The sequence below is a fragment of the Pseudarthrobacter sulfonivorans genome, from assembly GCF_001484605.1.
In the GTDB taxonomy this organism is placed as follows: domain Bacteria; phylum Actinomycetota; class Actinomycetes; order Actinomycetales; family Micrococcaceae; genus Arthrobacter; species Arthrobacter sulfonivorans_A.
Genome location: NZ_CP013747.1, coordinates 633,958 through 749,037, shown reverse-complemented (window position 1 = coordinate 749,037; position 115,080 = coordinate 633,958). Strand labels below are relative to the sequence as shown.

Annotated in this window: 104 protein-coding genes, 3 rRNA genes and 2 pseudogenes (2 of these 109 cut by a window edge); 82 read left to right on the top strand and 27 right to left on the bottom strand. The window is 65.4% G+C overall.

Annotated elements, in window-relative coordinates; all coding sequences use genetic code 11:
* Window positions 1-1,068 carry the 5' portion of a DUF4439 domain-containing protein gene (locus AU252_RS03305; RefSeq protein WP_058929502.1) on the bottom strand. The gene continues 81 nt to the left of window position 1, outside the view, so the window shows 1,068 of its 1,149 coding nt (coding positions 1-1,068); its start codon is at window positions 1,066-1,068; the stop codon falls past the left edge of the window.
* Window positions 1,069-1,174: 106 nt separating this feature from the next.
* Here AU252_RS03305 and rimP point away from each other — a divergent pair, with 106 nt between their 5' ends.
* The 5 genes from rimP to rbfA all read left to right on the top strand — a co-directional run bounded on the left by rimP (window position 1,175) and on the right by rbfA (window position 7,140).
* Window positions 1,175-1,789 (top strand): ribosome maturation factor RimP, encoded by a 615-nt coding sequence (gene rimP, locus AU252_RS03300; RefSeq protein WP_058929501.1) that lies wholly within the window; start codon window positions 1,175-1,177, stop codon window positions 1,787-1,789.
* Window positions 1,789-2,769, top strand: a complete 981-nt coding sequence (gene nusA / locus AU252_RS03295) for a transcription termination factor NusA (protein WP_058929500.1) — start codon at window positions 1,789-1,791, stop codon at window positions 2,767-2,769. Before rimP ends, nusA begins: the two co-directional genes overlap by 1 nt.
* A gap of 169 nt (window positions 2,770-2,938) precedes the next feature.
* A complete protein-coding gene (locus AU252_RS03290; protein WP_058929499.1) occupies window positions 2,939-3,316 on the top strand; it encodes a YlxR family protein in 378 nt (125 codons plus the stop codon).
* Between the two features lie 152 nt (window positions 3,317-3,468).
* The gene (gene infB / locus AU252_RS03285) at window positions 3,469-6,384 is read left to right on the top strand and encodes a translation initiation factor IF-2 (protein ID WP_058929498.1); all 2,916 of its coding nucleotides are present in this window, start codon (window positions 3,469-3,471) and stop codon (window positions 6,382-6,384) included.
* Window positions 6,385-6,630: 246 nt separating this feature from the next.
* A complete protein-coding gene (gene rbfA / locus AU252_RS03280) occupies window positions 6,631-7,140 on the top strand; it encodes a 30S ribosome-binding factor RbfA (RefSeq protein WP_058929497.1) in 510 nt (169 codons plus the stop codon).
* A gap of 74 nt (window positions 7,141-7,214) precedes the next feature.
* On the opposite strand, the gene AU252_RS03275 is transcribed toward rbfA, so the two are convergent.
* A complete protein-coding gene (locus tag AU252_RS03275; RefSeq protein WP_058929496.1) occupies window positions 7,215-8,312 on the bottom strand; it encodes a ScyD/ScyE family protein in 1,098 nt (365 codons plus the stop codon).
* Window positions 8,313-8,493: 181 nt separating this feature from the next.
* Between AU252_RS03275 and AU252_RS03270 the strand changes: the two genes are divergently transcribed.
* Window positions 8,494-8,979 carry a nucleoside deaminase gene (locus AU252_RS03270; protein ID WP_058929495.1) on the top strand — a complete coding sequence of 162 codons (486 nt, stop codon included), beginning with the start codon at window positions 8,494-8,496 and terminating at the stop codon, window positions 8,977-8,979.
* 15 nt (window positions 8,980-8,994) lie between these two features.
* Here AU252_RS03270 and AU252_RS03265 read toward each other — a convergent pair whose 3' ends face one another.
* Complete coding sequence (locus tag AU252_RS03265) at window positions 8,995-10,158, bottom strand: pyridoxal phosphate-dependent aminotransferase (RefSeq protein ID WP_205630628.1); 1,164 nt, start codon at window positions 10,156-10,158, stop codon at window positions 8,995-8,997.
* Window positions 10,159-10,254: 96 nt separating this feature from the next.
* On the opposite strand from AU252_RS03265, the gene truB reads away from it, so the two are divergent.
* The 10 genes from truB (at window position 10,255) to AU252_RS03215 (ending at window position 20,406) form a co-directional block, all read left to right on the top strand.
* Window positions 10,255-11,238, top strand: coding sequence for a tRNA pseudouridine(55) synthase TruB (gene truB / locus AU252_RS03260; protein WP_083510243.1), 984 nt, complete (start codon window positions 10,255-10,257; stop codon window positions 11,236-11,238).
* Window positions 11,239-11,240: 2 nt separating this feature from the next.
* Window positions 11,241-11,594, top strand: a complete 354-nt coding sequence (locus tag AU252_RS03255) for a hypothetical protein (protein ID WP_058929493.1) — start codon at window positions 11,241-11,243, stop codon at window positions 11,592-11,594.
* Window position 11,595: 1 nt separating this feature from the next.
* A complete protein-coding gene (locus AU252_RS03250; protein ID WP_058929492.1) occupies window positions 11,596-12,066 on the top strand; it encodes a hypothetical protein in 471 nt (156 codons plus the stop codon).
* Between the two features lie 216 nt (window positions 12,067-12,282).
* Window positions 12,283-13,266 carry a bifunctional riboflavin kinase/FAD synthetase gene (locus AU252_RS03245; RefSeq protein WP_058929491.1) on the top strand — a complete coding sequence of 328 codons (984 nt, stop codon included), beginning with the start codon at window positions 12,283-12,285 and terminating at the stop codon, window positions 13,264-13,266.
* A 40-nt stretch (window positions 13,267-13,306) separates the two neighbouring features.
* On the top strand, window positions 13,307-14,161 hold the full coding sequence (gene kynA, locus AU252_RS03240; RefSeq protein WP_058929490.1) for a tryptophan 2,3-dioxygenase: 855 nt from the start codon (window positions 13,307-13,309) through the stop codon (window positions 14,159-14,161).
* 8 nt (window positions 14,162-14,169) lie between these two features.
* A complete protein-coding gene (gene kynU, locus AU252_RS03235; RefSeq protein WP_058932718.1) occupies window positions 14,170-15,417 on the top strand; it encodes a kynureninase in 1,248 nt (415 codons plus the stop codon).
* A 230-nt stretch (window positions 15,418-15,647) separates the two neighbouring features.
* Window positions 15,648-15,917: a 30S ribosomal protein S15 gene (gene rpsO / locus AU252_RS03230; RefSeq protein WP_056348417.1), complete on the top strand. Its 270-nt coding sequence runs from the start codon at window positions 15,648-15,650 to the stop codon at window positions 15,915-15,917.
* 249 nt (window positions 15,918-16,166) lie between these two features.
* Window positions 16,167-18,428 carry a polyribonucleotide nucleotidyltransferase gene (locus AU252_RS03225; RefSeq protein ID WP_058932717.1) on the top strand — a complete coding sequence of 754 codons (2,262 nt, stop codon included), beginning with the start codon at window positions 16,167-16,169 and terminating at the stop codon, window positions 18,426-18,428.
* 124 nt (window positions 18,429-18,552) lie between these two features.
* Complete coding sequence (locus AU252_RS03220; protein ID WP_058929489.1) at window positions 18,553-19,896, top strand: M16 family metallopeptidase; 1,344 nt, start codon at window positions 18,553-18,555, stop codon at window positions 19,894-19,896.
* Window positions 19,897-19,944: 48 nt separating this feature from the next.
* Window positions 19,945-20,406 (top strand): DUF1579 family protein, encoded by a 462-nt coding sequence (locus AU252_RS03215; protein WP_058929488.1) that lies wholly within the window; start codon window positions 19,945-19,947, stop codon window positions 20,404-20,406.
* Between the two features lie 142 nt (window positions 20,407-20,548).
* Here the strand turns inward: AU252_RS03215 and AU252_RS03210 are convergent, their stop codons facing one another.
* Window positions 20,549-20,830: a hypothetical protein gene (locus AU252_RS03210; protein ID WP_058929487.1), complete on the bottom strand. Its 282-nt coding sequence runs from the start codon at window positions 20,828-20,830 to the stop codon at window positions 20,549-20,551.
* Between the two features lie 217 nt (window positions 20,831-21,047).
* Between AU252_RS03210 and AU252_RS03205 the strand changes: the two genes are divergently transcribed.
* On the top strand, window positions 21,048-22,202 hold the full coding sequence (locus tag AU252_RS03205) for a helix-turn-helix transcriptional regulator (RefSeq protein WP_058929486.1): 1,155 nt from the start codon (window positions 21,048-21,050) through the stop codon (window positions 22,200-22,202).
* A gap of 30 nt (window positions 22,203-22,232) precedes the next feature.
* Here AU252_RS03205 and AU252_RS03200 read toward each other — a convergent pair whose 3' ends face one another.
* The 3 genes from AU252_RS03200 to AU252_RS03190 form a co-directional block, all read right to left on the bottom strand.
* Entirely contained in the window at window positions 22,233-23,792 is a 1,560-nt protein-coding gene (locus AU252_RS03200) for an HNH endonuclease signature motif containing protein (protein WP_083510242.1), read from the bottom strand.
* Between the two features lie 185 nt (window positions 23,793-23,977).
* The gene (locus AU252_RS03195; protein ID WP_058929484.1) at window positions 23,978-24,244 is read right to left on the bottom strand and encodes a MoaD/ThiS family protein; all 267 of its coding nucleotides are present in this window, start codon (window positions 24,242-24,244) and stop codon (window positions 23,978-23,980) included.
* Window positions 24,245-24,248: 4 nt separating this feature from the next.
* Complete coding sequence (locus AU252_RS03190) at window positions 24,249-25,451, bottom strand: GTP 3',8-cyclase MoaA (RefSeq protein WP_205630627.1); 1,203 nt, start codon at window positions 25,449-25,451, stop codon at window positions 24,249-24,251.
* Window positions 25,452-25,583: 132 nt separating this feature from the next.
* Here AU252_RS03190 and AU252_RS03185 point away from each other — a divergent pair, with 132 nt between their 5' ends.
* The 7 genes from AU252_RS03185 to AU252_RS03155 all read left to right on the top strand — a co-directional run bounded on the left by AU252_RS03185 (window position 25,584) and on the right by AU252_RS03155 (window position 31,351).
* The gene (locus AU252_RS03185) at window positions 25,584-27,236 is read left to right on the top strand and encodes a molybdopterin-dependent oxidoreductase (protein ID WP_083510241.1); all 1,653 of its coding nucleotides are present in this window, start codon (window positions 25,584-25,586) and stop codon (window positions 27,234-27,236) included.
* 23 nt (window positions 27,237-27,259) lie between these two features.
* The gene (locus AU252_RS03180; RefSeq protein ID WP_058932715.1) at window positions 27,260-28,504 is read left to right on the top strand and encodes a molybdopterin molybdotransferase MoeA; all 1,245 of its coding nucleotides are present in this window, start codon (window positions 27,260-27,262) and stop codon (window positions 28,502-28,504) included.
* Entirely contained in the window at window positions 28,492-28,986 is a 495-nt protein-coding gene (moaC, locus tag AU252_RS03175; protein ID WP_058929482.1) for a cyclic pyranopterin monophosphate synthase MoaC, read from the top strand. Before AU252_RS03180 ends, moaC begins: the two co-directional genes overlap by 13 nt.
* A complete protein-coding gene (locus AU252_RS03170) occupies window positions 28,983-29,552 on the top strand; it encodes a MogA/MoaB family molybdenum cofactor biosynthesis protein (RefSeq protein WP_240484309.1) in 570 nt (189 codons plus the stop codon). The genes moaC and AU252_RS03170 overlap by 4 nt, the downstream gene beginning before the upstream one ends.
* Entirely contained in the window at window positions 29,542-30,003 is a 462-nt protein-coding gene (locus AU252_RS03165) for a molybdenum cofactor biosynthesis protein MoaE (protein ID WP_058929481.1), read from the top strand. Before AU252_RS03170 ends, AU252_RS03165 begins: the two co-directional genes overlap by 11 nt.
* Before the next feature lie 94 nt (window positions 30,004-30,097).
* Complete coding sequence (dapB, locus tag AU252_RS03160) at window positions 30,098-30,868, top strand: 4-hydroxy-tetrahydrodipicolinate reductase (protein ID WP_058929480.1); 771 nt, start codon at window positions 30,098-30,100, stop codon at window positions 30,866-30,868.
* A gap of 3 nt (window positions 30,869-30,871) precedes the next feature.
* Window positions 30,872-31,351 carry a hypothetical protein gene (locus AU252_RS03155; RefSeq protein ID WP_058929479.1) on the top strand — a complete coding sequence of 160 codons (480 nt, stop codon included), beginning with the start codon at window positions 30,872-30,874 and terminating at the stop codon, window positions 31,349-31,351.
* Between the two features lie 51 nt (window positions 31,352-31,402).
* Here AU252_RS03155 and AU252_RS03150 read toward each other — a convergent pair whose 3' ends face one another.
* The gene (locus AU252_RS03150; protein WP_058929478.1) at window positions 31,403-32,638 is read right to left on the bottom strand and encodes a heparan-alpha-glucosaminide N-acetyltransferase domain-containing protein; all 1,236 of its coding nucleotides are present in this window, start codon (window positions 32,636-32,638) and stop codon (window positions 31,403-31,405) included.
* A 226-nt stretch (window positions 32,639-32,864) separates the two neighbouring features.
* Here AU252_RS03150 and AU252_RS03145 point away from each other — a divergent pair, with 226 nt between their 5' ends.
* The 8 genes from AU252_RS03145 (at window position 32,865) to AU252_RS03110 (ending at window position 41,482) form a co-directional block, all read left to right on the top strand.
* Window positions 32,865-33,173: a hypothetical protein gene (locus tag AU252_RS03145; RefSeq protein WP_058929477.1), complete on the top strand. Its 309-nt coding sequence runs from the start codon at window positions 32,865-32,867 to the stop codon at window positions 33,171-33,173.
* A 4-nt stretch (window positions 33,174-33,177) separates the two neighbouring features.
* Entirely contained in the window at window positions 33,178-33,924 is a 747-nt protein-coding gene (locus AU252_RS03140) for a carbon-nitrogen hydrolase family protein (protein WP_058929476.1), read from the top strand.
* Between the two features lie 125 nt (window positions 33,925-34,049).
* A complete protein-coding gene (gene dapA / locus AU252_RS03135) occupies window positions 34,050-34,958 on the top strand; it encodes a 4-hydroxy-tetrahydrodipicolinate synthase (protein WP_058929475.1) in 909 nt (302 codons plus the stop codon).
* A gap of 41 nt (window positions 34,959-34,999) precedes the next feature.
* Window positions 35,000-36,691, top strand: coding sequence for a ribonuclease J (locus AU252_RS03130; protein WP_058929474.1), 1,692 nt, complete (start codon window positions 35,000-35,002; stop codon window positions 36,689-36,691).
* 130 nt (window positions 36,692-36,821) lie between these two features.
* Window positions 36,822-39,743: an FtsK/SpoIIIE family DNA translocase gene (locus tag AU252_RS03125; RefSeq protein WP_058929473.1), complete on the top strand. Its 2,922-nt coding sequence runs from the start codon at window positions 36,822-36,824 to the stop codon at window positions 39,741-39,743.
* Window positions 39,744-39,752: 9 nt separating this feature from the next.
* Window positions 39,753-40,388: a CDP-diacylglycerol--glycerol-3-phosphate 3-phosphatidyltransferase gene (gene pgsA, locus AU252_RS03120; protein ID WP_058929472.1), complete on the top strand. Its 636-nt coding sequence runs from the start codon at window positions 39,753-39,755 to the stop codon at window positions 40,386-40,388.
* A 9-nt stretch (window positions 40,389-40,397) separates the two neighbouring features.
* On the top strand, window positions 40,398-40,877 hold the full coding sequence (locus AU252_RS03115) for a CinA family protein (protein WP_058929471.1): 480 nt from the start codon (window positions 40,398-40,400) through the stop codon (window positions 40,875-40,877).
* Window positions 40,878-41,029: 152 nt separating this feature from the next.
* A complete protein-coding gene (locus tag AU252_RS03110; protein ID WP_056342905.1) occupies window positions 41,030-41,482 on the top strand; it encodes a helix-turn-helix domain-containing protein in 453 nt (150 codons plus the stop codon).
* A gap of 75 nt (window positions 41,483-41,557) precedes the next feature.
* Here AU252_RS03110 and AU252_RS03105 read toward each other — a convergent pair whose 3' ends face one another.
* A complete protein-coding gene (locus AU252_RS03105) occupies window positions 41,558-42,127 on the bottom strand; it encodes a MarR family winged helix-turn-helix transcriptional regulator (protein WP_083510239.1) in 570 nt (189 codons plus the stop codon).
* A gap of 41 nt (window positions 42,128-42,168) precedes the next feature.
* Between AU252_RS03105 and AU252_RS03100 the strand changes: the two genes are divergently transcribed.
* The 6 genes from AU252_RS03100 (at window position 42,169) to dapF (ending at window position 47,855) form a co-directional block, all read left to right on the top strand.
* A complete protein-coding gene (locus tag AU252_RS03100) occupies window positions 42,169-42,393 on the top strand; it encodes a DUF3046 domain-containing protein (protein ID WP_058929470.1) in 225 nt (74 codons plus the stop codon).
* A gap of 233 nt (window positions 42,394-42,626) precedes the next feature.
* Window positions 42,627-43,685, top strand: coding sequence for a recombinase RecA (recA, locus tag AU252_RS03095; protein ID WP_056342912.1), 1,059 nt, complete (start codon window positions 42,627-42,629; stop codon window positions 43,683-43,685).
* Window positions 43,686-43,872: 187 nt separating this feature from the next.
* Window positions 43,873-44,376: a regulatory protein RecX gene (locus AU252_RS03090; RefSeq protein ID WP_205630673.1), complete on the top strand. Its 504-nt coding sequence runs from the start codon at window positions 43,873-43,875 to the stop codon at window positions 44,374-44,376.
* Between the two features lie 77 nt (window positions 44,377-44,453).
* Window positions 44,454-46,001, top strand: a complete 1,548-nt coding sequence (gene miaB, locus AU252_RS03085) for a tRNA (N6-isopentenyl adenosine(37)-C2)-methylthiotransferase MiaB (RefSeq protein WP_083510237.1) — start codon at window positions 44,454-44,456, stop codon at window positions 45,999-46,001.
* 3 nt (window positions 46,002-46,004) lie between these two features.
* Window positions 46,005-46,901, top strand: coding sequence for a tRNA (adenosine(37)-N6)-dimethylallyltransferase MiaA (gene miaA / locus AU252_RS03080; RefSeq protein ID WP_058929469.1), 897 nt, complete (start codon window positions 46,005-46,007; stop codon window positions 46,899-46,901).
* Between the two features lie 9 nt (window positions 46,902-46,910).
* Window positions 46,911-47,855 (top strand): diaminopimelate epimerase, encoded by a 945-nt coding sequence (gene dapF, locus AU252_RS03075; protein ID WP_058929468.1) that lies wholly within the window; start codon window positions 46,911-46,913, stop codon window positions 47,853-47,855.
* Here the strand turns inward: dapF and AU252_RS03070 are convergent.
* Window positions 47,836-48,450: a class I SAM-dependent methyltransferase gene (locus AU252_RS03070; protein WP_058929467.1), complete on the bottom strand. Its 615-nt coding sequence runs from the start codon at window positions 48,448-48,450 to the stop codon at window positions 47,836-47,838. The two genes, dapF and AU252_RS03070, sit on opposite strands and share 20 nt — an antisense overlap.
* Window positions 48,451-48,890: 440 nt before the next feature.
* On the opposite strand from AU252_RS03070, the gene hflX reads away from it, so the two are divergent.
* Both hflX and AU252_RS03060 read left to right on the top strand, forming a co-directional pair.
* Window positions 48,891-50,456 (top strand): GTPase HflX, encoded by a 1,566-nt coding sequence (gene hflX / locus AU252_RS03065; protein WP_058929466.1) that lies wholly within the window; start codon window positions 48,891-48,893, stop codon window positions 50,454-50,456.
* Window positions 50,449-52,506, top strand: a complete 2,058-nt coding sequence (locus AU252_RS03060) for an ATP-dependent DNA helicase (protein WP_058929465.1) — start codon at window positions 50,449-50,451, stop codon at window positions 52,504-52,506. Before hflX ends, AU252_RS03060 begins: the two co-directional genes overlap by 8 nt.
* 14 nt (window positions 52,507-52,520) lie before the next feature.
* Here AU252_RS03060 and lexA read toward each other — a convergent pair whose 3' ends face one another.
* Window positions 52,521-53,267, bottom strand: a complete 747-nt coding sequence (lexA, locus tag AU252_RS03055; protein WP_058929464.1) for a transcriptional repressor LexA — start codon at window positions 53,265-53,267, stop codon at window positions 52,521-52,523.
* Window positions 53,268-53,616: 349 nt separating this feature from the next.
* Between lexA and AU252_RS03050 the strand changes: the two genes are divergently transcribed.
* From AU252_RS03050 to AU252_RS03020, 8 genes are all read left to right on the top strand, one after another.
* Entirely contained in the window at window positions 53,617-54,057 is a 441-nt protein-coding gene (locus tag AU252_RS03050) for a LysM peptidoglycan-binding domain-containing protein (protein WP_083510236.1), read from the top strand.
* A 78-nt stretch (window positions 54,058-54,135) separates the two neighbouring features.
* Window positions 54,136-55,254, top strand: a complete 1,119-nt coding sequence (locus tag AU252_RS03045) for a histidinol-phosphate transaminase (RefSeq protein WP_058929463.1) — start codon at window positions 54,136-54,138, stop codon at window positions 55,252-55,254.
* Between the two features lie 81 nt (window positions 55,255-55,335).
* Complete coding sequence (hisB, locus tag AU252_RS03040) at window positions 55,336-55,962, top strand: imidazoleglycerol-phosphate dehydratase HisB (RefSeq protein ID WP_058932709.1); 627 nt, start codon at window positions 55,336-55,338, stop codon at window positions 55,960-55,962.
* On the top strand, window positions 55,959-56,690 hold the full coding sequence (gene hisH, locus AU252_RS03035; RefSeq protein WP_058929462.1) for an imidazole glycerol phosphate synthase subunit HisH: 732 nt from the start codon (window positions 55,959-55,961) through the stop codon (window positions 56,688-56,690). Before hisB ends, hisH begins: the two co-directional genes overlap by 4 nt.
* Window positions 56,691-56,849, top strand: coding sequence for a hypothetical protein (locus AU252_RS24095; protein ID WP_167349814.1), 159 nt, complete (start codon window positions 56,691-56,693; stop codon window positions 56,847-56,849).
* Window positions 56,850-56,906: 57 nt separating this feature from the next.
* Window positions 56,907-57,653 carry a bifunctional 1-(5-phosphoribosyl)-5-((5-phosphoribosylamino)methylideneamino)imidazole-4-carboxamide isomerase/phosphoribosylanthranilate isomerase PriA gene (priA, locus tag AU252_RS03030; RefSeq protein ID WP_058929461.1) on the top strand — a complete coding sequence of 249 codons (747 nt, stop codon included), beginning with the start codon at window positions 56,907-56,909 and terminating at the stop codon, window positions 57,651-57,653.
* 9 nt (window positions 57,654-57,662) lie between these two features.
* Window positions 57,663-58,559, top strand: coding sequence for an SseB family protein (locus AU252_RS03025; RefSeq protein WP_058929460.1), 897 nt, complete (start codon window positions 57,663-57,665; stop codon window positions 58,557-58,559).
* Window positions 58,560-58,614: 55 nt separating this feature from the next.
* Complete coding sequence (locus AU252_RS03020; RefSeq protein ID WP_058929459.1) at window positions 58,615-59,919, top strand: MFS transporter; 1,305 nt, start codon at window positions 58,615-58,617, stop codon at window positions 59,917-59,919.
* Window positions 59,920-60,077: 158 nt separating this feature from the next.
* On the opposite strand, the gene AU252_RS03015 is transcribed toward AU252_RS03020, so the two are convergent.
* Window positions 60,078-60,464, bottom strand: a complete 387-nt coding sequence (locus AU252_RS03015; RefSeq protein WP_058929458.1) for a DUF1844 domain-containing protein — start codon at window positions 60,462-60,464, stop codon at window positions 60,078-60,080.
* Between the two features lie 227 nt (window positions 60,465-60,691).
* On the opposite strand from AU252_RS03015, the pseudogene infC reads away from it, so the two are divergent.
* A pseudogene (gene infC, locus AU252_RS24960) lies at window positions 60,692-61,255 on the top strand (translation initiation factor IF-3); the annotation flags it as partial.
* Window positions 61,256-61,584: 329 nt separating this feature from the next.
* On the opposite strand, the pseudogene AU252_RS24955 reads toward infC, so the two are convergent.
* Window positions 61,585-61,752: pseudogene (locus AU252_RS24955) on the bottom strand (hypothetical protein); the annotation flags it as partial.
* Window positions 61,753-62,031: 279 nt separating this feature from the next.
* Between AU252_RS24955 and rpmI the strand changes: the two are divergent.
* The 3 genes from rpmI (at window position 62,032) to AU252_RS02995 (ending at window position 63,744) form a co-directional block, all read left to right on the top strand.
* Window positions 62,032-62,226 carry a 50S ribosomal protein L35 gene (gene rpmI, locus AU252_RS03005; protein ID WP_009358635.1) on the top strand — a complete coding sequence of 65 codons (195 nt, stop codon included), beginning with the start codon at window positions 62,032-62,034 and terminating at the stop codon, window positions 62,224-62,226.
* Between the two features lie 119 nt (window positions 62,227-62,345).
* On the top strand, window positions 62,346-62,801 hold the full coding sequence (gene rplT / locus AU252_RS03000) for a 50S ribosomal protein L20 (protein ID WP_056342954.1): 456 nt from the start codon (window positions 62,346-62,348) through the stop codon (window positions 62,799-62,801).
* Between the two features lie 49 nt (window positions 62,802-62,850).
* Complete coding sequence (locus tag AU252_RS02995; RefSeq protein ID WP_058929456.1) at window positions 62,851-63,744, top strand: TrmH family RNA methyltransferase; 894 nt, start codon at window positions 62,851-62,853, stop codon at window positions 63,742-63,744.
* A 77-nt stretch (window positions 63,745-63,821) separates the two neighbouring features.
* Here the strand turns inward: AU252_RS02995 and AU252_RS02990 are convergent, their stop codons facing one another.
* Window positions 63,822-64,097: a GlsB/YeaQ/YmgE family stress response membrane protein gene (locus tag AU252_RS02990; protein WP_056342958.1), complete on the bottom strand. Its 276-nt coding sequence runs from the start codon at window positions 64,095-64,097 to the stop codon at window positions 63,822-63,824.
* Between the two features lie 203 nt (window positions 64,098-64,300).
* On the opposite strand from AU252_RS02990, the gene AU252_RS02985 reads away from it, so the two are divergent.
* On the top strand, window positions 64,301-65,305 hold the full coding sequence (locus tag AU252_RS02985) for a cation diffusion facilitator family transporter (RefSeq protein WP_083510234.1): 1,005 nt from the start codon (window positions 64,301-64,303) through the stop codon (window positions 65,303-65,305).
* 59 nt (window positions 65,306-65,364) lie between these two features.
* Here the strand turns inward: AU252_RS02985 and AU252_RS02980 are convergent, their stop codons facing one another.
* On the bottom strand, window positions 65,365-66,573 hold the full coding sequence (locus tag AU252_RS02980; protein WP_058929455.1) for an MFS transporter: 1,209 nt from the start codon (window positions 66,571-66,573) through the stop codon (window positions 65,365-65,367).
* Between the two features lie 67 nt (window positions 66,574-66,640).
* On the opposite strand from AU252_RS02980, the gene AU252_RS02975 reads away from it, so the two are divergent.
* The 4 genes from AU252_RS02975 to AU252_RS02960 all read left to right on the top strand — a co-directional run bounded on the left by AU252_RS02975 (window position 66,641) and on the right by AU252_RS02960 (window position 69,586).
* Window positions 66,641-67,093 (top strand): (deoxy)nucleoside triphosphate pyrophosphohydrolase, encoded by a 453-nt coding sequence (locus AU252_RS02975; protein WP_058929454.1) that lies wholly within the window; start codon window positions 66,641-66,643, stop codon window positions 67,091-67,093.
* A gap of 60 nt (window positions 67,094-67,153) precedes the next feature.
* Window positions 67,154-68,011, top strand: a complete 858-nt coding sequence (locus tag AU252_RS02970; protein WP_058929453.1) for a methionine ABC transporter ATP-binding protein — start codon at window positions 67,154-67,156, stop codon at window positions 68,009-68,011.
* On the top strand, window positions 68,008-68,709 hold the full coding sequence (locus AU252_RS02965) for a methionine ABC transporter permease (RefSeq protein ID WP_058929452.1): 702 nt from the start codon (window positions 68,008-68,010) through the stop codon (window positions 68,707-68,709). Before AU252_RS02970 ends, AU252_RS02965 begins: the two co-directional genes overlap by 4 nt.
* A gap of 70 nt (window positions 68,710-68,779) precedes the next feature.
* Complete coding sequence (locus tag AU252_RS02960; protein ID WP_058929451.1) at window positions 68,780-69,586, top strand: MetQ/NlpA family ABC transporter substrate-binding protein; 807 nt, start codon at window positions 68,780-68,782, stop codon at window positions 69,584-69,586.
* Between the two features lie 10 nt (window positions 69,587-69,596).
* On the opposite strand, the gene AU252_RS02955 is transcribed toward AU252_RS02960, so the two are convergent.
* From AU252_RS02955 to AU252_RS02945, 3 genes are all read right to left on the bottom strand, one after another.
* Window positions 69,597-70,724: an Rv2578c family radical SAM protein gene (locus tag AU252_RS02955; protein ID WP_058929450.1), complete on the bottom strand. Its 1,128-nt coding sequence runs from the start codon at window positions 70,722-70,724 to the stop codon at window positions 69,597-69,599.
* 80 nt (window positions 70,725-70,804) lie between these two features.
* The gene (locus tag AU252_RS02950; protein ID WP_058929449.1) at window positions 70,805-71,461 is read right to left on the bottom strand and encodes an SIMPL domain-containing protein; all 657 of its coding nucleotides are present in this window, start codon (window positions 71,459-71,461) and stop codon (window positions 70,805-70,807) included.
* Window positions 71,462-71,463: 2 nt separating this feature from the next.
* Complete coding sequence (locus AU252_RS02945; RefSeq protein WP_240484307.1) at window positions 71,464-71,946, bottom strand: hypothetical protein; 483 nt, start codon at window positions 71,944-71,946, stop codon at window positions 71,464-71,466.
* Between the two features lie 200 nt (window positions 71,947-72,146).
* On the opposite strand from AU252_RS02945, the gene pheS reads away from it, so the two are divergent.
* The 3 genes from pheS to AU252_RS02930 are packed head-to-tail and all read left to right on the top strand — an operon-like array spanning window position 72,147 to window position 76,474.
* Window positions 72,147-73,208 (top strand): phenylalanine--tRNA ligase subunit alpha, encoded by a 1,062-nt coding sequence (gene pheS, locus AU252_RS02940; protein WP_058929448.1) that lies wholly within the window; start codon window positions 72,147-72,149, stop codon window positions 73,206-73,208.
* A 2-nt stretch (window positions 73,209-73,210) separates the two neighbouring features.
* A complete protein-coding gene (gene pheT, locus AU252_RS02935; protein ID WP_058929447.1) occupies window positions 73,211-75,754 on the top strand; it encodes a phenylalanine--tRNA ligase subunit beta in 2,544 nt (847 codons plus the stop codon).
* A gap of 12 nt (window positions 75,755-75,766) precedes the next feature.
* On the top strand, window positions 75,767-76,474 hold the full coding sequence (locus AU252_RS02930; protein ID WP_058929446.1) for a 4'-phosphopantetheinyl transferase family protein: 708 nt from the start codon (window positions 75,767-75,769) through the stop codon (window positions 76,472-76,474).
* On the opposite strand, the gene AU252_RS02925 is transcribed toward AU252_RS02930, so the two are convergent.
* The 4 genes from AU252_RS02925 to AU252_RS02910 all read right to left on the bottom strand — a co-directional run bounded on the left by AU252_RS02925 (window position 76,471) and on the right by AU252_RS02910 (window position 84,190).
* The gene (locus tag AU252_RS02925; protein WP_083510233.1) at window positions 76,471-77,850 is read right to left on the bottom strand and encodes a M1 family metallopeptidase; all 1,380 of its coding nucleotides are present in this window, start codon (window positions 77,848-77,850) and stop codon (window positions 76,471-76,473) included. The two genes, AU252_RS02930 and AU252_RS02925, sit on opposite strands and share 4 nt — an antisense overlap.
* 52 nt (window positions 77,851-77,902) lie before the next feature.
* Window positions 77,903-81,787, bottom strand: coding sequence for a Pls/PosA family non-ribosomal peptide synthetase (locus tag AU252_RS02920; protein WP_058932707.1), 3,885 nt, complete (start codon window positions 81,785-81,787; stop codon window positions 77,903-77,905).
* A gap of 187 nt (window positions 81,788-81,974) precedes the next feature.
* Window positions 81,975-82,937 (bottom strand): quinone oxidoreductase family protein, encoded by a 963-nt coding sequence (locus tag AU252_RS02915; RefSeq protein ID WP_058929444.1) that lies wholly within the window; start codon window positions 82,935-82,937, stop codon window positions 81,975-81,977.
* Window positions 82,938-83,098: 161 nt separating this feature from the next.
* On the bottom strand, window positions 83,099-84,190 hold the full coding sequence (locus tag AU252_RS02910) for a fatty acid desaturase family protein (RefSeq protein ID WP_058929443.1): 1,092 nt from the start codon (window positions 84,188-84,190) through the stop codon (window positions 83,099-83,101).
* Between the two features lie 174 nt (window positions 84,191-84,364).
* Between AU252_RS02910 and argC the strand changes: the two genes are divergently transcribed.
* From argC to AU252_RS02865, 9 genes are all read left to right on the top strand, one after another.
* Window positions 84,365-85,396 (top strand): N-acetyl-gamma-glutamyl-phosphate reductase, encoded by a 1,032-nt coding sequence (argC, locus tag AU252_RS02905; protein WP_058932706.1) that lies wholly within the window; start codon window positions 84,365-84,367, stop codon window positions 85,394-85,396.
* On the top strand, window positions 85,393-86,559 hold the full coding sequence (argJ, locus tag AU252_RS02900) for a bifunctional glutamate N-acetyltransferase/amino-acid acetyltransferase ArgJ (protein WP_058929442.1): 1,167 nt from the start codon (window positions 85,393-85,395) through the stop codon (window positions 86,557-86,559). The genes argC and argJ overlap by 4 nt, the downstream gene beginning before the upstream one ends.
* 43 nt (window positions 86,560-86,602) lie before the next feature.
* A complete protein-coding gene (gene argB, locus AU252_RS02895; protein ID WP_058929441.1) occupies window positions 86,603-87,580 on the top strand; it encodes an acetylglutamate kinase in 978 nt (325 codons plus the stop codon).
* A complete protein-coding gene (locus AU252_RS02890; protein ID WP_058929440.1) occupies window positions 87,577-88,872 on the top strand; it encodes an acetylornithine transaminase in 1,296 nt (431 codons plus the stop codon). The genes argB and AU252_RS02890 overlap by 4 nt, the downstream gene beginning before the upstream one ends.
* Window positions 88,869-89,903 (top strand): ornithine carbamoyltransferase, encoded by a 1,035-nt coding sequence (argF, locus tag AU252_RS02885; protein WP_058929439.1) that lies wholly within the window; start codon window positions 88,869-88,871, stop codon window positions 89,901-89,903. Before AU252_RS02890 ends, argF begins: the two co-directional genes overlap by 4 nt.
* The gene (locus tag AU252_RS02880) at window positions 89,903-90,439 is read left to right on the top strand and encodes an arginine repressor (RefSeq protein ID WP_056343008.1); all 537 of its coding nucleotides are present in this window, start codon (window positions 89,903-89,905) and stop codon (window positions 90,437-90,439) included. Before argF ends, AU252_RS02880 begins: the two co-directional genes overlap by 1 nt.
* 106 nt (window positions 90,440-90,545) lie before the next feature.
* On the top strand, window positions 90,546-91,751 hold the full coding sequence (locus AU252_RS02875) for an argininosuccinate synthase (protein ID WP_058929438.1): 1,206 nt from the start codon (window positions 90,546-90,548) through the stop codon (window positions 91,749-91,751).
* Between the two features lie 6 nt (window positions 91,752-91,757).
* Complete coding sequence (argH, locus tag AU252_RS02870; protein WP_058929437.1) at window positions 91,758-93,197, top strand: argininosuccinate lyase; 1,440 nt, start codon at window positions 91,758-91,760, stop codon at window positions 93,195-93,197.
* 150 nt (window positions 93,198-93,347) lie between these two features.
* Window positions 93,348-94,115: a maleylpyruvate isomerase family mycothiol-dependent enzyme gene (locus tag AU252_RS02865; RefSeq protein WP_058929436.1), complete on the top strand. Its 768-nt coding sequence runs from the start codon at window positions 93,348-93,350 to the stop codon at window positions 94,113-94,115.
* A 2-nt stretch (window positions 94,116-94,117) separates the two neighbouring features.
* Here AU252_RS02865 and AU252_RS02860 read toward each other — a convergent pair whose 3' ends face one another.
* Both AU252_RS02860 and AU252_RS02855 read right to left on the bottom strand, forming a co-directional pair.
* Window positions 94,118-94,639, bottom strand: a complete 522-nt coding sequence (locus tag AU252_RS02860) for a methylated-DNA--[protein]-cysteine S-methyltransferase (RefSeq protein ID WP_058929435.1) — start codon at window positions 94,637-94,639, stop codon at window positions 94,118-94,120.
* On the bottom strand, window positions 94,636-96,162 hold the full coding sequence (locus AU252_RS02855; protein WP_058929434.1) for an AlkA N-terminal domain-containing protein: 1,527 nt from the start codon (window positions 96,160-96,162) through the stop codon (window positions 94,636-94,638). Before AU252_RS02855 ends, AU252_RS02860 begins: the two co-directional genes overlap by 4 nt.
* Before the next feature lie 78 nt (window positions 96,163-96,240).
* On the opposite strand from AU252_RS02855, the gene AU252_RS02850 reads away from it, so the two are divergent.
* Window positions 96,241-96,891 (top strand): DNA-3-methyladenine glycosylase, encoded by a 651-nt coding sequence (locus AU252_RS02850; protein ID WP_058929433.1) that lies wholly within the window; start codon window positions 96,241-96,243, stop codon window positions 96,889-96,891.
* Here AU252_RS02850 and AU252_RS02845 read toward each other — a convergent pair.
* Window positions 96,861-97,496: a GNAT family N-acetyltransferase gene (locus AU252_RS02845; protein WP_083510232.1), complete on the bottom strand. Its 636-nt coding sequence runs from the start codon at window positions 97,494-97,496 to the stop codon at window positions 96,861-96,863. The two genes, AU252_RS02850 and AU252_RS02845, sit on opposite strands and share 31 nt — an antisense overlap.
* Window positions 97,497-97,651: 155 nt before the next feature.
* On the opposite strand from AU252_RS02845, the gene AU252_RS02840 reads away from it, so the two are divergent.
* Together AU252_RS02840 and tyrS are read left to right on the top strand one after the other, a co-directional pair.
* Window positions 97,652-99,880, top strand: a complete 2,229-nt coding sequence (locus tag AU252_RS02840) for a HelD family protein (RefSeq protein ID WP_058929432.1) — start codon at window positions 97,652-97,654, stop codon at window positions 99,878-99,880.
* Between the two features lie 79 nt (window positions 99,881-99,959).
* On the top strand, window positions 99,960-101,273 hold the full coding sequence (gene tyrS, locus AU252_RS02835) for a tyrosine--tRNA ligase (RefSeq protein ID WP_058929431.1): 1,314 nt from the start codon (window positions 99,960-99,962) through the stop codon (window positions 101,271-101,273).
* A gap of 17 nt (window positions 101,274-101,290) precedes the next feature.
* Here tyrS and AU252_RS23745 read toward each other — a convergent pair whose 3' ends face one another.
* On the bottom strand, window positions 101,291-101,557 hold the full coding sequence (locus AU252_RS23745) for a hypothetical protein (RefSeq protein WP_157768925.1): 267 nt from the start codon (window positions 101,555-101,557) through the stop codon (window positions 101,291-101,293).
* A gap of 218 nt (window positions 101,558-101,775) precedes the next feature.
* On the opposite strand from AU252_RS23745, the gene AU252_RS02830 reads away from it, so the two are divergent.
* The 3 genes from AU252_RS02830 (at window position 101,776) to rrf (ending at window position 107,303) form a co-directional block, all read left to right on the top strand.
* Window positions 101,776-103,299 (top strand): 16S ribosomal RNA (locus AU252_RS02830).
* A 517-nt stretch (window positions 103,300-103,816) separates the two neighbouring features.
* Window positions 103,817-106,952, top strand: a 23S ribosomal RNA gene (locus tag AU252_RS02825).
* Window positions 106,953-107,186: 234 nt separating this feature from the next.
* Window positions 107,187-107,303 (top strand): 5S ribosomal RNA (gene rrf, locus AU252_RS02820).
* The 16S, 23S and 5S rRNA genes sit together here, the layout of an rRNA operon.
* A gap of 404 nt (window positions 107,304-107,707) precedes the next feature.
* Here rrf and AU252_RS24430 read toward each other — a convergent pair.
* Entirely contained in the window at window positions 107,708-108,928 is a 1,221-nt protein-coding gene (locus AU252_RS24430) for a hypothetical protein (protein WP_240484306.1), read from the bottom strand.
* Between AU252_RS24430 and AU252_RS24425 the strand changes: the two genes are divergently transcribed.
* The 7 genes from AU252_RS24425 to AU252_RS02785 form a co-directional block, all read left to right on the top strand.
* Complete coding sequence (locus AU252_RS24425; RefSeq protein ID WP_240484305.1) at window positions 108,881-109,774, top strand: hypothetical protein; 894 nt, start codon at window positions 108,881-108,883, stop codon at window positions 109,772-109,774. The two genes, AU252_RS24430 and AU252_RS24425, sit on opposite strands and share 48 nt — an antisense overlap.
* Before the next feature lie 6 nt (window positions 109,775-109,780).
* A complete protein-coding gene (locus AU252_RS02810; RefSeq protein WP_058929429.1) occupies window positions 109,781-110,770 on the top strand; it encodes an HAD-IIA family hydrolase in 990 nt (329 codons plus the stop codon).
* A gap of 9 nt (window positions 110,771-110,779) precedes the next feature.
* On the top strand, window positions 110,780-111,010 hold the full coding sequence (locus AU252_RS02805) for a hypothetical protein (RefSeq protein ID WP_058929428.1): 231 nt from the start codon (window positions 110,780-110,782) through the stop codon (window positions 111,008-111,010).
* Between the two features lie 2 nt (window positions 111,011-111,012).
* Complete coding sequence (locus AU252_RS02800; protein WP_058929427.1) at window positions 111,013-111,825, top strand: TlyA family RNA methyltransferase; 813 nt, start codon at window positions 111,013-111,015, stop codon at window positions 111,823-111,825.
* Window positions 111,826-111,838: 13 nt separating this feature from the next.
* Window positions 111,839-112,864 carry an NAD kinase gene (locus AU252_RS02795; protein WP_058929426.1) on the top strand — a complete coding sequence of 342 codons (1,026 nt, stop codon included), beginning with the start codon at window positions 111,839-111,841 and terminating at the stop codon, window positions 112,862-112,864.
* 3 nt (window positions 112,865-112,867) lie between these two features.
* Window positions 112,868-114,607, top strand: coding sequence for a DNA repair protein RecN (gene recN, locus AU252_RS02790; protein WP_058929425.1), 1,740 nt, complete (start codon window positions 112,868-112,870; stop codon window positions 114,605-114,607).
* Window positions 114,608-114,695: 88 nt separating this feature from the next.
* Window positions 114,696-115,080 carry the 5' end (the start) of a CTP synthase gene (locus AU252_RS02785; RefSeq protein ID WP_058929424.1) on the top strand. Its footprint extends 1,361 nt past the window's final position, so only the first 385 of its 1,746 coding nucleotides appear in the window; it begins with the start codon at window positions 114,696-114,698; the stop codon falls past the right edge of the window.

The following is a 115,080-nucleotide window of genomic DNA, read 5'->3' as shown; positions in this document are numbered from 1 at the left end:
CAGGACCACGCCGGGGACCGGGCCTGGCGACGCACCCCAATAGACGGTCCGCCGGGCCGCCGACTGAAGCGCCGAGAGTGCCCATCTGCGGTCGCGCCCGTCGCTGAGCGCCACCACGTCGCCGAGCACCGGAAGGGTCCCCGCCTCCAGTGTTCCCAGCCCCGCTGCAGGGTCGGCCAGGAACGCCTGGCTCAGGACATAGCCGGGCTGCCTCGAGGGTACCGCGGCACAGCGGGACCTGCCCATGGCCTCCGCCTCGCCCCGGAGGGCGGTGTGCTGGGCCAGGAAGTTCGACGCCGGACCCGCAGACCCGGAGTTAAGCCTGGTCAGCGCGGCCTGATACGCGTAGACCAGTTCCAGCTCGCCCTCCACGGCTAAGGACAAGGCGGAACCGAGGTTCACGCCAGTGCTGGCGGCTGCTTCGCTGGCGCAGCTGGCGGCGCGTGAAGCCGTAAAGGACGCTACCGCGGCCGGCGATGCGGGGGAGGAGGGGCCAGAACCCGGAAGTGCAGCCAACGCGATCCCGGTCGCCGAGGCCAGGTCCTCTGCAGCCAGAAGCTGGGCAGTTCCGGTGCCGGCGAGAAGGCGGGCCATGCCGCCGTCGGCCGTTTCGGCATCGTGGAGCCGCTGTGCCCCGCTTGCCTGGAGGGCAGCGGCGAAGTCCGCGGTGGTGGACGGCGGCGTGACGGTGGCCAGCGCTGTGGACGGGGCAGGGACGGGGGCAGTAGCCGCACGGTCCAGGGCAGGATCGGCCGCATCAGCCGGCAGCATCAACGCCCGGGCCTGGACAGTCAGCAAAGTCACAATCCGGGCCAGGGCGGCCGCTTGTGGGGCCGGCGCAGTGGCGCCGGCAGTGCCTTCGAGGTCCAGGCCAGCGGCCCTGAGGGTCAGGGAATCCGCGAACGCGGATGCCCTTGCCTGCTCGGAAAACGGCGGCGCCGCAGGCGGGGACGGTTCGCGGGGGATGAGCACCAATCCGAGGCTCACCACCAGAAGGGCGGCCAGCGCAAAAACGGCGTACTGGAAATAACGCCTGCGGCGGCCGGATTTCTGCGTGTCGTCTTTCACAACAGACCATGTTCTCACGCCTGATGCCAATCTTCGTGCACCACTGTGGCCGGAAAATCGTTAGGCTAGTAGTCACAACATCATCTATTGGAAGGCGGCCGGCATCGTGAGTAATGCAGAAGCCACGACTTCATCAGACGCTACCGGAACGGGTACGGCTGAAGCTGCGCCCGCCAACAATCCCGAAGCCGTCAGGCTCCGGGCGCTGTTGGAACCGGCGGTCCAGGCCAACCGCCTGTACCTCGAGGACGTATCCATCCTGGCCGGTTCACACCGCGTGGTCCACGTGGTGGTTGACCTGCCGCAGGAGGAAACCGGCGGCGTAAACCTCGATGTCATCGCGGACATCTCCAGGGTCCTCTCCGACGTCCTGGACAATGATCCCGCAGACGACGGGCGCCCCTACGACCTCGAGGTTTCCTCCCCGGGCGTCGCGCGTCCCCTCACCGAAGTCCGGCACTGGCACCGCGCCCGGGGCCGGATGGTCAAGGTCAACGTCATCCAGGGCGAAAACGTCACCGGCAGGGTCCAGTCCGTGGACGATTCCGGCGTCACCATCATCCCGGAGATCGCCGTCAAGAAGGGCATGAAGCCCAAGCAGGGCGAGCCCCAGATTCTTCCTTTCGACAGGATCCGCAACGGAAAAGTCGAGATCGAATTCAGCCACCTCGAAGAAGCTGGTCTGGAACCTGAGCACAATGGACCTTCTGAGGAGGCCTGATGGATATTGACATGAGCGCGCTGAGACTACTGGAGCGTGAGCGCGAAATTCCGCTGGACCTCCTGATCCCCACCATCGAGCAGGCGCTCCTGGTGGCGTACCACAAATCGCCCGGCGCCTTCGAGAAGGCCCGGGCCGAGCTGGACCGCAAGAGCGGCCACGTAACCATCTGGGCAGTGGAGATCGACGACGACGGCGCCCCCATCGGCGAGTTCGAGGACACTCCTGCCGGCTTCGGCCGTATCGCGGCGAGCACCGCACGCCAGATCATCCTGCAGCGCCTGCGCGACGTCGAGGACGACGCCATCCTGGGTGAGTTCAAGGGCCGCGAGGGTGAACTTGTGGCCGGCCTGATCCAGCAGGGCAACAACCCGCACATGATCCAGGTCAACCTGGGTTCGGTGGAGGCCCTGCTGCCGCCGCCCGAACAGGTGCCGGGGGAGAAGTACATCCACGGCAACCGGCTCCGCGCCATCGTTATCGATGTCCACCGCGGCACCAAGGGCCCGTCCGTCACCCTGTCCCGTTCACACCCGGGCCTCGTCCGGAAGCTCTTCGAACTGGAGGTCCCGGAGATCGCGGACCGCTCTGTGGAGATCGTGGCACTGGCCCGCGAGGCCGGCCACCGTACCAAGATCGCGGTCAAGGCCCACACCCAGGGCATCAACGCCAAGGGCGCCTGCATCGGCGAAATGGGTTCCCGCGTCCGCGCCGTTATGACGGAACTGAACGACGAAAAAATCGACATCGTCGACTTCAGCGAGGATCCGGCAACGTTTATTGCCAGTGCACTTTCCCCCTCGCGTGTGAATTCGGTCACCATCGTGGACGAGGCCACCCGCTCCGCGCGTGTGGTGGTCCCGGACTACCAGCTCTCGCTGGCCATCGGCAAAGAGGGCCAGAACGCCCGGCTGGCGGCCAAGCTGACGGGCTGGCGAATCGATATCGTCTCGGACGCTGCCCCGGCGCGCGAAAGCTAATCCGGTTCCGGGGCGGCGGCCGGCGGCGGATACCTTCGGCCGAAGCCCCGGTTTCGGGCAGAACTGCCCCGGGGGCTAGAATAGACATGACCGCGCCTAACGGCCGGTATTCGTGTGCCCTGAGAATTCCCGTTCCGCCGATGCGGTTGGGGCCTCAGGGCCAGCAGTTATGAACGTCAGGAAGATACTCACCGTGGCAGAAGTGCTTCACACCGAGGATCAACCGCAGCGTACCTGCATCGGATGCCGGAAGCAGGCACCGCGGTCTGAGTTACTCCGGCTCGTCGCCGAAGGCAGCGGTTCCACCGCAGTGCTGGTAGACGAACGACGCCGGATGGCTGGCAGGGGTGCATGGCTGCACCCCAGCGAAGCGTGCCTGGCCCTGGCGGTCAAGCGGCGAGCATTCGGAAGGGCCCTCAATGGGGCAACCGGGTCCACCGCCGTCGAACGCCGGATCATGGCAGGCAAGCAGGATGCCAGCCCGTTGCAGGTACCCCTGGTAGCTGCAGCAAAAACCGTCCAACCTGAAAGCGGGTCAGAAAACTGATGGAAACCCGATGAGTTCCCAGCGATGAGTGCGCAACGATGACAACTTTGTTGCGCTCTGCAATGGGCCCTGTAGTTGCAACCGCGGCTGGGGCCCGCAGTAAGAAGTAGACGGTTCGTGCCTGGCTCGGTGCGGACCGAGACAGGAGAAATGTGGCCAAGGTCCGCGTACACGAGCTTGCTAAAGAGCTCGGTATTACTTCCAAAGATGCAGTAACCAAACTGCAGGAACTGGGCGAATTCGTTCGCTCCGCCTCTTCAACCATTGAGGCCCCGGTGGTGCGGAAACTCCGCAACGCCTACCCCGACGCAGCTGCCAAGACCGCAGCTCCGGCAGCCGCGCCCAAGGCGCCTGCCCCGTCGGCCGACACACGACCCGCAGCACCTGCTCCGGGCCCCGCAGCTCCCTCAGCCCCGGCAGCACCAGCTGCTGCGGCTCCGGCTGCACCCGTTGCCGTTTCCGCAGCTCCGGCAGCACCTGCCGCAGCACCGGTTGCGTCAGCCCCGGCCGCAAGCGCACCGTCCACCGGCGCCAAGCCTGGTGCCCGTCCGGCACCGAAGGCTGAAGCCCCGGCCGCGCCGACCCGCTCTGGCGGATCAACACAGGGTGGTTCGCAGGGCGGCTCTGCACCGCGTCCCGGCGGTCCCCGTCCGGGTAACAACCCGTTCGCCACGTCCCAGGGCATGCCCCGCGGCCGCGGTGGCGACGGAGAGCGTGCTCCCCGTCCGGGTAACAACCCGTTCGCTCCTTCGCAGGGCATGCCCCGCGCGGGTGGAAGCCGTCCCGACGGCGACCGTCCGGGTGGTCCGCGTCCCGCGGCCGGTGCCGGTGGTCCCCGTCCGGGTGGTCCGCGTCCCGCAGCCGGTGCCGGTGGCCCCCGTCCGGGTGGTCCGCGTCCCGCAGCAGGCGCCGGCGGTCCCCGTCCGGCAGGTGCCGGTGGAAACCGTCCTACTCCGGGCATGATGCCCAACCGCACTGAGCGTCCCGCACCCGCTGGTGCAGGCCGTCCCGGTGGCGGCGCCCGTGGTCCCGGACGTCCGGGTGGCGCTCCAGGCACCGGTGGCGCACCGGGTGCCGGTGGCGGCGCTCCGGCCGGCGGTGGCTTCGGCAAGGGTGGCCGCGGTCGCGGTGGCACCCAGGGTGCTTTCGGTAAGGGCGGCGCAGGCCGCGGCAAGCAGCGCAAATCGAAGCGTGCCAAGCGCCAGGAACTCGAGCAGATGAGTGCCCCGTCGCTGGGTGGCGTGAGCGTACCCCGCGGCGACGGCAACACCGTAGTCCGGCTTCGCCGTGGCTCGTCCATTACGGACTTCGCCGACAAGATCGAGGCAAACCCCGCAGCACTGGTGACGGTCCTCTTCCACCTCGGCGAAATGGCCACGGCCACGCAGTCGCTGGATGAAGAGACCTTCGCACTGCTCGGCGAGGAGCTTGGCTACAAGCTCCAGGTTGTGTCGCCGGAGGATGAGGAGCGCGAGCTGCTCTCCGGCTTCGACATCGACTTCGAAGCAGAACTCGAAGCCGAAGGCGACGAAGACCTCGAGGCACGTCCTCCGGTTGTCACCGTTATGGGCCACGTTGACCACGGTAAAACCCGCCTGCTCGATGCCATCCGCAAGTCCGACGTTATGGCGGGCGAACACGGCGGCATCACGCAGCACATCGGTGCTTACCAGGTCACGCACACCCACGAAGACATCGATCGTAAGATCACCTTCATCGATACTCCGGGCCACGAGGCGTTCACCGCCATGCGTGCCCGTGGTGCGAAGGTCACCGACATCGCCATCCTGGTGGTCGCAGCGGACGACGGCGTAATGCCGCAGACCGTTGAGGCACTCAACCACGCGCAGGCAGCAAATGTGCCGATCGTGGTGGCTGTGAACAAGATCGACAAGGAAGGCGCCAACCCGGAGAAGGTCCGCGGCCAGCTGACCGAGTACGGCCTGGTTCCCGAAGAATACGGTGGCGACACCATGTTCGTGGAGGTCTCTGCCCGCCAGAACCTCAACATTGACGAGCTGCTCGAGGCTGTCCTGCTCACCGCGGACGCTGCCCTGGACATGCGCGCCAACCCGAACAAGGACGCCCGCGGTATCGCGATCGAGGCCAACCTGGACAAGGGCCGCGGTTCCGTGGCCACCGTCCTGGTGCAGTCCGGCACCCTGCGTGTCGGTGACACGATCGTGGCCGGTACGGCTCACGGCCGCGTCCGCGCCATGTTCGACGACGACGGCAGTGTCCTGACCGAGGCCGGCCCGTCCCGCCCCGTGCAGGTTCTGGGTCTGTCCAACGTGCCGCGCGCCGGCGACACCTTCTTTGTGACCGCTGACGAGCGCACCGCCCGCCAGATCGCCGAGAAGCGTGAAGCAGCCGACCGCAACGCCGCCCTCGCCAAGCGCCGCAAGCGCATCAGCCTGGAAGACTTCGATCAGGCCGTTGCCGACGGCAAGATCGACACCCTCAACCTCATCCTCAAGGGTGACGTGTCCGGTGCCGTGGAAGCCCTCGAAGACGCGCTGCTCAAGATCGACGTCGGCGAAGGCGTGCAGCTGCGCGTCATCCACCGCGGCGTTGGTGCTATCACGCAGAACGACGTCAACCTGGCAACGGTCGACAGCGCCGTTATCATCGGCTTCAACGTCAAGCCTGCCGAGCGGGTTGCCGAACTGGCAGACCGCGAAGGCGTGGACATGCGCTTCTACTCCGTCATCTACGCAGCAATCGATGACATCGAGATGGCCCTCAAGGGCATGCTCAAGCCGGAGTACGAAGAGGTCCAGCTGGGCACCGCCGAGGTCCGCGAAGTCTTCCGCTCTTCCAAGTTCGGAAACATCGCCGGTTCCATCGTTCGCTCGGGCATCATCCGACGCAACACGAAGGCCCGCATCAGCCGCGACGGCAAGATCATCGGTGAGAACCTCACCGTTGAGACGCTCAAGCGCTTCAAGGACGACGCCACTGAGGTCCGCACGGACTTCGAGTGTGGTATCGGTCTTGGTTCGTTCAACGACATCACCGAGGGCGACATCATCGAGACCTTCGAGATGCGCGAAAAGCCGCGCGTCTAAAGGTTCGTTGCTTGACGGGTCGGGGGCGTCGGATTTTTTCCGGCGGCCCCGCCCCTACGCTGGGCGGCATAGGATCTGCGATCCCTTGCCGCCCAGCTTCGGCAGGCCCGATGCCACTCCCAGGCCGCCGGAAAAACCCAACGGGAGTCCGTCGTAGACTCGCCTTAGGCGCGTGGCAACCAACCAAACGTGTGTACGCAAGCCGCTAACGCGCCGTCGTACATCCCAAATTTTTTAGGAGTGGAAATGGCTGATCCCGCACGGGCTGCCAAGTTGGCGCAGCGGATTAAGGTTGTTGTTGCTGAGGCCTTGGGCCGGAAGGTTAAGGATCCTCGGCTGGAGGGTATTACTGTTACCGATGCCCGGGTGACCAATGATCTGCAGCATGCCACGATCTACTACACCGTTTTCGGCGACCAGGCTGTGCAGGCCGATGCTGCCAAGGGCCTGGAGAAGGCCAAGGGTGTGCTCCGCCAGGAGGTGGGGCGCAACGTGACTGTCCGCCTGACGCCGACGCTGGAATTTGTGGCGGACCAGATCCCCGTCGTTGCCTCGAACCTGGAGGACCTGCTCCGGGCCGCCAAGAAGCGCGACGCCGAGGTGGCTGCGCTGGCCGAAAATGCCAAGCACGCCGGCGACGCCGATCCGTACAAGAGCGACATTCCCGCCGATGTGGAGATCGACGAGGACGACTTCGACGAAGAGGATATTGACCTCACCGACGACGAAGACCTCGACGAAGACGCCAACAAATAGCTTCACGCGAAGAAGGCCCGGACCCGAAGTTGGGGTCCGGGTCTTTTTCGTTTGCGGGATGTTCCCTGCGTTTCCTACCGGATACTGGCCTTCAGGACCGTTCCCGCGGTGAGGTCAGCGAAGCTGAAGCCGGCTGTGGCATAGAGGGTTTTCCCTCTCAGCTCCACCGCGGCAGGACCATCGACGGCCAGGAACTGTGACTGTTCACGGGTCCAGGCGTCGATCCTGACGATCTCATTGCCGAACATCGAAGCGGCGTAAACGTCTCCGGTGCGCGACACGGCGATGCCGGTGGGGCTCAGGATCTCATCGGCCCACAGGTGGATCGCCCCGGTCCATGGATTGACCCGGAAGATGGCACCGCGGTGGCCCAGGGAAGGATCCTCGGGACCGCCGGGGAGCGACGAGACATACAGCCAGCCGTCGGGGCCGATCTCCACATCGGTGGGCACCGGTTCAAATGCGTAGTTGTGTCCGACAACGCAGGACGGGAAGCCAGCAGCCGCGGCAGCCTCTGCAGTGGCTTCCGCCGGACGCGGGGGCAGGACCGCCAGGGTGGTGGTCTCCCCGGTGGCGGCGTTGACCTTAAGGATGGCATTCATCCCGGCGTCGGCCACGAAGACGGTATTGCCGTGAACCGCTGTGGCATAGGGGTGTGAGTCGACCGCCCCGGAGTATTGTGCCGGCGGGAACGGCGCCGTAATTTGGGCCAGGCACTCGTCGGTCACGTCAGACCCGAAGCCGTAGTCCTGGAATCCGTCCGGGTTGTTCTGACGCTCGTAGGTCGCGAGGTCCACAATCGTCCTGACCTCCCCGCGCCTGTCGATTGACTTCAAATAGCCGGCCAGCGCTGTGGGATCTCCGCCGCCTCCCCCGACGCTTTCGACGAAAAACGTGGTGGTACCCCGTGTCTCAACACCGCCAACGTCCCAGCCCGCATTCGTGTAAACGTTGGTCGTTTGCCCGTCATCCTCGACGCGGTCCAGCGTGCCCGCAAAGTTCTGCGTGACGAGGACGCTCTTGCCAGGACCCAAGGCCAGGCTCAACGGCGTCATCAGGTGCTCCGCCAGGGTTTCGGGTCCGGACGGTTTCTGCGTAGCCGTGGCGGGTGCGACGGGGATGATCATCGCCGCTGCTGCCAGGCACGCGACGATCGGAAACTTCTTGTTCATTGGATCCTCCGGAGTTGACGTGCACCCCGTCGCCGGGGCCTGGCCTGAGACCAAGTCAAAGCGATCCGAACTACCCCCGGCGCTAGGTTAGTCCCGCGAAAGCAATGACGTCGACGGCATTTCCCCCTAATGTGCCCCCTATTTTGATCCGGAAATCCTGGGTCATGGCTAGGATCTAGTTATGACGCAGGCGAGCGACAACCACGAGGCCACCCGATACCTGGAACAGGCCATTGAGCTGGCTGTCCGGAACGTCTCCGACGGTGGCGGCCCGTTCGGTGCGCTGGTAGTGACCCCGGACGGGCGGGTCCATGAAGGCACTAACCGGGTCACCCGGGACAACGACCCCACCGCGCATGCCGAAGTGGTGGCAATCCGCGCTGCGGCAGCCGCAGGCGCCACCTTCGACCTGAGCGGCGCCGTGCTCTACACCAGCTGCGAGCCGTGCCCGCTGTGCCTGTCAGCCGCGCTGTGGGCGCGGATTGATCGCGTCTATTTTGCGGCCGACCGCCATGGTGCAGCCGCGGCCGGTTTCGACGACGCCGTGTTCTACGAGTATTTCAACGGCACGCGTCCGGAACTTCTGCCGGTCGCCCAAACCGCTATTCCGGCGTCGGACGCTCCGTTTGACGCGTGGCGCCGCAACACGAAACGCAAGGATTACTAACCAGGTGCCGGGTTATTAATCCTGGTTTTTAGGCAGCCTGCCGACACCCTCCACCAAGTCGTTGCGGGTACCGCACAGCGCGATCCGCACCCAGCCCTCGCCGATCGAGCCAAATGCAGTTCCCGGCGCAAGCGCAACGCCGGAATCGGCCAGGAACCTGCGGGCCCAGCTGCGGACGTCCCCGTCGCTGACATGGGAGACGTTGGCCCAAAGATAGAAGGCTCCCTGTGCACTCAGGTACGGGATTCCCTTGGCCTCCAGCACTGCTGAGGCCGCGTCCCGGTTGGCCCGGTAGTGCTCATGGGCGTGACGGACGTAGTCCTGCGGGCCTGTCAAAGCCGCGAGCGCTGCATACTGCGACGGCGAGGCAACGCAGGAGACAATCGCTTCCATCACGTTGTTCATCTTCTGCTCCAGCCCCGGCGGACAGACCAGGGCGCCGATCCTCAGGCCGGTGAGGCCGTACGTCTTCGAGAGAGTCAGCGACGTGAACACGCGCGCCTCGCCGGGCACGTCGCTGTCGAACCGGGCCGGGCTGACGTGGGGTACGTCGTAAGTAAAGGCCTCGTAGCATTCGTCGGAAATGATCCAGAGATCGCGCTTGCGGGCCAGGTCCACAAGTTGCCGGGTCAGGTCCGCGCCGAGGACGGCGCCCAGCGGGTTGGACGGTGAATTCAGGATGAGCACCCGGGTCCGGTCCGTGATGAGCGCTTCAATGTCCTGGATCCGCGGCTGGAAGTCATGCTCGGGATACAGCGGGTAGCCCACCGGCACGGCATTCAGGAGCCGGCTGGTCATGGCGAACGTGGGGTAGCCGGGGTTCGGGATCAGGATCTCGTCGCCGGGGGAGAGCAGGAGGCTCATGGCGAAGTGCAGGCCCTGCTGAGCGCCGTCCACCACGTAGACGCGCTCGGCACCGAGGCTGGTGTTGAGTCCGGCGCGTTCACGGAACCGGGTGGCGAACGCTTCACGGAGGGCCGGGATGCCGGCGTTGGGGGTGTAATTCGTTTCGTCCCGGTCGAGGCACGCCATGCCGGCTTCCAGGATGTGGCGGGGGAGCGCGAAGCCCGGCTCGCCGATGCTCAGCACGATGGCCCCGGGAGTATGCCAGGCGGCCTCGGTGATTTCGCGGATCTGGTTGACGGGGACGTCGCGCGCGTGCGCCGCAAGCTCAGGCATGGATGCCATCCTAGCCGCCACCCGCGCACCTGGGCGGGGGGCTGAGGGCAGGGCGTGTGGGCAAGGGCCGCGGCCAGCGCCGATATACTGGGAAGCGTGCTTTCTGGACTGGTGATAGTGGACAAACCGCAGGGATGGACCAGCCATGATGTGGTTGGTCGGATGCGGCGTCTCGCCGGGACCCGGAAAGTGGGGCACGCCGGCACGCTCGATCCCATGGCTACCGGCGTCCTGGTGGTCGGCATCAACAAGGCCACCCGGCTTCTGACCTACATCGTGGGCACGTCCAAGACGTATACGGCAACCATCCGGTTGGGCCAGTCCACCATCACGGACGACGCCGAAGGTGACGTGATTGCCGCCGTCAGCGCCGCCGCCGTCGCCGATGAAGCAATTCACGACGGCGTCGCCGCCCTCACGGGTGAAATCCAGCAGGTGCCCAGCAGCGTCAGCGCCATTAAAGTCAACGGTGAACGCGCCTACGCCCGTGTCCGCTCCGGTGAAGAGGTAAAGCTTGCGGCGCGCCCGGTCACTATCCACCGTTTCGAAGTTCACGCCATCAACCGGGAAGCGGGCGTCGACGTCGTGGACATTGATGTCACCGTTGAGTGCTCATCCGGTACCTATATCCGCGCCCTCGCCCGTGACCTCGGCGACGGGCTGGGAGTGGGCGGCCACCTGACCGCCCTCCGCCGGACCCACGTTGGCCCGTACTCGCTGGACCAGGCCCGGACGTTGGAACAGCTGGCCGAGGAGCTGAATGTCCTGGAGATGTCCCAGGCTGCCCGGGCACTGATGCCTAACCGCGAACTCACAGCGGAGGAGGCCACAGAGATTTCCTTCGGACGCCGGATCGCAGCGGGATCGGAAGCAGGAGATCCCGCGGCTGCCACCACTGAGCACCCCGCGGCGGCGTTCGCGCCGGACGGCAGCCTCGTGGCGCTACTGGCGGACTCCGGAAACTTTGCCAAGCCTGTCCTGGTATTCGCGCCGGGCAACGGTGCGTCAGAAAAAACTGCGCCCCGGAAAACTGCGCCCGAAGATGTTGTGCCCGAAGATGCTGCGGGCGGGGACGCTTAGGCATGGACGCCTATTTCTACATCATCATGGTGGTCGGCCTGCTCTCCAGCGGAATCTGCCTCGGCGCCGGCATCCTGAAAAAAGCCCCCAACGATCTCACCATCCTGTCCGTTGCCGCCGTCGAGCTGGCACTGCTGGTTTACCTGGTGGGTTCGATCGTGCGGGTGATCGCGGGCGAACCGATTGCCGGGGAAGCCTGGGAATTCTGGGGATACCTGGCCACGGCGATGCTCCTGCCGCCGGCAGCCGTGTACTGGTCCATCCTGGAACGGACCCGCTGGAGCAACTTTGTCCTCGCCGCCGTCGGTGTCACGGCCTTGGTGATGGCCGCCCGCATGAACCAGATCTGGTACTGAAATGGAAGAAGTACGCAACGTGAAAGCACCTCGTTCCGAAGCCGACCGTGCCAAGGCAGGTGCCAAGGCCGGCGTCAAGGACACTCGGAACACCGGCCCCGGACGCCTGCTCATCGCCGTCTATGCAGTGTTTGCCATTTCGGCCACCGCACGCGCCGGTTACCAGATCCTGACCAAGTTCTCCGAAGCCCCGCTCGCCTACCTGCTTTCCGCGTTCGCGGCGCTGGTCTACGTGGTGGCAACGGTGTCCCTGGCCAAGCCCGGTCGCACCTGGTTCAAGATCTCGCTGGCCGCCGTCCTGGTGGAGCTCGTCGGAGTTCTGGTGGTGGGGGCGTTGAGCGTGTTTGATTCTGTGGCGTTCCCGCATGAGACCGTCTGGTCCCTTTTTGGCCGGGGGTACGCGTTCATTCCGCTGCTGCTGCCTGTCCTGGGACTGGTGTGGCTGTACCGGCGCCGGCCGAACCAGCAGTAGACCGCACCAACGGTCGGCCCGGGCCGAGGCTTATTCTCCGGCGGACCGGCGAGTACCGGCAAGCGGGTACCAGGAAGGCTCCCGGACATGTCCTCGCGTGCCATCCAGTTGGCCCGGCGCCGTCCGGCAGCAGTCCTGAATGCGGGTAATCTTAGAGAGTTCCGGCGCCGGTGCGTTCGGAGAGATGTCAGTTTTAGGCAGTAAAAGGCGAGGGTGATGGTCTACATCTGGAACGATCCGTCCGAGGTCCCGGCGGACTTTGGTCCCTCCGTTGTCACTTTTGGCAACTTCGACGGCGTCCATCGCGGGCACCAGCAAGTGCTTTCCGAGCTCATCCGCTCGGCCCGCTTCAACGGGACGAAGGCCGTTGCCGTCACCTTTGACCCGCACCCGGCCCTGATCCACCGTCCGGAGTCCGCGCCCGAAATGATCATGGGCCTGCAGGACAAACTGGTGGCATTAGGGGAGCTGGGCCTGGATGCCATTTTGGTGATGAAGTACTCGCTGAACCTGGCCAGCCTCACCCCTGAGGAATTTGTGGGCCAGGTCCTGGTGGACAGCCTGCACGCCAGCCACGTGGTGATCGGTCACGATTCCCGGTTCGGCCGCGGCAACTCCGGTGACCTTGACACTATGAAGCAGCTGGGCGAAAAGTTCGACTTCGACGTCCAGGTCATCAGCGAGTTCGGCTCGGAAGGCTACCCGCTGCATAACGACGGCGGCACGGACCGCCGCTGTTCCTCCACCTGGGTGCGTGAAGCATTGCAGGAGGGCGACGTCGCCACCGCCGCCGCGGTGCTGGGACGACCACACCGTATGCGCGGCGAGGTTGTACACGGCGCTGCCCGCGGCCGCGTACTCGGGTTCCCCACGGCAAACCTTGCCTACGAGGCCACCGGGTTCATCCCGGCGGACGGCATCTACGCCGGCTGGCTGGTGGACCAGGCGGGCACTCGCTGGCCGGCGGCCATCTCGGTGGGGTCCAATCCCACGTTCGACGGCGTCAGCCGCCAGGTCGAAGCCCATGTGATTGACCGTCCGCACGAGGCCGTGGAGGATTTCGATCTGTACGGCCAGACAGTAGTGGTCGAATTTGTGGCCCGGCTCCGCGGCATGGTGGCATACCGTGGGCCGGAGGCGCTTGTTGACCAGATGCGTCTGGACGTTATTCAGGCCCACGATCTCCTGGTGCGGCGCTGACCCGGTCCCACCCGCACCGAACACCCAGAGAGGCAGCACCGTGGCCGTCGAGAAGAACACCCGCAAACTGGACAAAGGCATAGTCCGCGATTTCAGTTCCCGGATGAGCTACGCGTCCTACCTCCAGTTGCCCACCCTGCTCAGCGCACAGCAACCTGTCAGCACGCCCGAACACCACGACGAGCTGCTGTTCATCATCCAGCACCAGACCACCGAGCTGTGGCTGAAGCTGGTGCTGCACGAGCTCCGCAGCGCCGCGGCCTGGCTGCGCGCAGACGATCTCGGCTCCGCGCTCAAAGGCATCGCCCGGGTCAAGCACATCCAAAAAACCCTGACGGAGCAGTGGTCCGTCCTGGCCACGCTGACGCCCACGGAGTACTCCCAGTTCCGCGGGTTCCTGGGCAACTCCTCCGGATTCCAGTCCAGCCAATACCGGGCCGTGGAGTTTATCCTCGGCAATAAAAACCGAAAAATGCTGCCGGTCTTCGAATCTGACCCGGACGCGCACGCCATGCTGGAGGACGTGCTTAAGGCGCCCAGCATCTACGACGAGTTCCTGGCCTACCTGGCCCGGCAGGGCTTCGACGTGCCACAGTCCGTCCTGGAGCGGGACGTCACCCGTGCCCACGAGTTCTGCCCTGAGCTGGTGCCGCTGTTCAAGCACATCTACGAAAACGCCGCCGCTAACTGGGGTGCCTACGAGGCGTGCGAGGAACTGGTGGACCTTGAGGATAATTTCCAGCTCTGGCGGTTCCGGCACCTGCGAACCGTCCAGCGGACCATCGGGATGAAATCGGGAACCGGGGGATCCAGCGGCGCTGCCTTCCTGCAAAAGGCCCTTGAGCTCACCTTCTTCCCGGAACTGTTCGCGGTACGGACGGAGATCGGCCAGTGAGCAGCGCAATGGACGCGAACATGGAGAATCACGACGCCGGCGCTCTCCTTGAGCAGGCCGCGCAACTGGATGCAGGCGACCCGTTGGCGCGCTACCGCAGCCTCTTCATCGGGACGGACACGGACCTTTCCTACCTCGACGGCAATTCCCTGGGCCGCCCGCTGAAGCGGACACAACAGGACATCAGCACCTTTATCGGGGAAGGCTGGGGCGGCCGGCTCATCCGTGGCTGGGATGAGGAATGGCTGGACCTGCCCCAGACCATCGGCGATCAGCTGGGCCGCGCTGTCCTCGGCGCAGCCCCGGGCCAGACCGTCATCGCCGACTCAACCACGGTGGTGCTCTACAAACTGATCCGCGCCGCGCTGGCCACCGTGGCTGACCCCGTCCGCACAGAGATCGTCCTGGACACGGATAACTTCCCCACGGACCGCTACCTGGTCGAGGGCATCGCCCGCGAGGAAGGACTCACCCTGCGGTGGATCGAAGCTGATCCTGCGTCCGGAGTCACCGTCGAACAGGTGCGGCACGCAACCGGCCCGGCCACCGCCGTCGTACTTTTGAGCCACGTGGCCTACCGCTCAGGCTTCCTGGCCGACCTTCCGGGCATCACGGAAGTTGCACACAGCGCGGGGGCGCTGGTGGTCTGGGACCTGTGCCACTCCGCCGGATCCGTGGAGCTGGAGCTGGACGGGGCAAACGTGGATTTCGCCGCGGGCTGCACCTACAAGTACCTCAACGGGGGACCGGGCTCGCCGGCGTTCGCCTACGTCAATCGCAGGCACCTGCCCGGTCTGAAACAGCCGATCTGGGGCTGGATGGGACGCAAGGACGCGTTCGAGATGGCCGCAGGCTACGAGCCCGCGCCCGGTATCCGGAGTTTCCTCAGCGGCACTCCGGCCATCTTCGGGATGTTGGCCATGCGCGGGACCCTGGACCTCATCGAAGAGGCCGGCATGGCTGCCATCCGGGAGAAGTCCCTGAAACTCACGGCCTACGCCGTGCAGCTGTTTGAGGCGTGGCTGGAGCCGGCGGGCGTGGAGCTGGCGTCGCCGCGTGAGCCGGAGCTTCGCGGGAGCCACATCACCCTGGATCATCCGGCGTTCCGGAACGTGACGGCGGCGCTGTGGGAACAGGACGTCATCCCGGACTTCCGCGCACCACACGGGATCCGCGTGGGGCTGTCGCCCTTGAGTACCAGCTTCGCGGAGCTGTTCCGGGGGATGGCCGCCATCCGGGATCAGCTGCGTCGCTGAGCCACGGGCATTTGGTGATGGTTTTTTGGGGGCGGCCGCGGCTGACGGCGGCGGCTGTTTCGACAAGATTGCGGCGAGGCCGGTAAACTAGCAGATGGATCCGGCTGCAGTCCGTGGCGGCTGGTTCCTGCCATGTGTGGAAATTCCCTGGTTTCCGGGGGATTCCCGCGCGGGCAGACCCGGCAGTGAAGTACTGAATCGGGCCTCACGGCACATCTCTAGGAGTTATTGTGGCACTTGACGCCGCTGTAAAGCAGTCCATCATCCAGGATTTCGCAACGTCCGAGGGCGACACCGGTTCGCCGGAGGTCCAGGTTGCAGTCCTGACTCAGCGGATCAAGGATCTGACTGAGCACATGAAGGTGCACAAGCACGATTACCACACCCAGCGCGGTCTGCTGGCCATGGTTGGTCGTCGCAAGCGTATGCTCACCTACCTCAAGAACACTGACATCACCCGCTACCGTGCGCTCATCGAGCGTCTCGGCCTGCGCCGCTAGTCAGCTTTAAGGGGCGGCCCCTTCCGTGACGGAAAGGGCCGCCTTCTTCAGAAGAAAAACTAAACAGGAGGATCAACCGCATCACGCATTCGCGGTCCTCGGTAGTGATCCCCGGGAACGGCTTCGAAGAATGAAGCCCTCGGCCCGTGGGTCTCGATCGATGACCGGGTGCAGTGCAGGCCAGTAGACAGATGCTGGCCTGGGTTGATGCGGCTGGACTCCGTGAAACAAGAAACGGAGGTGACTCTCTTGGAGGGTCCCGAAATCCAGTTCTCAGAAGCAGTCATTGACAATGGCCGCTTTGGCAAGCGTGTAATCCGCTTTGAAACCGGCCGTCTTGCCAAGCAGGCAGCCGGCGCAGCCATGGTGTACATCGACGAAGACACCGCACTGCTGTCCGCCACCACCGCGGGCAAGCACCCGCGCGAAGGCTTCGACTTCTTCCCGCTGACGGTTGACGTTGAAGAGCGCATGTACGCCGCCGGCCGTATCCCGGGCTCGTTCTTCCGCCGTGAAGGCCGCCCGTCCACCGAGGCCATCCTGGCCTGCCGCCTCATGGACCGCCCGCTGCGTCCGGCCTTCGTCAAGGGCCTGCGCAACGAGGTCCAGATCGTGGTGACCGTCCTGGCCATCAACCCCGACGAGCTCTACGACGTGGTGGCCATCAACGCCTCCTCCATGTCCACCCAGCTCTCGGGCCTGCCGTTCTCCGGCCCGATCGGCGGCGTCCGCGTTGCCCTCGTCGCTGACGAGCACGGTTCACAGTGGGTTGCTTTCCCCAAGCACTCCCAGCTCGAGAACTCCGTGTTCAACATGGTTGTAGCCGGCCGTGTTGCCGGTGACGACGTCGCCATCATGATGGTCGAAGCCGAAGCAACCGACAACTCCTGGAACCTCATTAAGGAACAGGGCGCCACCGCTCCCACCGAAGAGGTTGTCTCCGAGGGTCTCGAGGCTGCCAAGCCGTTCATCAAGGCACTCTGCGACGCCCAGGCGGACCTGGCTGCACGCGCTGCCAAGCCCACCGTCGAGTTCCCGGTCTTCCTGGACTACCAGGATGACGTCTACGCCGCTGTTGAGTCCGCTGCCGCTGAGAAGCTGGCCGCTATCTTCCAGATCGCCGACAAGCAGGAACGCGATGTTGCAACGGATTCGCTCAAGGACGAAGTCACTTCTTCCCTGGCCGGCCAGTTCGAAGGCCGCGACAAGGAGCTGTCCGCAGCATTCCGCTCGGTCACCAAGCAGGTTGTGCGCCAGCGCATCCTCAAGGACCAGATCCGCATCGACGGCCGTGGCCTGACGGACATCCGCCAGCTCACCGCAGAGGTTGAGGTTCTGCCCCGCGTGCACGGCTCGGCAATCTTCGAGCGCGGCGAAACCCAGATCATGGGTGTCACCACGCTGAACATGCTCAAGATGGAACAGCAGATCGATTCGCTGTCGCCCGTCACGCGCAAGCGCTACATGCACAACTACAACTTCCCGCCGTACTCCACCGGCGAGACCGGCCGCGTGGGTTCGCCCAAGCGCCGCGAAATCGGCCACGGCGCCCTCGCCGAGCGCGCCATCATGCCGGTGCTGCCGTCCCGCGAGGAATTCCCCTACGCGATCCGCCAGGTGTCTGAGGCTCTCAGCTCCAACGGTTCGACGTCGATGGGTTCCGTCTGCGCTTCGACGCTGTCCCTGCTCAATGCAGGTGTGCCGCTGAAGGCAGCTGTTGCAGGTATCGCCATGGGCCTGGTATCCGACCAGGTTGACGGCCAGACCCGTTACGCAGCCCTGACCGATATCCTCGGCGCCGAAGATGCTTTCGGCGACATGGACTTCAAGGTTGCCGGCACGGCCGAATTCGTTACGGCCATCCAGCTGGACACGAAGCTCGACGGCATCCCCGCTTCCGTGCTGGCAGCAGCGCTGAAGCAGGCCCGCGAAGCCCGCCTGCACATCCTGGACGTCCTGAACTCCGCGATCGACACCCCGGATGAGCTCTCCGAGTTCGCGCCGCGCGTCATCGCGGTCAAGATCCCGGTTGACAAGATCGGCGAGGTCATTGGGCCCAAGGGCAAGATGATCAACCAGATCCAGGAAGACACCGGCGCCGACATCTCCATCGAGGACGACGGCACGGTCTACATTGGCGCCACCAACGGTCCGTCTGCTGACGCAGCACGCTCCGCCATCAACGCCATCGCCAACCCGCAGATTCCGGAAATCGGCGAGCGCTACCTGGGTACGGTCGTCAAGACCACCACCTTCGGTGCCTTCATCTCCCTAACCCCGGGCAAGGACGGCCTGCTGCACATCTCCGAGCTCCGGAAGCTGGCCAGTGGCAAGCGCGTGGATAATGTTGATGACGTGGTTTCCGTGGGCCAGAAGATCCAGGTTGAAATCACCAAGATCGATGACCGCGGAAAGCTGTCCCTGTCGCCCGTAGTGGCTGAAGAAGAAGGCGCCGGCGAAGCCGAGCGCGTTCACGCTTCCGCCGCAGAGGGCGCTGCCGAAGCGGAGTAGTCCACTGACGCGGAGTAACATCCTCCTTCACACAGCATGAATCGGCGGGGCCGGTGGATGATCCACCGGCCCCGCCGCTGTTACGATGGCAGCCAGATCCGGCTGCCGCTCCTGAAAGGCTTCAATGACTGTTGTACCCCTGCCGCTTGAGCAGAACCGGCCCGGCGACACCCTGGTCCACGGCTCCGACGGCGGCTCCGTTGTCCGCCGTTCAGTGCTGCCGGGCGGCGTGCGGGTGCTCACCGAAGCGATGCCGGGCCAGCGCTCGGCAACTATCGGTTTCTGGGTGGGCGTCGGGTCACGCGATGAGGCACCGGGCCAGCACGGCTCCACGCACTTCCTGGAGCACCTCCTGTTCAAGGGAACCAAGCGTCGCACAGCCCTGGAAATCGCCTCGGCTTTCGATGAAGTGGGCGGGGAGTCCAACGCAGCCACGGCCAAGGAGAGCACCTGCTACTTCGCACGGGTGCTGGACACGGACCTGCCCATGGCCATCGACGTCATTGCCGACATGATCACCGGCGCGGTCCTGGACCCGGCCGAGATGGAGCAGGAGCGCGACGTCATCCTGGAGGAAATCGCCATGGACAGCGACGACCCCACGGACGTCGCGCATGAAAACTTTGTGGCTGCCGTGCTGGGCACCCACCCGCTGGGCCGCCCCATCGGCGGCACACCCGCCGCGATCCGCGCCGTCGCCCGCGACTCCGTCTGGGAGCACTACCGCCGCTACTACCGCCCGGATGAGCTGGTGATCACCGCCGCCGGAGGTTTGGAGCACGACGTCGTCTGCCGCCTTGTGGTGGATGCACTCCACACTGCCGGGTGGTCACTTGAGTCCGACGCCGCCCCTGTGGATCGCCGCTCCACCGAGCGGGCCGACATCACCGGCACGGCTGGCTTGCACGTGGTCAAACGTGCGGTGGAGCAGGCCAACATCATCATGGGCTGCCCTACGATTGTGGCCACGGACGAGCGCCGCTACGTCATGAGCGTCCTCAACGCCGTCCTGGGCGGCGGGATGTCATCGCGGCTGTTCCAGGAAATCCGTGAAAAGCGTGGCCTGGTGTACTCCACGTACTCCTTTGCCTCCTCCTACGCGGACGCCGGCTACTTCGGGATGTACGCAGGGTGCACACCGTCCAAGGTCCGCCAGGTGCTGGACCTGCTGGGGCTCGAACTGGATAAGCTCGCCGAAGGCGGGATCTCCGACGACGAACTGCGCAAGGCCGTGGGCCAGCTGTGCGGCGGAATTGTCCTGGCACTTGAGGACACGGGTTCCCGCATGTCCCGGCTGGGCCGCGCTGAACTGGTGTCCGGTGAATACCAGGACATCGACGAGACACTGCGTCTCATCAAGTCCGTCACCGCGCAGGAGGTGCAGGATCTTGCCAAGGAACTGGCAGCCGCGCCCCGGACTGTCACCGTGGTGGGCCCGTTCGAGGAGACCGAAACTTTCGGTCTCTGACCGGGACCGGCTTGTGACCGGGATGCCTGCGCCCGCCATAATAAACCTATGATCCTTCCGCAACCAGGCACCGTGCACGCCGTGCTGGAAAATTTCCTGGGGCACTGGCGCGGCACAACCAGACTTGCAGCATCATCCTGGGGGCCCGAACGCACGGCCGGCGCGGAAATCAGCTTCACCCGCGCGGCGGGAGGGTTCGCCGTCGTGCAGAGCTATCGGCATACCGAGGCAGGCGGCAGTCACTTTGAAGGCCACGGCGTGTTCACCGTCGACCGCGACCACGAGGACGTCCTCTGGTACCACGTGGACAGCATGGGCCTGCCGCCGGGAACGCCGACCCGCTGCACGTGGGTGGAAGGTGTGCTGCGCGTCGAGCGCCACAGCGACCGGGGGATTGCGCGCCACACCTTCCGTGTGGACGGTGACGTGCTGATCCACACGGCCGAGCTGCGGCTCGGCGAGGGGCAGGACTTTGTCCCGTTCATGACCTCCGAGTGCCGCCGCGTCTAACCCCATCCCGCCCCTTCGTCCCACCTGCCGCGCGAACGGACACTTGAGGCCCTGCACGTTGGCGCGAGAGGACAGTTAAGCCCCCGCCCCTGCGCGAAATGGATCCTCACAGACACTTGGGGCCCTGGCAGAGTTCGGACCGTCAGCCGGCTGATTCCAGAATCCTTGTCCGCGGAGCGCCGTTCAAGGCTGGCGCTGCGGAAGACGAATTCCACACCCTACTTTTCAGGTTCGCCAGCAATTGCTCAGCCTGGCCGCGTTCGTTGAAATCGAGTTCCACCACCACGTAGTGGGAATCATCCACAGGCTGGGAAATCCGGTGGCCGACGACTCCGGAGGCCGCGCGGTCCACTGGATCCCGGTCGAAGGCTTCTTTCCACATGCCAAAGTCCTTAATGCCATGTTCGATTTGCAGTGTGTACATTGCTGATTCTCCTTAGTTGATCGCTTGTTTGTCGTGCTGTTGATGGCACTTGATTGCCTCCGTGCTCGCCCACGCATTGGTCCTATGCTGGGAATGCCGCACGGTCGGCTGCTTCGCGTAGTGTCACGGTAACCGCTGGCCACTTTGGCCGGTATCCCAGAAATCTGGGGTCTTGGTAGAAAACCCCAGCGCTGTCCACAGAGGGCATACTGGGGGAATGACCCCCGGCCGGCCCTGGAACAGGAGCCTCGAACGGATCCGGCTCATCGGCGACTCCGCCCCGGATCACCACTCGTTACGCACTGCCGTGCTCGCTGAGTTGGGCCGGGTGCTTCCGTTCAGTGCTTTCGTGTGGCCGCTCTCAGATCCGCTGACGGCGACGGGCATGTCGCCCATGGCCCGGATTCCGTGCCCGGACGAGCTGCCGTTGTTGATTCGGCTCAAGTATCTGACGCTTGCAGGTCGGTGGACGCGGTTGGCGATCAGCCCGTCGCCGGTGACTACGCTGCTGCGGGAAACTGCCGGCGATCCATCACGGAGCCTGGTGTGGGATGGGCTGATGAGGCGTTACGGAGTGACCGATGTCCTGTTCGCAGTACTGGCGGACAAGCACGGCTGCTGGGGTTGGATTGACCTCTGGCGAACGGCGCAGGAAAGTCCCTTTACTGCCGACGAAGTGGGATACATCGCTGCCGTGACGCGTGAGGTCAGGCCCGCCCTGCGTCGTTCGATAGCCCGGCAGTTTGTCATGGAGGTGCCTGTCGGACGCGACCCCGTTGGACACGACCCCGTAGGACACGAGGCTGTCCGTGCGGGGGCGTCAGCCATCGGCGGAGGTCCGAGGCCGGAGTTGCCTCAGCAGGCAGTGCTGACTCTGGATGCAGATATGGCGGTTGTGGGTGGAACTGCTTCTGTCGAGGAGTGGCTTGGACTGCTTCAGCCTGGCCCGCGTCCCTTTCAACGCGTACCGGCCGAGGTCCTCAACGTCGCTGCCCAGTTGCTGGCGCTTGAGGCGGGTGTGGATGATCATCCTGCGTCTGCCCGTATGCACCTAGGGTCGGGCCAGTGGGCCCTGCTCCAGGCCAGCCGGATGGACTCCACCGGCGCAGCGGCCACTCCGCCACTGGCCGTGACTATCCAGGCCTGCCCTCCAGCGGCGAGGCTTGATATGTTCGCCCGGAGCTTCGGACTGACAACACGGCAGCGGGAATTGTTTGAGCTTGCCGCCAGAGGCGCCGACACCAACGCCATGGCTGTCGCCTTGGGGATCGGGGCCTACACCGTCCAGGATCAGTTCAAGCAGATTTTCGATACATGCGGCGTCCATAGCCGCGCGACGTTGTTGGCCCTGGCGATGGGAACGGCCCAGTAGCCGAACCGGCCTTGACCTCTGAACGGGCCTTCACCTCAGTCCCGGTGGCAGGCTTGTGTCCAGGTCCAGGTCCAGGTCCATGCCGAGTTCCACGTCCAAGACCGAACCGGTGTTGGTGCCGGTGGCGGGCATAGGGATGTTTGCTGGCCAGCGTGGTGGTTCCCAGTCGGGGTGTTCGCTTTGGTAGTGGCGGCCGGTGGGTGAGATCCAGCCGGGTGGTTCGTTCTTTGTGGCGGTGGTGGGTTTCCATGCTGTGGTGTGTCTTAGTCTGTGGTGTTTGTGGCAGGGCTGGCCGAGATTTGAGATCCCGGTGGATCCTCCGTGGGCCCAGGCGAGGATGTGGTCGGCTTCGTTGTCGAGGGAGTGGTTGCTGCAACCGGGGAACGGGCATTTCCCGTCGCGAAGCCGCAGCCATTGGCGTTGGGCTTTCGTCACGCGGTAGCTGGTTCTGCCGATCTCCAGGGGTGCTCCGTCGCGGGGGTCGATCAGGACCCGGTGGAAGGACTCCGCACCGTCGGCAATCAGACTGCGGGCAATGGACGGCGGGATCGGGCCGTACCCATCGAGCATGGCCGATTCATCCGTGAGGCCGAGCAGCGACATCACCGGGACCGTGATCAACACCTGCGCCCGCGGCGAGGGAACACCGCCACCCACTGCCATGCCCGTTGCGCCGGCACCGCCGGCACCGCCGGCTTCGCCGGTACCGCCCGTTTCGCCCTTACCGCCGGACATTGCCGGCATGCCACCGGTCCCGCCGCCGGTGATGTTGTTGCTCAGGAGCCAGGTCGCGGCGATGTCTGCGCGGATCTGGCTGAGGGTCCGGCCCTCATGAGGTCCTTGGAGCGCTCTCGCGGCTGTGGTGGTGCGGTCCCAGATCCCTGCCGCCTGATCGGCGGGGAGGTACGCGGAGAGCCAGGCCATGCCGTCGCGGTCCGGGGCATACTCCACCCGTCGATCGGCTGCGCTCTTGATGTGGCGTTTTTCGATGCTGATCGGGTGATGGCGCTCCCGCCAGGTCCGGGCCTTGTGCCGGAACCGCCCGGGGATGAGCTCACCTGCCGGGCAACTCCTCGCCGGGTTCGGCGCGGCGGGGTCCAGGAAATGCGCTTCGAGGGCTTGGGCGCCGGCAGGGTCCAGGTTCACGGTTTCGTCGACCATGATCCGGGCGTGCTGCCAGGAAATCGTCCCTGCCTGCAGCGCGGAGAACGTCAGCGGCAGGGCGGTGGTCAATGCGTGGGCTTCGGCGAGCAGAGCGCCGGCACTGCGTTCGCTGACCGTCAGGGCACAGGCGACCTCCGCGACAACGGCCATCTCCTGCCCGGTATGGTCCTCGGGCGACGTTGCAGGGCCCGCCAAGGCCTCGGCAGCGGCGGTGTAGCCGGTAGCCAGCCAGGCCTTCAGGGCGGCACTTTTCGCGTCCAGTCGTGAGATCTCGGCCAGCCCGTCCAGGAAATCATCCGCCACCCGGCGCAGCGGATCAGCACCACCGGATCCCGAGGACTCGGTCCCGCCCCGGAGCACCACAGCAAGCTCAGCGAAGGACACCGAAAGGGCCTCCGCCGTCGCCACAGCTGCTCTGCTATCCATACCCAAATCATCCCGCGAGGGTATGACAATAACGGCGAAGCTGAATGCCTATGTGCATAACTCAATGGCTACGATGCCGTCATGGCGGCTATCGCGACTAAGAGCCCGGCCGTTTCGGCGCGAGGGCGCGGTTCTGGCCCTCAGACCGGGCCTCAACTGTCCGTTCGCGCTGTCGGTGGGGTGTCCTACCCGCCGGCGAAAGGAGGCAGCACGTCAACCACGTCGCCCGGATTTAACACAGTCGTGCGGTCCCGGACGGCCACCTCGTTGAGCAGGAAACTGCTCCGGGACAGGATACGTTGCAGGGGAGGAGTGCCGGCAGCAGGCTCGGCTCGGTCCACAGCCAGGACCGCTTCCAGCAAATCGGCCACTGTCGCCCCGCGAGGGAGTACGAAGAGCTCTTCTTCGACCCCAGCGGCAGCGCGTGCGGCAGCGAAGTAACGTACGTTCAAGAATTCAGCCTCCGATGGCGCTCATGCTGCGGTCCGGCTGGACAAAGTCCGCCGCGCCGAGACCTGTGTGGTCCATGCCGTGGGCCTTTGGCTTGACCCACATGGCGTCCTGCCAGCGTTCGGCCAGGCCTTCGTCACTGGCGCCGTCCCGCAGCAGACCCAAGAGATCGAACTCCTCACGGGAGAACAGGCAGCTCATGATCTTGCCTTCAGCGGTGATCCGTGTGCGACGGCAGTCGGCGCAGAACGGCTCCGTGACGGACGCGATGATGCCCACCGTGCCGAGCACCGGCCCGTGGGCTTCCGGCGCCGCCTCCACGCCTTTCGGCCGATGCATGTCAGCGGCAGACACTAGTCCCTCGGCACCCAGCGCGGGACCATCCGGCCCCGCGGTCCCGGCCGCCCGGCGTCGTACTTCAAAGCGTTCCGCGGGGGCACCGTCGCGGGCGCGGAGATCGGGACTCAGCACAAAGTCGTGCGAGAGCAGGGCTCGGATCTCGGCCGCCGTGATCATGTTCCGCCGCGTCCAGCCGTGGTCCGCGTCAAGGGGCATCTGCTCGATGAAGCGCAGTTCGTAGCCGCGGTCCAGCGCCCACGCGAGCAGGGACGGCGACTCGGTGTCGTTGATGCCCCGCATCAGCACGGCGTTGAGCTTGACGGGGCCCAGTCCCGCGGCCCAGGCGGCATCGACGCCGGCCAGGACGCGGTCCAGGAACGGGCGGCGGGTCAGCTTGGTGAAGGTTTCTTCGTGCAGCGAATCCAGTGAGACGTTGATGCGGGTCAGGCCCGCTGCCTTAAGCGCGGCAGCCTTTTTGTCCAGGCCCACGCCGTTGGTGGTCATGGAGATGGGCAGGTCCGGATGATTGCTGCGCAGGGCCGCAATGATGTCTATCAGGTCCGCCCGGACCAGTGGCTCACCGCCGGTCAGGCGCAGTTCGCGGACACCGAGCAGGTCCACTCCGATTCGGACGATCCGCACGATCTCCTCGGCGGACATCACGGCCTGCTTCGAGAGCCACTCAAGCCCCTCGGCCGGCATGCAATAGGTACAGCGCAGGTTGCACTTGTCCGTCAGCGACAGCCTCATGTCCGTGGCCCGGCGTCCGTACTGGTCCAGCAGCCCGGCCGGCGTGCCGGCTGGGCGGGCAGGCGGCAGGCCCGGCCCTGTACCTTCCCGGGGTTGCGGCATGCCTAGCTGAACACTCATGAATTCAGGCTACGCCACGTTTACCCCCGGGATCACGCCCATGACGCCCGGGATCCGGTCCAAAGCCGGAAGTCCCTCCGAACAGTGGCGAAGTCCGGCGCTGCCGGGGCCCGGCGAACTTATGCTGGAGAGGTGAACAGCTCCCAGCCCCTGCAGGAAACGGCCGACGACGGCGCCACCTCTCCCGGGCGCTTGGGAACCGACGGTGCCGCTCAAGGCCGCCGCCGCTGGGCTGCCGCCTCGGGGGCAGTCGCCGCCGGCGCCGCCGTCGTCATAGGGGAGCTGCTGGCAGGTCTGTTCAGTCCGTCCCTCTCGCCGCTGACGGCAGTGGGCGGGGCCATGATCGATGCTGTTCCGCCGGGGGTGAAGGACTGGGCCATCTCCCTGTTCGGCACCGCCGACAAGGCGGTCTTCGTGGCCGGGATGCTGCTGGTTATCGCAGCCGTCGGGGCATTGGCCGGGATCCTGGAACAGCGCAGGCGGTTTGCCGGTGCAGCGGTGATTGCGGTCTTTGGGCTCGTCGGGCTTGGTGCGGTCCTCACGCGTGCCCAGATGACCCCGGCCGCGGCTGTAGTGGCACTGGCCGCAGCCCTGTCCGGTGCGCTCCTGCTGGGCTGGCTGATCCGCCGGCTCCACGAAGGGCTCCCGGCCGGCGCAGCCGGGACAGACGCCGGGACAGGTGCCGCCGAGGCGCACTTTCCCGCCAGGACACAAGCCGGGCGGCGCACGTTCCTGCAGGTCTTGGCTGCGAGCGCCGGGGCCACCGCCGTTGGCGGGGTTGTGGCCGCGGTCTGGCGAGGTGCAGCCTCCGGCATCAGCATCGCCCGCGAAAAGCTGCAACTGCCTGCCGCAGTCTCCGGAGCGGCCGCCATCCCGGCCGGCGCCGAGGTCGGCCTGGACGGAATGCAGCCGCTGGTCACACCGAACCGTGACTTCTACCGGATCGACACCGCCCTGATTGTCCCGTCCCTCGACCCCGAATCCTGGGTACTCCGCGTCACGGGAATGGTGGAACAGGAGATTGAGCTGAACCTGGCCGATCTGCTGGCCAAGCCGCTGATCGAACGTCATGTGACCATCGCCTGCGTCTCCAACGAAGTGGGTGGAGACCTGATCGGCAATGCACGCTGGCTCGGCTGGCCGGTGCGGGAACTCCTGGCCCTTGCCCGGCCGCAATCCGGCGCCGACATGGTGCTGTCCCGGAGCTCCGACGGCTGGACGGCGGGCACACCGCTGGAGGTCCTCACTGATCAGCGCGACGCCTTGCTTGCGGTGGGGATGAACGGCGAACCGTTGCCGCTGGAACACGGCTTCCCGGTCCGGTTGATCGTGCCGGGCCTCTACGGCTACGTTTCCGCGACCAAATGGCTCACTGAACTCCGCGTCACCAGGTTCGCGGACGACGTCGGCTATTGGACGCCGCGCGGCTGGTCCGACCGCGGCCCCATCAAAACGTCCTCGCGGATCGATGTGCCCCGCACCGGCCGGCGGGTGGGGGCCGGAACGGTCATGTTCGGTGGTGTGGCCTGGGCCCAGCACACCGGGATCGGCAAGGTGGAACTCCGCGTCAACCGCGGTCCGTGGCAGGAAGCCCGCCTCGCGCCCGGGATTTCGCTTGACACGTGGTACCAGTGGCAGCTGGGCATCGAGCTGACTCCCGGCCAGTACGAGGTCCAGGTCCGCGCCACGGACCTCAACGGCGAGCCGCAGGTGGAGGAACGCCGACCGGTTGCTCCCGACGGGGCCACCGGCTTCCACACGATTAGAGTTGACGTGAATCCATGACGGCCCGGACCGAAGGCAGGACCATGCACAGCCCTCCGCACCAGCACGGCCACACGCCCCACCAGGCACGGTCCGTTGCCCTGCACCGCGCCGCCGTGACCGAACTGCTGAAGCCCGTGCGGGCCCACGGACGGACGGAAACGCTGGCACTTCGCGACGCGCTGGGCAAGGGCCTGGCCCAGGACGTGATGGCCGCCCTGAACCTCCCGCCGTTCGCCAACTCCCAAATGGACGGCTTTGCCGTCAACAGCCTGGACGTGCCCGACGGCGGTGCGAAGCTGTCTGTGGTTGTCCCCGTTCCGGCAGGTGCCGTGCCGGCGGCCCTGGACCGCGGCACTGCCGCCCCCATCATGACGGGAGCCATGATTCCCACCGGTGCTGACGCCGTCGTGCCCGTGGAACGTGCCGTTCCGGACCGGTTCCCTGCCCCGGGGGAAACAACCACTGTGTGGCTGCCGGCGACGGCGGCCGGCACCTTCGTGCGGTCGGCCGGCAGTGATATTGCGGCGGGGGAGCGGGCGCTGACCTCGGGAACCTTCCTTGGCCCGGCGCAGCTGGGGCTGCTGGCGGCCCTGGGGATCGCTGAAGTTACTGTGCGCAGGCCGGTGACCGTCCTGCTGGCCACCACGGGCGACGAAGTGGTGGAACCCGGCCAGCCCCTGCCGGCCGGCAAGATCTACGATTCCAACGGAACCCTCCTCGAAAGCGCCATGCGGCAAGCGGGCCTGGCGGTGGTGCGCACGGCCATTGCCTCGGACCATCCTGACGAATTCCGCGCACTGCTGCGCAGCCATGCCGGTGCGGTGGACCTGATCGTCACCACGGGCGGCGTTAGTAAGGGAGCCTACGAAGTTGTCCGCCAGGCCATGGACGGGCAGGCTACCGAGTTCCTTCATGTCGCGATGCAGCCTGGTGGCCCGCAGGGCATCGGGACGTTCGACGGGGTGCCCTTCCTCGGATTTCCGGGAAACCCTGTTAGCTGCCTGGTTTCCTTCGAAATGTTCCTGCGGCCTGTGCTGGCTGAACTGTTCGGAGCGCCGTCGCCGCGGATCCCTGTACACGCACGGCTGGGCCATAGCCTTTCGTCGCCTGAACACAAGCATCAGGTCCGGCGCGGAACCCTCCAGGGGGACGGAACCGTCCGCCTGGAAGGGGGCGAAAGCTCCCACCTTATGCACGCCCTCGCCGGCTCCAACGCGCTGGTGCACGTACCCGTTGGAGTCTCGGCGCTCGCCGAGGGTGACGAGGTGGAAGTATGGATGCTGTGAATCCAGAACATAGCCCGTCCGCGCTGACCCACCTGCGCCAGGACGGAAGCGCCCAGATGGTGGACGTGTCAGGCAAAACCGAAACCACGCGGGAAGCCACCGCCACTGCCACCGTCCGCACCACTGACGAAGTGCTGGGCCTGCTCGGATCCGGCGGCCTGCCCAAGGGTGATGCCCTGGCTGTCGCGCGGGTTGCCGGCATCATGGCAGCAAAAAAGACCCCCGAACTCATCCCGCTCTGCCATCCGTTGCCGCTCTCGAAAGTCACCGTGGACTTCGAGCTCGGAACCGATTCCGTGGCGATCCTGGCCACGGTCAAGACCCGAGGGGTCACCGGGGTGGAGATGGAAGCGCTCACGGCCGCCTCCGTGGCTGCCCTCAGCGTGTACGACATGATCAAGGCCGTCGACAAGCACGCCGTGCTGACCGACATCAAAGTGCTGGCGAAAAGCGGCGGCAAGAGCGGGGACTGGACACTATGAGCACCGAGAGCACTTACCCGGCTGAGCCAAACACGGAGCCGCACACGCCGCAACCTCACTTGCCGGAGCCGCACACGCACGGCGAGGTGCAGGGCCGCAAGGCCGGGGTTGTTATTGCCTCCACCCGGGCCGCCGCAGGCATCTATGAGGACGAAACCGGGCCCGTCATCATCGACTGGCTCACCGAGCACGGCTTCGAGGCTTACCCCGCAATGGTGGTGCCGGACGGCGCGCCCGTCGGTGCGGCCATCCGCGCCCTCCTCACCCAGCATCCCGCCGTCGTGATCACCAGCGGCGGCACCGGGCTCAGCCCGGACGACCGCACACCCGACGTAACCCTGCCCCTTCTGGACCGTGAAATCCCGGGCATCATGGAGGCCATCCGGCGCGAAGGCGCAACCAAAACGCCGCTGGCGGCCCTCAGCCGCGGCCACGCCGGAGCTGCCGGGCAGACGTTCATCATTAACCTGCCCGGCTCACCCAAGGGCGTTATGGACGGCCTGTCGGTGCTGGACCCGTTGATCGGGCACCTGTGCGACCAGCTGGAGGGCGGCCATGGCCACTGAACCGGTTTTCGAAGTAGTCCACGCCGTGCTGAGCGCCGAACCCATCTCCGTCGACCAGGCGATCGCTGCGGTGGAATCTGACACCGCAGGGGCCGTGGTTAGCTTCAGCGGCGTAGTCCGGAATCACGACGTCGGCAAAGCAGTGGAGCGGCTCAGTTACAGCGCGCACCCCACGGCTCACCAGGTGATGGCCGACGTCGTCGCCCGCCTGGCCGCCGAACATGCCGGCGACGGGACCGCCACGCAGCCCGTGCGGATCTGGGCTGCCCACCGCATCGGCATGCTGGACATCGGAGATCCGGCGCTGGTCTGTGCGGTCTCCGCGGCGCACCGCGGACAGGCTTTTGCCGTGTGTTCCGAACTCGTGGACCGCATCAAGGAGCAGGTTCCCATCTGGAAGGAACAGTTCTTCGCCGACGGCACGGTGGAGTGGGTGGGCGCAGGCAGCTGAGCACCACTGGCTTCCCTTCGCCTGCCTGTGGCTGCGAGGTAACGCGCAGCCTCCGGTTCAAACCCGCACCCGGCCCGACGGTAGGGTTAACGGCATGATCGAACAACTCTCCGCGCCCACGCGCGTGGCTGTCCTGGGCGCCAGCGGGCGCATGGGCGCCGAAGCCGTAAAGGCCGTTGAAGCTGCCTCCGACCTGATGCTCGTAGCCGCCCTGGGACGCGGCGACTCGCTGGACCAGCTGGCCACTTCGGGTGCCGACATCGTGGTGGACCTCACCGTCCCCGAGAGCACGGAAGCGAACGTGCGCTACGCCGTCGAGCATGGCATGCACGCCGTCGTGGGGACCACCGGCTGGGACTCCACCCGGATCGCCGCCCTGGAAGCACTGCTCGCGGCTCACCCGGAAACCGGAGTGCTGATCGCCCCCAACTTTGCCCTCGGCTCCGTGCTGGCCTCAGCCTTCGCCGCCAAGGCTTCCAAATATTTCGAGTCCGTGGAAATCATCGAACTGCACCACCCGGAAAAGGTTGATGCGCCGTCCGGGACCGCTGTCCGCACCGCCCAGCTCATCGCAGCCGAGCGCAAGGCTGCGGACGTTCCGCCCAGCCCTGACGCGACCACCAGCGAACTCGCTGGCGCGCGGGGTTGCGACGTTGAAGGAGTCCGCGTTCACAGCGTCCGGCTGCGCGGGCTGGTGGCCCACCAGGAGGTGCTGCTTGGCGGTCCGGGGGAGCAGCTGACCTTCCGCCACGATTCCTTTGACCGTGCTTCATTTATGCCCGGCGTGCTGCTTGGCGTGCGCAACGTCGCCGCGCATCCGGGACTGACGGTGGGCCTGGACGGCTACCTGGACCTGGGGCTCTAGGCCGTGGGCGAGTTCCTGGCTGCGTTCCGGAAGAACCGCACCAAGATCTGGGTGGGTGCCGTCACGCTCCTGCTGGTCTTCTACCTGGTGGTGTCGTTCCAGCGCTCCGTGCTCCTGCTGCTGGACAGCAACCCCGCCGCCAAGGCCATCGGAGCGGCCTACCTGGTCCTCCCGGCCATCGGCGCCTGGGCCATGATCCGTGAACTGCTGTTCGGTGCGCGCACGGAACAGATGGCCAAGGTCCTCGAAGCCGAAGGCGGGCTCCCGGTAGACGAACTGCCGCGCACACCCGCCGGCCGGATCGTCCGCTCCGCGGCGGATCTGGAATTCGAAAAGTACAAGGCCGAAGCTGAAGCGGCGCCCGGCGACTGGCGTTCGTGGTTCCGGCTCAGCTGCGCCTATGACGCTGCCGGGGACCGCAAGCGCGCCCGCGCCTCCATGCGCGACGCCGTGAAGCTGTTCCGCGGCCAGGTTCCGGCGTAGGAGCCTGCTCTCCGCGACTACTCTCGGCGGCGGCAGGTCAGTGGCGGCAGGCTAACGCAGGCCGGCTCGTCCGCCGCGCCCCAGCTGGTTGGCGGCATGGCCCACCAGTTCCAGTGGCCCCCGCCATTTCAGGAGGACAAACACGATGCCCACGGCGATGGCCGTCGCGGCATGTGCCCAGTACATCCCCGCCTCGGTCCAGCCGGCGGGCAGCGGCTTCAGGTAGAACGCCGAAACCACCCACACATGCGCTGAGTAGAGCGTGAGCGTCATTGCCCCCGCGCCGCGCAGCGGCAGCAACAGGTCCAGGTCCAGCCAGTCAGCCAGCCTGCCGAGCAGGAGGAACACACCCACAACGGCGGCCGCCACGCCGCAGGTGTGAAGCAGATCCAGCGTGGTGGCCGAATGCGGTGCCGCGGCCGCCAGCCACCACCAGGATCCTTCCTGCGGGATTCCCGTGAGGTTGACCTGGAGGACACTGTCCAGCGGGTATCCGGGGGCGTTCAGGACTGCCTCCAGCGCGGCCCGGCCACCCCAGTTCTCCATTGCGGCGGTGCCCAAAGCCTTGGCCAGTGCGGCCACCGCAGTCCCGCCGGCAAGCAGCAGGACAGGAACCATCGCCTTGGTGAGGGCCAGCCGGCCAATGACCAGGCCCACCAGCAGGTACGACAGCCACTGGAACACCGGGTAGTAGCCGGTCAGGAACAGGTCTCCCAGCAGAGGGAAGGGCGTCGAGAGGTCTTCCCAGGACGGGTTGTGCCCCAGATTCAGGGGCGGATTGGCTGCCATAAGCCAGGGGCGGAGCAGATATGCGAGGACCGGGGAAACCACGATCCAGCCGGCGGCCCAGGCGCACAGTGCCTTCAGCTTCAGGCCGAGGAACGGCAGGATGCACAGGAACAGCATGGCGTAGTGGACCAGGATGATCGCAAGGTTCACTTCCAGCCCGCCCAGTGAGAGCCCGGCGGCGGCAATCACCAGGGCGCGCAGTGCGATGCCGCGGCGGGCTGCGTTCAAGGCAGGACCTTGCGGTGGCACTTGTTTGCCGGTGGACAGCGCCAGGCCCACGCCCGCCAACACGGCAAACAGGGCTGCCGCGCGGCCGGAGAAGGTCAGTCCGATCCACGTGGGAGTGAGGTCGGCGTTTGCCTCGAAGGTGGGGAGCAGATGTGTGGCCATCATGCCAAGGAGCGCCAGCCCCCTGGCTGCGTCAATACCGCGGAGGCGGCCCGCGGCCTGTGAGGTTCGAGGCACCCGCGAGGGTCTTGCCGGGGCACGGGACGTCATGAGGCGATGTTCTCACATCAACCTTTGTGGCAGCAGTCAAGATCCAGCCGGAAACACGGTCTTGTAGGCCTTGTGTTCGAATATATGTTCGAATAATATGGACAGCATGCAAACCCCATCCCAGCCGCGACCCTTTCCGGAATCCCCACCCGCCGGCGGATCGGTGCGCCCCGCCCGGGATGCCCAGGACCCCGGCTCGGCACAGCCTGCAGGTGTGATGAAAGCGATGAGCCCGGGAGTGGTGGACTTCCTCTTCCGCCAGCTCGTCGCAGGTCGGCCCCCTGTGGACATCCAGTGGCAGGACGAAGGCGTCACACTAACCGCCCAGCCGGCGGGGGCGGAGCTGGCCCGCAGGCTGGACGAAACCGACCTCGATGCCTTGACGCCCACGGAACTGTTCCATTACGTACGGGCGGCCCAGCGGCTCGCGGCCTGGGCTGAGGGGCTGCGGGAGGCTGCGGTGGACCGGTACTGCCAGCCAGGGAAGCCGCAGGATGGCGTAGTTCCCTCGGGTAGGCGCGCATCCCTAGGATAAGGGGGTGACTGATGCCCTGACCGTCTCTGCCGTGCAGTACCAGGCGCTTGAAGGCGGGATTATCCCGAACGTACAAGAACACGTCCGGCTGATCGAGGACGCCGAATCCCACGGTGCCCGGCTGGTGGTGTTTCCTGAGCTGTCGTTGACGGGGTACAACCTGGCGCTACTGGCTGCTGACGACTCGTGGCTTCAACGCGATGACCCACGCCTGGCCGATCTCCACGAGATCTGCCGCCGGACCGGGATCACTGTGGTGGCAGGTGCTGCCTATCGGGAACCTGACGGCACGCCGCGGCTCGCCAGCCTCGTGATCCACCCCGACGGCACCACCGAATTCGGCTTCAAAACCCACCTCCACGGCCAGGAGCGGGAGGTCTTCGCCGCGGGCGACGGTGCCGTCGTGATCGAGCTGGATGGCTGGAAGATCGCGCTGGCCATCTGCTTTGACGCCGCGGTTCCTGCCCACTCCACCGGAGCAGCCCAGGCCGGCGCGGATATCTATGCCGTTTCGGCCCTGTACACGCAGGCGGAAGAACGGCGGCTTGGCCTGCATCTCGGAGCCAGGGCCATGGACAACCGGATGTTCGCCATCTTGGCGAACCTTGGCGGATCCACGGCGCTGGGCCCCTCCTGCGGCCTCAGCGGGTTCTGGGGACCGGATGGCTTCGAAATGAAAAAGGCTGCCGGACCCGGCACCGAAGTAGTCACCGCCATCCTGCAACGGAGTGCCTTGCGGAAATTCCGCTGACCCCGCGGGAGTCGATCTGCGGTGCGTGCTGACCGAATTCCCGGGGGCATCGCGGCCCGCTAGTTGACGCGGATCACGCCGTCCCCATTGTCCTAACCAGCCGCCGACAGGGTAACGTTTTTTCCATGCCTCACAAATCCGCCACCGCTCCTGCCCTTGGTACGCTCCTGACCGCTATGGTCACGCCCTTCACCAAGGATGGCGCCGTGGACTACAAGCAGGCAGCCGAACTGGCCACCAAGCTTGTGGACGATGGCTGCGACGGCCTGGTCGTCACCGGGACCACCGGCGAAACGTCCACCCTCTCGGATGAAGAAAACCTTGGCATGTTCCGCGCTGTCAAGGAGGCCGTGGGAGACCGCGCCGCCATCATCGCCGGCACCGGGACGAACGACACCGCACACTCGGTGCACCTCTCCCAGCAGGCCGCAGCGCTCGGCGTCGACGGCCTGCTGCTCGTCACGCCGTACTACAACAAGCCCAGCCAGGCAGGCGTCCGCGCACACTTCGAGACCGTCGCGTCCGCAACCGATGTGCCCGTAATGCTCTACGACATTCCGGGCCGCTCCTCCATCGCGATCGAACCCGAAACCATGATCAGCCTGGCGCAGCACCCGAACATCGTCGCCGTCAAGGATGCCAAGGCCGATTTCATGGCAGCCAGCCGCGTGATGGCAGAGACGGACCTGTACTTCTACTCCGGCGACGACGGATTGACCCTTCCGTGGATGTCCCTTGGCGCCGTCGGGCTCGTGGGTGTGACAACCCACGTCGCAACGCGCCGCTTCCGCGAACTGATCGACGCCATCAACGCGAACGACCTCGAAACCGCGCGTAAGATCAATTTCGAGCTGCTGCCCGTCGTGAGGGCAACGATGACCCGCGTCCAGGGAGCCGTTGCAGCCAAACAAATTCTTAAATGGCAGGGAGTCCTGCCCAACTCGATTGTCCGTTTGCCCCTCGTGGAGCCGGACGAAGCCGAGATCGTAACCATCCGCGAGGATTTGGCGGAAGCGGGGCTGGTCTTTCCCTGAGGGCTAAGACCAGCACCCTTCCGCCTGGAAAGTAGTGCACTATGACCCAAACCGCCCTTCCCGGCCTTGTCACGCCCCCACGCCTGCCGCAAGGCACCCTCCGGATCGTTCCGCTGGGCGGACTGGGGGAGATCGGCCGGAACATGGCCGTGTTCGAAATCGACGGAAAACTGCTCATCGTGGACTGTGGTGTCCTCTTCCCGGAGGAGACCCAGCCCGGCGTTGACCTGATCCTGCCCGATTTCTCCTACATCGAGAACCGTGTCGACGACATCGTGGCCGTTGTCCTGACCCACGGCCACGAGGACCACATCGGCGCCGTTCCCTACCTCCTGCGGCTGCGCGCCGACATCCCCCTGGTGGGCTCACAGCTGACGCTGGCGCTCATCGAGGCCAAGCTGCAGGAACACCGGATCCGTCCGTACACGATGACCGTTGAAGAGGGCCAGGTCGAAAAATTTGGCCCCTTCGAGTGCGAGTTTGTCGCGGTCAACCACTCCATCCCCGATGCTTTGGCTGTGTTCATCCGCACGGCCGGCGGCACTGTCCTGCACACAGGCGACTTTAAGATGGACCAGCTGCCCCTGGACGGCCGGATCACCGACCTCCGGCACTTCGCCAAGCTGGGTGAAGAGGGCGTTGACCTCTTTATGTCCGACTCCACCAACGCTGACGTGCCGGGCTTCACCACCGCCGAAAAGGAAATCGGCCCCACGCTGGAACGGCTCTTCGGCCAGGCCACCAAGCGCATCATCGTGGCGTCCTTCTCCTCGCATGTCCACCGCGTGCAGCAGGTGCTTGACGCCGCCGCCAAGCACAACCGCAAGGTGGCCTTCGTGGGCCGCTCCATGGTCCGCAACATGGCCATCGCCGCCAAGCTCGGCTACCTCGACGTTCCCGACGGCCTCCTCGTGGACATCAAGAACATCGACAACATGCCGGACAACCGCGTGGTCCTGATGTCCACAGGTTCCCAGGGCGAACCGATGGCCGCGCTGTCCCGCATGGCCAACGGCGACCACCGCGTAGTGGTGGGCGACGGCGACACCGTGATCCTGGCCTCCAGCCTCATCCCGGGCAACGAAAACGCCGTCTTCCGGATCATCAACGGCCTGCTCAAGCTCGGCGCGGACGTCATCCACAAGGGCAACGCTAAGGTGCACGTCTCCGGACACGCAGCCGCCGGCGAGCTGCTCTACTGCTACAACATCCTTGAGCCGCTCAACGCCATGCCCGTGCACGGCGAGACCCGCCACCTGATCGCCAACGGCAAGATCGCCATCGAGTCCGGCGTCCCCACCGCCAGCGTCATCCTTGCCGACAACGGCACCGTGATCGACCTCAAGGACCACCGCGCAGACGTGGTGGGCCAGGTTGAAGTGGGCTTTGTCTACGTGGACGGCTCCAGCGTCGGCGAAGTCACGGAAGCGGACCTCAAAGACCGCCAGACGCTTGGCGATGAAGGCTTCATCTCCATCATCACCGTCATCAACCGCACCACCGGCAAGGTGGTCTCCGGACCCGAGATCCACGCCCGCGGCGTGGCCGAGGACGATTCGGTCTTCGACGAGATCATCCCCAAGATCAACGCCGCTCTGGAAGAAGCCGTGCTCAACCGCACGGACCACACCACCCACCAGCTCCAGCAGGTTGTCCGCCGAGTTGTCGGCACCTGGGTCAACCGCAAGCTGCGCCGCAAGCCCATGATTATCCCGGTGGTCCTCGAGGCGTAACAGCCCCGAAGGCAAGCGGAATGGCAAAGGCCCGGTTCTTGTAGAACCGGGCCTTTCCCATCCGCAACATGAGGCCGGGAACAGCCGGAAATCCGCGGAAAACCGCGCCAGTTCCGGTACCGTGGCACGTATGGCCACTCGTACTACTCCCGCGCCCCGAGGCACCGCTGGCGGCAAATCCAGCGCCAAATCCGGCAGCCCGGCGGGCCGCGGTGCAGGCGCCACAGGGTCCAGCCGCACCGGCGGCCGGGCCGGTTCATCGGGGGGCAGCGCACGCACCCGCCAGCTTCCCGCCGTCGAACAGCGGCAGCCCTGGCTCCTGCGCGTTGTGGGCGGCGCCTGGCTGGGCGTGGGCCATCTGGTCGGCGGCGGAGTCCGCAGGATCGGCTCCGATGTCAGCGACCTGCCGGCAGAGGAACGCCGCGACGGCGCGGCCCTGTTCAACCTTGCCCTGGGCGTCTTCATCGCCACCTTCGCCTGGTGGGGAATGACCGGTTGGTTCCCCGACGCCGTCTACGGCGTGGTCAACGGCACCTTCGGCTGGATGTCACTGCTATTGCCGCTGATGCTTTTTGTGTGTGCCTTCCGGCTCTTCCGGCAGCCCGACGACGGCCGCGGAAACAACCGCGTGGGGATCGGTTTCCTCATCATGACCTTTGCGGGCTGCGGCCTTGCCCACGTGGTGGGAGGGCAGCCCACCGTTGCCGAAGGATTCGACGGCCTCCGGCAGGCCGGCGGTATGCTCGGCTTCCTGGCCGCCTCACCCCTCGCGGCCATCCACGCGGCGGTGCCCGTGGTGGTCTACGGCCTGCTGGCCTTCATCTCGCTGCTCATCATTACCGCCACCCCCTTCGGGGCCATTCCACGCCGCCTGCGGGGTGCCTATGAGCATCTGATGGGCCTGGACCTGCAGGAACCCGGCGACGACGGGGACAGCCACGACCGCAGCTACCTCGAGGAATCGAAGGCAACCCCTGCGCCGCGGAAGAAGAAGCGGCGTTTCTTCGGCAAGGACGACGAGTCCGACGCCGGGCTGGAAGGCTACGTGGGCGACGAAGCCTTTGAGCACGCCGTCATTGACGACGACGAGACCGACGCAAAGTCGGGCCGCGGACCGCGCCCCGCTCCCGGCGTGCGCCGCCCCACCCAGGCGGAAATCGCCGTCGAAAAAATCAAAGCGGCCCAGGGCCTCGGCACTGTGGGGAGGGCTCCGGCAGAGGACAACGCCACCGAGGCCATCCCGCTGGTCACACCCGGGATGGTGGCCGCCGGCTCACTCAACGCGGCACCCGCCACCGTTGCGCAGGTGCCGGCCAAGCCCGTCACGCCCATGCCCCTTCCGGCTCCTATTCCGCAGCGGACCGAGCAACTCTCGCTGGCGGGCGACGTCACCTACACCCTGCCGCCGTCGGACGTTCTGACCCCGGGCTCCATTCCCAAAGAGCGCACGGAGGCCAACGACGCGATCGTGGCTTCCCTGACCGAGACCCTCAACCAGTTCAACGTGGAAGCGCAGGTCACCGGCTTCAGCCGCGGGCCCACCGTCACGCGGTACGAGATTGAGCTGTCCCCGGGCACCAAGGTGGAGCGCGTCACCGCCCTGTCCAAGAACATCTCCTACGCAGTGGCTTCCAGCGACGTCCGGATCCTCAGCCCCATCCCGGGCAAGTCCGCCATCGGTATCGAGATCCCCAATACGGACCGCGAAACCGTCTCCCTTGGTGACGTCCTCCGCAGCCAGAACGCCCGCCGGACCGACCACCCCATGGTGATGGGCGTCGGCAAGGACGTCGAAGGCGGTTATGTCGTGGCGAACCTCGCCAAAATGCCCCACCTGCTCGTCGCAGGTGCCACCGGCGCCGGTAAGTCCTCGTTCGTAAACTCCATGATCACGTCGATCCTCATGCGGGCAACGCCGGACGAGGTCCGCATGGTCATGGTGGACCCCAAGCGTGTGGAACTGACCGCCTACGAAGGCGTCCCGCACCTCATCACGCCCATCATCACCAACCCGAAGAAGGCTGCGGAGGCCCTGCAGTGGGTCGTCCGCGAAATGGATGCGCGGTACGACGACCTCGCCAACTACGGGTTCAAGCACATCGATGACTTCAACAAGGCAGTCCGCGCCGGCAAGGTCCAGCCTCCCGTGGACTCCAAGCGCGTCATCCGGCCCTACCCGTACCTGCTGGTGATTGTTGACGAGCTCGCCGACCTGATGATGGTGGCCCCGCGCGACGTCGAAGACTCCATCGTCCGCATCACCCAGCTGGCCCGTGCCGCCGGCATCCACCTGGTCCTGGCCACCCAGCGGCCCTCCGTGGACGTCGTCACCGGCCTGATCAAGGCCAACGTGCCCTCGCGGATGGCCTTCGCCACGTCCTCCGTCACGGACTCCCGGGTGGTCCTTGACCAGCCCGGTGCCGAAAAACTCATCGGCCAGGGCGATGCGCTGTTCCTGCCGATGGGTGCCTCCAAGGCCATGCGTGTCCAGGGCGCCTGGGTCACCGAGTCTGAAATCCACAAGGTCGTGGAACACGTCAAGGGCCAGCTTAAAGTCGACTACCGCCACGATGTCGCCCCCGAGGCACCAAAAAAGCAGATCGACGACGACATCGGGGACGACCTCGAAGTCCTGCTTTCGGCCACCGAACTGGTGGTCACCACGCAGTTCGGTTCGACCTCGATGCTCCAGCGCAAGCTCAGGGTGGGCTTCGCCAAGGCCGGACGGCTCATGGACCTCCTGGAGTCCAGGGGAGTGGTTGGCCCCTCCGAAGGGTCCAAAGCACGCGACGTCCTGGTAAAGCCGGACGACCTCGCGTCGGTGCTGGCAGCCATGAAGGGCCAGGACGCTCCGGTCGTTGCAGATTCACAGACGGCAGCGCTCAGCGACAACGCCAACGCGAACATCGCCCAGGGCGGATATGCGGAGGACCTCGTACAGGCGGACCTGGACCAGCGCAGCCAAAAGGTTGAGTACTTCGACGGCGCCGACGGCACCTCCGGCGACGATGAGGACGGTTCCGAAGACGCTTGGTCACTCACCGGACGGTAGCCTAGGAGTGTGACTAGCACCGAAGCAACTGCCGCCGGCTCCAGCAGCCCAGGAATCTGGAATCTTCCCAACATCCTGACCATGCTGCGCATCGCCCTGGTGCCGTTCTTCGTCTGGTTCCTCCTCGCCGATGCCCCCGGGCTGGACAGCGAGTCAGGGCCGTGGCGCTGGGCCGCGGTGGTGGCGTTCGCCGTCGCCATCTACACCGACAAGCTCGACGGCGACATCGCCAGGAGCCGCGGCCTCGTCACCAATTTCGGCAAAATTGCCGACCCCATCGCCGACAAGCTCCTCATCGGCTCAGCCCTGGTGATGCTGTCCATCCTGAATGAACTGCCATGGTGGGTCACCATCGTCATCCTCGTCAGGGAATGGGGCATCACCGCCCTTCGTTTCTTTGTCATCCGGTACGGTGTCATCCCGGCCTCGCGCGGGGGCAAGCTCAAGACGGTCGTTCAGACGGCCGCGATCTTCCTGTATCTCCTGCCGCTCGGCGCGCTGGCGCCGTGGCTTGTCTGGGTGGCTTTCGCCGTCATGATCGTGGCCGTACTGATCACGGTATGGACCGGCGTCGAATACGTCATTGAAGCCCTGCGCATCCGGTCACAGGGCAAACGTGCGGGAACAACTACAGCTGGAAACTAGGGAGCCGACGTGACCAACCTTCACCACCTGGCGGAACAGGCAGTCAAAAGTGCCCTGGAAAGGGGCCGCACCGTCGCGACCGCGGAGTCTCTCACTGCGGGAATGGTCAGCGCCGTCCTCGCCGACACAGCCGGAGCCTCAGGCATGCTCCAAGGCGGTGTGGTGGCCTACCAGAACTCCGTTAAAGTGGACGTCCTGGGCGTTCCGGCAGAGCTGCTGGCCGCCGCCGGATCCGTTGACGGTGCTGTCGCAGCGGCCATGGCGGCCGGGGCCAGGACTGCGCTGCATGCTGACGTCGGCGTTGCCACCACAGGAGTAGCCGGCCCGGAGGACCATGATGGCAAAGCGGTGGGGGCAGTGTTCATCGGGGTTGCCACAGCGGACGGTGCGTCATATCTCGAATACGCCTTCACCGGGAACCGTGCAGAGATCCGCGGACAGGCTTGCGGCGCTGCGCTGGAAAGTCTGATCGCGGCCCTATCTTCCTGAAGCTACCGGGCGTAAAGTTGCCGGGAACAAATCCCGGTGTCCATTAGTTATTACATTGTGTCGCTTCCGGAGAGCGGAGGCGCCTAGGATGAATAAACCACCACGGTTCGCTCCACGGCGGACCGAACTTATGAGGGAGCAAGGCGATACAGATGGTAAAGCAGCCCGTATCCATAAACGGCGTTGTCCGCTGGAAGGATGTGGGCCTCGCCGATCAGGCCAAGAGCGAACAGAAGGAGCGCAAGATGGTTGTACTTCGTCACGAAATCGGTGATGTCCTGCGCGATGTACGCCAGCGCCAGGGACGCACGCTCCGCGAAGTTTCGCACAGTGCCCGTGTTTCCTTGGGCTACCTCAGCGAAGTAGAGCGCGGCCAGAAGGAAGCTTCATCAGAGCTCCTCTCCTCAATCTGCTCAGCCCTGGACGTGCCGCTGTCCAGCATGCTCAGGGAAGTCAGCGACCGTGTCGCCGTCGCCGAGGGCGTTGCCGTTCCGGACACCGTTCCCCAGGAATTCTCACAGCGCTACGGCCGCGACCTTGATCGCGATCTGAACGCTGAACTCAACAACGAACTGTCCAAGGGCCTGCTTTCCGGCGCACGGTAAGCCGTCCGCAGGAGCCAGACAGGAAGTACAGCAAAGCCTCCGGCCATGGGCCGGAGGCTTTGTTGCGTGTGGCGGCTATTTTGCAGCGTCGTCGGTGGACGGGTCCTTCGCGAAACCGTCGAGTTCAAAGAGGGAGTTGAGCTTTGCCATGTATTCGGCGAGGGTCTGCAGTTCCCCGACCGGCCACTCACCGAGCCGCTCACGGAAATCCTGGCGGCGCGCATCCTGGACCTGATGCATCTTTTCCTCGCCCTTTTCGGTGAGGCGGATCGACTGCGCCCTTCCGTCCAGGGGGTCAGCTTCCTTGAACACCAGCCCGATGCTTTCCAGGAAAGCGATCTGGCGGCTGACGGATGGCTTGCCCACTCCGATGTTCAGGGCAAGGTCTGTCAACCGGATGGGTCCCTCGCGCCGGATGATCGAAAGCAGGCCGTAGGCCGCCGGTTCCATGTCCGGGTGCACCTGCCGCGAGAGCTGATGGGACACCGACCGGGCGCGCCGCCAAAAGAGACTGATTTGGTGTTCCACGGTGTTCAGGGCCTCATCGACGGTGTCCTTTTCGGTACCTATCCCCGCAGGGGACGTCGCCGGAAGGCCGGTTTCGGGAAGGCCTGTCGCAGGAGGGCCGTCGGCAGGGTTGCTCATGGCAACAATTCTAGGGTCCGGGACCGTGAGAGACTCTATTGGTGCGGATCAGTGACTATTGGCGGCTTATGGACGACGAATTCGGGGCTGGCTACTCCCGGGTCTTGAGCAGCACCCTGGTCCTGGCCGGGGCCGGCGGGCGAACCGCCGACCAGGCCCTTGCGGCCGGAATGAGCCCGCGGCACGTGTGGTTGGCCATCTGCGATGTCCAGGATGTGCCGCCGGAGCGGCGCCTGGGACGCGACGTCAAACCCCTGCGCGACTGACGCCGCCACCAACCGGACAGCATTCCCCAGGCTCACGTGCGCCCTTTCTGCGCTGACACGCCGCCGGATCTGTTCGAATACCTGTTCGGGTAAAGCTATGCTTTTCGTAGTGGGTTATCCACATAGGCGATGTCATCCGGCCAGAATGTCAGCGGGTGCCATTAGCGTCAGAGATGACCAAGAAATGGCCGCTGAGGCCACTCCAAAGCGAGAAAGCATTAGAGGTGTGAACCATGGCGGCAGCCCCGGATCGTCAAAAGGCGCTCGACGCAGCGCTGGCACAGATTGACAAGCAGTTCGGCAAGGGCTCGGTCATGCGGCTGGGCGATGAAGTCCGTGCCCCCATCGAAGTCATCCCCACCGGATCCATCGCGTTGGACGTGGCCTTGGGAATTGGCGGCCTGCCCCGCGGCCGCGTCGTGGAGATCTACGGCCCGGAATCTTCGGGTAAGACCACAGTGGCCCTGCATGCCGTTGCCAACGCGCAGCGCCTGGGCGGCATTGCCGCCTTCATCGATGCCGAGCACGCCCTGGACCCCGAATACGCCGCCAGGCTGGGCGTGGATACGGACGCCCTCCTGGTCTCGCAGCCGGATACAGGCGAGCAGGCCTTGGAAATCATGGACATGCTGATCGGCTCCGGCTCGCTGGATGTCATCGTCATCGACTCCGTTGCTGCCCTGGTGCCGCGCGCGGAAATCGAGGGTGACATGGGCGACAGTCACGTGGGTCTGCAGGCCCGTCTTATGAGCCAGGCGCTGCGTAAGATCACCGGCCGCCTGAGCCAGACCAAAACCACTGCCATCTTCATCAACCAGCTCCGTGAAAAGATCGGCGTGTTCTTCGGCTCCCCGGAGACCACCACCGGCGGTAAGGCCTTGAAGTTCTACGCGTCCATCCGCATCGACGTCCGTCGGATCCAGACGCTCAAGGAAGGTGCCGACTCGGTCGGTAACCGCACCAAGGCCAAGATCGTCAAGAACAAGATGGCCCCGCCCTTCAAGATCGCCGAATTCGACATCATCTATGGCCAGGGCATTTCCCGCGAGGGCGGCATCATCGACATGGGCGTTGAGCACGGCATCATCAAGAAGTCGGGCTCGTGGTTCACGTACGACGGCGACCAGCTGGGCCAGGGCATGGAGAACTCCCGCCGGTTCCTGCGCGACAACCCCGAGCTGGCGACCGAACTGGAGCGCCTGATCAAGGAGAAGCTTGGTGTCGGGGTAGTCAAGCCCGCTGAAGCCGATGCCAAAGACACACCGAAGCTGAAGGCTGTTGACGGCTTCTAGGGACGCCCCTGACGTGACGGCCGGGCAGAGCGCCGGATGGCGTGCGGCCGGGCAGGACACCGGATCGGGGCGACGGCAGCGGAGACGGGGCGGACGCCCCGGCTTCGGGCCGGACGGACCCGATCCGGATGCTGCCATCGCCGGAGACGCTGAAGCAAACCCAGGCGCCGAACCGGATCCAGCATCCGTGGCGCGGGCCATTGTGTTGCGGCAGCTGACCAGTTCGGCCAAGAGCCGGCTGCAGCTGTCGCGGAAACTGGCCGAGCGGAACATTCCGGACGATGTGGCGGAAGCCGTCCTGGACCGTTTCCAGGAGGTCCGCCTCATTGACGACGCCGAGTTCGCCGACATGTGGGTGCGCAGCCGGTCGCAGTCGCGGAAGCTCGCCAAGGGGGCCCTCCGGCGCGAGCTGGCGGACAAAGGAATTGACGCAGACACCGCCGCCGCCGCGCTGGAACAGCTTTCCGATGCGGACGAGGAAGAGTCGGCCCGGCTCCTGGTGGAACGCAAGCTCCGGGCAGGCACGGATTTGTCGGACCGCGCCGAGCGGGACAAGATCACGCGGCGGCTGGCGTCAATGCTTGCCCGCAAGGGCTATCAGCCGTCGCAGGCGTTCCGGATCGTCGGCGAGGTGCTCGACGCACATGCGGAGACCCAGACAGACGCACCGGATGGCCTGCTGGATCCATAGGCCCGCCGTAACGGCGCCCCCGCCGATACGGCAACCTGAGCGATCCCGCAACCGTAGCGAGCCGGTACCCTTAACAGGTGAGTTTGACCATTCCTTCCCCCGCATCCGGTACCGCCCCGTCAGCCGACCCAGCCCTCCAGCAGCCCCGTACCTATCAGGTGCGCACCTTCGGCTGCCAGATGAACGTGCATGATTCGGAGCGGATGGCCGGCATGCTCGAAGACGCGGGCTACGTACCGGCAAGCGGTGAGCAGGCCGACGTCGTGGTGTTCAACACCTGCGCCGTCCGGGAAAACGCGGACAACAAGCTCTACGGCAACCTGGGCATGCTGGCGCCCGTCAAGGCCGCCAACCCGGGTATGCAGATCGCCGTGGGAGGCTGCCTGGCCCAGAAGGACCGCGAGACCATCCTCAAGAAGGCTCCCTGGGTGGACGCTGTCTTCGGCACCCACAACGTCGGAGCCCTCCCGGCACTGTTGGACCGGGCCCGGCACAACAACGAAGCCCAGCTGGAGATCCTCGAATCCCTGGACGTCTTCCCCTCCACGCTGCCCACCAAGCGTGACTCGGTCTATTCCGGCTGGGTTTCCATCTCGGTCGGCTGCAACAACACCTGCACGTTCTGCATCGTCCCGGCCCTGCGCGGGAAGGAAAAGGACCGCCGCCCGGGCGACATCCTGGCTGAAATCCAGGCCCTGGTGGATGACGGCGCCATCGAAGTCACCCTGCTGGGTCAGAACGTGAACTCTTACGGTGTGGAGTTCGGCGACCGGCAGGCGTTCTCCAAACTCCTGCGCGCGTGCGGCGAAATCAAAGGCCTGGAACGGGTCCGCTTCACCAGCCCCCACCCCGCCGCCTTCACCGACGATGTCATAGACGCCATGGCCGAAACCCCCAACGTGATGCCGCAGCTGCACATGCCGCTGCAGTCCGGGTCCGACAAAGTCCTGAAGGACATGAAACGGTCCTACCGCTCCACCAAGTTTTTAGGCATCCTGGACAAGGTCCGCGAGAAGATCCCGCACGCCGCGATCTCCACTGACATCATTGTCGGCTTCCCCGGCGAAACCGAGGAAGACTTCCAGGCCACGCTTGACGTTGTGGAGCAGTCGCGCTTCGCCACGGCTTTCACCTTCCAGTACTCGAAGCGTCCGGGTACTCCCGCCGCAGACTTGCCGGACCAGCTTCCCAAGGCCGTGGTCCAGGAGCGATTTGAACGCCTGACCGCACTGCAGGACAGGATCGCCGCCGAGGAAAACGCCACGCAGCTTGGCCGCAGGGTAGAGGTGATGGTCACCGCCCACTCAGGGCGCAAGTCCGAAGAAACCCACAGGCTGTCGGGCCGGTCCCAGGACCAGCGGCTCGTGCACTTCTCCGTTCCCGAGGGGGCAGAAGTGCCGCGTCCGGGGGACCTGGTCACCGTCACAATCACCGAAGCCGCAGCCTTCCACCTCGTGGCCGACCCGTCGTTGCAGGACTACAGCCTGCGGCGTTCCCGCGCTGGGGACGCCTGGGACAGGTCCCAGGCAGATTCGTGCGGCGCTCCCGTGCCGGCTGCCGCAGGCGGCGCCAGCCGCACCGGAGTCTCGCTGGGCATGCCCACGCTGCCGGTACGGAGCCGCTGACCGGTGGTCCAACCTCCGGTTATTGCTGTTGTTGGTCCCACAGGGTCAGGTAAGTCCGACCTAGCCGTGAACCTTGCCCTGGAGCTGGACGGCGAGGTCATCAATGCCGACGCCATGCAGTTCTATCGCGGGATGGACATAGGCACCGCCAAGATCACGCCGGCAGAGCGCAAGGGCGTTCCCCACCACCTTCTGGACATCCTGGACGTCACGGAGGAGGCCAGCGTTTCAGACTTCCAACAGCAGGCCCGGAGCATCGTCAGCGATATCCACGCGCGCGGCAAACGCGCCATTCTGGCGGGCGGTTCGGGTCTCTACGTTCGGGCTGCCCTCGACGTCCTCGAATTCCCCGGCACGGATCCTGTCCTCCGGCAGCGGCTCGAGGCTGAGTTCGATGAAGCCGGCCAGGATGCCCTCCTGGCGCGGCTCCGGGAGGTGGATCCGGTGTCAGCGGGCCGTGTCTCCGATGCGCGCCGGATCATCAGGGCGCTCGAAGTCCATGAGCTCACCGGCCGGCCCTTCAGCTCCTTTATGCCCCAGCGGGAGTATTTCCAGCCTGCCGTCCAGATCGGCCTGTCCGTGGACCGCGATGTCCTCCGTGAACGGCTGGCCCAGCGCGTCCACAACATGGTGGACCAGGGGCTGTTGGGGGAAGTGCTCCGGCTGGACACGGCCGGTCTCCGCGGCGGCAAGACCGCGCCGCGGGCCCTCGGCTATGCACAGTTCCTGAAAGTGCTCGACGGCGGCTCAACAGTTGCCGAGGCAGCCGAGGACACCATTGTGGCCACCCGGCAGTTCGCCAGGCGCCAGCTCACATGGTTCCGCGCCGATCCCCGCATCGCCTGGCTGGACTGGCAGGCGCCGGACCTTGCGGCCCGGGCCGTGGCTCTCAGCCGGTAATCTAGGACCATGGACGCAACTCCCGCAGAGACCACAGAGCCCGTCTTCCACACCTTGGGCGGACTCCGCTTCTCCAAGGGACACGGCACCGGCAACGACTTTGTGCTGGTCGCCGACCCCGACGGCGTCCACACCATCGACGCCGGCCAGGTAGCCGCGCTCTGCGACCGTCACCGCGGGATCGGCGGCGACGGACTGATCCGGGCCGTCCCCTCCCGGTATCTCTCCGAAGGCCGCGAGCTGTTGCTTAGCAGCCCCGAGGCCGAATGGTTCATGGACTACCGCAACGGCGACGGGTCGCTCTCGGAAATGTGCGGCAACGGGGTCCGCGTATTTGTGCACTTCCTGCGTGCCGAGGGCTTGGTTGACCTGCCCGACGGCGGCGCGCTCACCATCGGGACTCGCGGCGGCGTCAAGACCGTGGTCCGGACAGGGGACAGCTATGCGGTGGACATGGGGCCGTGGGAATTCATTTTCCCCGGCGACGCGACGGCGAAAGCCATGGACTCGCTGGTAACCGCAGAGGGCTTGGAAGTGCCCCGCCCGGCCCTGTCAGTGAGCATGGGCAACCCGCACACCGTGGTGGCACTGGCTGAACTGTCCGAATTGGAAGCCACCAGGCTCTACACTGCTCCGAAGGTCGATCCGGTGCCGGCCAATGGAACCAACGTTGAATTCGTCGTGCCTGCCGAACCGCTGGTCCACAACGGGATCGGCACCATCACCATGCGCGTCCATGAGCGGGGTGTGGGCGAGACCCAGTCCTGTGGAACAGGCGCGTGCGCCGCCGCAGTGGCCATCCGGCACTGGGCCGGGGCGGAAGCGCCGGACTCCTGGCAGGTCAACGTGCCGGGCGGCGTCGTCGGGGTCAAGTTCTTCGCCGGGGCGGGCGGGCACGAGCACGTCGAGCTCAGCGGGCCCGCCGTAATTGTGGCTACTGGGACGCTTTCCTGACTCGAAGGATGCGGAAGGACTTGGACGTGGACTCCCGGCTCACGGCGAAGGATGCATCCAGTTCCGTCGCGAGCCAGCGCTGAAGCGTATCCGAGCCCAGGTTTTTTTGGACCACTAGCCACGCGGAGCCGCCCGGCGCCAGCCGGGGCAGCCACAGCTTCAGGAGGCTGTGGAGTTCATCCTTGCCGATCCGGATGGGCGGATTGGACCAGATCGTGTCAAAGCGCAGGTCCGGGTCCACCGCCTCCGGCGTGCTGGCCAGCACGTTGCCCAGGCCCAGCAGGGCCGCATTCTCGTTGGTCAGCGTGATGCAGCGTTCATTGACGTCCACTGCGTAGACCTTGGCGTGTGGCGCCCGCAATGCGAGCGTGAGGGCAATGGGCCCCCAGCCGCAGCCGATGTCAAGGAGGTTGCCGGTGGGGTCCGGGGCCGGGACCTCGGCCAGGAGCACCGCCGTCCCCTTGTCGATGCCGTCGGGGCTGAAGATGCCGCCGGACGTCTGCAGCGTGCGCGTCTCGCCGGCCAATTCCACGGTGAGCGGCTTGCGGGTGAACGGCCCGGCGGGCGATGCGCTGAAATAGTGTGCGGACTCCATAACTGGCCAGATTAGTTGGCCGGGGTGGACAATGCGAAACCGCGGGCACCGCTTCTGCTAATCTTGAACCCATGTTCTTGATCTTCGAGTAGCCGGCACGGCCGGTGTCCCTCCCGGACGCCGCCTGTTCCGAAGCCGTGCCCCGCAGCGATGCAGGTATTAACCTTCCGCAAGTGCGCCACATGCCAGGTCTTCCGTATCTGGTATGCCGCCGGGCAATACTCGAGCGATCTGCCGCCGCCGGTCCTTGCTGTTTTGCCCGCGCTTTCCACCACTCCACGCATCCCCGGATGCGAAGACTCCCTGCGCGGCCCGGTCCCGACCGGCGCGCAGCAGACCAGGAGGCCCGGATGACTGCAAGCCGTCAGCCCAGCGCGAATACTTCACCACTGAACAACGATCGGCACTATTCTGAAAATGCCGAAACTTCAAAGGAGACCATGACCAGCCAGCCCAACACCGGTTCAGATCCAGCAGCCCAGGACATGAGTCCCGAGGAGATCCAAGCTGTCATCGACCGGATTCTCGCCAAGGACGTACCGGCCAGGAACGTCACCGCCGCAGACGGTGACAAGGGCGTGTTCGGCAGGGCCCAGGCGATCTCCCGCTTGGACGACGAACACACCAGCTACGACGGCGACCAGCAGGACCGGGAGGAACGCCGGGCACTGAAGCGCGTGGCCGGGCTGTCCACCGAACTCGAAGATGTCACCGAGGTCGAATACCGGCAACTGCGGCTCGAACGTGTGGTCCTGGCCGGGCTATGGTCCGAAGGCACCTTGGCGGACGCGGAGAATTCCCTGCGTGAGCTCGCCGCCCTCGCCGAAACAGCAGGCTCGGAAGTCCTGGACGGGATGGTGCAGCGCCGTGCCAAACCGGACCCGGGCACGTTCCTGGGTTCCGGAAAGGCCCTTGAGCTCAAGGAAATCGTGATGGCCACCGGGGCTGACACCGTTGTGGTGGATGCCGAGCTGGCACCGTCCCAGAGGCGTAGCCTTGAGGACATCGTCAAGGTCAAAGTCATTGACCGCACTGCCCTGATCCTGGACATCTTCGCCCAGCACGCCAAGAGCCGTGAAGGTAAGGCCCAGGTGGAGCTGGCGCAGCTCGAATACCTCCTGCCGCGACTGCGCGGCTGGGGTGACTCGATGTCCCGCCAGGCCGGTGGCCAGGTGGGCGGCGCCGGCGCCGGCATGGGTTCGCGCGGACCCGGTGAAACAAAAATCGAACTGGACCGCCGCCGGATCCGCACCCGCATGGCCAAACTGCGGCGCGAGATCGCGGCAATGAAGCCGGCACGGGAAACCAAGCGGGCCAACCGCCGTCGTAATTCAGTGCCTTCCGTTGCGATTGCCGGGTACACGAACGCCGGGAAGTCATCGCTGCTGAACAGGCTGACCGACGCCGGCGTGCTGGTGGAGAACGCACTGTTCGCCACCCTGGATCCCACCGTGCGAAAGGCCGAGACCTCCGACGGCCTGGGATACACCCTGGCGGACACCGTGGGTTTTGTCCGGTCGCTGCCCACGCAGTTGGTGGAGGCTTTCCGCTCCACGTTGGAGGAAGTGGCTGACGCGGATCTGATCCTGCACGTGGTGGACGTGTCCCACCCGGACCCCGAGGGCCAGATTGCTGCAGTCCGCAAGGTCTTCAGCGAAGTGGATGCCCGCAAAGTGCCCGAGATCATTGTCCTGAACAAGGCCGATGCCGCGGATCCGTTTGTGGTGGAGCGCCTCAAGCAGCGAGAACCGCGCCACGTGGTGGTCTCGGCCCGCACCGGCCAGGGGATCGCCGAACTGCTGCGGGCCATCAGTGACGGGATTCCGCGGCCCGGCGTGAAGCTGGAGCTCCTTATTCCCTACGACCGCGGTGACCTGATCAGCAAACTGCACGAGACCGATGCCGAGATCCTGAGCCTGGATCACGGCGAGCACGGTACCCGCGCTGTGGTGATGGTGCGGGAGGGCCTTGCGGCTGAACTGGAATCCTTCATCAACCATGACTGAGGTTGCGGCGGGGGAAGTCAAAGGTACGGCCGGCGAGCAGTTCGTGATCGAACTGCTTGACCGCGCCGTGGCCGGCATGGGCGGTCAAAGCCGCAGCGGGCAGCACGAGATGGCCAGGCAGGTGGCCAAGGCCATCGAAACCGGCGACCACCTCCTGGTTCAGGCCGGAACGGGGACCGGAAAGTCGCTGGCCTACCTGATTCCGCTCATTGCGCACTCGCTCGTGAGCAACAAGCCCACCTTGGTGTCAACGGCCACGCTTGCGCTGCAGACCCAGATCGTGGGCCGCGACCTTCCCCGGCTGCTGAAGACCATCACCCCTGCCCTGGACCGCCCTGTCAAGGTGGCCCTGGTCAAGGGCCGCTCCAACTATGTCTGCCAGCACAAGCTCGAAGGCGGGTTCCCCTCCGAGGAACCCGCCGAGGGCCAGCTGTTCTCCCTCGGCGAAGACACCAGCGTCCCGCATTTCGCCGCCGCATTGGGCGGGCCGTCGTCCCAGCTGGGCAAGGAAGTGGTGCGCCTGCGAGAGTGGGCGGAGAAGACCACCACGGGCGACCGTGACGAACTGCTTCCCGGCGTTACTGACCGGGCCTGGCGGCAGGTTTCGGTGACATCCATGGAATGCCTGGGGGCCCAAAAATGCCCCATGGCAGCCGAATGCTTCAGTGAACTGGCGCGCCACGACGCCGCCGAGGCCGACGTTGTGGTCACCAACCATGCCATGCTCGCCGTCAGCGCCTTTGAAGGCCTCGCAGTGTTGCCCGAATACGACGTTGTGGTGGTGGATGAGGCGCACGAACTGCAGGACCGGGTCACCGGGGCGGTGTCGGGGCAACTCTCCGTGGCAATGGTCCACGCTGCGGCGTCGGGCGCACGGAAGCACACGGCCATCACGGTGGATGCGCTCAACGCCGCTGCCGCCAACCTGGAACTCGCCCTTGCCGGAGTGCCCAACGGGCTGCTCCCCAACGGCCTCAACGACGAACAGTTGGACTGCGTGGACCAGTTGCGTGAGGCCTGCCGCGCTGCCCTGTCCGATTCCAAGGGTGACGGCAGCCAAACGGCCGACGGCGGGCGGCAGCTCGCGCGGTCACGCCTGATGCTGATCCTCGAACTTTGCGAACGGCTGATTGTTGCCCGGGAAAACCGGGAAGTGGTGTGGTTTTCCCGCGCAAGTTCCTTCGATCCGCAGCAGGGCTATGCGCAGCCAGACGAGTCCGCGCCGGCCCTGGTCAACATCGCGCCGCTCAGCGTTGCCGGCAAGCTCCGCGAGGGGCTGTTCGCCGGCCACACCGTGGTGCTGACCTCTGCAACGCTTGCCATCGGCTCAGCGTTTGAACCGGCTGCCGGCGGCTTGGGACTGGTGGGGGAGGGCGCGCCCAGCTGGACCGGGATCGACGTCGGATCGCCCTTTGACTATCCGAAACAGGGGATCCTCTACGTCGCGGGGCACCTCCCCAAGCCAGGCCGCGGGGCGTCGCCGGAGGCCCTCGATGAACTTGAGGCGCTGATCCGCGCGTCCGGCGGCGGTGCCCTGTGCCTGTTTTCGTCCCGGCGTGCAGCCGAGGAGGCCGCTGAGGCGATGCGTCCCCGGCTTGGCCTCAGCATTCTCTGCCAGGGCGACTCCACCATGACGGCCCTCGTGAAGCAGTTCGCGGACGAGCCCGATACTTGCCTGTTCGGCACCATGTCCCTGTGGCAGGGTGTTGATGTTCCGGGCGGATCATGCCGGCTGGTGGTGATCGACCGCATCCCGTTCCCGCGGCCGGATGACCCGCTGATGACAGCACGGTCCCGCGCCGTTGCGCAGGCCGGCGGAAACGGCTTTATGGCGGTCTCGGCGACTCACGCGGCCATCCGCCTTGCCCAGGGCGCGGGCAGGCTGATCCGTTCCACCGGAGACAAGGGCGTGGTGGCGGTGCTTGATTCCCGGCTTGCCACCGAGCGCTACGCCGGATTCCTCCGGGCTGCTCTGCCGCCGTTCTGGCCCACCACGGACCGCAAAACGGCGTTCGCAGCCCTGGAAAGGCTGGCCGGGAAGGGCGCCTGACTGCGCGGCAGGTCCTATAGCGACCGCAGGACCGAGACGACCTTGCCCATGATTGTGGCGTGATCGCCCAGGATGGGCTCGTACTGGGTGTTCTGTGGCAACAGCCACGTGTGGCCATCGCGCTGGCGGAAGGTCTTGACGGTGGCTTCGTCGTCCAGCAGGGCCGCGACAATATCGCCGTTGGAGGCGTCTGCCTGCCGGCGGACCACTACCCAGTCGCCGTCGCAGATGGCAGCGTCCACCATGGAGTCGCCGGCCACGCGCAGCATAAACAGCTCACCCTGGCCCACGAGCTGCCGGGGCAGGGGCATCACGTCTTCCACCACCTGATCAGCCAGAATAGGCCCGCCAGCCGCGATCCGGCCCACCAACGGCACCATCGCGGTGTCCATGGCAGAGGGAAGTTCGGTGACCGTCCCGCCGATGCCGTGCAGGACTGAGGGCTTGGTTGTCCCGTTCGACTTAGTGGACCCGCCGTCAAGCGTCAACGGCATCAGGACTTCCATGGCGCGCGGACGCTTGGGGTCCCGGCGCAAGTATCCCAGCTTCTCCAGCTGTGAGAGCTGGTGGGTCACGCTCGACAAACTCGCCAGGCCCACGGTGTCACCGATTTCACGCATCGACGGCGGATAGCCGTTGTCATTCACCGAGCGCTGGATGGTTTCAAGGATCTTCTTTTGGCGGGCGGTGAGCCCCTTGGGGGTCCGTGGGGGCTGGCGGCGCTGCGGTGTCGCCTTGCCCTCGGCGGCTGGTGCTGCCATGTTCGCCAATGCCTTTCGGTTGCCCGGCTCCGCTCCGGCCGCTGGTGCCTGGAACGCCCCGGGGCTGGTGTCGGAGTTGATTGTCAGACCCTGCTGATCAACTACAGAGGTGGTTGTTCTTTGATCCAAACGTAGGCCAGCCACAGGGCTTTTTCAAACATTTGTTCTAGCGAGTCTCGACAATATTCGTTGATAAGTGCTAAAAATGAAGAAGCAAAGTTCGAACATGTGTTCTACTCGTTGCTTGCGGATTCGAATATTCGAATTTATGGACGGCTCAGGCCGGTACCGGCAAGTGAACGCGGAGGGCGCGCCGGGCAGCACAGTATGGTCCAGGAGGGCTCATTTCATGTCAGCTATATCTGCTTCGCAGGACTCGCGTCCACAGCTCATTTCCGTGCAGGACCTCACCTCGCGGCAGTGGTCCGCACCCGTTTCGACGTCGGGTTCGGCGCCAAGGCAGCGAAGGGAACCGTTGCCGCCGCTGCGCCTGACCCGCAGGGGCCGGATTGTGCTCATCGGCATCCCGCTGGTGATTCTTGCCGCAATCCTGCTTTCCCTGGCAGGTTTCCTCAACGCCCCGGCAAAGGCCGCCGATTCGGCCGCCGACCTGTCACTAACGCCAACAGTCTCGGTCACGGTGCAGGCCGGCCAGTCACTCTGGGCCATCGCCAGTACCGTTGCGCCCGAGCGTGATCCCCGTGATGTCATCGCGGATATTGCCCAGTTGAACAACCTTTCCGCCGGGGGCGTTGTCCCCGGACAGCAACTCTTCGTCCCCACCAGGTAAAGAGCCTGCAGGCTCGGGCGTGTGCCGCCGCAGGCCGTCACATTTTCTGGCCGTCTGCTTCGGACCTAAACTGTTCAGGTGAATGACCAGCTAGAGCGTCTGAACAGACTTCCCCTCCGGACCAACCTCCGCGGACTGACCCCGTACGGTGCCCCGCAGCTGGATGTACCTATCCTGCTGAACGTCAACGAAAACACCCATGGCGTCCCGGCGGACGTACGTGCCGCGATCAGCGTGGCCGTGACGCAAGCCGCGGCGGGCCTCAACCGCTACCCGGACCGTGAATTCACCGAACTCCGGGAAGCGCTGGCCGAGTATCTCGGCCACGGTCTGGATGCCACCAACATCTGGGCGGCCAACGGGTCCAACGAGGTCCTCCAACAGATTCTCCAGGCTTTCGGCGGGCCCGGGCGCACGGCCCTGGGATTCCCGCCCACGTACTCCATGTATCCGCTCCTGGCCAGCGGCACGGACACCGGGTACATCGTCGGGCAGCGGGCCGACGATTACGGGCTCAGTGCCGAGTCGGCCGCGTTGCAGGTCAAAGAGCTTCAGCCCAACATCGTTTTCCTCTGCTCGCCGAACAATCCCACCGGCACGGGGCTGGGCCTGGACGTTGTGGAGGCCGTGTACGAGGCCGGCGAGGCCAGCCAGACCATCGTCATCGTTGACGAGGCCTACCACGAGTTCGCCCACGACGGAACGCCGAGCGCCCTTACGTTGCTGCCCGGCCGGGAGCGCCTCATTGTGTCCCGCACCATGAGCAAGGCGTTCGCCCTCGCGGGCGCCCGCCTGGGCTACATGGCCGCCGCTCCTGAAGTCACGGACGCACTGCGCCTGGTTCGGCTGCCGTACCACCTTTCGGCCATCACCCAGGCAACAGCCCTCGCCGCCCTGCAGCACCGCACTGCGCTGATGGCCGACGTCGAGGACATCAAGGAGCAGCGGGACCGCATAGTCTCGGAACTCTCGCGAATGGGACTCAAACCTGCCGCCTCCGATTCGAACTATGTCTTCTTCGGCGGCCTCGACAGCCCGCATGACGTCTGGCAGTTGCTGCTGGACGACGGCGTGCTGATCCGCGATGTCGGCATCCCCGGCCACCTGCGTGTCACGGCGGGAACTGAGACGGAGACCACAGCCTTCCTGACGTCGCTGGAACGCATCCTGGCCAGCCAGGCCGGGCTGCCCGCCTAAACTTGAAGTATCGGCGCCGCCGCGCACCGGCACATCTCCTTCGCTTTCGCACCACTGACTTCGCCTAAAGGACATATGACCATGAGCTTCACCGGATCGAACGCTGCCGCGCCCCGGACCGCACGCATGGAGCGTGCCACCAGTGAATCGTCAGTGCTCGTGGAGATTAACCTCGACGGCACGGGCGTTTCGGACATCGACACGTCTGTCCCGTTCTACGACCACATGCTGACGGCGCTCTGCAAGCACTCGCTCATTGACATGACGGTCAAAGCCACCGGTGACACCCACATTGACGTCCACCACACGGTGGAGGACGTCGCCATCACGTTCGGTGAAGTTCTGCGCACTGCCTTGGGAAACAAGGCCGGGATCCGCAGGTTCGGCGAGGCCACCGTGCCCCTCGACGAAGCCCTGGCGCACGCCGTCGTCGACGTCTCCGGCCGCCCCTACCTGGTGCACGGCGGAGAGCCTGCCGGGCAGGAGTACCACTTGATCGGCGGCCACTTCACGGGGTCATTGACCCGCCACGTCTTTGAGGCCATCACGCTTCATGCCGGCATCTGCCTCCACATGAATGTCATCGCGGGCCGCGACCCGCACCACATTGTGGAAGCGCAGTTCAAGGCCTTCGCCCGCGCCCTGCGTGCTGCGGTCGAGCCCGATCCCCGCGTGGAGGGAATCCCCTCCACCAAGGGTGCCCTGTGAGCGGCCAAATTCTCCGGGACGGCGCCGTCATCGATCCGGCCGCCGGTAAAAAGCCCGTCTCGCCCGAAGGCAAGCCCACAGTCACTGTCCTCGATTACGGTTCGGGAAACGTCCGGTCCGCCGTGCGCGCCCTGGAGCGGGCAGGAGCCGAGGTCATCCTCAGCTCCAAGCCGGAGGACGTGCTTAATGCCGACGGCTTGGTAGTACCCGGCGTCGGCGCGTTCGAGACTGTCATGCGCGAGCTAAAGGCCGTGGACGGTATCCGGCTGATCGGCCGGCGCGTGGCCGGGGGCAGGCCGGTCCTGGCAATCTGCGTGGGCCTGCAGGTCCTGTTCGAGGCCGGAGTGGAGCACGGGACAGAAGCTGAAGGCATGGGGGAGTGGCCGGGCAAGGTGGAACTCCTTCCCGCCGAGGTGGTGCCACACATGGGCTGGAACACGGTTGACGTTCCGGAAGGATCCAAACTCTTCGCCGGCGTCGCGGACCAGCGCTTCTACTTCGTCCACTCCTATGGTGTCCAGGACTGGAACTTCGACGTGATCCAGCCGCGGATGACTGCGCCGCTGGTGACCTGGTCAGAGCATGGCGCGCGCTTTATTGCTGCAGTGGAGAACGGACCGCTCTGCGCCACCCAGTTCCACCCGGAAAAATCCGGCGACGCCGGTGCACGGCTACTGCGCAACTGGGTGGACGGCCTTCGCAAGCCAGCTGCCACGGACGCCGCCTAGATGTGGTCGATTGTCCTGATGGGCCTGGCCGGCCTTCTGGTGGGCGGCGCACTGTCCTTCAGGCAGCAGCACAAACCGCTCTGGACCCAGGTGGGCTTCTACGTCCTGGCCGGCATGGCGCTGCTGGCCGCGTACCTGCTGACGCTTCCTGGAACCTAGCCCACGCAACCCCCAGTTCCGCTTCCACGAGCAACCCAACACCCAAGAGGATTTGAGATGACCACCGCAACCGATCTGCCGGTTCTTGAACTGCTGCCCGCCGTCGATGTCGTAAACGGACAGGCCGTGCGGCTGGTCCAAGGCGAGGCCGGCAGCGAGACGAGCTACGGCACGCCGCTGGAGGCAGCCCTCAACTGGCAGGAGCAGGGTGCCGAATGGGTACATCTGGTGGACCTTGACGCCGCGTTCGGCCGTGGCTCGAACGCCGAGCTGCTCCGTGAAGTGGTGGGCCGGCTTGACATCAAGGTGGAGCTTTCCGGTGGACTCAGGGACGACGAATCCCTCGAAGCGGCGCTGGCCCTCGGCGTTGCCCGCGTCAACCTCGGCACAGCGGCGCTGGAAAACCCCGAGTGGACCCGCAGTGCCATCGACCGCTTTGGCGACAGGATCGCCGTCGGCCTCGACGTCCGCGGAACCACGCTGGCAGGCCGCGGCTGGACCAAAGAAGGCGGCGACCTCTGGGAGGTCCTGGGCCGGCTCGAAGAAGCCGGGTGCTCCCGGTACGTTGTCACTGACGTTACGAAAGACGGCACACTGCAGGGTCCCAACGTTGAACTCCTGCGCCAGATGGTGGAGAAGACCGGCAAACCGGTGGTCGCCTCCGGCGGCATCTCCAGCCTTGACGACTTGAAAGTGCTGCGCTCCCTGGTGCCGCTGGGCGTGGAAGGCGCGATTGTGGGCAAGGCGCTGTACGCCGGTGCCTTCACACTCCCCGAAGCCCTCGACGTCGCCGGACGCCGCTAGGCAGTTTCCGTGGACAGCACGCACAACGCCGATCCGGCAGCGGAATCGCCGCCGCCGCGCCATCTGCCCGGACACATTGCGGCGGCTTTGGCGGGCGCGGGCGGCCGTACTGACTCGGCCGGCCAGCCGTGGGAAGGCCGGAGCCTCGCCGGGGACGACGGCAGGATCCACAACTTCGAGGACGACGACGGAACGGCCGACGCCGGCTACCTCGCCGCCGTCGCGGCCCTGGTTGACGGCAACGGCGACGAAGCGGCTGTGGTGGCCTCGCTGGCCACCGCCCGAGTCTTTATCCCGATCATCGCCCAGCTCGGCGAGGAAGCGGCCGGCGTCGACGGCCTGACGTCGGACAAGCAGGCGGACATGGCGCTGGTCACCCTGAAGGCCGCCGACGGCCGGACGGCCATGCCGGCCTTCAGCTCGGCGAATGCCTTGGCTGCCTGGCACCCCGAAGCCCGGCCGGTGGCGGTTTACGCCGCCAGGGCTGCCCTCTCAGCCGTGGCCGAGGGGGCCGAGCTACTGGTGCTCGATCCGGGCTCGGAGGTCACGTTCGTGGTCCGGCGGCCCGCCGTCTGGGCGCTGGCCCAACAACGGGAGTGGATCCCTTCCTACACAGATGCGGCGTTGGCAGCCGAGATGGCTGAGGCAACGGCTGCCTTCCCTGCGGTGCGCAAGCTTGCCCTCCTCCCGGGTTCCGGCGTCGCCGTTCTCACCGGTACGGGTGCCAGGCTCTCCGGGGGCGGTGCCGGGCCGGAACTTCAGGTGCTGCTCCACCTTGAGGATGGGTTGGACGCTCCGGCAGTCCAGGACCTGGTGTCCGGCCTCCAACAGGCATGGTCCCGGAATGTATTGTTTGGAGAGCGTGTTGACTCGATCGAAATCAAGTTGCGGCGCGCAGCACAATAGCTGACGGTTGGCGCGGAGATCCCGGGCTGCCGCGGGCAGACCCAAAGGATTTTCCGTGAACTTCGCTCTTTACCGGGAGCTGCTGGCCCACCGGCCCATCCGGCGGCTGCTGCTGGTCGGCATGATCGCCCGCATCCCCCACTCGGCGGCAGGCATGCTGCTGACCCTGCACATCGTGCTGACCCTGGACCAGGGCTACGCTGCGGCCGGTGCCGCAGCGGCAGTTATGACCATCGGCATTGCCGTTGGCGCACCATGGCGCGGCCGGCGCGTGGACACTGTTGGCCTGCGGCGGGCGCTGATTCCCTCAGTGGTGTCAGAGGCTCTCATCTGGTCCGTGGTGCCGCACGTGTCCTACCAGTGGCTGCTTCCGCTGGTGTTCGTCGGCGGCCTGCTGACGTTGCCGATCTTCAGTGTGATCCGCCAGTCCCTGGGCGTCCTCGCGGACGGGGACCAGCGGCGGACCGCTTTTGCGCTGGACTCGATCGCCACGGAGATGGTGTTTATGATCGGGCCTGCCGCCGGAGCCGTTGTGGCCACCAGCGGCTTCACCGTTCTGGGACTCACCGTGGTGGGCGTTTCCACGTCACTGGCCGGATTGTTCCTCATGTGGTTTAACCCGCCTACTCGAAGTGCCACGCAGACTGAGGAGTGCCAGGCAGACCAGCGCCACGCCGCGGAAGTGGCTGTGGTTTCCGCTGCACCGGCACACCTCCAGGAAGCAGCGGCAGACCTCGTCCCGGCAGGGGCAGAACGCACCCGCAGCGGGCCGGCGGGGCTGCCCGGCAAGGTGGCCCACAACTTCGCCTGGCTCACGGCCACTGTAGCGGCCGTATTCGCAGTGGCAGCTGGAACCGGCATGGTGCTCAGCGGCACGGACGTTGGCATTGTTGCTGCCCTGGAAACAGGCGGGCACCAGGGCGAAATCGGCATCGTGTTCCTCTTTTGGTGCGCCGCATCGGTGGTCGGCGGACTGGTCTACGGGGCCATGCACCGTCCAGTTTCGCCGATCCTCCTGCTGCTGGGGATGGCGGCCCTGACTATCCCGATGGGCTTCGCCCAGGACACCTGGACGCTGGCCTTCGTCTCGATCCTTCCGGGCCTGTTGTGCGCCCCTGTACTGTCGGCCGCCTCCGAACATGTGGCAGACCTGGTGGCGGAGGACCGCCGCGGCGAGGCAATGGGCTGGTACGGCTCTGCACTGACTGCCGGCGTGGCGCTCGGGGCGCCCCTTGCCGGGATTTTCATCGACGGGATGGGACCATCCGGCGGCTTTGTGTCCGTGGGCGTGGCCGGCGTTCTGTTCTGCCTGGTGGGACTGCTGCTCCAGGCCCACCGACGCCGGCGCGCCGCCATCTGAACCCGGCCTCCAGAGTTTTTTGTCCAGATATTCCGCCTTTTCAGGTGCGGAAGTCCCGTATATCTGGACAAAAACTAAGTGAAACACGACGGCGGCGGCGGGTCCGTGTGGACCGTCCGCCGCCGTCGTCGTACTTTGTGAAGTTTGCTGTTTTGGGTCTAGTTGACGGCGCCGGTGTACTTCTCGCCCGGGCCCTTGCCCGGGGCATCCGGGATGATGGACTCCTCGCGGAACGCGAGCTGCAGGGAACGCAGGCCATCGCGCAACGGGCCGGCGTGCTGGGATCCGATTTCGGGGGCCGCTGAGGTCACCAGTCCGGCAAGGGCGGTGATGAGCTTGCGGGCCTCGTCCAGGTCCTTGAGTTCCTCCGCATTGTCCTCGGCGGCGAGGCCCAGCTTGACCGCGGCTGCGCTCATCAGGTGCACTGCGGCGGTGGTGATGACCTCGATGGCCGGCACCTCCGAGATGTCGCGGATTTGCTGGGTCACGTCAGCCTTGGCGTCCGGGGCCTCGAAAACGTGTGAATTGCTGTCTGGGGTGCTCATACTGGTAAGCTTGTCACAGACCGACTGGATGTCGTTATTTCGCTGTGGAAGGTCCCACCAACGCTTTGCTGCGTGAGGAGGGATTTTTTCTGTAGAATGACATGCAGTTTGCAAGCGGAGTTCTCTCCCACCCGCGTCAGCCGTTTTCCCGCCGGAAGTAATTCCTGAGGAAGCAAGGTTGCCGGGTACCGGTCGGACAGTTCTTTCAGGCATTGAGCCTAGGGGAAGTGCGCATTGCCTCTGCTGAGGACAGTGCATCCGATCATCGAGGCCTTCGATTGCTCCGGCAATTGGGGGCCTTCTCTATTTTGCCGGTGGAATACCACATCAATCACAGGAGCTTTAACATTAGCGAGCCAAGAATCAATGAGCGTATCCGCGTCCCCGAGGTGCGGTTGGTCGGTCCTGCAGGTGAACAAGTAGGAATCGTCCGTATCGACGATGCCCTGCGTTTGGCTGCCGAGTCTGATCTTGATCTCGTTGAAGTTGCACCGCAGGCCAAGCCTCCGGTGTGCAAGCTGATGGACTTCGGCAAGTACAAGTACGAGGCCGCCGTCAAGGCACGTGAAGCACGGAAGAACCAGACAAACACTGTTCTGAAGGAAATCCGCTTCCGCCTCAAGATTGACACCCACGACTACGAGACCAAGCGCGGCCATGCACTGCGCTTCCTCGGTGCCGGTGACAAGGTCAAGGCCATGATCCAGTTCCGCGGCCGTGAGCAGCAGCGTCCGGAAATGGGCATCCGCCTGCTCCAGCGCTTCGCTGACGACGTCGCCGAAGTGGGCGTTGTGGAGTCCAGCCCCCGTATCGATGGCCGCAACATGGTCATGGTTGTGGGCCCGCTGAAGAACAAGGCCGAAGCCAAGGCTGAGGCACGCCGCGCATCGCAGCGTGCAGAGGCCAAGGCGCAGAACGAAGCGAAAGCTACGGGTGGCGGCCGCATCGACGTCTCCGGCGACGACCAGGCACCGCTCACGCAGTCGCTGGCTGACCTTCTGCCGGAAGGTTTCGCCATCACCACGGAGCCGGAAACCGAAGCTCCGGCACAGTCTGAAGCACCTGAGGCGCCTGCTGAAGCCGCTCCGGAAGCCGAAGCCCCGGTCAAGGAAGCGCCGGCGAAGGAAGCTCCCGTCAAGGAAGCCGCAGCGAAGGAAGCTCCTGCAAAGGAAACCGCCGCCGAGGCAGCACCCGTGAAGGAGGCCGCCGTCCAGGAGGCGCCCAAGCAGGCTGCCCCGAGGGCCGCTGCTCCCAAGCGTGAGGCTCCCAAGGCAGCCCCGGCACCCATCAATGCTCCTGTCGCTGCCAAGCCCGCCGAAGCTGCGGCTCCGGCAGCTCCGAGGCCGCCGGTGCCGATGCCTAAGCCGATCGCCCGGCCGGCAGCGCCGAAGCCTGCTGCAAGGCCTGCCCCCAAGGCAGCTCCGAAGCCGGCTGGCAAGAAGACTACCTAGTTCAAAGCTGCGGGAGGTTATCCTCCTGCAGTACGCAACCAGCATGCCGCCTGCAGGGGCGGCTGCTCGAAAGAACTGCAGACAATGTCTGTGGACACGTAAGGAGATCGGTTCCCATGCCGAAGATGAAGACCCACAGTGGTGCTAAGAAGCGCTTCAAGCTGACCGGCAGCGGCAAGCTGCGCCGCCAGCAGGCCAACCGCCGCCACTACCTTGAGCACAAGTCCTCCAGGCTGACTCGTCGCCTCGCCGGCGACAAGATTGTCTTCAAGGGTGACGCTAAGGTCATCCGGAAGATGCTCGGCATCTAAGTTCCAAGTTCTCTGACTGATGCCACCTGGCAGCAGTCAACTACCAAAAAGGCTTCTCAGGCCAGCCGGTTGTTCCGGCAGTAGATGCTTGGGATCAGAATTTTCGAAGGAGTACGCACGTGGCACGTGTGAAGAGGGCGGTCAACGCCCACAAGAAGCGCCGGGTTATCCTTGAACGCGCAAAGGGCTACCGTGGACAGCGTTCACGCCTGTACCGCAAGGCTAAAGAGCAGCTGCTGCACTCGTTTGTGTACAGCTACGGCGACCGCAAGAAGAAGAAGGGCGACTTCCGCCGCCTGTGGATCCAGCGCATCAATGCTGCATCCCGCGCCAACGGCCTGACTTACAACCGTCTGATCCAGGGCCTGAAGGCCGCTGAGGTCGAGGTTGACCGCCGTATGCTTGCTGAGCTGGCCGTTTCGGATGCGAACGCATTCGCCGCGCTGGTGAAGATCGCCAAGGATTCCCTGCCTGCCGACACGTCCGCTCCGGCCGTCGAAGCCGCAGCCCCCAAGGCTGCCAAGGCACCCAAGGCCAAGGCTGCAAAGCCTGCCGCTGACGTGGCTGCCAAGTAGCACCCACGCCAGTTCGAGGACTGGTGGCTGAAGCCACTAAGGTTCTTGTATGAACGAAACCGGGCGCCCGCAAGACTTTCCACTCTCCAACCCCCGAGCTGATCGGGTGAGGAAGGTGGCACAGCTTGCCGGGCGCCCGGCCCGTTTAAAGCGCAGCGAGTTTCTGGCGGAGGGTCCCCAAGCTGTCCGTGAGGCCCTCACTCTGCACCAGAAAAGGATTGCAGCGGGCGAGCCCGGCGTCGTCTATGAGGTGTACGCGAGCGAGGCCTGCCTCGACCGGCACCCGGACCTGGAGGCTCTCGCGGAGGGCATTGACGCATACCTCACTACCGACGAAGTGCTGGCCGCGATGGCGGACACGGTTACCCCGCAGGGCATTCTCGCGGTCTGCGGTTTCCTGGACGTGAGCCTTGAGCAGGTCCTCGACGCCGGCCCTCGGCTGCTTGCAGTGCTGTGTCAGGTCCGGGACCCCGGCAACGCCGGCACTGTACTCCGGGCTGCTGACGCGGCCGGGGCGGACGCCGTCATCCTGACCTCGTCCAGCGTTGACATCTATAACCCCAAGGCCGTCCGTTCCACCGCCGGTTCCCTGTTCCATCTGCCCGTGGTCCTGGGCGCCGATATCGCGGAAGTGGCAGCCGCCTGCCGTGCGCGGGGGATTGGCATACTGGCCGCCGACGGCGACGGTGACGTCAACCTGGATACGCTCCAGGACGAAAACGCCGCGCGCCGGATCGCAGGCCCTGGCGTCGAATCGCTGTTTGCCCTGGAGGGTCCCACAGCGTGGCTGTTCGGAAACGAAGCCCAGGGGCTCGCCGAAGATGAACTGGCCTTGGCCGATCACCGGGTGGCCGTGCCGGTTTACGGCGCAGCCGAAAGCTTGAACCTCGGCACGGCGGCCACGGTGTGCCTCTACGCGAGTGCCAGGTCCCAGAAAGCGTGACTGAATACGTGACTTAAAGGCAGGGCCCCGGTAGTTCTCCGGGGCCCTTGCTGTATGAATCAGATGAGGTAGGGGTATCAGGGCGCCCGTGTGCTCTTGCTGCGTCCTGTGATGGCGCCGTAGACGCCGGCAACTACCAGGCCGCCTACGATGGCCAGGATCCAGGTACCCAGATCAAAGAAGGCAAGATCACCCTTGCCGAACAGGAGGCTGCCAATCCAGCCGCCTACAATCGCGCCGACAACGCCGAGCACGAGACTCGTCACCCAGCCGCCGCCGACTTTGCCCGGCATAACGGCTTTAACGATGGCCCCTACGATGAGGCCGAGAATAATCCAAGCAAGAAAACCCATGTCTCCTCCTTCATATTCGTCGGGATTGAACGTCCCGATTAGTGTTCAAGCTAACATACGGCCCCTCCGATGTCAGCAGGCTTAGTGCATGTCAGAAGTGCGTCTTCTGCACCCGAAAAGGTACGGTATTCGTGGGCGGAGCCGACTGCGCCGCCGCGAATATCCCTGCTTGTTCTTGAAACCTGTGAAGAGGAGAAGCCTCCGTGGCTGCAAATGGCGGTACCAAGGCGATCGTCGCGGCCCTAGCCGCAAACCTGACCATCGCCGTCCTGAAATTCGTGGCCTTTTTTCTGACGGCTTCCTCGTCGATGCTGGCCGAAGCCATCCACTCGATTGCCGACTCCGGCAATCAACTGCTGCTCCTGATCGGCGGCAAGCGCGCCAGGAAGGCAGCTAGCCCGGAGCACCCGTTCGGGTATGGCCGTGAACGCTACATTTACGCCTTTATCGTCTCGATCGTGCTTTTCAGCGTGGGCGGGCTTTTTGCACTGTTCGAAGCGTGGGAGAAGCTGCAGCACCCGCACGCCATCGAAGGGGACTTCTGGTGGGTTCCTTTGGCGGTGCTGATCGGCGCCATTGTTGCTGAGTCTTTCTCGTTCCGGACGGCCATCATCGAATCCAACCACGTCCGCGGCAAGCAGGGCTGGGTGAGCTTTGTGCGCACGGCCAAGCAGCCGGAGCTGCCGGTCATCCTGCTGGAAGACCTCGGGGCGCTTCTTGGTCTTGTGTTCGCGCTCGTGGGTGTGAGCATGACCCTCGTCACCGGCAACGGGATCTGGGACGCCGCGGGTACCGGCATGATCGGCCTGCTGCTCGTGGCCATCGCTGTGGTGCTGGCTATCGAAACCAAGTCCCTGCTGCTGGGCGAGTCCGCCACCCGGGATGACGTGGCCCGCATCAGTGAGGCCATCGAGGCCGGGGGGCACAACCGGATCATCCACCTCAAGACCCTTCACCTCGGACCGGAGGAGCTGCTGGTGGCCGCCAAGATCTCCGTGGGTGCCGCAGAAACCGGCCGGGACATCGCCGCCGCGATTGATGGTGCCGAGTCCCGAATCCGCACGGCCGTTCCGATGGCCCGGGTGATCTACCTCGAACCGGATCTGCACCGCGAGAACAGTCGCACGGACGAGGTCTCAGGCGCCGGTCAGGTTCCCAATGCCGGCCAGATAGCCGCGGAGGCCGGGGCTCAGGACCCGCAGGCCTGACGTTCCTTCCTCAGCGCACCGAATACTTCGGTGAAGCCGCTGCCCGCCCGTTCCCAGGATCAGGCGGCCAGCGGCTTTTTGCGTTCCAGGACGCCGCTGGTCAGCGCGATGCCAAAGCCCAGGACTGCCAACACGGCGCCCACGAGCGCGGGTGCCACGAAGCCCCAGCCCCAGGCGATCACTAGGCCGCCCAGGAAGGCGCCTAGGGCATTGGCTACGTTAAGCGCGGCGTGGTTCAGCGAAGAAGCCAGGGAGGGGGCGTCCGGCGACGCATCCAACAAACGGGTCTGCAGGGCCGGGATCAGCATGGAGCCGGACGCTCCCACCACAAAAACCATCACCAGGGCTGACCAGGGCCAGTGCACAGCCACCGCGTAGACCACCAGTGCGACGGCGATCCCGGGCAGGACCCAGTACAGCGTCCCCATCACTGACTTGTCGGCCAGCCTGCCGCCGACGACGGTTCCGGCCACCATGCCCAGTCCGTAGAGTGCCACCACAATGGGCAACAGCGATCCCGGAATCCCGGCCACCAGGGTCATGGTGTGCGCAATGTAGGTGTAGGTCGCGAAGAAGCCACCAAAACCAACGATGCCGATCAGAATGGCCAGCCACACCTGGAGCCGCTTGAGCGCACCGAGTTCGCGGCGGATGCTCGCGTCAGGATGGGGGGCCTGGTATGGGACATAGCGCCACAGCAGCACCAGTGTCAGCAAGCCAATGCCTCCTACGAGCAGGAACAGCAGCCGCCAGCCGAACGTCTGGCCCACCCAGGTGGCCGCGGGCACGCCGATAACGTTCGAAACGGAGAGGCCCGCCATCACCATGGAGATGGCCCAACCCCGACGCGTGGGGGAAACCAGAGAGGCGGCGATCACAGCCGCGACCCCGAAGAATGCACCGTGCGGCAGCCCGGCCGCAAACCGGGAAACCAGCATGCTCCCGTAATCGGGAGCAACATAGGACGTCAGGTTGGCCAGCGTGAAGAACAGCATGAGGCCCAGTGCGAGGTATTTGCGTGGCAGTTTGGCACCGACTGCGGCGAGCAGCGGCGCGCCTACCACAACTCCGAGGGCGTAGGCGGAAATGAGGTGTCCGGCCTCCGGGGTGCTGATGCCGAGTCCTTGTTCCACCTCTTTCAGCAGGCCCATCATGGTGAACTCCGTGACACCGATTCCGACGCCGCCCATTGCCAGCGCGAAAATCGCTGCGCCAACGTGTGGAGACTTCGTCTTGGATGCGGTGGAGGTTTGGACGACGCTGCTCATGGGCCTGCTTTTCAAAGGGGATGCTGGGGGAGGGTCCGCAGACCATTCTCCCTCATAGACTGGGGCGGTGAGTGGACTGATACAGGTCGTTGGCGGAGCAATAGTGGACTCGTTGGCGAACCCTGCCCGCATGCTGGTGGCCAGGCGGACTGCTCCCGAGCAGTTCGCTGGCCTCTGGGAATTTCCCGGCGGGAAAGTGGACGCCGGTGAGGAATGCGAGGCCGCGTTGCACCGGGAACTCAGGGAAGAACTGGGCGTAGAGGTCCGTCTGGGGCCGGAACTCCCCTCCGGGGCGGCAGCTGGCTGGCGGCTGAACGAGCGGGCCAGCATGCGGGTGTGGTTCGCGGAGATTTCCGACGGCGATCCCCAGCCGCTCGAAGACCATGACCAGCTGAGATGGATCAGCACCACGAATCGTGATGAAGCTCTCAGTCTTCCGTGGATCCCCGCCGATTTCCCGATTGTCCGGGCACTTCTTGAATCACTGGGCACGCCTGTGGGCTCAGCCCCTCTTCGCTGAATTTTAGGACGCCCCGACGCCCCGAAACGCCGCTGATGTTCGGATTTGGGTCCCGGTTTTGTGAGTTGGCAGAATCTGATCCGCGCCATCAATTCGCTGGAGCGTCCCGATACCGGCAACGTCACCGTTGACGGCCGTGAGATGACCACCCTGGAAGGGGCGGAACTTCGCGCGGCCCGGCACAACATCGGCATGATTTTCCAGCACTTCAACCTGCTCAGCAGCCGCACAGTCCAGGCGAACGTGGAGCTGTCACTGGAAATCACCGGTGCCAGCCGCGGGCAACGCCGTACGCGTGCGCTGGAAATCCTGGAGCTTGTAGGCCTTCACGGAAAGGCCTCCGCCTATCCCGCGCAGCTGTCCGGCGGCCAGAAGCAGCGCGTGGGCATCGCCCGCGCCCTGGCGTCCAGCCCGTCGGTCCTGCTCAGTGATGAGGCCACCTCGGCCCTGGACCCTGAAACAACGATGCAGATCCTGGACCTGATCCGGCAGCTCAGCAATGACCTCGGATTGACGGTGCTGCTGATCACCCACGAAATGGACGTTGTGAAGCGGATCTGCGACTCCGCCGCGGTGATGAGCCAGGGACAAATCCTGGAACAGGGATCGGTGGAGCAGTTGCTGACTACGGAAAAGTCCCTGCTCGGCCACGCGCTGTTTCCCCTCGGTGAGATCCCCGAAACCACGAACACCATTGTGGAGATCACCTTCACCGGTGTGACCGCGGATCGCCCTGTCATCGCCCAACTGGCGCGCACACACGGCATCGACGTCGGCATCCTCGGCGCCGCGCTCGAAACGATCCACGGACACCAGACCGGCCGGACCAGGCTGGAACTCCCGGGCGAGAGGCACGTCGTGGACGCGGCCATAGCCGACCTTAGGTCGCAGGGACTTTTTGTGGAGGTAGTCAAGTGATTGACCGCAATGACCCGTACTTCTGGGCCGACTGGTTCGAGACGATCCTCAAGGGCACCGGGGAAACTTTCTACACCGTCGGCGTCAGCCTGCTGTTCACCGTCCTGTTCGGGCTGGCCGCCGGTGTGCTGCTGGTGACCACGGAATCCCGCGGACTGCTGTCCCGGCCGTTTGGCAGCCGGGCGCTGGGCCTTGTGCTGAACCGGGTCCTGGACCTGCTGGTGAACATTGGACGCTCCATTCCGTTCATCATCCTGATGATCCTGCTGATCCCGTTCACACGGCTCATCGCCGGGTCCTTCATTGGCCCCACAGCAGCGATCGTCCCCTTGACGATTGCCGGCATCCCGTTCTTCGCCAGACTGGTGGAAATAGGCATCCGCGAGGTTCCCGTTGGACTCGTGGAGGCTGCCCAGTCGCTGGGCGCCACCCGCTGGACCATCCTGACCAAGGTCATGATTGCGGAGGCTGTGCCTGCCCTGGCGCTCGGACTTTCCACCACGGTGGTCGGACTGATCGGCTACTCCGCCATGGTCGGGGCCGTGGGCGGCGGAGGCCTGGGAGACGTTGCCTTCCGTTACGGCTACCAGCGCTACAGCCCCGAATACATGTTCGGCGTCGTCATCCTGCTTATCCTGCTTGTCCAGGTCTTCCAGTCCCTGGGGAACTTCGCCGCACGCAGGCTTTCCCACCGCTGACCACAGCACCCCGTATTCCCTCAGTGACGCATCCCCAAAATCACCCCGCACCATCCTGAAAGAGATCCCCATGATCCGAACACATGTCCTCAAAGCAGCCGCCGCCTGCGGTATCGCAGCCATCCTGGCACTGTCCGCCTGCGGTTCCAGCAGCTCCTCTGATGCGTCCAGCACCATCAAGGTGGGCGCCCTCGCCGTCCCCGCCGGGGACATGGTCAAGCACGTCCAGCGCGAGCTTGCAGCGGCGGAAGGCCTGACGGTCGAGTACAAGGAGTTCAGCGACTACAACACGCCGAACCCCGCCGTCAGCGACGGTGACATTGATGCCAACCTCTTCCAGAACACCACGTTCCTGGAGACCTACAACAAGGCCTCCGGCAAAAACCTGGTCAGCGTCGGCAAGGTCTACCTGCCGCCGATGGCCCTGTACTCGAACGACATCGCCGAGTTGCAGGACCTGCCCGACGGCGCCAGCATCGCCATCCCGAATGATCCCACCAACGAGTCCCGGGCCCTCAAGCTGCTTGCCTCCAAGGGCCTGATCGAGGTGACCGAGAACCCCATCACGCTCAAGGATGTCACGGCCAACCCGAAGAACATCCAGTTCACCGAGATTGAGAACGCCAGCCTCCCGCAGGCCCTCAACGACAAGGACGCCGCCATTGTGACCCTGGCGTTCGCACTGCCTGCCGGATTGAGCGCGGACAAGCAGCTGCTGGTGGAAGGCAAAGACAGTGCCTACTACAACGTGCTGGCAGTCAAAGCCGAGATGAAGGACGATCCCCGGGTCCAGAAGCTCTACAAGATCCTGACCTCGCAGGACATGAAGGACTTCCTGCAGGAGAAGTACAAGGGCCTGGTCATTCCGGCCAGCTAGGAATCCTTCCCTAGAACAGGGTGGGCTGCTGACGCGGCCCGGCGGCGGCCGGCTGGGACTCCCCAGCCGGCCGTTCCTGTATGCCGACGCCGGTAGACGGGATACTCCCCGCCGGATACTGGGCTTCCTCGCCACGGGGATCGTCTTCGAGGTCACGATGGCTGAAGCCGTGGCCGCTGGTGAAGCCGTGCCGGTGCTTGAAATAGCGCACCTTTGCGGCGAGCCAGGTGCGGTATTCCTTGGACGCGTAGGACCCTGTGCCATAGAGGCGCCGGTAGCGGCCAGCCAGTTCCGGATGGTTCTTGGCAATCCACTGCATAAACCACTCGCGTGTTCCCGGCTTCAGGTAGAGGGCGCCCGCTGTGACGCCGGTGGCGCCGGCCGCGGCCAACGCAGCGAACAGGGAATCGAGGGCTTCATCGCTGTCTGAGAGCCACGGCAGGATGGGCATGGCCATCACCCCGCAGGGGAGCCCGGCATCGCGTAAGCGGGAGACCAGCTTCAGCCGGGCCCGAGGCCCGGGCGTGCCTGGTTCCACGGCTTCCGAGAGCGCCTCATCCGTCATGGCCAGGGAGATGCCCACCCCTACCGGCACCTGGGCGGCAGCACGCTTCAGGAGCGGAATGTCCCGGGCCAGCAGCGTCCCCTTCGTGAGGATGGACAACGGCGTGCCTGAGTCAGCCAGCGCCGTGATGATTCCCGGCATCAGCGCGTAGCGTCCCTCGGCCCGCTGGTAGGGGTCCGTGTTGGTGCCAAGCGCCACCTGGTGACGACCCCAGGACGGTTTGGCCAGCTCCTTCCGGAGGACTTCGGCCGCATTGACCTTGACCACCACCTGGCTGTCGAAATCCAGTCCGGCGTCAAAGTCGAGATACGTGTGGCTCTTGCGCGCAAAACAGTAAACACAGGCATGGCTGCAGCCGCGGTATGGGTTCACGGTCCACTCAAACGGCATCCGCGACCCGGCCACCACCTTATTGAGCACCGATTTGGCGGTGACCTCATGGAAGGTGATGCCGGCGAATTCGGGGGTGGTCACAGAACGGACCAACCCGGCAAGGGGGAGCAGGGCGGGTGATGGGCCACTTCCGAGGTCATCGGCAGGCCGGGGCATCAGCGCTTGTGCATCCCATCTCATGTCTTCCATTCGAATGTATGTTCGAACTTAAGTCAAGGACCGGGCGCCGCGGAAGTCCGCGCGCCGGACTGCGGGAACCGTCAGGCCAGCAGTTCCCACACCACGGTGACGCTGGCATTAATGCTCGCGTGGCCCGCCTCCACGCTGATGGCTTCGCTGGTGGCGGCGCGCTGGATCCGGGCCACCGGAACCGGCCCTTGCGCATCCGGGTGTTCGGCAACGGACATCACGGCACCAAGCCGCGCGGACGCCAGGGATGCAAACTGTTCGGCCTTGGCAGCGGCATCCTGCCACGCAGCTTCCCGGGCAAGGGAGGCAACAGCTGACTCATCCGCGAAGCCAAGCTCCAGTCCGTTCAGGCGCACGTCATCGCCGCCGGCATCTACTGCGGCCGCTATGACAGCGGATGCCGTGCTCACCTGCCGCAGGCGCACGGTGAGCACACTGGAGGTCACGTACCCGGTCACCTGCTGGCCCCCGCCGTCGCGCCAGACGAACTCCGGCCGGACGTTCAGCCCGGAGGTCCGGATGTCCGTGTCAGCCACGCCGTGCCGGCGGAGCGCACCGGATACGGCTGCGGACGTTGTTCCTGCATCCGCATAGGCGGCGCCCACGCTGTCCCGCCGGCACTCGACGCCCACAGAAATCGTCAGCAGGTCAGGTGGCGCCTCCGCCGTCCCCGTTCCGGTCGCGGTGATGGTCCTGTTGCTTGTCGTGGTGTTGGGTTCGCCCGTCATTGTCAGACCTCGATTCCGCCGGCCCCAGGGGGCGCCGGCTTTGGTGTCCTGATGTCAACGTAACCGCCGGCTGCCAGGCCGGCCTGCCGTTCGAAGAAATTTGCCGACGCCGGATTGCCCGTCCGGAGCTGCGACCAGCCGGCGGCCAGGAAATACAGCGGAAGGAAGGGCAACCCCAGGCAGTAGGCGTACTGGCTGCAGTGCTTTTCCTCATGCCCCAGGAGCGCCGGTTTGGACGTCAGTTCTTCAGTCGGGATCCGGCAGATGACCACGTTTCCCAGGGTGAAGGCCCCTGCGTACGGAATGCGCCACCGGTAGCCGGACGCTATGACCAGCCCGCGGGGGCCTTTGCTGACGGCGGTTCCCGCAGCCGCGGCAACGGCCAGGCCCAGCAGGGTAGTGCCGTTGGCCAGGTTGGCGAGCTGTCGCACCCGCTGCCCCGGCGTCAACAGCTGCGCGGCTGACAGGCCCTGCCCTTGTGTCATGAGGCCATGGTAGCCGGAGCCTTCACTTAGACTGGAGGATAGTGGCCGCCAGTTTGACCGGTGTGCCCTGACCTGGTCATCGAGTGCCTTCACCTTGGGTGAATCCACAACATGACCTGCCAGTGACGGATGCGCTGCCGGGAAACCGCGCACGGCTGCACCCCTCACCGGCAGCCCCGACTCGTAGCTAAGAACAGTAGATGACTGAAACTTTGCCGGGCGCCGCCATCCCGAACCCTACGGATGAAGCCGCCATCACTGCCGCTGTAGACCAGGCCATCGCCGCCATTGCCGGCGCAGGCACCCTTGACGAACTCAAGGCGGTGAGGCTGGCCCACACCGGTGAGAAGTCACCGCTCAGCCTGGCCAACCGGGACATCGGCGGACTGCCGAAAGACCAGAAAGCCGTAGCCGGCAAACTCATGGGTTCCTCCCGGGGCCGGGTCAACAAGGCGCTCGCGGACCGCACCGCCGAGCTGGAAGCACAAAACGACGCCCGGATCCTGCTGGAAGAGACAGTCGACGTCACTGCCGCACCCCGCCGTCGTCGGGCAGGAGCGCGTCACCCGCTCTCCACGCTGCAGGACCGCGTGGCGGACATCTTTGTGGGCATGGGCTGGGAAATCGCCGAAGGCCCCGAGGTGGAATCCGAATGGTTCAACTTCGACGCCCTGAACTTCAAGCCGGACCACCCCGCCCGCGAAATGCAGGACACGTTCTTTGTGGAGCCGCCCGAAGCGCACCTGCTGATGCGTACCCACACCTCCCCGGTGCAGGTCCGCTCCATGCTGGAACGCGAAGTGCCCATCTACGTGCTGTGCCCGGGCAAGGTGTTCCGCACCGACGAGCTGGACGCCACCCACACCCCGGTGTTCCACCAGTTCGAGGGCCTGGCCATCGACAAACACCTCAGCATGGCGGACCTCCGCGGAACGCTGGAGCACTTCGCCCGGCAGATGTTCGGCGACGAGGCCCAGATCCGGCTGCGCCCCAACTACTTCCCCTTCACCGAGCCGTCCGCCGAGCTGGACATCTGGCACCCGGGCGCCAAGGGCGGGCCGCGCTGGATCGAGTGGGGCGGCTGCGGCATGGTCAACCCCAACGTGCTCCGCGCCGCGGGCATCGACCCGGACACCTATTCAGGCTTTGCCTTTGGCATGGGCATCGAGCGCACCCTTATGTTCCGCAACGAGGTGGGCGACATGCGCGACATGATCGAAGGCGACGTACGTTTCAGCGAGCACTTCGGGATGGAGATCTAACAGTGCGTATCCCCCTTTCCTGGCTGCGTGAATTCGCAGCAGTACCGGCCGGAGCAACGGCCGAAGATTTGATGGCCGAACTGGTCAAGGTCGGTTTTGAAGAAGAGGCCGTCCACCGTCCCACGGACGCCTTGCAGGGTCCGGTTGTGGTGGGCCAGGTCCTGAGCATCGTCAAGGAACCCCAGACTAACGGCAAAACCATCAACTGGTGCCAGGTCCGGGTTGTCCCCGAAGGCCAGGAACAGACCCTCACAGGAGACGGCATCGACCCGTCCGGGGTGCAGGGGATCATCTGCGGCGCCCACAACTTCGTGGAGGGCGACAAGGTAGTAGTCACGCTGCCCGGAGCCGTCCTTCCCGGCGACTTCCACATCTCCGCGCGGAAGACCTACGGCCACCTTTCCGCCGGCATGATCGCCTCCGTGCGTGAGCTTGGCATCGGCGAGGACCACGACGGCATCCTGGTCCTGTCCCGCATCGGGCTTGATCCGGAAATCGGCACGGACGCCATGGAACTGCTCGGCCTTTATGACCAGGCGGCCGAGATCAACGTGACCCCGGACCGCGGCTACGCTTTCTCCATCCGTGGTGTGGCCCGTGAATACGCCCACGCCACCGGCACGGGATTCACGGACCCCGCTACCAAGGTCCAGGCCCCGGCAGAACTTTCCGGCGGCTACGGCGTAAAGCTCAACGACGACGCTCCCATCTACGGCAAGCCCGGCTGCGACCGTTTTGTGGCCCGCACCGTCCGGGGCGTCGACGCGACCAGGCCGACGCCCCCGTGGATGACCTCAAGGCTCCGGCTTGCCGGGATCCGCTCCATCTCCCTGCCCGTGGACATCTCCAACTACGTCATGCTCGAGCTTGGCCAGCCCACGCACTGCTATGACCTGGACAAGCTGTCCGGCGACATCGTGGTCCGCCGCGCCGTGGCGGGGGAGAAAATCACCACCCTGGACGACAAGGAGCGCACGCTCGACGTCGAGGACCTCCTCATCACCGACGGTTCCGGCGCTATCGGCATTGCCGGCGTGATGGGCGGCGCAGCCACCGAGGTGAGCGATTCGACGTCGAACGTCCTGGTGGAAGCCGCACACTTCGACGAGGTGTCCATTGGCCGTTCCCGCCGCCGGCACAAGCTGCCGTCCGAGGCGTCCAAGCGCTTCGAGCGCGGCGTCGACTGGCACGTGGCGGACATCGCTGCCCAGCGTGTTGTTGACCTCCTGGTGGAACTCGCCGGTGGGGTTGCTGACCAGGCGGGGACCGACGTCGGGACCGCACCGGACGCTGTGACCATCGCGCTGCCGGCAGCCTTCGCCGCCCAGCGGATCGGCATCGATTTCACCGAAGAGCAGATCACCACTTCGCTGGTGGACCTCGGTGCCGTGGTGGAAAAAGTCGACGGCGGCTGGACCGTTACCGCCCCTAGCTGGCGCAACGACCTGGAAACCAAGGAAGACCTCTCCGAGGAAATCGCGCGGCTGGTGGGTTACGACAACATCCCCGCCACCCTTCCGGTGGCCCCTCCGGGACGCGGCCTGACCCGCGTTCAGCAGCAGCGCCGTCGGCTCATCCAGTCACTGGCTGACGCCGGTCTGACCGAAGTCCTGGCCTACCCGTTCGTCGCCAAGGCGGCCAACGACACGTTCGGCGTCGCCGAGCAGGGTGCGGCCCGGAGCGCGGTCAAGCTGGCGAACCCGATCAGCGAGGAACACGGCTTCCTGCGCACGTCCATCCTCCCCGGGCTCATCGAGGTGGCCAAGCGGAACTACTCCCGCGGGTTCCGCGACCTGGCGCTCTTCGAGTCGGGCCTCGTTTTCCTACCGGGCGAGACCGTGGGTACGCCGTCCATCCCGCCGCTGGGCGTCAAGCCTTCCGACGAGGTACTGGATGCACTGTACGACGGCGTTCCGGACCAGCCGCTGCACGTCGCCGCTGTCCTCACGGGCCACGATTCACCCGCTGCCGCCGGCCACACGCCGCGCTTGTGGGACTGGTCCGACGCGCTTGACATTGCCCGGCTCGCCGGGGATGTCCTGGGTGTGGAGGTTGTGGTCAGCCAGGGTGCGCACCAGGCGTTCCATCCGGGCCGTGCCGCGCAGCTCTCGCTGCGGACCGGTGAAGTGGTGGGTTACGCCGGCGAGCTGCACCCGAAGCTCCTGGCCGCGCACGACATGCCTGCCCGTTCGGTGGCTCTGGAGTTCAACGCGGATGCCCTGTTCGAGGCAGCCGCGGATGTGATTGTGGCCCGCCACATCTCCACATTCCCGGTGGCCACCCAGGACGTCGCCCTGGTGGTGCCGCAGGACATTCCCGCGGACCAGGTCCTCGAGGCGCTCCGCGAAGGCGCCGGCGAGCTGCTGGAGGACGTGGCGCTGTTCGACGTCTACGCCGGCAAGGGCATTGAAGAAGGCAAGAAATCGCTCGCCTTCGGCTTGCGTTTCCGGGCAACGGACCGGACGCTGACGGCCGATGAGGCCTCGGCTGCGCGCGAAGGCGCGGTTGCCCTGGCTGCAGAGCGCTTCGGCGCCGTCCAGCGCTAAGCACGGATCCGGATGGCAGGACCTGCACCAGAGGTGGCAGCGCCGGCTTTGCCGGTGCCGGTCCTGCGGTCCTGCCCTCCCGGCGTATCCGGAGGGCAGGACCCGACGGCGGGCTGCCAGCCAATAGTGCTGGGGCCCGCCGAACTGGCCCGCGGTGCCGCCCTGGCACCCGGCCCGCGGGCCGTCTTCATGGCTGGCAGGCGAGCCCTGCGGACGTTCGCGGCAGAACTGCTGGACATCCCGGCGTCGGACCTCACCACTCACTTCAGCTGCCCCCGGTGCGGCTCCGGCCCCGAGCTATCGCACGGCAGGCCGGGCTATACGCTCAGGGGAGGGCCGGTGCCGCTCGCGCTGAGCCTGTCCCGGAGTTCCGGGTGGATCCTGTTGGGCGCCGTGGTGGATCCACCGGCCGGAGTCACGATGGGCCTGGACCTGGCGGACCCGTCCGGCATGGCCTTTGAGGGGTTCGACGGCGTGGCCCTCACCACCACGGAGCGCGCGGCCCTAACCGGGCTGGCCGGGCCGCAGCTGCTGCAGGAGCGGGCAAGGCTCTGGGCGCGGAAGGAAGCCTGGCTCAAGATGACGGGCGACGGTCTCGCCACGGCGCCGGACACCCTCGACGTTTTGTCGCGCCCGGAAATCCGGGACCTGGCCGCCGGCGAGGCGGGCCTCCCGCACAACCTACGCGCCGCCGTCGCGCTTTCACGCACCGGCAGCTAGCGCACCGGCAGCGGCGGAAGGGCGGCCTCAAGCAGCCACGGGTGCAGCAGCGCCTCGGTGTCCAGGCCGGTGGCCCGGTCCGCGGCGAGAATGAAGGCCGCCGTGGACACTGAACCGTGACGGTGGGCATCCGTCCAGTCGTGCAGCAACGCAAAGAATGCCAGGTCGCCGCACCGGACCCGCAGGGCATGCAGGGCCAAGGCTCCCCGCTTGTATACGCGGTCATCAAACATAAGCTCCGGCCCGGGGTCGCCCACGATAATGTCCTGGCTGCCGGCGGCCAGTTTCCGCCAGGCTGCGGCGGCCCGGTTCGCGACAGGCAGGACGCCCGCCTCCTCCGACCAGATCCACTCCGCATAGCAGGCGAAGCCCTCGTGGAGCCAGATGTCCGACCATGATGCGGCAGTGAGGGAGTTCCCGAACCACTGGTGCGCGAGCTCGTGGGCGATGAGCCGCTGGGATTCCCACTCCTGCGTCAGGTGGTTCCGGCCCAGAATGGAGAGCGTCTGCGCTTCAAGCGGTATTTCCAGCTCGTCTTCGGTCACCACCACGGAGTATTCCGGGAAAGGGTAGGGCCCGAAACAGCTGGCAAAGGTGCGCATCATCTCAGGCTGCCTCGCCAGGCCTTCGCGGGCCGTGTCGACCAACAGTGCCGGGACGGCGGCGAACTGCGGAACCTGCCCGTCCACGGGGAATGGAGTCAGGGCGAGGAACTCATAGCGGCCGATCTGGACCGTGGCCAGGTAGGTGGCCATGGGCTCGGCCTGTTCGTAGACCCAGGTCTCGCGGCTGGCCCTGCTGGTGTGGGAGATCAGGGTGCCGTTACACACGGCCCGGTAATTGGCGTCGGTGGTCACACTGATCCGGTAGCTGGCCTTGTCACCGGGGTGGTCGTTGCACGGGAACCAGGAGGCGGCGCCGTTCGGCTGGCCGGCCACAAGGACGCCGTCGGTGAGTTCCTCCCAGCCCACCTCGCCCCAGAACCCGCGCCGGGGACCAGGGTTGCCTTCGTAGCGGATGTCGAGGGTAAATTCCTCGCCCGCCGGCAACGCGGCCTCGGGCACAATGACCAACTGCCCGGCGCGCTGGCTGAACTTTTTTACCCGGCGCCCGCTGAGTTGGATCTTCGTGGCCCGGAGCCCGGTCAGGTCCAGCACAAGGGCCGCCGTCGCGTACCGGGTGACGGCGTTCAGGACCGCGCGCCCGTTCAGGCGGTTACTGCTGAGCTTGTAGTCAAGGTCCAGTTCGTAGCGGCTGACCTTGTACGCGTTCGTGCCATGGCCGGGCATATAGGGGTCGGGCGAAGATGCGCCGTGCTCCGAGGTGCGTGCAGGGCCGTTACTGGCGGCCGTGGGGCTCGGTGCGGGGGAACTCATAAGACGGTCTTTCCGATCAGCGTAGGGCGGCAGGACAGCTGGTACTGCGGGGCTAGCGTGGTTTGGGAGCGGACGCTGCGGGACCGCTCCAGGGGCTCACCGGGTTGCCCATCCAATAGGTCGCGGCGGGAACGGATTCGCCCCGCATCACCAGCGAGGCCGGTCCTACAGTTCCACCGCTGCCGATGCTCGCCTGCGGCAGGATGACGCCGTGGGGGCCCATGGTTGCTCCGTCTTCGAGGGTAACAGTGTCCAGGCTCATGACCCGGTCATGGAACAGGTGGGTCTGGACCACACAGCCACGGTTGACGGTGGAGTTCCGCCCGAGGGTGACCAGGTCGGCTTCGGGAAGCCAGTAGCTTTCGCACCACGTGCCGCGGCCGATCCGGGCGCCGAGCGCCCGGAGCCACCAGACCAGGGCCGGGGTCCCGGTGGCTGCCCGCGCGAACCAGGGGGCGCTGACCATTTCGATAAACGTATCGACCACCTCGTTGCGCCAAATGAAGGAGCTCCAGAGCGGGTGCTCGCCGGCCCGGATCCGGCCCACGAGGACCCATTTGGCGACGACGGCGCTGCCCGCGGCCACCGCGCCCGCCAGCAGCATCACGACGCCGCCCAGGGCTGCGGCAATCCCGTAGTTGTAGGCGGCAGCCAGCCAGTCAAAAGCAAGCATTACGCCGGCGGCGATCGCCACCGTTACCACCACGGGGATGAAGCGGCCCAGTTCCCAGAGGCAGCGGGCAAACTTGAGCCGCAGCGGCGGCTGGTAGGTGCGGGTGTCGTCCGAGGCGATGGCGGTGCGCCGGAGCCGCACAGGCGGGCTGCCCAGCCAGGACGTCCCGGACTTGGCCTTGGCCGGTGTGGCCGACAGGACGGCGACGAGTGAGTTCTTGGGGACATTCCGGCCGGCAGCGGTCATGCCCGAGTTACCCAGGAAGGAGCGCTTGCCGATCTTCGCGGGCGCAATCCGCAGCCACCCGCCGTCGAGCTCGTAGGAGGCCACCATGGTGTCGTCGGCCAGGAAGGCGCCTTCGCCCACGGTGGTCATCTTGGGGATGAGCAGGACCGTGGAGGCTTCGACGTTCTTGCCGATCTTGGCGCCCAGCAGGCGCAGCCAGACCGGTGTGAAGAGACTGGCATAAACGGGGAAGAGCAGGTCGCGGGCCAGGTCCAGCACACGTTCCGTGGCCCAGACCTGCCAGCCGATCCGGCTGCGGACGCGGTAGTAGCCCTCCGCCAGGCCGATGCCGAGCAAGCGCGTGGTGGCCAAAATCAGCAGGAGGTTGACGACGAACCACACGAGGGCCGCGGGTGCGAGGGCGAGCAGGAGCTGCGGGACGGCTGCGGAGAGCGATTCACTGCCTTGGATGAAGGCAAAGACCACCAGCGCCGCGGCGGCGGCGGAGACGTAAGGGATCAGGGCCAGCACGGCTGAAGCCACGGCGAATCCGGCGAACCAAAGACGGCCAATCAGCCGATGTTCTGCAGGGGTGTCCGGCAGCGAGTGCTTGGCCTTGCCCCGGCGCTCGGCCGGGGAGCCGGCCACGTGGTGGCCGGCCTTCACCTTGCCGAGGACGGCCGAGCCGGGCTCCACCTGGGCTCCGGCGCCGATGGAAGCGCCGGGCATCAGCGTGCTGCGCGCCCCGACGCTGGCTCCTGCCCCGATATGGACGGCCCCGATGTGGACGATGTCCCCGTCGATCCACCAACCGGAAAGATCCACCTCAGGCTCGACGTTGGAGCCGCTGCCGAGGGAAAGCATCCCGGTGACAGGCGGCAGCGAGTGCAGTTGGACGTTGTTGCCGATCTTGGCGCCCAACGCCCGGGCGTAGTACGGCACCCATGGTGCGCTGGCGAGGCTGATGGCCCCGGCGAGGTCCTGGATCTGTTCGGCCAGCCAGAGGCGCACGTGCACCCGTCCGGAGCGCGGGTACGTTCCCGGCCCCACCTTCCGGAGCAGCATCCGGGCCGCGGCCACGGAAATCAGCATCCGGCCGGCTGGGGAGACGAAGACGAGCCAGGAGGCGGCCACCCACCACCAGGAAACGGTGGGGGCAGCGCTGAAGCCGGCCAACGCGGCCAGCACGTTGTTAGCCGCCATGAGGTAGGTCAGCCAGCGCATCCCCACCAGGATGTGCAAGGGAATGCCCATCAGCGTCTGGAAGACCTGGGACTTAAACGCGGTGGGGCGTACGGTCCGGGACGGCGCAGGTCCGGTGGCCACTCCGTCGGGAAGGGTCTGGCGGGCCGCATCAATCAGGGCACCGATCCTGGGTGTGGCATAAATGTCGGCGACCGTGATGGTCGGGTACCGGACCCTGAGGGCTGAGACCAGCTGGGCAGCGGACAGGGAGCCGCCGCCGTAGGCGAAGAAGTCGGCGTCGAGGCTTGTTACGCGGCTGCCCAGGACTGCAGTCCACTGTTCGGCCACCCAGGAGGCATCTTCGGGCAGGTTCAGGGGGGCAGCGTCGGCCTCCGCCGCACCGGTCCCGGTCAGCGGCCACGGCAGCGCATGGCGGTCCACCTTGCCGCTGGTTTTGGTAGGCAGGGAGTCGACGACGGTCAGCAGCGGAATGAGGGGCGCTGGGAGGCTCGCTGCCAGGTGTTCGCGGGCGGCCACCAGATCCAGGTCAGCGTCGGCGGCGGCCAGGTAGCCCACCAGGATCTGGTTTCCTGCAGCGGTTGTCCTTACTGCCGCAGCAGCTCCGGCAACGTGCGGGAGGGCCTGCAGGGCGGCGTCAATTTCGCCCAGTTCGATGCGGCGTCCACCGAGCTTGACCTGTTCGTCGGCGCGGCCCATGAAGATCAGCCCGGCGGCTTCGTAGCGGACCAGGTCGCCCGAACGGTAGGCGCGGTCCCAGCCGAAGGACGGCATGGGCGCGTACTTCTCCCGGTCCTTGTCCGGGTCAAGGTATCGGGCCAGTCCGACGCCGCCGATAATCAGTTCGCCGATCTCCCCTTCGCCGACGGGCAGTCCTTCAGCATCCACTACGGCCAGGTCCCAGCCGTCCAGGGGCAGTCCGATCCGGACCGGACCGGGGCCACCCAGGGGAGCCGCGCAGGCCACTACCGTGGCCTCCGTGGGGCCGTAGGTGTTCCAGACTTCACGGCCCGGGACGGCAAGCCGCTCGGCCAGCTCGGGCGGGCAGGCCTCGCCGCCGAAAATCAGGAGCCGGACGCTCTCCAGGGACTCGGCCGGCCAGAGGGCAGCCAGCGTAGGAACGGTGGACACTGCGGTGATGCCGTGGCTGATGAGCCACGGGCCGAGGTCCGTTCCGGTCCTTACCAGGGCCCGCGGTGCGGGCACCAGGCAGGCGCCGTGACGCCAGGCAAGCCACATTTCCTCACACGAGGCATCAAAGGCGACGGAAAGCCCTGCCAGTACCCTGTCCTGCGGGCCGAGGGGCTCCGCCTGCAGGAAGATCCGGGCTTCGGCGTCAACAAAGGCGGCGGCGGAGCGGTGCTGGACCGCGACGCCCTTGGGCGTGCCGGTGGAACCGGAGGTAAAGATCACCCAGGCGTCATCGCCGGGCTCGGCGGAACGGCTTTCGGCAGCACGACGCTCGGCTTCACCGCGTTCACCGCGTTCAGCGGGTTCCGGGGAGTCAGGCACGGAGACCGCGGCCCCACCGGTGAGCACTGCGGCTACGCCAGCCTCACCGAAAACGAGCCGGGCACGTTCCTCAGGGTCGTCGGCGTCCACCGGAACGTAGGCGGCACCGATGTGCAGGATGGCGAGAATCGAGATGTAGAGCTCGCTGGTCCCGGACGGAATCCGCACACCTATCCTGTCGCCGGCGCCCAGCCCGGCGGCCTGGAGCTCCCGTCCTTTGGCCCGGACCGCGGCCATCAGGTCGGCGTAGCTCAGGGAACGCCGGCCGTCGTCGAGCGCTGAGGCCTCCGGGAAACGTGCCGCCGAGTCCGCCAGGATGGCCATGAGGGTCCGCTCGGGCGGGGCCAGGGGAAAACCGGCCAGCTGGGGGCGGTAGGGATCCTCCGGCAGGGATGCGACGACGTTTGACTGATGCTCACTCACGGACGGATTCTGCCTGAGTAAAGTGAACGCAAGGTGTCCAGAATTAGTTGAAGATTCATGTTCTGTTCACGCGTGCTGCCTGTATCCATCAGGGAACCAGCAGGACCTTGCCCGTGGTGCGCCGGCCCTCGAGGTCCTCATGGGAACGCCGCGCCTCGGCCAGGGGGTAGGTGGCGCCGATCCGTACATTCAGGTGCCCCTTTTCTGCGGCGGCGAAGATCTCCGCCGAGCGCCAGCGGCGCTCCTGCTCGTTGAGCAGGAAGTGGGCCAGGGACGGACGCGTCAGCGTCAGCGAACCGCCGGCGTTGAGGCGCTGCGGATCCACCGGCGGAACGGCCCCGGAGGCTGCCCCGAACAGGACCAGCATGCCTCGCGTGCGGAGGCAGGAGAGGGAACCGTCAAAGGTGTTCCGGCCGACGCCGTCGTACACCACGTCCACGCCCTTCCCGTTGGTGAGTTCGCGGACATGGTGGGGGAAGCCCTCGTACCGCAGCACATGGTCGGCCCCGGCGTCGCGGGCAAGTTCTCCCTTGGCCTCCGAGGAAACCGTGGTGATGACGCGGGCGCCCCTCTCCTTCAGCAGTTGGATCAGCAGCAGGCCGACGCCGCCGGCACCGGCGTGCGTCAGTACTGTGTGGCCCGGTTCGACCTTGAAGGAGGAATTGATGAGGTAGTGGGCGGTCATGCCTTGGAGCGGCAAGGCAGCCGCCGTCAGGTCGTCGACGCCGTCCGGCACCGGAAGTGCCTTGGCCGCATCGAGCACCGCGTAGCCGGCGTAGCATTTAGTGCCCTCGGCCGTGGCCACCCTGCTGCCGACTGCGAAGTTTTCGACGCCTTCGCCGAGCTCCTCTACAGTCCCAGCGGCTTCCGAACCAGGCGTAAAGGGGAACGGGACCTGGTACATGCCCCCGCGCTGATAGGTGTCGATGAAGTTCACCCCGGCTGCCGCCACCTTGATGAGCAACTGGCCGGGACCCGGCGTGGGTCGGTCCACGTCGGCGATCTCGAGGACTTCCGGACCTCCGGACTGGCGGGCAACGATGGCTTGCATAAAAAGGTCTCCTCTCCGGGCGGGGGTTTCCCGCGGCCGGTGTCTCTGACCATCCTAGGGATACCGCTACCGACGACGAAGCGACGGCCGGTAGCCGGCCGTCGCTTCGGGTCATACGAGGCAGAGTCATGCGGGGGAGCCCGCGTGGCTCGGGGTGCGTGCTAGAACCGCCGGGTCACCGTTGCCATGGGGCACTCGAAGTGGCGTCCGGCAGCGAGCCCCACTTCGTTGAGGTAGCGGACGATGATGCCGTAGGACTGCAGCAGTGTGGTTTCCGTGTAGGGAACCTGGTGCTTCTTGCAGTACTCGCGGACGATCTTGGCTGCCTTGTCCAGTTGGGGGCGTGCCATGTCCGGGAAGAGGTGGTGCTCAGCCTGCCGGTTCAGGCCGCCGAGCAGGATGTCCATAAACCGGCCACCGGAGATGTTCCGTGACGTCAGGACCTGGCGGCTGAAGAAGTCCACGCGGCTGTCCGCGGGCAGGACCGGCATGCCCTTGTGGTTCGGCGCGAAGGAAGCACCCATGTAGAAACCGAAGACGGCGAGCTGCACGCCGATGAACGCGAACGCCATCCCGAGCGGCAGGAACGTAAATGCCAGCACGGGCAGGAGGCTAAGCCGGACCAGCAAAATGGGAAGCTCCACCCATCGGTGTGTCACCTTGGCCCGACGGAAGACGAACTTCACGGAATCGATCTGCAGCCCCAGGCCAACAAGGAACAGTAGCGGGAAGAAGAACCATCCCTGCTTGCGGGTCAGGAACGAAAACCTGCCCTGCCGCGTGGCGGCACCTTCGGTGTGGAAGGCGATGGCCCCCGTGGCAATGTCAGGATCCTTCGAAATGACGTTGGGGTGGTTGTGGTGGGCGCCGTGCTTCTGCTCCCACCAGGAGTAGCTCATGCCGGCAACCGAGGTGGCCAGGATCCTGGCGGTCCAGTCGTTGGCGCGGCGGGACGCGAAGATCTGGCGGTGCCCGGCCTCGTGGGCCAGGAAACTCAGCTGTGTGCAGAGGACCCCGACGGCCGCGGCGATAAGGAGCTGGAACCAGCTGTCGCCGATCAGGGCAAAGCCGAACCACGTGGCGGCCATCAGGAGCACCAGGCTGGCAAAGAGCGTGATGTAGAAACCGACGCGGCGTTCCAGCAGGCCTTCAGCCTTGACGCTCTTCAGCAGCTCCGAATAGCTCAGGACAACGGCGTTGGGCTGCCGGACACGCGATTTAGGGCGCTCAGACGTGGGGAACGTGGTGGTCATGGAGCGGGGCCTCGTAACTGTTTCGGGCAACGGTGCAGCCGACATTCGGACTGCACGGTCATGATCACCCTCACCCTAGCTTACGCCTGCTTGTCCAGTGGCCCCGGGAATCGATGCCAACATCGATGCATAAATATCGGGCACACTGAATACTTTTGCTGTATGATTCACGGCATGACTATTTCTGTTGCCGTCTCCGGAGCCAGCGGCTACGCCGGGGGAGAAGTCCTGCGGCTCCTGGCGGGACATCCGGACGTGACCATCGGTGCCATCACCGCGCACAGCAACGCAGGCTCGCGCCTTGGCGAGCTGCAGCCGCACCTGCACGGACTGGCCAGCCGCATCCTGGAAGACACCACCGTGGAGAATCTCTCCGGGCACGATGTGGTGTTCCTGGCACTTCCGCACGGTGCTTCCGCCGAGATCGCGGCACAGCTCCCCGAAGGCACAGTTGTGATCGACGCCGGCGCAGACCACCGCCTCGAAGATCCAACCGCGTGGGAAAAATTCTACGGCTCGGCCCACGCCGGAACGTGGCCCTACGGTCTGCCGGAGCTCCCCGGCCAGCGCGAGGCCCTCAAGGGCGCCACGCGGATCGCCGTCCCGGGCTGCTACCCCACGTCGGCCCTCCTGGCCCTGGCGCCCGGGTTCGCCGCCAAGCTGCTCCAGCCCGACGACGTCGTGATCGTTTCCGCCTCCGGCACCTCGGGTGCGGGCAAGGCCGCGAAGGTGAACCTCATCGGTTCTGAGGTGATGGGCTCCATGAGCCCCTACGGCGTGGGCGGCGGCCACCGCCACACCCCCGAGGTTGAACAGGGCCTCTCCAATGCTGCCGGCGAGAGTGTCACGGTGTCCTTCACCCCGACGCTCGCGCCGATGAGCCGCGGCATCCTCACCACCGCCACCGCGAAGGTCAAGCCCGGCACCACGGCGGCGGACCTCCGCCAGGCGTGGGCTGATGCCTACGACGACGAGCCGTTTGTCCACCTGTTGCCGGAAGGGCAGTGGCCCGCCACCAAGTCCGTCCAGGGCTCCAACCACGCGGCCATGCAGTTGGCACTGGATGAACACACCGGCCGCGTGATTGTGACCTGCGTCATTGATAACCTCACCAAGGGGACTGCCGGCGGCGCCGTGCAGTCCATGAATATTGCGCTTGGCCTGCCGGAAACCGCCGGCCTCAACCTGCAGGGAGTTGCACCGTGACCGTTACCGCCCCCCTGGGATTCCGCGCCGCTGGCGTCACCGCCGGGCTGAAGACCTCAGGCAAGCCGGACTTCGCCCTGGTGGTCAACGACGGCCCGTCCAAGGCGGCGGCCGCCGTCTTCACCAGCAACCGGGTGGCCGCGGCCCCCGTCCACTGGTCCCGCCAGGTGGTCTCGGACGGCCGCGTGGACGCAGTGGTCCTCAACTCCGGTGGCGCCAACGCCTGCACGGGTCCCCAGGGGTTCCAGAACACCCACAGCACGGCCGAAAAAGTGGCAGCGGTCCTCGGTATCTCGGCGACGGACGTGTTTGTCTGTTCCACCGGCCTGATCGGCGAGCAGCTGCCCATGGACAAGATCCTCCCGGGCGTCGAGGCTGCCTCGGCAGCGCTCAGCACGGACGGCGGTCCGGATGCGGCCACCGCCATCATGACCACAGACTCGGTGCCCAAGTCCGCACTGTTCATCGGCACGGACGCCGGCGGCCAGGAGTTCACCATCGGCGGCATCGCCAAGGGCGCCGGCATGCTGGCACCCGGCCTGGCCACCATGCTGGTGGTCCTCACCACTGACGCCTACGTCGAAGCGGAAATGCTCGACGTCGTCCTCCGCGACGCCACGCGCGTCACCTTCGACCGGGCTGATTCGGACGGCTGCATGTCCACCAATGACACCGTAGTGCTGCTGGCTTCCGGCGCGTCCGGTGCCGTCCCGTCCGCGGAAGCCTTTGGTGCCGGGCTGACCCAGGTGTGCGCCGAACTGGCGCGCAAGCTGATCGGGGACGCCGAAGGCGCCAGCCACGATATCGCCATCCGCACGTTCAACGCGGCTAGCGAGCGGGACGCCGAAACGGTCAGCCGCTCCGTGGCCCGGTCCAACCTGTTCAAGGCAGCCATCTTCGGCAAGGACCCGAACTGGGGCCGCGTGCTGTCCGCCGTGGGCACCACGGACGCCGTGTTCGAACCGGACCAGCTGAACGTGGCCATCAATGGCATCCAGATCTGCCGCAACGGCAGCATTGGCGACGACCGCAACCTGGTGGACCTCGAACCCCGCGAAGTCCTGGTGGAAATTGACCTGCAGTCCGGTGACGCCGAAGCCACCATCTGGACCAACGACCTCACCCACGACTACGTCCACGAGAACAGCGCCTACTCAAGCTAGATCCTCGCGCTGATCAACCAGCAACCCTGGAGATACTGCACGCATGAACACCCAGACCCGTGAAACGACGTCAATGAGTGATGCCCAAAGCAAGGCCGGCACGCTGATCGAGGCGTTGCCCTGGATCCAGCGGTTCGCCGGCACCACCATGGTGATCAAATACGGCGGCAACGCCATGGTCAACGAGGAACTGCGCCGTGCCTTCGCCGAAGACGTAGTGTTCCTGCACCATGTGGGCATCCACCCCGTAGTGGTCCACGGCGGCGGTCCGCAGATCAACTCCATGCTGGCGCGGCTGGGTATCGAGTCCGAATTTAAAGGCGGCCTCCGCGTCACCACCCCCGAAGCCATGGACGTGGTCCGGATGGTCCTCACCGGCCAGGTGGGCCGCGAACTGGTGGGCCTGATCAACTCCCATGGCCCGTATGCCGTGGGCATGTCCGGTGAAGACGGCGGCCTGCTCCGTGCCGTCCGGACAGGCACCGTCATTGACGGCGAGGAAGTGGACCTCGGCCTGGTGGGCGAAGTTGTCGGCGTGAACCCGGAGGGCATCCTGGACATCCTGGCCGCCGGCCGCATCCCGGTCATCTCCACCGTGGCACCGGAAATCGAGTCCGACGGCCTCGAGACGGCAGCCGGAGAGGTCCAGACCACCGGCCAGGTCCTGAACGTCAACGCGGATACCGCCGCGGCCGCCCTCGCCGAAGCCTTGGGGGCCTCCAAGCTGGTGATCCTCACCGACGTCGAAGGCCTCTACGCCAACTGGCCGGACCGGTCCTCCCTCATCTCGTCCCTCACGGCCTCGGAGCTGCGCCAGCTGCTGCCGTCGTTGGAATCGGGCATGATCCCCAAGATGGAAGCGTGCCTCAAGGCCATTGACGGCGGAGTGGAACGCGCGCACATCGTGGACGGCCGCCTGCCGCACTCGATGCTCCTGGAAACATTCACGACGGCGGGCATCGGCACGCAGGTTGTGCCCGACGAAGACGCAGACAGCCAAGAACAGGGAGCCACCCCATGAACGCGGTAAAAACTGGAAGCCACGCGGCCAGCACACTCGAGAAGACTCCGGTAGGAGACCTGGTTGACGGTAAAGGCCACAGCAGCGGGGCTGAGTGGCTCACGCGCTACTCCACGTCCCTGATGGGAGTCTTTGGCACCCCGCAGCGCGTCCTGGTCCGTGGTGCCGGCTGCCTCGTGTGGGACGCCGACGGCAAGGAATACCTGGACCTGCTCGGCGGTATTGCCGTCAACGCACTGGGCCACGCCCACCCGTTTGTCACGTCCGTGATTTCGAGCCAGCTGGCCACACTGGGGCACGTCTCCAACTTCTTCACCAGCCCCACGCAGATCGCGCTGGCCGAAAAGCTGCTGGCACTGACGCACGCCCCGGCGGGCTCCAAGGTGTTCTTCACAAACTCCGGCACCGAAGCCAACGAAGCCGCCTTCAAGCTGGCCCGGCGTAACGGAGCCAGCCCGGACGGCACCACGGGCAAGCGCACCAAGATCATCGCCCTCGAAGGCGCCTTCCATGGACGCACCATGGGTGCCCTGGCCTTGACCGCCAAGGAAGCCTACCGCGCACCGTTTGAGCCGTTGCCCGGCGGCGTGGTCCACATCCCGTTCGGCGACGTCGCAGCCCTGGAAGCAGCCATCGACGAAACCGTGGCCGCCGTTTTCCTGGAGCCCATCCAGGGCGAAGCTGGAGTGCGGCCACTGCCTCCTGGCTACCTGAAGGCAGCCCGCGAGGCGACCACAAAGGCCGGCGCCCTGCTGATCCTGGACGAGGTCCAGACTGGAATCGGCCGGACCGGCAAATGGCTCGCGACGGAGGACGCCGGCATCGTTCCCGACGCCGTCACCCTGGCCAAGGGCCTCGGCGGCGGCTTCCCCATCGGTGCGCTCCTCACCTTCGGTGAGCGGACGTCGTCGCTCCTGTCCGCGGGCCAGCACGGCACCACCTTCGGCGGCAACCCGGTGGCGACGGCGGCCGCGCTGGCCACGCTGCACGCGATCGAAAGCCAGCGGGTCCTGGAAAACGTTGCAGTTGTGGGGGACTACCTCCGCACCGGGCTCGCCGCCGTCGACGGCGTCACCGAAGTCCGCGGCGAAGGCCTGCTCATCGGCTTCGACCTGGACGCCGACGTCGCCCCCGCCGTGGTGACCGCAGGCCTGGACGCCGGATTCATCGTCAACAGCCCCGGCCCGCGCACCATCCGGCTTGCCCCGCCGCTGGTTCTTACCAAGGACCAGGCCGGCACCTTCCTCGCCGCCCTCCCGGCAATCCTCCAGACAGCTAAGGACGCGCAGTGACCCCTGTAGTTTCTTCCGCCGGCACAGCCAGCACCACACGCCACTTCCTGAAGGACACGGACCTCAGCCCCGCTGAGCAGGCCGAGGTCCTGGACCTGGCCGTCCGCATGAAGGCAGCGCCGTACAGCGTGCAGCCCTTTGCCGGGGAGGGTAACGGCCGCAAGACGGTGGCCGTCATCTTCGACAAGACCTCCACCCGTACGCGGGTTTCCTTCGCCACGGGCATCGCGGACATGGGCGGCAACGCGCTGATCATCAACCCGGGGGAGGCGCAGATCGGCCACAAGGAGTCTGTTGAGGATACCGCCAAGGTCCTGGAGCGTATGGTCTCCACCATTGTGTGGCGCACCGGCGCGCACTCGGGCCTCGTGGCCATGGCTGAGAACTCAAGGGTGCCGGTTATTAACGCCTTGTGCGACGACTACCACCCGTGCCAACTCCTGGCGGACCTGCTCGCTGTGAAGGAACACAAGGGCGAGCTCAAGGGCCTCACCATGAGCTACCTGGGCGACGCCGCCAACAACATGGCCAACTCCTACCTGCTGGCCGGCGTCACCGCCGGGATGCACGTCCGCATCGCCGGCCCGGAAGGCTACCTCCCGGCAGCGGAGATCGTTGCCGCGGCGGAGGAGCGCGCTGCCCAGACCGGCGGTTCCGTGCTGGTCACCACCGACGCCGCCGTTGCCCTCAAGGGCGCCGACGTTGTGGCCACGGACACCTGGGTCTCCATGGGCCAGGAAGCCGAAAAGGAGGCCCGGCTGCAGCTGTTCCGGGAGTACTCGGTGGATGAGGCGGCCATGGCACACGCGGCGGATGACGCCGTCGTGCTTCACTGCCTGCCCGCCTACCGCGGCTACGAGATTTCGGCGGGCGTCATCGACGGCCCGCAGTCGATCGTCTGGGACGAAGCGGAGAACCGGCTGCACGCGCAGAAGGCACTGATGGCCTGGCTGATGCACCGGTCCGGACTCGCCGTCGTCGAAGGCCTGGCCCCCGTGGACGGGCTGGCGCCACAGGAGGTTGGCAACTAGTGTCCGTCCCGCCAGCATCGCCGGGCTCCAGCCCGGCCACCAAAACGGCCCGCCAGGCGCGCATCACCGCGATCCTGACGGGTGAATCGGTGCGCTCCCAGGCGGAGCTGGCCGCTTTGCTGGCGGACGACGGCGTCCAGGTCACCCAGGCCACGCTGTCCCGGGACCTCGTGGAACTCGGCGCCGTCCGGGTCCGCGGCAAGGAAGGCGTGCTGGTTTACGCCGTCCCCGGCGAGGGCGGCGAACGTGCGGCCAAGAGCGGGGTCAGCCAGGAGATCCTGGATGCCCGGCTTGCCCGCCTGTGCAGTGAACTCCTGGTCACGGCGGAAGCCTCGGCCAACATCGCGGTGCTCCGGACCCCGCCCGGTGCGGCCAACTTCCTGGCCCTGGCCATTGACCACTCGGTGATGCCCTCCATCCTGGGGACCATTGCCGGTGACGACACCGTGCTGCTGGTTTCCCGGGATCCGCAGGGCGGGCAGGACCTCGCGGTCCGGTTCCTGCAGCTCGCCGAGGAAGCCGGCGGCGGCCAGTAGGCCCATACCGCCCGAACACCCTCCCGGTGTGACAGGCTTTCCCCAGAACGTTTTTCCCTGAAGAATTCCCCGATCAACATCTACAACCCCAATTAGGAGCATTTTCGTGACTGAGCGCATTGTTCTGGCCTACTCCGGTGGCCTCGATACTTCCGTAGCCATCGGCTGGATCGGTGAAGCCACCGGTGCCGAGGTCATCGCCGTAGCGGTCGACGTCGGACAGGGCGGCGAGTCGCTGGAGACCATCCGCCAGCGCGCACTCGGCTGCGGCGCCGTCGAAGCCTACGTGGCCGACGCGTCCGACGAGTTCGCCAACGAATACTGCATGCCCACGCTCAAGGCCAACGCCCTCTACCAGGGCCACTACCCGCTGGTTTCGGCGATCTCCCGCCCGGTCATCGTCAAGCACCTGGTCAAGGCCGCCCGCGAATTCGGCGCCACAACCGTCGCGCACGGCTGCACCGGCAAGGGCAACGACCAGGTCCGCTTCGAGGTGGGCATCCAGACCCTCGGCCCGGACCTGAAGTGCATCGCACCGGTCCGCGACCTCGCCCTCACCCGCGACAAGGCCATCGCCTTCGCCGAGGAAAAGGGACTGCCGATCGAGACCACCAAGAAGAACCCGTACTCGATCGACCAGAACGTCTGGGGACGCGCCGTCGAAACCGGTTACCTCGAGGACATCTGGAACGCGCCCACCAAGGACATCTACGACTACACCGCCACGCCGGAGTTCCCGCCGGCCCCGGATGAGGTCACCATTTCCTTCGAAGCCGGCGTGCCGGTAGCGATCGACGGCGTCCGGGTCACCCCGCTGCAGGCCATCAAGGAACTGAACCGCCGTGCCGGCGCGCAGGGCGTGGGCCGGATCGACGTCGTCGAGGACCGCCTCGTGGGCATCAAGTCCCGCGAAATCTACGAAGCCCCCGGTGCCATGGCGCTGATCACCGCGCACAAGCACCTCGAGGACATCACCGTCGAGCGCGAGCAGGCCCGCTTCAAGGCCACGGTTGGCCAGCGCTGGGCCGAACTGGTCTACGACGGCCAGTGGTTCTCACCGCTCAAGCGCTCCCTGGACGCGTTCATCGAAGACACCCAGAAGCACGTCACCGGCGACATCCGCATGGTGCTGCACGGTGGACAGGCGATCGTCAACGGCCGCCGCTCCGAGACCTCGCTCTACGACTTCGACCTCGCAACCTACGACACCGGCGACACGTTCGACCAGTCCATGGCGCGCGGCTTCATCGAACTGTGGGGCATGTCCGCCAAGGTTGCCTCAGGCCGCGATATCCGCGTCGCAGGAAAGTAAACATCGGTGGTTGAGCCTGTCGAAACCCCGAAATCCGACGCGACGAACACCGGCGCACTGTGGGGCGGCCGGTTCGCCGGCGGCCCCGCGGATGCCCTCGCAGCCCTGAGCAAGTCCACGCACTTTGACTGGCGGCTGGCCCGCTACGACATCGCCGGCTCCAAAGCGCACGCCCGCGTGCTGCACAAGGCCGGACTGCTGGACGACGCCGAACTCGGCGGCATGCTGGACGCCCTGGGCCGCCTGGATGACGATGTCGCCTCAGGCGCGTACTTGCCGGCGGAATCCGATGAGGACGTGCACGGGTCACTGGAACGCGGCCTGATCGAGCGCGCCGGCACCCAGCTGGGCGGCAAGCTCCGCGCCGGACGGTCCCGCAACGACCAGGTGGCCACGCTGGGCCGCATGTTCCTGCGTGACCACGCCCGGATCATCGCGCGCGGCGTGCTGGCAACCATCGAGGCGCTGGTGGGGCAGGCCAAAGCCCACCAGGGTGTGGCCATGCCAGGCCGCACTCACCTGCAGCATGCCCAGCCCATCCTGCTCAGCCACCACCTGCTGGCCCACGCCTGGGCGCTGCTGCGCGATGTGCAGCGGCTCCAGGACTGGGACAAGCGCGCAGGGGTTTCGCCTTACGGTTCCGGTGCCCTCGCAGGCTCGTCGCTGGGCCTGGACCCGGAGGCCGTCGCGGCGGACCTGGGCTTCTTCTCCGCCACCCACAACTCCATTGACGGCACCGCATCGCGCGATGTCTTCGCCGAGTTTGCGTGGGTTACGGCCATGATCGGTGTGGACCTGTCCCGCGTTTCGGAGGAAGTCATTCTCTGGGCCACCAAGGAGTTCTCCTTTGTGACCCTGCACGATTCCTACTCCACCGGTTCCTCGATCATGCCGCAGAAGAAGAACCCCGACGTCGCCGAACTGGCCCGCGGCAAGGCAGGGCGCCTGATCGGCAACCTGACCGGGCTGCTGGCCACGCTCAAGGGACTGCCGCTCGCGTACAACCGCGACCTGCAGGAGGACAAGGAACCGGTCTTCGATGCCGCCGACACCCTGGAGCTGCTGCTTCCGGCTGTCTCGGGCATGATCGCGACGCTGAAGTTCAACACGGAACGGATGGAGTCGCTGGCACCGCAGGGCTTCGCGCTGGCCACGGACATTGCCGAGTGGCTGGTCCGCCAGGGCGTTCCGTTCCGCGAGGCGCACGAGCTCTCCGGAGCAGCGGTCAAGCAGGCCGAAAGCCGCGACGTGGAGCTGTGGGATCTGACGGATGAGGAATACGCCGCTATTTCGGAGCACCTGACTCCGGAGGTCCGCACGGTCCTGTCCACCGAAGGGTCGCTCAACAGCCGCAACTCACAGGGCGGCACCGCACCCGCCGCCGTCGAACGCCAGCTGCTCGCGCTGGAAGGCGAGCTCGCCGGCGTGCGGGACTACGCAGCCTAACCCCCAAACGCTCTCTCAGTTGATGCAGCATTTTGGCCAACGCTCTCTCACTTTCCTCAAGAAAGTGAGAGAGCGTTGGCGATATTCATGCATTAACTGAGAGAGCGTCCTGCGTTAAGAGTCGTTAACTCTGTCGGCTACCATGGCGCTATGACTGAGATCACTACTTCAGAACTACTGGCCGAACTGCATAAGGCCGCCGGCGCCGTGGCCTCGACCGCCGCGAAATTCACCGATGAGGATGTCAAGGCACCGTCGGGACTGCCCGGCTGGACCCGCGGGCACGTCCTGGCGCATCTCGCCGGTATCTCCAACGCCATGGCGCGCCAGTTGGAATTTGCCGCCCGCGGCGCCAGTGTTGAGCTGTACGACGGAGGCCAGGACGGACGAACGAAGGCCATCGAAATGGCCGCCGGCCACAACGCGGATGCGCACCGGGCTGACCTGCAGGCCGGCCTGGACCGGGCACTGACGGCTTTTGATTCGCTGGAAGGCGACGCCGACTGGCAGACCTCCATTGCCTACCGCGGCGGAGTGGTCTTCGACGGCGGCCTCGCGTTGTGGCGTGAACTGGTGATCCACACAGCGGACCTGGACGCGGGCCTCGGGCCCGAGACGTGGAGCCGGAAGTTCTGCGAGCACCTCTTCGACTTCCTGGCGGCCCGTGTCCCGCCGGGGGAAAAACTCGTGCTGCAGCCACTCGGGCTCCCGCCCGTGACCCTTGGCCTCGGCCGTTCCACCGTCATCAGCGGGATGATCACTGACATTGCCGCCTGGCTGGCCGGCCGTGAACCATCGCTCGGCAGCCTGCGGGCAACAGCCGCCGCGGACGGCGTGGACCTCCCGGAACTGCTGCCCTGGCCAGCCGGGACACCGGCTGCCGGAGCCACGCCATCCGGGACACCCGCAGCACGGTAGCCCTATCCGGCTTCGCGGGCCAGCAGGCTTTCCGTTGCCTCGCGGGCCAACAGGCTCTCCTTGATGGCCAGGCCCCAGCGGAAACCGCCCAGGGAACCGTCGGTGCGGATGACGCGGTGGCACGGCACAAACAAGGCAGCCGCGTTGAACGCACACGCGCTGGCCGCGGCCCGGACCGCCTTCGGATTTCCGGAAAGCTCGGCATACTCGGTGTACGTCACCGGCGACCCGGGACGAACGGTCCTCAGCACATCCCAGGCGTGCGACCGGAACGGCCCAGACTTCTGGCGCACGGGGACGGCCATGGCGGGCGCGGGATCGCCGGCATAGAAGGCCTCCACGGCCCGGGAGATGCTGCCCAGGTCCGTGACCGCTTCGACGTCGCCCGGCCGCAGCTCGGGGTGGATCTGGCCGGTCAGCTCACCCGGCTCGGCGGTCCAGCCCGAGGCGAGGACCACGCCGTCCTGGGCAAGGATGGTGAACGGTCCGTCCGGGGTGGACATCACTAACAGCTGGGCTTTCATAGCATCGCTTTCTCTGGAACGGCTTGTATAGGTTTGGAGGATTTGGACTCCGCGGCGGCGCGCCACAGGTGCATGGTGGCGTAGGACCGCCACGGGCTGACCTCGCGGAAATCGGGGCTTGGCGTCACGCCAGGCGCCTCAACGCCGCCGCCGTATTGGTTCGTGAGGGCTGGGGCGAGCGCCCGGATGCCGTTTCGCACCGCGGCGTCGTTGGCCAGAAACACGTCCGGCGCGCCGAGGACACGCATTGCCACGTAGCCCACGGTCCACGGGCCCACCCCGGGAAGGGGAAGCAGCTTGGCGCCGAGCCCGGGCAGATCGTCCCCGTAGCCAAAATCCAGTTGGCCTCCAGCCAGGGCCGACGCGGCGGAACGGATGGCGTCAATCCGGCGTTGCGGACCGCGCAGCAGCGTGTAGCCGGTCTCGGCGATTTCGGCCGCGGTGGGAAACAGCCGGTCAAGGCCCTCGCCGGGGACCGCGCTGGGACTGCCGGCAGCGGCCAGCTGCGTCAGTGCGGTCCGGGCCGCAGCCACGGTGATTTGCTGCCCGATCATCGCCCGGATGAGCAGCTCCTGCGGATCCAACGCGCCGGGCATCCTGATGCCCGGCGCACTGGCAACCGAGGCGGCCAGGCGGGGCTCCTGGGACAGAGCACTGTCGATGGCTACCGGATCGGCGTCGAGGTCGAAGAGCCGGCGTACCCTGCTCAGCAGTGCGGGCAGGTCCCGGAGGTCCACCGCGCCGATGGTGAGGGTCAGTGGCCGTCCGGGAGCGCCGTCGTCGTAAGTCACGCTGAAGCGGGCATCGCCATGCGGAAGCTGCAAAGAACGGGCGTACGACGTCGGCGTCCCCGCCTCGATCCCGGGGATCGCCCTGACGGCGAGGAAGGAAAAGATGCCGGGATCGAACGGTTCGCGGTACGGCAGGCTCAACGTCAGCGACGTCGCGGCGGCAGGGGAGCGGTGGTGCCTGGCGGTCGCGCGCAGGGCAGTGGGCGTCATGGCGAACACCTCCACCATGGTGTCGTTGAACTGGCGGACGCTGCTGAAGCCGGACGCGAATGCGATGTCCGCCAGCTTCATCGCCGTGGACACCAACAGGGTGCGGGCGGTCTGGGCGCGGCTGGCCCGGGCCAGGGAGAGCGGGCCGGCGCCGAGTTCGTGGCTGAGGATCCGGTTGAGCTGGCGGGAGGAGTATCCCAGCCGGGCGGCGAGGCCCTCCACCCCGTCCCGGTTGATCACGCCGTCGTTGATCAGGCGCATCGCCCGGCCCGCCAGGTCCTGCCGGATGTTCCACGCAGGCGTGCCTGGGACTGCTTCGGGAAGGCAGCGCTTGCACGCCCGGTAGCCGGCGTCGTGCGCTGCGGCAGAGGTTTCGTAGAAGGTGACGTTCACGGCTTTCGGGGTCCTGGCGGGGCAGGACGGGCGGCAGTAGATGCCGGTGGTCCGGACAGCGGTGTAGAACTGCCCGTCGAACCGGGTGTCCCGCGCGTCAATCGCGCGGTAGCGCTGCCAGAAGTCCATGCCCTCCATCCTGCCAGCCAGCGACCGGGACTGCTAGCGGAAATCGGACACAGCCGTGGCGTTCGATAGAGTCGGATCATGACCGCCAGCCTGAGTCCCGCCAGCCCGGATCAGCTCCGCGAACTGCTGTCCGGCGACGCCCGGAGGGTGGCTCCGCGGCTGCTGGGATCCGTACTGACCCACCACAGCCACGAGGGAACTGTGGCTGTGCGGATCACCGAGGTGGAGGCGTACATGGGTCCCGGCGACTCGTCGCATCCGGATCCCGGCTCCCACACTTTCCGTGGCCCCACGGCCCGCAACGCGCCCATGTTCGGCCCGGCCGGCCACCTCTACGTCTACTTCACGTATGGCATGCACTACTGCGCCAACATCGTCTGCGGCCCGGCGGGCACCGCATCTGCCGTCCTGCTGCGGGCGGGCGAGGTGGTGGAGGGGCAGCACCTCGCGTTGGTGCGCCGTCCGACGTCGAAATCGGCTCTCGATCTGGCGAGCGGCCCGGCCCGGCTGGCCACCACGCTGGCCCTCACTACCGCCGACAGCGGCCGGGATGTCCTGGCTGACCCCTTCGAGCTGCGGCTGACTTCGGTACCCGCTCCCGTGTTCAGTTCCGGGCCGAGGGTGGGCGTTTCCGGCGACGGCGGCTCCGCGACGTATCCCTGGCGCTTCTGGCTGCCAGGGGATCCCACCGTGTCCCGCTACAAGGCGGCGAAGGTGCGCCGGGCATAATCCGTCCCGCCGGGGTGGTCTCCCGCCAGGGCGAACGGCGCCAACCGGTGCTGGAGGCGCTGCTGCACCGCGGGCCATTCCTGCCCCAGGACCGAGAACACTGCCGAATCCGCACGTGTGCCGTCAGGCGCCAGGCGGTGGCTGCGCAGCACGCCCTCGAACGTTGCCCCCAGCCGTTCGATGGCTGCGGCGCTGCGCACATTACGTGCGTCGCAGCGAAACGCAACGCGCTGAACGTGAAGGACGTCGAACGCAAAGGCGAGCAGGGCGTGCTTGCTGGCGGGATTTACGTGCGTGCCCCAGAACTGCCGTCCAAAGAAGGTGCCGCCAACTTCCACGCGTTGCTGGGCGGCATCGAACGCATTCAGCGCGGTTGTGCCCAGGAGGGCCCCGGTCCGCTGGTCCGTCACGGCGAAGGCCAGGCTGGCCGGGTCCTCAATCCTGGCCGCAAACAGCCCTGAAAGCTCGTGCGCCGTGGCCGGCAGGGGCGCGGCCATTCCTGCCCACATCGTGGCGTCCACGAAGTCAAACAGCCCTTCGGCATGGTGCGGTGCCAGCGGAAGGAGGGAAAGCCCGTATCCGGTCAGGACGTTCTCGTGGTGCATTGCAGTATTGAATCACTGACGGGGCGGAACGGCTACGGAAGTGTGCGGCCTGAAAGTGAACATTGGGTGACTTCCGGGGCAGGGGACCGGCGGGCGCGTTAACCGAAATGGTTGTAGAATGGACGGTCTGTCTTTTGCGATAGGGGAACGTTTAAATGCTCGACGCCGATTTGGCCCACGAACGGAACTATGTTGCCGGCCTGTACGCGCGGCTGGAAGAGCTCCGCACGGAAAAGCGCCAGCAGTTGGCGCAGGTCCGCCGGGCCGGTGCCGTGGGCACCATGCAGAATGTCTCCGAACGCGACGCCTTCGCCGCGCTCTACGAGGACCGCCTCGCCCAGCTCGACGCCGTCGATGACCGCCTGGTCTTCGGCCGCCTCGACCTGGATTCCGGTGAAGCCCAGTACATTGGGCGCATCGGCCTGACCACCGATGACCTCCAGCGGCTCATGGTGGACTGGCGCGCGCCCGAAGCCGGGCACTTCTATCAGGCAACGGCGTTTGACCGGCAGGGCGTCCGCCGCCGACGGCACCTGATTCTGCAGGGCCGGGAAGTCAAGGCCATCGAGGACGACGTCCTTGATGCGGACATGCTCGCGGACGACGCCTCGCTGCAGGGCGAAGGAGCATTGCTGGCGGCTCTGGATTCCAAGCGCACGGGCCGGATGTCCGACATCGTCGGCACCATCCAGTCCGAGCAGGACCGCATCATCCGGTCCTCCATTTCCGGTGCCCTCGTGGTGCAGGGTGGTCCCGGTACCGGTAAGACTGCTGTGGCACTGCACCGGGCCGCGTACCTGCTCTACACGCACCGGGAACGGCTGAAGACCGCAGGTGTGCTGCTGGTGGGCCCGTCGTCGTCCTTTATGAAGTACATCGAACGTGTTCTTCCCTCGCTCGGTGAGACCGGCGTGGTCATGGCCAGCGTGGGTCGCCTGATGCCCGGAATCAAAGCGGTTGCCGAACCTGAGGCAGTGGTCGCGGCCATCAAGGGGCGGCTGGACATGGTGAAGGTTGTGGCCAATGCGGTCGCGAACCGGCAGCGGATCCCCGCCGAGGACCGTGTCCTGGACGTCGACGGCCGCAAGCTGATGCTGACGCGGAGGCAAGTAAGCCGGGCGCGCGAACGTGCCCGGTCCACCGGCAAGCCGCACAACGAGGCGCGCCTGACGTTTATCAAAATTCTGCTCCGCGAACTGACCGAGCAGATGACCGATCTCGTGGAGGCCGGGAGCATCGGCAACAATGCCGACCGCTCGTATCTGGCAGAAGACGTCCGCACGGCCCGCGACGTCCGGATCGTCCTGAACCTGTGCTGGATGCCGATGACTCCGGAGAAGCTGATCACCGAGCTTCTGAGCAAGCCCGCAGTCCTGGCGGCCTGCACACCGAGCCTGTCCCTTAGGGAGCGGTCGCTGCTGCTGCGCCCCGCTGGTGCGCCTTGGACCGAGGCCGACGTCCCGCTGCTGGACGAGGCCGCGGAGCTCCTCGGCGAAATGGACCCGGCGGCGGGACGGGGCCTTGCACAGCAGGAGCACGACCGCGCCCGGGACCTTGCCAACGCCAAGCAGACACTGGTGAACATGGGGGACATGGGTGTCGATGTCCTCATCTCCGCGGAGGAACTTGCCGATCAGAACCAGGAGCGCGAGAATCGCCTGACGGCCGCCGAGCGCGCTACCAGCGACCGCACGTGGGCCTTCGGCCACATCGTGGTGGATGAGGCGCAGGAGCTTTCGCCCATGCAATGGCGCCTGCTGGTCCGCCGTTGCCCGCTGAAATCCTTCACCATCGTGGGCGACATCGCGCAGACCAGTTCAGTCGCCGGCGCCAACTCCTGGCAGGGGGCCCTGGCGCCCATGTTCGGTGACCGCTGGCAGCTGGAGGAGCTGACAGTCAACTACCGGACGCCCTCTCAGATCGCTGAAGCCGCCGCCCGCATGGCCAACGCGGCCGGACTGGTGGTTTCCGCGCCGAAGGCCGTCCGCGAGGGACGGTGGGCCCCTGTCATCGACAAGGTTGACCACGGACAGGTGGTGAACCGTTTGGTGGAGGTGCTCCCGGAGGAACTGGCAGCGCTCGACGGCGGCCTCCTCGCCGTGATTGCCGACGGCGACCTTCTGCCGGCTGCAACGTCAGCCCTTCGTGCCGTGTACGGCCGGCGCATCGGCAACGGCGCGGGCAGCTACGAACAGGACATCGTGGTCATCAGCCCGCGCGAGGCCAAAGGCCTGGAGTTCGACGGCGTTGTGGTGCTTGAGCCGTCCGTCATGCTCAACCGCGAGCATGGCCGGGTGGGCGATCTGTACGTCGCCATGACCCGGCCCACCCAGCGGCTCCGGCTGATCGCCGCGGAAGGTATTCCGGCAGGCATAGAAGGCTGAGCCGGTCCGCTTTGCCTCTCGACGCCCGGCGCCGTTCATTTCGGCGCCGGGAGTCGCTGATCCTGCTAACTTAGAAGTCGTGTCAGAACTCAACGATCTCGAATCCCAGCAGAACGACCCCACCTTCGCCAATGTCTGGCAGGAGCTGAAGTGGCGCGGCCTGGTCCACGTCTCCACCGATGAAGAGGAACTGGAAAAGCTCCTCGCCGGTGATCCGATCACCTATTACTGCGGATTCGACCCCACCGCGCCGAGCCTGCACCTGGGCAACCTGGTCCAACTCCTCGTTATGCGCCGGCTGCAGCTCGCAGGGCACAAGCCGCTGGGACTGGTGGGCGGATCCACGGGACTGATCGGCGATCCGCGGCCCACCGCCGAGCGCACGCTGAACACCAAGGACACCGTTAACGAATGGGTGGGCTACCTGCAGGCCCAGGTCCGCCGCTTCCTCAGCTTCGATGGTGCCAGCGCCGCCCGCATGGTCAACAACCTCGACTGGACCGCGCCGTTGAGCGCCATCGACTTCCTGCGCGAGATCGGAAAGCACTACCGGGTCGGCACCATGCTCCGCAAGGATGCTGTTGCGTCCCGCCTCAGTTCGGACGAGGGCATCAGCTACACCGAATTCAGCTACCAGATCCTGCAGGGCATGGACTACCTCCAGTTGTTCCGCGACTACGGCTGCATGCTGCAGACCGGCGGCTCGGACCAGTGGGGCAACCTCACCAGCGGCACTGAACTCATCCGCAAGGTTGAGGGTAAGAGCGTCCACGCCCTGGGTACGCCGCTGATCACCAACTCGGACGGCACTAAGTTCGGCAAGAGCGAAGGCAATGCCATCTGGCTCGACGCCGGCATGTGCAGCCCGTACGCCTTCTACCAGTTCTGGCTGAACACCGCCGACTCTGACGTGGTGGACCGGCTGAAGGTCTTCACTTTCCTGAGCCGCGCGGAAATCGAAACCCTGGCAGCTGCCGTGGCCGAACGTCCGTTTGCACGGGAAGGCCAGCGGAAGCTGGCGTTCGAAGTGACTTCCCTGGTCCACGGTGTGGAGGCAACGGAGAAAGTCATCGCGGCGTCCGCTGCACTTTTTGGCAACGGTGACCTGTCCGCCCTGGACCGGCCCACGCTTGAGGCAGCCACGTCGGAGCTTCCTTCCGCCCGCATCCAGGTGGATGGCCTCGGGATCATTGACCTGCTGGTGGCATCCGGCCTGTCGGAGAGCAAGTCCGCGGCCCGGCGGACCGTCGGCGAAGGCGGCGCCTATGTAAACAACGAGAAGGTGTCCGACCCGGAAGCTGTCATCTCCGAATCGGAGCTGCTGCATGGCCAGTACCTGCTCCTGCGCCGCGGCAAGAAGAATCTCGCGACTGTCGAAGTCCTGGTTCCTTAGCCTTCCCAAGCCCCCATTCACGCTCCTCCGCAGCCGATTTGCACGGCCTCGGGGGAGCGTGTATTGTTTTCTGAGTCGCCGCCGTTGAGTGGTGACAAACCCCCTTCACAAGAGAAGCAATTCATCGTGTGCAAAGCACGAAAATGATGAAAAGCTTCACTTTCTGATGGGCGGATTCGTTCCACAGAGTGAATATCGGGAAAATAACCCGGATTTGCAAAGTGAATAAGAATGAAATAAGCTATAAACATCGCAGCGAAGAAAAGCGAAACAAAAGAATTCATTTGAATATGAATTGTTTCGGGAATTATTCGAATGTGTCTGTTGTTTGAGAACTCAATAGTGTGCCAAGTTTGTTGATACCAATTTATTGTATTGAATTGGTTGAATTGACTGGATTATGCCACCCCGTGGTGTGGTCTGGTTTTTACAGCTGGTTTCAAATTTTGTGCAGCCATTTTATCCTGTTATTTCCGGGGTTGGTGGTTGTGTCTGTTTTACTTCAACGGAGAGTTTGATCCTGGCTCAGGATGAACGCTGGCGGCGTGCTTAACACATGCAAGTCGAACGATGAACCTCACTTGTGGGGGGATTAGTGGCGAACGGGTGAGTAACACGTGAGTAACCTGCCCTTAACTCTGGGATAAGCCTGGGAAACTGGGTCTAATACCGGATATGACTCCTCATCGCATGGTGGGGGGTGGAAAGCTTTATTGTGGTTTTGGATGGACTCGCGGCCTATCAGCTTGTTGGTGAGGTAATGGCTCACCAAGGCGACGACGGGTAGCCGGCCTGAGAGGGTGACCGGCCACACTGGGACTGAGACACGGCCCAGACTCCTACGGGAGGCAGCAGTGGGGAATATTGCACAATGGGCGAAAGCCTGATGCAGCGACGCCGCGTGAGGGATGACGGCCTTCGGGTTGTAAACCTCTTTCAGTAGGGAAGAAGCGAAAGTGACGGTACCTGCAGAAGAAGCGCCGGCTAACTACGTGCCAGCAGCCGCGGTAATACGTAGGGCGCAAGCGTTATCCGGAATTATTGGGCGTAAAGAGCTCGTAGGCGGTTTGTCGCGTCTGCCGTGAAAGTCCGGGGCTCAACTCCGGATCTGCGGTGGGTACGGGCAGACTAGAGTGATGTAGGGGAGACTGGAATTCCTGGTGTAGCGGTGAAATGCGCAGATATCAGGAGGAACACCGATGGCGAAGGCAGGTCTCTGGGCATTAACTGACGCTGAGGAGCGAAAGCATGGGGAGCGAACAGGATTAGATACCCTGGTAGTCCATGCCGTAAACGTTGGGCACTAGGTGTGGGGGACATTCCACGTTTTCCGCGCCGTAGCTAACGCATTAAGTGCCCCGCCTGGGGAGTACGGCCGCAAGGCTAAAACTCAAAGGAATTGACGGGGGCCCGCACAAGCGGCGGAGCATGCGGATTAATTCGATGCAACGCGAAGAACCTTACCAAGGCTTGACATGAACCGGAAATACCTGGAAACAGGTGCCCCGCTTGCGGTCGGTTTACAGGTGGTGCATGGTTGTCGTCAGCTCGTGTCGTGAGATGTTGGGTTAAGTCCCGCAACGAGCGCAACCCTCGTTCTATGTTGCCAGCGCGTTATGGCGGGGACTCATAGGAGACTGCCGGGGTCAACTCGGAGGAAGGTGGGGACGACGTCAAATCATCATGCCCCTTATGTCTTGGGCTTCACGCATGCTACAATGGCCGGTACAAAGGGTTGCGATACTGTGAGGTGGAGCTAATCCCAAAAAGCCGGTCTCAGTTCGGATTGGGGTCTGCAACTCGACCCCATGAAGTCGGAGTCGCTAGTAATCGCAGATCAGCAACGCTGCGGTGAATACGTTCCCGGGCCTTGTACACACCGCCCGTCAAGTCACGAAAGTTGGTAACACCCGAAGCCGGTGGCCTAACCCCTTGTGGGAGGGAGCTGTCGAAGGTGGGACTGGCGATTGGGACTAAGTCGTAACAAGGTAGCCGTACCGGAAGGTGCGGCTGGATCACCTCCTTTCTAAGGAGCACCTACAGATTGTTCATGCCATGTATGTGGTGTGGGGGTTTGTCAGGAGTATATGCCCGTTGCGCAGACGTTTGTTCTGCGGCGGGTGCTCAAGGGTGGAATATCAACGAATAGCGGCCGCTTGTTTCTTTCCTTGCCCAGTACGGATTCCCTCTTGGGGGTGTCCTGGAACGGTGTGGGTTGGGGGTGGGTGGTTTAGTGTTTGGCACACTGTTGGGTCCTGAGGCAACAGGGCCGGGGGATGGGGTTGCAGCTTACGGGTTGCGGTGTCGTCTGTCGGGTTTGTTTGTTTCTGGTTTCCTGGCTGCATCGATCACACGGTTGACCCTTTTGGGGTTGTGTGTGGGGTGTGTGGTACGGGGTTGTTGTTTGAGAACTACATAGTGGACGCGAGCATCTTTTATAAGAAGCAATTTCCAAGAATTATGAACCTGGATCTGTCCGCACTCTTTTGGGGTGTGGGTGGTTTTCATGGTTCTCTCGAAAATTAGCGTTTTTGATCTTTTGTGGTCAAGTTTTTAAGAGCACACGGTGGATGCCTTGGCATTAGGAGCCGAAGAAGGACGTAGGAATCTGCGATAAGCCTGGGGGAGTCGATAACCGGACTGTGATCCCAGGGTGTCCGAATGGGGAAACCCCGCCAGGGGCGCGAGCTGCCTGGTGACCCGCATCTGAACACATAGGGTGCGTGGAGGGAACGCGGGGAAGTGAAACATCTCAGTACCCGCAGGAAGAGAAAACAATAGTGATTCCGTCAGTAGTGGCGAGCGAACGCGGATCAGGCTAAACCGTTCCATGTGTGATAGCCGGCGGGCGTTGCATGGTCGGGGTTGTGGGACTTTCCATACCAGTTCTGCCGGACTGGTGAGGTGTGATGTGCAGGCATAGGTGAACGGTCTTGAAAGGCCGGCCAGAGAGGGTGTGAGCCCCGTAACCGAAATGTTTTGTGCCGCCTGGAGAGTATCCCAAGTAGCACGGGGCCCGAGAAATCCCGTGTGAATCTGTCAGGACCACCTGATAAGCCTAAATACTCCCTAATGACCGATAGCGGACCAGTACCGTGAGGGAAAGGTGAAAAGTACCCCGGGAGGGGAGTGAAACAGTACCTGAAACCGTGTGCTTACAATCCGTCGGAGCAACCTTGTAGTTGTGACGGCGTGCCTTTTGAAGAATGAGCCTGCGAGTTAGTGTTACGTCGCGAGGTTAACCCGTGTGGGGAAGCCGTAGCGAAAGCGAGTCTGAATAGGGCGTTGCAGTGGCGTGATCTAGACCCGAAGCGAAGTGATCTACCCATGGCCAGGTTGAAGCGACGGTAAGACGTCGTGGAGGACCGAACCCACTTCAGTTGAAAATGGAGGGGATGAGCTGTGGGTAGGGGTGAAAGGCCAATCAAACTTCGTGATAGCTGGTTCTCCCCGAAATGCATTTAGGTGCAGCGTTGCGTGTTTCTTGCTGGAGGTAGAGCTACTGGATGGCTAATGGGCCCTACAAGGTTACTGACGTCAGCCAAACTCCGAATGCCGGTAAGTGAGAGCGCAGCAGTGAGACTGTGGGGGATAAGCTTCATAGTCGAGAGGGAAACAGCCCAGACCACCAACTAAGGCCCCTAAGCGTGTGCTAAGTGGGAAAGGATGTGGAGTTGCGAAGACAACCAGGAGGTTGGCTTAGAAGCAGCCATCCTTAAAAGAGTGCGTAATAGCTCACTGGTCAAGTGATTCCGCGCCGACAATGTAGCGGGGCTCAAGTACACCGCCGAAGTTGTGGATTTCAGATATTAGCTAAGCCGCCCCTTGTGGGTTGGTTCAGGCGTCTGGAGTGGTAGGGGAGCGTCGTGTGGGCAGTGAAGTCGCGGTGTAAACCAGCGGTGGAGCCTACACGAGTGAGAATGCAGGCATGAGTAGCGAAAGACGGGTGAGAAACCCGTCCGCCGAATGATCAAGGGTTCCAGGGTCAAGCTAATCTGCCCTGGGTAAGTCGGGACCTAAGGCGAGGCCGACAGGCGTAGTCGATGGACAACGGGTTGATATTCCCGTACCGGCGAAAAACCGTCCATGTTGAACAGGGGATACTAACCGCCCGATACCTGCCCGCCCACCCTTCGGGGTGATGTGGGTTTTGGTGGAGCGCGGGACCTGATCCTGGGAGGCAAGCGTATTAACAGGTGTGACGCAGGAAGGTAGCCAAGCCGGGCGATGGTTGTCCCGGTCTAAGGATGTAGGGCGAACGGTAGGCAAATCCGCCGTTCATGATGCCTGAGATCTGATGGGACCCCCTCACGGGGGGATTTGGTGATCCTATGCTGCCGAGAAAAGCATCGACGCGAGGTTTTAGCCGCCCGTACCCCAAACCGACACAGGTGATCAGGTAGAGAATACTAAGGCGATCGAGAGAATTATGGTTAAGGAACTCGGCAAAATGCCCCCGTAACTTCGGGAGAAGGGGGGCCCCAACCTTGAACACCACTTGCTGGTGGGAGGGGATCGGGGCCGCAGAGACCAGGGGGAAGCGACTGTTTACTAAAAACACAGGTCCGTGCGAAGTCGCAAGACGATGTATACGGACTGACTCCTGCCCGGTGCTGGAAGGTTAAGAGGACCGGTTAGCCTTACGGCGAAGCTGAGAATTCAAGCCCCAGTAAACGGCGGTGGTAACTATAACCATCCTAAGGTAGCGAAATTCCTTGTCGGGTAAGTTCCGACCTGCACGAATGGAGTAACGACTTCCCCGCTGTCTCAACCATAAACTCGGCGAAATTGCAGTACGAGTAAAGATGCTCGTTACGCGCAGCAGGACGGAAAGACCCCGAGACCTTTACTATAGTTTGGTATTGGTGTTCGGAGTGGCTTGTGTAGGATAGGTGGGAGACGTTGAAGCCCGGACGCCAGTTCGGGTGGAGTCATCGTTGAAATACCACTCTGGTCACTTTGGACATCTAACTTCGGCCCGTAATCCGGGTCAGGGACAGTGCCTGATGGGTAGTTTAACTGGGGCGGTTGCCTCCTAAAAAGTAACGGAGGCGCCCAAAGGTTCCCTCAGCCTGGTTGGCAATCAGGTGTCGAGTGTAAGTGCACAAGGGAGCTTGACTGTGAGAGAGACATCTCGAGCAGGGACGAAAGTCGGGACTAGTGATCCGGCGGTACATTGTGGAATGGCCGTCGCTCAACGGATAAAAGGTACCTCGGGGATAACAGGCTGATCTTGCCCAAGAGTCCATATCGACGGCATGGTTTGGCACCTCGATGTCGGCTCGTCGCATCCTGGGGCTGGAGTAGGTCCCAAGGGTTGGGCTGTTCGCCCATTAAAGCGGTACGCGAGCTGGGTTTAGAACGTCGTGAGACAGTTCGGTCCCTATCCGCTGCGCGCGCAGGAAATTTGAGAAGGGCTGTCCTTAGTACGAGAGGACCGGGACGGACGAACCTCTGGTGTGTCAGTTGTACTGCCAAGTGCACCGCTGATTAGCTACGTTCGGATGGGATAACCGCTGAAAGCATCTAAGCGGGAAGCTCGCTTCGAGATGAGATTTCCATACACCTTGTGTGTGAGAGGCCCCCAGCCAGACCACTGGGTTGATAGGCCGGATGTGGAAGCGAGGACTAACGACTCGTGAAGCTGACCGGTACTAATAGGCCGATAACTTACACCACACACCACTGCGTGAACGGATTTCAAAAGACGTTCACACCAAGCACTGGTAAAAAGATAACAAGACTGCTTGCGTCCACTATGTGGTTCCCAAACAACAAACCCGACACGGGCACGTTGCAGGGAACAAAAAACACAACACAATAACAACACCACACCTGCAACCAAAAGTTGCAGAAAGCATGTTGTAACCAGATTTCCCACACACCCCCTTCGGGTGTGACGGGTCGAAGGGTTACGGCGGTCATAGCGTGGGGGAAACGCCCGGTCCCATTCCGAACCCGGAAGCTAAGACCCACAGCGCCGATGGTACTGCACCCGGGAGGGTGTGGGAGAGTAGGTCACCGCCGGAACATCATTAAAACGGTCGAGAGCCCCCCAACCACCAGGTTGGGGGGCTCTCCCACGTTAACCACCACACCACAAACACCCCCCCAAACGCAGGACCAGCCCGGCACCCCACCGAAAACGCCGCACCCACCAGCCCGGGACGCTCCCTCACATCCTGCAGTGAATTTGGACACCCCCACCCACCACCCGCAGCAAGCCCCGGCCCGCACCCACCCGACCCGCCGCCGTCGTGCACTGCACGATCCAGCACGCGAAAGTGGCAGAGCGTCACCCCGAAACGTGCAGGAAGTGCGAGAGCGTCCGCCGGAAACCCGCAGAAACTGCGCGAGCGTCACCTGGGGAGTGTGAACATTCCCACGACGGCGACCTGGAGACGGATCCATGTCATCTGTTGGTGGGGTCTCGCCTAGAATTGACTGAGATGTACGGACTTCGAAGCGCTTGATTTCGGGTTGCGTAGGAAAACGAAACACGGAACGAGCGGCTGCGATTGCGCCAGTGGTCGGCTCATAACAGGAGGAATCCCATGGCTGAGCACAACGGCGGCAACCGCGGAGGCAACGACCGCGGTCCTTTCCGCGGCAACAACAATTCTGGCGGCGACCCGCGGGGATTCCGTTCCCGCGAAGACCGTAACCCAGAGGCTCCGAAGCGCGCGCCTGGTTCCGGCGAACGTAAGCCTTTTGGTGATCGTCCGCGTCGTGAAGGTGATGGCGAGCGTCGTACCTTCGGTGGCGGTGGCGAGCGCAAGCCTTTCAGCGGCGGCGGCGAACGCAAACCCTATGGTGACCGCGACAACAAGCCTTATGGTGACCGTCCGCGCCGTGAAGGTGATGGCGAGCGTCGGACCTTCGGTGGTGGAGAGCGAAAGCCTTTCAGCGGCGGCGGGGACCGGAAACCGTTCACAGGCGGCGGCGAACGCAAACCCTATGGTGACCGCGACAACAAGCCTTATGGTGATCGTCCGCGCCGTGAAGGTGACGGTGAGCGTCGGACCTTCGGTGGTGGAGAGCGAAAGCCTTTCAGCGGCGGCGGGGACCGGAAACCGTTCACAGGCGGCGGCGAACGCAAACCCTATGGTGACCGCGACAACAAGCCTTATGGTGACCGTCCGCGCCGTGAAGGTGACGGCGAGCGTCGCAGCTTCGGCGGCGGAGAGCGCAAGCCCTTTAGTGGCGGCGGAGACCGGAAGCCCTTCAGCGGCGGTGGCGAACGCAAGCCTTACGGTGACCGTGACAACAAGTCCTTTGGTGATCGTCCGCGCCGCGAAGGTGACGGTGAGCGTCGTGGGTTCTCCGGCGGCGACAACCGCAAGCCGTTCGGTGACCGCCAGGACCGTGCCCCCCGCAGCTTCGACCGTGGTGATTCCGGCCCCCGCCAGTTCGGCAGGGACCGTGCGGAAGACCGCCCGGTCCGTGTACCCAACGCGCGTGATCTTCGCAGCGCCAACCGCCCGGACCGCGAACGTTCCCCGGAAATCGATGAGGATGTCACGGGCAAGGAGCTTGACCGCGCTACGCAGCACCAGATCAAGACCCTGGAAGACAAGAGCGCCGAGTGGGTTGCCCGCCACCTGGTTATGGCCGGACGCCTGATCGACGAAGAGCCCGAGCTGGCTTTCCAGCATGCCCTCGCCGCGAGCCGGCGTGGTGGCCGGCTGGCTGCCGTTCGTGAAGCCGTCGGCCTCACTGCTTACGCGGCAGGACACTACGGCGAAGCGCTGCGCGAATTCCGGACCTACCGCCGCATCAGCGGTTCAAACGTCCACCTTCCCGTGATGGCAGACTGTGAACGCGGACTGGGCCGGCCTGACCGTGCCCTTGACGTGGTGCGGTCCGAGGAAGCCAAAGACCTGGACGCCCCCGGCAAAGTTGAGCTGGCCATCGTGGCGGCCGGGGCACGGTCCGACCTCGGGCAGCTGGACGCCGCCGTGGCTGAACTTGAAATAGCCCAGCTAGACATGAACCGTGCCTTCTCCTACAGCCCGCGGCTGTTCCGGGCGTACGCAAACGCCCTGTCGGCCGTTGGTCGCGAAGATGAGGCGGCAAAATGGCAGAACCAGGCAATTGTGGCTGAAAATGCCCTGGGCCTCGGCGTCGATGAGGAACCCGATATCGTGGACCTCGGCTGGGACGAGGAAGAGGAAGCCCGCGAGGAAGCTCAGCGCCGGCGTCTGCTGGAGCGCGCTGCCGCAGGCCCCGAAGCCGCTGCATCGACGCCTGCTGCCCGGACCGAAGCAGCCGCGGACAATACTGCCGTTGAGGCCGCCGCCGTGGATGCAGACATCGACGACGTGGAATCGGATTTCTTCGAGTCCGATGACGCCGAGTCTGACGAGGATTCCCTCGAAGCAGATGAGCTGGAAGCCGGCGACGCCGAGCGCGATGAGGCCGAGCGTGATGAAGAAGAGCACAGCGAAGCAGACGACAGCAACAACGCCACTGATGGCCACTCTGAAGGACGGGACAGCTAGCCCGCTATGACTGAAGTTCCACTGATTTCCCTGTTCGACGCCCTTTTGGCGGACCTGGACGGCGTGGTCTACGCCGGGCAGCACGCGATCCCCGGCGCCGTGGACTCGCTGCAGCAACTGGAGGGTTTGGGCATTGGCCTGGGGTATGTCACCAACAATGCCTCCCGCACCCCGGCGCAGGTAGCGGCGCATCTCCGTGAACTGGGTGCACCGGCAGACGACGAGCAGGTGGTCAGTTCCTCGCAGGCCGCGGCCGAACTCCTTGCGTCACTCGTCGCCCCCGGAGCGCGGGTGCTGATCACCGGCAGCCCCGCACTGGCGCAGGAAATCGAACTGGTGGGACTTACGCCTGTCCACAGCCAGGACGAGGATCCGGTAGCCGTGGTCCAGGGATTCAATCCCGGGATCGGCTGGAAAGATCTTGCCGAGGCGGCGTACGTCGTGTCGGCCGGAGCACTGTGGATCGCAACCAACACCGATATGTCCATTCCGCAGGCACGCGGCATAGCCCCGGGCAACGGCACCCTCGTGGCTGCTGTAGCCGCCGCCACCGGACAGACGCCGCGGGTTGCCGGCAAGCCGGAGGCCCCGCTCTTCCACGCCGCCGCCAAACGGCTCGCGGCTGACCGCCCGCTGGTGGTGGGCGACCGTCTGGACACCGACATCCTCGGCGGCAACAACGCCGGGTTTGCCACGGTGGCAGTGCTGACCGGCGTCGACACCACAGCTACCATCCTGGCCGCACGCACTGCGGAACGCCCGGACTACATCATCAATTCCCTCAGCGACCTCCACCGCCCCTACCCGGCGCTGGACCACACTGACGGAACGCACCGCTGCGGGGCCTCCACTGCGCGGGTCAGCGGTGACACCATACACGTCAGCGGCAGCGAAGGTGACCTGGATTCGTGGCGGGCCGCCTGCGCCGCCTGGTGGACTGCGGTCCCCGACGCCGCCCTTCCCACCGAACCCAAACTCGAGTGGCGCAATCATTAGACTGGTCCAATGACTGAGCTGAACGAAGCGCACCATCCGGAAGCAGCCCAGCCAACGCCGGAGTGGCCGGACACAGCGGCGCCGGCAACCACCGATCCATCCATTGCGGCGATAACGGCCGCGCTGGACGGCGTCGAACGGTTGCCCGTGTCTGAGCATGAGGCTGTTTACAGCGACCTCCACGATGCCCTGCTGCACGCGTTGAACGAAGAGGCCCCAAACGGCGAAGGAGAAGCTTGAGCATGGCACGACTTGACCAGGCGCTCGTCGCCCGCGGCCTGGCCAGGTCCCGGACCCACGCTGCTTCGTTGATTGCCGAGGGCAAGGTGAGCTCGGCCGGGCAGGTCCTGTCCAAGGCGTCCCTCCAGGTCGACGACGGCAAGGACCTGTCGGTCGAGCACACGGAAGAGGACAGCTACGTCAGCCGGGCCGGGCACAAGCTCGCCGGGGCTTTGGACGCATTCCCGGAGGTCACTGTTGCCGGCAAGAGGTGCCTGGACGCCGGCGCCTCCACCGGCGGCTTCACCGAGGTGCTCCTGCGGCGCGGTGCGGCACACGTGGTGGCGGTCGACGTCGGCCATGACCAGCTGGTCCCTCAGCTCCGCGCCGATGACCGCGTAGCCGTGCATGAAGGCATGAACGTGCGGTACATGGCGCCGGAGGACATCGGCGGCCAGGTCGAACTCACGGTGGCCGACCTCTCCTTCATCTCGCTGACCCTGGTGGTCCTGCCCCTGGCGCTGTGCACGCAGCCGGGCGGCGACCTGGTGCTGATGGTGAAGCCCCAGTTCGAGATCGGCAAGGACCGGCTGGGCCGCACCGGCGTGGTCACCTCCGAGCGCGAACGCCGGATGGCAGTGGAAAAAGTTGCCAATGCAGCGCTCGACGCCGGACTGGACTTATGCGGCTTGGCGGCCAGCCCGCTGCCGGGCCAGGACGGAAACGTCGAATACTTCCTGTGGATAAAGCGCAGGATGACCCAAGACCTGCCTAAGATCGAAGAGCGCCTCGCAGCCATTGACGGATTGCTTGGCCGAATCTGGCCGAACCACTAGAAAGCGGAACCCGATGAGCAGGCGAGTACTTGTCCTTGCCCACACTGGCCGCGAGGAGTCACTGAAGGCCGCCTGGGAAGCCTGCGCCCAACTGCATGACTCCGGCATTGTTCCCGTCATGCAGGAGTCTGAGCTGCGCGACATGGAACGATTCTTCGGGCAGCTCAGCCAACCGGTGGAGATCCTGCACGACCACGTACAGCTGCCGGACGTCGAGCTGGTGATGGTCCTGGGCGGTGACGGCACCATCCTGCGCGCCGCGGAGCTGGTGCGCGAGGTGGACGTACCCTTGCTGGGCGTCAACCTTGGCCACGTCGGCTTCCTGGCCGAGAGCGAGCGGGCGGACCTGGCCCAGACGGTGGAATGGATTGCCCGCCGCGACTACACGGTTGAAGAGCGCATGACTATCGACGTCCAGGTCTGGGTCCGCGGCCAGAAGATCTGGCACACCTGGGCCCTGAATGAGGCCGCGATCGAAAAAGGCAACCGCGAACGCATGATCGAGGTGGTGACCGAAGTGGACGAGCGCCCGCTGACGTCCTTCGGCTGCGACGGTGTGGTGGTGGCCACCCCCACGGGCTCCACCGCGTACGCGTTCTCCGCCGGCGGACCCGTGGTCTGGCCCGAGGTCGAGGCCCTGGTGATAGTTCCCATCAGCGCCCACGCGCTCTTTGCCAAACCGCTGGTGGTATCGCCCCGGTCCCGGCTGGCCGTGGAAGTCCTCACGCGCACCGGTGCCCAGGGCGTGCTCTGGTGCGATGGCCGGCGCTCCGTGGACCTGCCGCCCGGCGCCCGGGTTGAAGTGACCAAGTCCGCCACCCCGGTCAGGCTGGCCAGGACGCACCAGACGCCCTTTTCAGCGCGTTTGGTCCGCAAATTTGAACTCCCCATCCACGGCTGGCGCGGACCTGTACCGCAGTCGGAGACCATCCACACCGGACCCATCCCGATCGTCCGGACGCCGCGGCCCAGGCCGCCGCTCCAGCTTGCCTCCGGCGACCAGCCGGAGGACGATACCGATCCCGCGACCGCAAAGTGAACCATGCTTGAAGAACTGAGAATCCGCGATCTGGGCGTCATCGCCGACGCCACGCTGCCGCTGGGCCCTGGGCTGAGCGTCGTTACCGGCGAAACCGGAGCCGGCAAAACGATGGTGGTCACCGCCGTCGGCCTCCTGCTGGGGGCGAGGTCCGACGCCGGCGCGGTCCGGAGCGGCGCGAAGAGCGCCACGGCGGAGGCCGTCCTCAAGCTCGACGCCGGGCATCCGGCGATTGCCCGGGCAGTTGAAGCGGGTGCCGACGTGGAGGAGTTCGACGGCGGCGCTGAGCTTATTCTTGCGCGTCGCCTCGGTGCGGACGGTCGCAGCCGGGCCTTCCTGGGCGGGCGGGCCGCCCCGGTGGGCGTTCTGGCGGAGATCGGTGAAACCCTCGTGGTGGTCCACGGGCAGTCGGACCAGATCAGGCTGAAGGGGGCGGCCGCCCAGCGCGGCGCCCTCGACAAATTTGCCGGTGATGCGCTGGCGGGCCCGATGGCCTCCTACCAGGCGCTCTACAGCCATTGGAAGGCCAGCCAGGCGGAGCTGGAAACCCTTCGCAGCGCCGCCCGGGACAGGCTCCGCGAGGCCGAGTCGCTGGAAGTCGCCCTTGCCGAAATCAGCACCGTGGATCCGCAGCCGGGGGAGGATGAGTCCCTCAAGGCCGAGGCTGTGAAACTGGCCAACGTCGAAGAGCTCAGGATTGCAGCCAACACGGCGCACCAGGCGCTCATCGCGGAAGACTACGGTGACGCGGGCGACGCCACCACCCTCGTGGACGTTGCGAAAAGAACTTTGGAGCACGTGGCCGAGCATGACGCCGAGCTCGGGTCCGCCGCAGCACGCCTGGCCGAAGTGGGCTTCCTGCTTAACGACATCGCCACGGAGCTGGCCAGCTACCAGGCCGGCCTGGACTCGGAGGGCCCGGAACGGCTCGCCGAGATCGAGGACCGGCGGGCCGCCCTGGCCACCTTGGTCCGCAAGTACGCCCCCAGCATTGACGAAGTCCTAGTGTGGGCGGAAAACGCCCGGGTCCGCTTCGACGAGCTGCAGGACGACTCCACCAGGATCGAAGCCCTGGACGCGGACGTGGTCCGGACCGAAGCGGAACTGCAGACGCAGGCAGCCGCCGTCAGCAAAATCCGCGCCAAGGCTGCCAAGGACCTGTCCGGCCGGGTGAGCGCGGAGCTGAAGGCACTCGCCATGGCGGACGCCACGCTGGTGATCACCCGTGAGGCGGCCGCCCAGTTGACACCGCATGGAGCGGACGAGATCACGTTCCTGCTCCAGCCGCACTCCGGAGCCCCGGCCCGTCCGCTGGGCAAGGGCGCCTCCGGCGGCGAACTCTCCCGCGTGATGCTGGCCATCGAGGTGGTGCTGGCTGCGGTGGATCCGGTGCCCACGTTTGTGTTCGATGAGGTGGACGCCGGGGTCGGCGGGCGGGCCGCCGTCGAAATTGGCCGCCGGCTGGCCATGCTGGCACAGCATGTGCAGGTCCTGGTGGTCACGCACCTGCCGCAGGTGGCAGCCTTCGCGGACCAGCACATCACCGTCACCAAGACATCCGTCAGGGGGGCCGACGGCGGCACCGCCACCGGGTTCACGTCCAGTGATGTTCGCCTCCTCGATGGCCCGGGGCGTGTGCGGGAACTCGCCCGGATGCTGGCGGGCCAGGAGGACTCGGAATCGGCCCAGGCACACGCCCAGGAGCTGCTGGACGACGCAAAACTGCTGCCGCAGCGGGCCTGAGGGCGAACACCCCTTGATCGCAGGGCGCCTTGCCATGCACACTGGATCATTTGGGGAGACAGTTCCTGATCGGGGAAAGGCTCAATTGATGATAGGCTCGAATTCCGTGGTGCAGCGATCAAATTCCCGTGTAAATTCCCGGTTCCCGGGCTCGTCCAAGACGACCAAACACATCTTCGTAACCGGTGGTGTGGCGTCCTCGCTCGGTAAGGGGCTGACGGCTTCGAGCCTCGGTCACCTCCTGCGGGCACGCGGCCTGTCTGTAACTATGCAGAAGCTCGATCCCTATCTGAACGTGGATCCGGGCACGATGAACCCCTTCCAGCACGGCGAGGTCTTCGTCACCGACGACGGCGCCGAGACGGACCTGGACATCGGACACTACGAGCGGTTCCTCGACGAAAACCTCGAGGGCTCAGCCAACGTGACCACCGGCCAGGTCTACTCCACCGTGATCGCCAAGGAACGCCGCG

Excerpts from the sequence above, each read along its gene's own strand:
- AU252_RS03150 (WP_058929478.1), bottom strand. The coding sequence starts at position 32,638 with ATGACGTCCCGTGCCCCGGCAAGACCCTCGCGGGTGCCTCGAACCTCA.
- AU252_RS02865 (WP_058929436.1), top strand. The coding sequence starts at position 93,348 with ATGACTGAGATCACTACTTCAGAACTACTGGCCGAACTGCATAAGGCC.
- AU252_RS02945 (WP_240484307.1), bottom strand. The coding sequence starts at position 71,946 with ATGACACAAGGGCAGGGCCTGTCAGCCGCGCAGCTGTTGACGCCGGGG.
- AU252_RS03270 (WP_058929495.1), top strand. The coding sequence starts at position 8,494 with ATGACGCAGGCGAGCGACAACCACGAGGCCACCCGATACCTGGAACAG.
- AU252_RS02860 (WP_058929435.1), bottom strand. The coding sequence starts at position 94,639 with ATGAAAGCCCAGCTGTTAGTGATGTCCACCCCGGACGGACCGTTCACC.
- AU252_RS03050 (WP_083510236.1), top strand. The coding sequence starts at position 53,617 with ATGTCAGCTATATCTGCTTCGCAGGACTCGCGTCCACAGCTCATTTCC.
- AU252_RS02910 (WP_058929443.1), bottom strand. The coding sequence starts at position 84,190 with ATGACCACCACGTTCCCCACGTCTGAGCGCCCTAAATCGCGTGTCCGG.
- AU252_RS02995 (WP_058929456.1), top strand. The coding sequence starts at position 62,851 with ATGAACGAAACCGGGCGCCCGCAAGACTTTCCACTCTCCAACCCCCGA.
- AU252_RS02890 (WP_058929440.1), top strand. The coding sequence starts at position 87,577 with ATGAACGCGGTAAAAACTGGAAGCCACGCGGCCAGCACACTCGAGAAG.
- AU252_RS02840 (WP_058929432.1), top strand. The coding sequence starts at position 97,652 with ATGCTCGACGCCGATTTGGCCCACGAACGGAACTATGTTGCCGGCCTG.
- AU252_RS03105 (WP_083510239.1), bottom strand. The coding sequence starts at position 42,127 with ATGAGCAACCCTGCCGACGGCCCTCCTGCGACAGGCCTTCCCGAAACC.
- AU252_RS02855 (WP_058929434.1), bottom strand. The coding sequence starts at position 96,162 with ATGGACTTCTGGCAGCGCTACCGCGCGATTGACGCGCGGGACACCCGG.
- AU252_RS02915 (WP_058929444.1), bottom strand. The coding sequence starts at position 82,937 with ATGCAAGCCATCGTTGCCCGCCAGTCCGGAGGTCCGGAAGTCCTCGAG.
- AU252_RS03215 (WP_058929488.1), top strand. The coding sequence starts at position 19,945 with ATGATCCTTCCGCAACCAGGCACCGTGCACGCCGTGCTGGAAAATTTC.
- AU252_RS24425 (WP_240484305.1), top strand. The coding sequence starts at position 108,881 with ATGGCCGGACGCCTGATCGACGAAGAGCCCGAGCTGGCTTTCCAGCAT.
- AU252_RS03210 (WP_058929487.1), bottom strand. The coding sequence starts at position 20,830 with ATGTACACACTGCAAATCGAACATGGCATTAAGGACTTTGGCATGTGG.
- AU252_RS03110 (WP_056342905.1), top strand. The coding sequence starts at position 41,030 with ATGGTAAAGCAGCCCGTATCCATAAACGGCGTTGTCCGCTGGAAGGAT.
- hflX (WP_058929466.1), top strand. The coding sequence starts at position 48,891 with ATGACCAGCCAGCCCAACACCGGTTCAGATCCAGCAGCCCAGGACATG.
- dapB (WP_058929480.1), top strand. The coding sequence starts at position 30,098 with ATGATCGAACAACTCTCCGCGCCCACGCGCGTGGCTGTCCTGGGCGCC.
- AU252_RS02925 (WP_083510233.1), bottom strand. The coding sequence starts at position 77,850 with ATGAGTTCCCCCGCACCGAGCCCCACGGCCGCCAGTAACGGCCCTGCA.
- AU252_RS03145 (WP_058929477.1), top strand. The coding sequence starts at position 32,865 with ATGAGCCCGGGAGTGGTGGACTTCCTCTTCCGCCAGCTCGTCGCAGGT.
- AU252_RS02960 (WP_058929451.1), top strand. The coding sequence starts at position 68,780 with ATGATCCGAACACATGTCCTCAAAGCAGCCGCCGCCTGCGGTATCGCA.
- AU252_RS23745 (WP_157768925.1), bottom strand. The coding sequence starts at position 101,557 with ATGAATTCTTTTGTTTCGCTTTTCTTCGCTGCGATGTTTATAGCTTAT.
- priA (WP_058929461.1), top strand. The coding sequence starts at position 56,907 with ATGACCACCGCAACCGATCTGCCGGTTCTTGAACTGCTGCCCGCCGTC.
- AU252_RS03290 (WP_058929499.1), top strand. The coding sequence starts at position 2,939 with ATGAACGTCAGGAAGATACTCACCGTGGCAGAAGTGCTTCACACCGAG.
- AU252_RS03165 (WP_058929481.1), top strand. The coding sequence starts at position 29,542 with ATGGCCACTGAACCGGTTTTCGAAGTAGTCCACGCCGTGCTGAGCGCC.
- AU252_RS03220 (WP_058929489.1), top strand. The coding sequence starts at position 18,553 with ATGACTGTTGTACCCCTGCCGCTTGAGCAGAACCGGCCCGGCGACACC.
- nusA (WP_058929500.1), top strand. The coding sequence starts at position 1,789 with ATGGATATTGACATGAGCGCGCTGAGACTACTGGAGCGTGAGCGCGAA.
- AU252_RS03255 (WP_058929493.1), top strand. The coding sequence starts at position 11,241 with ATGGACGCCTATTTCTACATCATCATGGTGGTCGGCCTGCTCTCCAGC.
- lexA (WP_058929464.1), bottom strand. The coding sequence starts at position 53,267 with ATGGCAGCACCAGCCGCCGAGGGCAAGGCGACACCGCAGCGCCGCCAG.
- AU252_RS03060 (WP_058929465.1), top strand. The coding sequence starts at position 50,449 with ATGACTGAGGTTGCGGCGGGGGAAGTCAAAGGTACGGCCGGCGAGCAG.
- AU252_RS02800 (WP_058929427.1), top strand. The coding sequence starts at position 111,013 with ATGGCACGACTTGACCAGGCGCTCGTCGCCCGCGGCCTGGCCAGGTCC.
- AU252_RS02845 (WP_083510232.1), bottom strand. The coding sequence starts at position 97,496 with ATGCACCACGAGAACGTCCTGACCGGATACGGGCTTTCCCTCCTTCCG.
- rpmI (WP_009358635.1), top strand. The coding sequence starts at position 62,032 with ATGCCGAAGATGAAGACCCACAGTGGTGCTAAGAAGCGCTTCAAGCTG.
- argB (WP_058929441.1), top strand. The coding sequence starts at position 86,603 with ATGAACACCCAGACCCGTGAAACGACGTCAATGAGTGATGCCCAAAGC.
- AU252_RS03245 (WP_058929491.1), top strand. The coding sequence starts at position 12,283 with ATGGTCTACATCTGGAACGATCCGTCCGAGGTCCCGGCGGACTTTGGT.
- AU252_RS03275 (WP_058929496.1), bottom strand. The coding sequence starts at position 8,312 with ATGAACAAGAAGTTTCCGATCGTCGCGTGCCTGGCAGCAGCGGCGATG.
- AU252_RS03070 (WP_058929467.1), bottom strand. The coding sequence starts at position 48,450 with ATGGAGTCCGCACACTATTTCAGCGCATCGCCCGCCGGGCCGTTCACC.
- AU252_RS03200 (WP_083510242.1), bottom strand. The coding sequence starts at position 23,792 with ATGGATAGCAGAGCAGCTGTGGCGACGGCGGAGGCCCTTTCGGTGTCC.
- AU252_RS02980 (WP_058929455.1), bottom strand. The coding sequence starts at position 66,573 with ATGAGCAGCGTCGTCCAAACCTCCACCGCATCCAAGACGAAGTCTCCA.
- AU252_RS03205 (WP_058929486.1), top strand. The coding sequence starts at position 21,048 with ATGACCCCCGGCCGGCCCTGGAACAGGAGCCTCGAACGGATCCGGCTC.
- AU252_RS02795 (WP_058929426.1), top strand. The coding sequence starts at position 111,839 with ATGAGCAGGCGAGTACTTGTCCTTGCCCACACTGGCCGCGAGGAGTCA.
- AU252_RS03190 (WP_205630627.1), bottom strand. The coding sequence starts at position 25,451 with ATGAGTGTTCAGCTAGGCATGCCGCAACCCCGGGAAGGTACAGGGCCG.
- AU252_RS24095 (WP_167349814.1), top strand. The coding sequence starts at position 56,691 with ATGTGGTCGATTGTCCTGATGGGCCTGGCCGGCCTTCTGGTGGGCGGC.
- AU252_RS03015 (WP_058929458.1), bottom strand. The coding sequence starts at position 60,464 with ATGAGCACCCCAGACAGCAATTCACACGTTTTCGAGGCCCCGGACGCC.
- AU252_RS03170 (WP_240484309.1), top strand. The coding sequence starts at position 28,983 with ATGAGCACCGAGAGCACTTACCCGGCTGAGCCAAACACGGAGCCGCAC.
- AU252_RS03250 (WP_058929492.1), top strand. The coding sequence starts at position 11,596 with ATGGAAGAAGTACGCAACGTGAAAGCACCTCGTTCCGAAGCCGACCGT.
- kynU (WP_058932718.1), top strand. The coding sequence starts at position 14,170 with ATGGACGCGAACATGGAGAATCACGACGCCGGCGCTCTCCTTGAGCAG.
- dapF (WP_058929468.1), top strand. The coding sequence starts at position 46,911 with ATGGACGCAACTCCCGCAGAGACCACAGAGCCCGTCTTCCACACCTTG.
- rbfA (WP_058929497.1), top strand. The coding sequence starts at position 6,631 with ATGGCTGATCCCGCACGGGCTGCCAAGTTGGCGCAGCGGATTAAGGTT.
- dapA (WP_058929475.1), top strand. The coding sequence starts at position 34,050 with ATGCCTCACAAATCCGCCACCGCTCCTGCCCTTGGTACGCTCCTGACC.
- hisB (WP_058932709.1), top strand. The coding sequence starts at position 55,336 with ATGAGCTTCACCGGATCGAACGCTGCCGCGCCCCGGACCGCACGCATG.
- AU252_RS02850 (WP_058929433.1), top strand. The coding sequence starts at position 96,241 with ATGACCGCCAGCCTGAGTCCCGCCAGCCCGGATCAGCTCCGCGAACTG.
- AU252_RS03130 (WP_058929474.1), top strand. The coding sequence starts at position 35,000 with ATGACCCAAACCGCCCTTCCCGGCCTTGTCACGCCCCCACGCCTGCCG.
- AU252_RS02930 (WP_058929446.1), top strand. The coding sequence starts at position 75,767 with ATGGCAGGACCTGCACCAGAGGTGGCAGCGCCGGCTTTGCCGGTGCCG.
- recN (WP_058929425.1), top strand. The coding sequence starts at position 112,868 with ATGCTTGAAGAACTGAGAATCCGCGATCTGGGCGTCATCGCCGACGCC.
- pheS (WP_058929448.1), top strand. The coding sequence starts at position 72,147 with ATGACTGAAACTTTGCCGGGCGCCGCCATCCCGAACCCTACGGATGAA.
- AU252_RS03180 (WP_058932715.1), top strand. The coding sequence starts at position 27,260 with ATGCACAGCCCTCCGCACCAGCACGGCCACACGCCCCACCAGGCACGG.
- AU252_RS24430 (WP_240484306.1), bottom strand. The coding sequence starts at position 108,928 with ATGCTGGAAAGCCAGCTCGGGCTCTTCGTCGATCAGGCGTCCGGCCAT.
- recA (WP_056342912.1), top strand. The coding sequence starts at position 42,627 with ATGGCGGCAGCCCCGGATCGTCAAAAGGCGCTCGACGCAGCGCTGGCA.
- AU252_RS03265 (WP_205630628.1), bottom strand. The coding sequence starts at position 10,158 with ATGCCTGAGCTTGCGGCGCACGCGCGCGACGTCCCCGTCAACCAGATC.
- AU252_RS02805 (WP_058929428.1), top strand. The coding sequence starts at position 110,780 with ATGACTGAGCTGAACGAAGCGCACCATCCGGAAGCAGCCCAGCCAACG.
- AU252_RS02920 (WP_058932707.1), bottom strand. The coding sequence starts at position 81,787 with ATGGCCATCCTGGCGGACTCGGCGGCACGTTTCCCGGAGGCCTCAGCG.
- AU252_RS02810 (WP_058929429.1), top strand. The coding sequence starts at position 109,781 with ATGACTGAAGTTCCACTGATTTCCCTGTTCGACGCCCTTTTGGCGGAC.
- AU252_RS02990 (WP_056342958.1), bottom strand. The coding sequence starts at position 64,097 with ATGGGTTTTCTTGCTTGGATTATTCTCGGCCTCATCGTAGGGGCCATC.
- AU252_RS02950 (WP_058929449.1), bottom strand. The coding sequence starts at position 71,461 with ATGACGGGCGAACCCAACACCACGACAAGCAACAGGACCATCACCGCG.
- argC (WP_058932706.1), top strand. The coding sequence starts at position 84,365 with ATGACTATTTCTGTTGCCGTCTCCGGAGCCAGCGGCTACGCCGGGGGA.
- AU252_RS03125 (WP_058929473.1), top strand. The coding sequence starts at position 36,822 with ATGGCCACTCGTACTACTCCCGCGCCCCGAGGCACCGCTGGCGGCAAA.
- moaC (WP_058929482.1), top strand. The coding sequence starts at position 28,492 with ATGGATGCTGTGAATCCAGAACATAGCCCGTCCGCGCTGACCCACCTG.
- AU252_RS02955 (WP_058929450.1), bottom strand. The coding sequence starts at position 70,724 with ATGAGATGGGATGCACAAGCGCTGATGCCCCGGCCTGCCGATGACCTC.